The sequence below is a fragment of the Agreia sp. Leaf283 genome (assembly GCF_001422485.1).
Taxonomy (GTDB): domain Bacteria; phylum Actinomycetota; class Actinomycetes; order Actinomycetales; family Microbacteriaceae; genus Agreia.
Map to the genome: position 1 here is coordinate 57,672 of NZ_LMNF01000003.1, position 112,531 is coordinate 170,202.

At 67.5% G+C, this 112,531-nt stretch carries 109 protein-coding genes and 2 tRNA genes (2 of these 111 only partly in view); 69 read left to right on the forward strand and 42 right to left on the reverse strand.

What is annotated here, in order from left to right; all coding sequences use genetic code 11:
• From ASF51_RS13890 to ASF51_RS13900, 3 genes are all read right to left on the reverse strand, one after another.
• Positions 1-773, reverse strand: the 5' end (the start) of a protein-coding gene (locus tag ASF51_RS13890; RefSeq protein ID WP_055931031.1) for an AAA family ATPase. The gene continues 802 nt to the left of window position 1, outside the view; 773 of the gene's 1,575 nt are visible here — the first part of the coding sequence; its start codon is at positions 771-773; the stop codon falls past the left edge of the window.
• Positions 774-815: 42 nt separating this feature from the next.
• The gene (locus tag ASF51_RS13895; RefSeq protein ID WP_055931034.1) at positions 816-1,178 is read right to left on the reverse strand and encodes a hypothetical protein; all 363 of its coding nucleotides are present in this window, start codon (positions 1,176-1,178) and stop codon (positions 816-818) included.
• A 132-nt stretch (positions 1,179-1,310) separates the two neighbouring features.
• A complete protein-coding gene (locus ASF51_RS13900) occupies positions 1,311-2,882 on the reverse strand; it encodes an amino acid permease (protein ID WP_055932166.1) in 1,572 nt (523 codons plus the stop codon).
• A gap of 230 nt (positions 2,883-3,112) precedes the next feature.
• On the opposite strand from ASF51_RS13900, the gene ASF51_RS13905 reads away from it, so the two are divergent.
• From ASF51_RS13905 to ASF51_RS13925, 5 genes are read left to right on the forward strand one after another with little or no spacing between them, the layout of a single operon-like run.
• Entirely contained in the window at positions 3,113-4,495 is a 1,383-nt protein-coding gene (locus tag ASF51_RS13905) for a glutamine synthetase family protein (RefSeq protein WP_055931037.1), read from the forward strand.
• On the forward strand, positions 4,482-5,297 hold the full coding sequence (locus tag ASF51_RS13910) for a gamma-glutamyl-gamma-aminobutyrate hydrolase family protein (protein WP_055931040.1): 816 nt from the start codon (positions 4,482-4,484) through the stop codon (positions 5,295-5,297). The genes ASF51_RS13905 and ASF51_RS13910 overlap by 14 nt, the downstream gene beginning before the upstream one ends.
• The gene (locus tag ASF51_RS13915; protein ID WP_055931043.1) at positions 5,294-6,661 is read left to right on the forward strand and encodes an aldehyde dehydrogenase; all 1,368 of its coding nucleotides are present in this window, start codon (positions 5,294-5,296) and stop codon (positions 6,659-6,661) included. The genes ASF51_RS13910 and ASF51_RS13915 overlap by 4 nt, the downstream gene beginning before the upstream one ends.
• The gene (locus tag ASF51_RS13920; protein ID WP_044442276.1) at positions 6,658-7,449 is read left to right on the forward strand and encodes a 3-oxoacyl-ACP reductase; all 792 of its coding nucleotides are present in this window, start codon (positions 6,658-6,660) and stop codon (positions 7,447-7,449) included. Before ASF51_RS13915 ends, ASF51_RS13920 begins: the two co-directional genes overlap by 4 nt.
• Before the next feature lie 15 nt (positions 7,450-7,464).
• Positions 7,465-8,232: a FadR/GntR family transcriptional regulator gene (locus ASF51_RS13925; RefSeq protein ID WP_055931047.1), complete on the forward strand. Its 768-nt coding sequence runs from the start codon at positions 7,465-7,467 to the stop codon at positions 8,230-8,232.
• 146 nt (positions 8,233-8,378) lie between these two features.
• Here ASF51_RS13925 and ASF51_RS13930 read toward each other — a convergent pair whose 3' ends face one another.
• Positions 8,379-8,573 (reverse strand): hypothetical protein, encoded by a 195-nt coding sequence (locus tag ASF51_RS13930; protein WP_055931049.1) that lies wholly within the window; start codon positions 8,571-8,573, stop codon positions 8,379-8,381.
• A gap of 186 nt (positions 8,574-8,759) precedes the next feature.
• Between ASF51_RS13930 and otsA the strand changes: the two genes are divergently transcribed.
• The 11 genes from otsA (at position 8,760) to ASF51_RS13985 (ending at position 22,935) form a co-directional block, all read left to right on the forward strand.
• On the forward strand, positions 8,760-10,298 hold the full coding sequence (gene otsA / locus ASF51_RS13935; protein WP_082480042.1) for an alpha,alpha-trehalose-phosphate synthase (UDP-forming): 1,539 nt from the start codon (positions 8,760-8,762) through the stop codon (positions 10,296-10,298).
• Positions 10,295-11,131, forward strand: coding sequence for a trehalose-phosphatase (otsB, locus tag ASF51_RS13940; protein ID WP_082480044.1), 837 nt, complete (start codon positions 10,295-10,297; stop codon positions 11,129-11,131). The genes otsA and otsB overlap by 4 nt, the downstream gene beginning before the upstream one ends.
• 19 nt (positions 11,132-11,150) lie before the next feature.
• Entirely contained in the window at positions 11,151-12,845 is a 1,695-nt protein-coding gene (ilvD, locus tag ASF51_RS13945; protein WP_055931055.1) for a dihydroxy-acid dehydratase, read from the forward strand.
• Between the two features lie 80 nt (positions 12,846-12,925).
• Positions 12,926-14,755, forward strand: a complete 1,830-nt coding sequence (locus tag ASF51_RS13950) for an acetolactate synthase large subunit (protein WP_055931058.1) — start codon at positions 12,926-12,928, stop codon at positions 14,753-14,755.
• Positions 14,756-14,758: 3 nt separating this feature from the next.
• Positions 14,759-15,268: an acetolactate synthase small subunit gene (gene ilvN, locus ASF51_RS13955; RefSeq protein WP_044442265.1), complete on the forward strand. Its 510-nt coding sequence runs from the start codon at positions 14,759-14,761 to the stop codon at positions 15,266-15,268.
• Positions 15,269-15,372: 104 nt separating this feature from the next.
• On the forward strand, positions 15,373-16,398 hold the full coding sequence (gene ilvC / locus ASF51_RS13960) for a ketol-acid reductoisomerase (RefSeq protein ID WP_055931061.1): 1,026 nt from the start codon (positions 15,373-15,375) through the stop codon (positions 16,396-16,398).
• Between the two features lie 19 nt (positions 16,399-16,417).
• Complete coding sequence (locus ASF51_RS13965) at positions 16,418-16,891, forward strand: DUF998 domain-containing protein (protein WP_055931063.1); 474 nt, start codon at positions 16,418-16,420, stop codon at positions 16,889-16,891.
• A 348-nt stretch (positions 16,892-17,239) separates the two neighbouring features.
• Positions 17,240-21,082, forward strand: coding sequence for a glycoside hydrolase (locus tag ASF51_RS18805; RefSeq protein WP_082480046.1), 3,843 nt, complete (start codon positions 17,240-17,242; stop codon positions 21,080-21,082).
• Between the two features lie 120 nt (positions 21,083-21,202).
• The gene (locus ASF51_RS13975; RefSeq protein ID WP_235497264.1) at positions 21,203-22,006 is read left to right on the forward strand and encodes a DUF1684 domain-containing protein; all 804 of its coding nucleotides are present in this window, start codon (positions 21,203-21,205) and stop codon (positions 22,004-22,006) included.
• A 29-nt stretch (positions 22,007-22,035) separates the two neighbouring features.
• Entirely contained in the window at positions 22,036-22,554 is a 519-nt protein-coding gene (locus ASF51_RS13980) for a hypothetical protein (protein WP_055931068.1), read from the forward strand.
• A 9-nt stretch (positions 22,555-22,563) separates the two neighbouring features.
• Positions 22,564-22,935 (forward strand): hypothetical protein, encoded by a 372-nt coding sequence (locus ASF51_RS13985; protein ID WP_055931071.1) that lies wholly within the window; start codon positions 22,564-22,566, stop codon positions 22,933-22,935.
• Here the strand turns inward: ASF51_RS13985 and ASF51_RS13990 are convergent.
• The gene (locus tag ASF51_RS13990) at positions 22,932-23,333 is read right to left on the reverse strand and encodes a DoxX family membrane protein (RefSeq protein WP_055931074.1); all 402 of its coding nucleotides are present in this window, start codon (positions 23,331-23,333) and stop codon (positions 22,932-22,934) included. The two genes, ASF51_RS13985 and ASF51_RS13990, sit on opposite strands and share 4 nt — an antisense overlap.
• A gap of 88 nt (positions 23,334-23,421) precedes the next feature.
• On the opposite strand from ASF51_RS13990, the gene serA reads away from it, so the two are divergent.
• Positions 23,422-25,011, forward strand: a complete 1,590-nt coding sequence (serA, locus tag ASF51_RS13995; RefSeq protein WP_055931076.1) for a phosphoglycerate dehydrogenase — start codon at positions 23,422-23,424, stop codon at positions 25,009-25,011.
• Positions 25,012-25,118: 107 nt separating this feature from the next.
• Here serA and ASF51_RS14000 read toward each other — a convergent pair whose 3' ends face one another.
• The gene (locus tag ASF51_RS14000) at positions 25,119-25,721 is read right to left on the reverse strand and encodes a TetR/AcrR family transcriptional regulator (RefSeq protein WP_082480052.1); all 603 of its coding nucleotides are present in this window, start codon (positions 25,719-25,721) and stop codon (positions 25,119-25,121) included.
• A gap of 168 nt (positions 25,722-25,889) precedes the next feature.
• Between ASF51_RS14000 and ASF51_RS14005 the strand changes: the two genes are divergently transcribed.
• The gene (locus tag ASF51_RS14005; RefSeq protein WP_157412169.1) at positions 25,890-27,440 is read left to right on the forward strand and encodes an MFS transporter; all 1,551 of its coding nucleotides are present in this window, start codon (positions 25,890-25,892) and stop codon (positions 27,438-27,440) included.
• Here the strand turns inward: ASF51_RS14005 and add are convergent.
• Together add and ASF51_RS14015 are read right to left on the reverse strand one after the other, a co-directional pair.
• Entirely contained in the window at positions 27,411-28,463 is a 1,053-nt protein-coding gene (gene add / locus ASF51_RS14010; protein ID WP_055931079.1) for an adenosine deaminase, read from the reverse strand. The two genes, ASF51_RS14005 and add, sit on opposite strands and share 30 nt — an antisense overlap.
• 4 nt (positions 28,464-28,467) lie before the next feature.
• Complete coding sequence (locus ASF51_RS14015) at positions 28,468-29,844, reverse strand: NtaA/DmoA family FMN-dependent monooxygenase (protein WP_055931082.1); 1,377 nt, start codon at positions 29,842-29,844, stop codon at positions 28,468-28,470.
• Positions 29,845-30,074: 230 nt separating this feature from the next.
• Here ASF51_RS14015 and ASF51_RS14020 point away from each other — a divergent pair, with 230 nt between their 5' ends.
• Positions 30,075-30,632: a flavin reductase family protein gene (locus ASF51_RS14020; RefSeq protein WP_055931084.1), complete on the forward strand. Its 558-nt coding sequence runs from the start codon at positions 30,075-30,077 to the stop codon at positions 30,630-30,632.
• A 27-nt stretch (positions 30,633-30,659) separates the two neighbouring features.
• Here the strand turns inward: ASF51_RS14020 and ASF51_RS14025 are convergent, their stop codons facing one another.
• From ASF51_RS14025 to ASF51_RS14045, 5 genes are all read right to left on the reverse strand, one after another.
• Positions 30,660-31,208, reverse strand: a complete 549-nt coding sequence (locus ASF51_RS14025; protein WP_055931087.1) for a helix-turn-helix domain-containing protein — start codon at positions 31,206-31,208, stop codon at positions 30,660-30,662.
• Positions 31,205-31,813: a helix-turn-helix transcriptional regulator gene (locus ASF51_RS14030; protein WP_055931091.1), complete on the reverse strand. Its 609-nt coding sequence runs from the start codon at positions 31,811-31,813 to the stop codon at positions 31,205-31,207. Before ASF51_RS14030 ends, ASF51_RS14025 begins: the two co-directional genes overlap by 4 nt.
• Positions 31,814-31,841: 28 nt before the next feature.
• The gene (locus ASF51_RS14035; RefSeq protein WP_055931094.1) at positions 31,842-32,294 is read right to left on the reverse strand and encodes a nucleoside deaminase; all 453 of its coding nucleotides are present in this window, start codon (positions 32,292-32,294) and stop codon (positions 31,842-31,844) included.
• On the reverse strand, positions 32,291-33,736 hold the full coding sequence (locus tag ASF51_RS14040; RefSeq protein ID WP_055931097.1) for a cytosine permease: 1,446 nt from the start codon (positions 33,734-33,736) through the stop codon (positions 32,291-32,293). The genes ASF51_RS14035 and ASF51_RS14040 overlap by 4 nt, the downstream gene beginning before the upstream one ends.
• Positions 33,737-33,841: 105 nt before the next feature.
• Positions 33,842-34,639 carry an SDR family NAD(P)-dependent oxidoreductase gene (locus ASF51_RS14045; RefSeq protein WP_055931100.1) on the reverse strand — a complete coding sequence of 266 codons (798 nt, stop codon included), beginning with the start codon at positions 34,637-34,639 and terminating at the stop codon, positions 33,842-33,844.
• Positions 34,640-34,693: 54 nt separating this feature from the next.
• Between ASF51_RS14045 and ASF51_RS14050 the strand changes: the two genes are divergently transcribed.
• From ASF51_RS14050 to ASF51_RS14060, 3 genes are read left to right on the forward strand one after another with little or no spacing between them, the layout of a single operon-like run.
• Complete coding sequence (locus ASF51_RS14050; protein WP_055931103.1) at positions 34,694-35,305, forward strand: TetR/AcrR family transcriptional regulator; 612 nt, start codon at positions 34,694-34,696, stop codon at positions 35,303-35,305.
• Positions 35,306-35,362: 57 nt separating this feature from the next.
• A complete protein-coding gene (locus ASF51_RS14055; protein ID WP_055931106.1) occupies positions 35,363-36,433 on the forward strand; it encodes a 3-isopropylmalate dehydrogenase in 1,071 nt (356 codons plus the stop codon).
• A 30-nt stretch (positions 36,434-36,463) separates the two neighbouring features.
• Positions 36,464-37,570: a branched-chain amino acid aminotransferase gene (locus ASF51_RS14060; RefSeq protein ID WP_055931109.1), complete on the forward strand. Its 1,107-nt coding sequence runs from the start codon at positions 36,464-36,466 to the stop codon at positions 37,568-37,570.
• Positions 37,571-37,640: 70 nt separating this feature from the next.
• On the opposite strand, the gene ASF51_RS14065 is transcribed toward ASF51_RS14060, so the two are convergent.
• Positions 37,641-37,877, reverse strand: a complete 237-nt coding sequence (locus ASF51_RS14065) for a hypothetical protein (protein ID WP_055931112.1) — start codon at positions 37,875-37,877, stop codon at positions 37,641-37,643.
• Between the two features lie 85 nt (positions 37,878-37,962).
• Here ASF51_RS14065 and ASF51_RS14070 point away from each other — a divergent pair, with 85 nt between their 5' ends.
• From ASF51_RS14070 to ASF51_RS14085, 4 genes are all read left to right on the forward strand, one after another.
• A complete protein-coding gene (locus ASF51_RS14070) occupies positions 37,963-38,733 on the forward strand; it encodes a fumarylacetoacetate hydrolase family protein (protein WP_055931115.1) in 771 nt (256 codons plus the stop codon).
• A gap of 363 nt (positions 38,734-39,096) precedes the next feature.
• Complete coding sequence (gene gltX / locus ASF51_RS14075) at positions 39,097-40,614, forward strand: glutamate--tRNA ligase (RefSeq protein WP_055931118.1); 1,518 nt, start codon at positions 39,097-39,099, stop codon at positions 40,612-40,614.
• A 3-nt stretch (positions 40,615-40,617) separates the two neighbouring features.
• Positions 40,618-41,607, forward strand: coding sequence for an NAD(P)/FAD-dependent oxidoreductase (locus tag ASF51_RS14080; RefSeq protein ID WP_055931121.1), 990 nt, complete (start codon positions 40,618-40,620; stop codon positions 41,605-41,607).
• Between the two features lie 318 nt (positions 41,608-41,925).
• Positions 41,926-41,997, forward strand: a tRNA-Gln gene (locus tag ASF51_RS14085).
• A gap of 41 nt (positions 41,998-42,038) precedes the next feature.
• On the opposite strand, the gene ASF51_RS14090 is transcribed toward ASF51_RS14085, so the two are convergent.
• Positions 42,039-42,698, reverse strand: a complete 660-nt coding sequence (locus ASF51_RS14090) for a hypothetical protein (protein ID WP_055931124.1) — start codon at positions 42,696-42,698, stop codon at positions 42,039-42,041.
• A 295-nt stretch (positions 42,699-42,993) separates the two neighbouring features.
• On the opposite strand from ASF51_RS14090, the gene ASF51_RS14095 reads away from it, so the two are divergent.
• Complete coding sequence (locus ASF51_RS14095; RefSeq protein ID WP_055931127.1) at positions 42,994-44,967, forward strand: metallophosphoesterase family protein; 1,974 nt, start codon at positions 42,994-42,996, stop codon at positions 44,965-44,967.
• A 105-nt stretch (positions 44,968-45,072) separates the two neighbouring features.
• On the forward strand, positions 45,073-46,161 hold the full coding sequence (locus tag ASF51_RS14100; RefSeq protein WP_082480054.1) for a WxL protein peptidoglycan domain-containing protein: 1,089 nt from the start codon (positions 45,073-45,075) through the stop codon (positions 46,159-46,161).
• A gap of 94 nt (positions 46,162-46,255) precedes the next feature.
• On the opposite strand, the gene ASF51_RS14105 is transcribed toward ASF51_RS14100, so the two are convergent.
• On the reverse strand, positions 46,256-46,681 hold the full coding sequence (locus ASF51_RS14105) for a hypothetical protein (protein WP_055931130.1): 426 nt from the start codon (positions 46,679-46,681) through the stop codon (positions 46,256-46,258).
• Complete coding sequence (locus tag ASF51_RS14110; protein WP_055931133.1) at positions 46,678-48,021, reverse strand: HupE/UreJ family protein; 1,344 nt, start codon at positions 48,019-48,021, stop codon at positions 46,678-46,680. Before ASF51_RS14110 ends, ASF51_RS14105 begins: the two co-directional genes overlap by 4 nt.
• 166 nt (positions 48,022-48,187) lie before the next feature.
• Between ASF51_RS14110 and ASF51_RS19175 the strand changes: the two genes are divergently transcribed.
• The 6 genes from ASF51_RS19175 to ASF51_RS14135 all read left to right on the forward strand — a co-directional run bounded on the left by ASF51_RS19175 (position 48,188) and on the right by ASF51_RS14135 (position 52,712).
• Positions 48,188-48,364 carry a hypothetical protein gene (locus ASF51_RS19175; protein ID WP_157412170.1) on the forward strand — a complete coding sequence of 59 codons (177 nt, stop codon included), beginning with the start codon at positions 48,188-48,190 and terminating at the stop codon, positions 48,362-48,364.
• 69 nt (positions 48,365-48,433) lie between these two features.
• Positions 48,434-48,892 (forward strand): helix-turn-helix domain-containing protein, encoded by a 459-nt coding sequence (locus tag ASF51_RS14115; RefSeq protein ID WP_157412171.1) that lies wholly within the window; start codon positions 48,434-48,436, stop codon positions 48,890-48,892.
• On the forward strand, positions 48,889-49,287 hold the full coding sequence (locus tag ASF51_RS14120) for a DUF86 domain-containing protein (RefSeq protein WP_055931138.1): 399 nt from the start codon (positions 48,889-48,891) through the stop codon (positions 49,285-49,287). Before ASF51_RS14115 ends, ASF51_RS14120 begins: the two co-directional genes overlap by 4 nt.
• A gap of 79 nt (positions 49,288-49,366) precedes the next feature.
• On the forward strand, positions 49,367-51,835 hold the full coding sequence (locus ASF51_RS14125) for a lamin tail domain-containing protein (protein ID WP_162236964.1): 2,469 nt from the start codon (positions 49,367-49,369) through the stop codon (positions 51,833-51,835).
• Between the two features lie 92 nt (positions 51,836-51,927).
• Entirely contained in the window at positions 51,928-52,197 is a 270-nt protein-coding gene (locus ASF51_RS14130; protein ID WP_055931144.1) for a hypothetical protein, read from the forward strand.
• Complete coding sequence (locus ASF51_RS14135) at positions 52,194-52,712, forward strand: hypothetical protein (protein WP_055931149.1); 519 nt, start codon at positions 52,194-52,196, stop codon at positions 52,710-52,712. The genes ASF51_RS14130 and ASF51_RS14135 overlap by 4 nt, the downstream gene beginning before the upstream one ends.
• On the opposite strand, the gene ASF51_RS14140 is transcribed toward ASF51_RS14135, so the two are convergent.
• Positions 52,713-54,725 carry a DUF262 domain-containing protein gene (locus ASF51_RS14140; RefSeq protein WP_055931151.1) on the reverse strand — a complete coding sequence of 671 codons (2,013 nt, stop codon included), beginning with the start codon at positions 54,723-54,725 and terminating at the stop codon, positions 52,713-52,715.
• Positions 54,726-54,928: 203 nt separating this feature from the next.
• Between ASF51_RS14140 and ASF51_RS14145 the strand changes: the two genes are divergently transcribed.
• Both ASF51_RS14145 and ASF51_RS14150 read left to right on the forward strand, forming a co-directional pair.
• Positions 54,929-55,702 carry a hypothetical protein gene (locus tag ASF51_RS14145; protein WP_055931154.1) on the forward strand — a complete coding sequence of 258 codons (774 nt, stop codon included), beginning with the start codon at positions 54,929-54,931 and terminating at the stop codon, positions 55,700-55,702.
• A gap of 135 nt (positions 55,703-55,837) precedes the next feature.
• Positions 55,838-56,272, forward strand: coding sequence for a VOC family protein (locus tag ASF51_RS14150; RefSeq protein ID WP_055931157.1), 435 nt, complete (start codon positions 55,838-55,840; stop codon positions 56,270-56,272).
• Positions 56,273-56,281: 9 nt separating this feature from the next.
• On the opposite strand, the gene ASF51_RS14155 is transcribed toward ASF51_RS14150, so the two are convergent.
• The 5 genes from ASF51_RS14155 to ASF51_RS14175 form a co-directional block, all read right to left on the reverse strand.
• Positions 56,282-57,031: a pyrimidine reductase family protein gene (locus tag ASF51_RS14155; protein WP_055931160.1), complete on the reverse strand. Its 750-nt coding sequence runs from the start codon at positions 57,029-57,031 to the stop codon at positions 56,282-56,284.
• A 20-nt stretch (positions 57,032-57,051) separates the two neighbouring features.
• Positions 57,052-57,975, reverse strand: a complete 924-nt coding sequence (folP, locus tag ASF51_RS14160; protein WP_055931163.1) for a dihydropteroate synthase — start codon at positions 57,973-57,975, stop codon at positions 57,052-57,054.
• 27 nt (positions 57,976-58,002) lie between these two features.
• Positions 58,003-58,869: a DNA-3-methyladenine glycosylase gene (locus ASF51_RS14165; protein ID WP_082480058.1), complete on the reverse strand. Its 867-nt coding sequence runs from the start codon at positions 58,867-58,869 to the stop codon at positions 58,003-58,005.
• 7 nt (positions 58,870-58,876) lie between these two features.
• Entirely contained in the window at positions 58,877-59,827 is a 951-nt protein-coding gene (locus ASF51_RS14170) for an LLM class flavin-dependent oxidoreductase (RefSeq protein WP_055931165.1), read from the reverse strand.
• Positions 59,828-60,048: 221 nt separating this feature from the next.
• On the reverse strand, positions 60,049-60,471 hold the full coding sequence (locus ASF51_RS14175; RefSeq protein WP_055931168.1) for a DapH/DapD/GlmU-related protein: 423 nt from the start codon (positions 60,469-60,471) through the stop codon (positions 60,049-60,051).
• A gap of 145 nt (positions 60,472-60,616) precedes the next feature.
• Here ASF51_RS14175 and ASF51_RS14180 point away from each other — a divergent pair, with 145 nt between their 5' ends.
• Positions 60,617-61,093 carry a hypothetical protein gene (locus ASF51_RS14180; RefSeq protein ID WP_055931171.1) on the forward strand — a complete coding sequence of 159 codons (477 nt, stop codon included), beginning with the start codon at positions 60,617-60,619 and terminating at the stop codon, positions 61,091-61,093.
• A gap of 21 nt (positions 61,094-61,114) precedes the next feature.
• Here the strand turns inward: ASF51_RS14180 and ASF51_RS14185 are convergent, their stop codons facing one another.
• Positions 61,115-61,753 carry an MBL fold metallo-hydrolase gene (locus tag ASF51_RS14185; RefSeq protein WP_055931173.1) on the reverse strand — a complete coding sequence of 213 codons (639 nt, stop codon included), beginning with the start codon at positions 61,751-61,753 and terminating at the stop codon, positions 61,115-61,117.
• 67 nt (positions 61,754-61,820) lie between these two features.
• Between ASF51_RS14185 and ASF51_RS14190 the strand changes: the two genes are divergently transcribed.
• From ASF51_RS14190 to ASF51_RS14230, 9 genes are all read left to right on the forward strand, one after another.
• A complete protein-coding gene (locus tag ASF51_RS14190; RefSeq protein ID WP_055931175.1) occupies positions 61,821-62,735 on the forward strand; it encodes a diacylglycerol kinase family protein in 915 nt (304 codons plus the stop codon).
• 51 nt (positions 62,736-62,786) lie between these two features.
• Positions 62,787-62,859 (forward strand) — tRNA-Glu (locus tag ASF51_RS14195).
• 70 nt (positions 62,860-62,929) lie between these two features.
• Complete coding sequence (locus ASF51_RS14200; protein WP_055931177.1) at positions 62,930-63,961, forward strand: alcohol dehydrogenase catalytic domain-containing protein; 1,032 nt, start codon at positions 62,930-62,932, stop codon at positions 63,959-63,961.
• A gap of 64 nt (positions 63,962-64,025) precedes the next feature.
• Positions 64,026-64,565 (forward strand): RNA polymerase sigma factor, encoded by a 540-nt coding sequence (locus ASF51_RS14205; RefSeq protein WP_055931180.1) that lies wholly within the window; start codon positions 64,026-64,028, stop codon positions 64,563-64,565.
• Entirely contained in the window at positions 64,555-65,589 is a 1,035-nt protein-coding gene (locus ASF51_RS14210; protein WP_157412172.1) for a hypothetical protein, read from the forward strand. Before ASF51_RS14205 ends, ASF51_RS14210 begins: the two co-directional genes overlap by 11 nt.
• Positions 65,590-65,666: 77 nt before the next feature.
• Positions 65,667-66,698 carry an LLM class flavin-dependent oxidoreductase gene (locus ASF51_RS14215; RefSeq protein WP_055931186.1) on the forward strand — a complete coding sequence of 344 codons (1,032 nt, stop codon included), beginning with the start codon at positions 65,667-65,669 and terminating at the stop codon, positions 66,696-66,698.
• Positions 66,699-66,807: 109 nt separating this feature from the next.
• A complete protein-coding gene (locus tag ASF51_RS14220) occupies positions 66,808-67,080 on the forward strand; it encodes a GlsB/YeaQ/YmgE family stress response membrane protein (protein ID WP_055931188.1) in 273 nt (90 codons plus the stop codon).
• Between the two features lie 171 nt (positions 67,081-67,251).
• Positions 67,252-68,142, forward strand: a complete 891-nt coding sequence (locus ASF51_RS14225; protein ID WP_082480062.1) for a DUF4097 family beta strand repeat-containing protein — start codon at positions 67,252-67,254, stop codon at positions 68,140-68,142.
• A complete protein-coding gene (locus ASF51_RS14230; RefSeq protein ID WP_055931191.1) occupies positions 68,139-68,873 on the forward strand; it encodes a PadR family transcriptional regulator in 735 nt (244 codons plus the stop codon). The genes ASF51_RS14225 and ASF51_RS14230 overlap by 4 nt, the downstream gene beginning before the upstream one ends.
• Positions 68,874-68,900: 27 nt before the next feature.
• Here the strand turns inward: ASF51_RS14230 and ASF51_RS14235 are convergent, their stop codons facing one another.
• Entirely contained in the window at positions 68,901-69,668 is a 768-nt protein-coding gene (locus tag ASF51_RS14235) for a TIGR00645 family protein (protein ID WP_082480067.1), read from the reverse strand.
• A 217-nt stretch (positions 69,669-69,885) separates the two neighbouring features.
• Here ASF51_RS14235 and ASF51_RS14240 point away from each other — a divergent pair, with 217 nt between their 5' ends.
• The 7 genes from ASF51_RS14240 to ASF51_RS14270 all read left to right on the forward strand — a co-directional run bounded on the left by ASF51_RS14240 (position 69,886) and on the right by ASF51_RS14270 (position 77,570).
• Positions 69,886-70,995: a TerC family protein gene (locus ASF51_RS14240; RefSeq protein WP_055931193.1), complete on the forward strand. Its 1,110-nt coding sequence runs from the start codon at positions 69,886-69,888 to the stop codon at positions 70,993-70,995.
• A 168-nt stretch (positions 70,996-71,163) separates the two neighbouring features.
• Positions 71,164-72,705 carry a 3-isopropylmalate dehydratase large subunit gene (leuC, locus tag ASF51_RS14245; protein ID WP_082480070.1) on the forward strand — a complete coding sequence of 514 codons (1,542 nt, stop codon included), beginning with the start codon at positions 71,164-71,166 and terminating at the stop codon, positions 72,703-72,705.
• Positions 72,705-73,301: a 3-isopropylmalate dehydratase small subunit gene (gene leuD / locus ASF51_RS14250; RefSeq protein WP_055931196.1), complete on the forward strand. Its 597-nt coding sequence runs from the start codon at positions 72,705-72,707 to the stop codon at positions 73,299-73,301. Before leuC ends, leuD begins: the two co-directional genes overlap by 1 nt.
• 23 nt (positions 73,302-73,324) lie before the next feature.
• Entirely contained in the window at positions 73,325-74,695 is a 1,371-nt protein-coding gene (gene murA, locus ASF51_RS14255) for a UDP-N-acetylglucosamine 1-carboxyvinyltransferase (protein WP_055931200.1), read from the forward strand.
• A gap of 2 nt (positions 74,696-74,697) precedes the next feature.
• Positions 74,698-75,438, forward strand: a complete 741-nt coding sequence (locus tag ASF51_RS14260) for a 1-acyl-sn-glycerol-3-phosphate acyltransferase (protein WP_157412173.1) — start codon at positions 74,698-74,700, stop codon at positions 75,436-75,438.
• A 10-nt stretch (positions 75,439-75,448) separates the two neighbouring features.
• A complete protein-coding gene (locus ASF51_RS14265) occupies positions 75,449-76,573 on the forward strand; it encodes an NAD(P)H-dependent glycerol-3-phosphate dehydrogenase (RefSeq protein WP_055931207.1) in 1,125 nt (374 codons plus the stop codon).
• Positions 76,476-77,570, forward strand: coding sequence for a D-alanine--D-alanine ligase family protein (locus ASF51_RS14270; RefSeq protein WP_055931210.1), 1,095 nt, complete (start codon positions 76,476-76,478; stop codon positions 77,568-77,570). The genes ASF51_RS14265 and ASF51_RS14270 overlap by 98 nt, the downstream gene beginning before the upstream one ends.
• Positions 77,571-77,688: 118 nt before the next feature.
• On the opposite strand, the gene ASF51_RS14275 is transcribed toward ASF51_RS14270, so the two are convergent.
• The 12 genes from ASF51_RS14275 to ASF51_RS14330 form a co-directional block, all read right to left on the reverse strand.
• Entirely contained in the window at positions 77,689-78,618 is a 930-nt protein-coding gene (locus ASF51_RS14275; protein ID WP_055931213.1) for an FHA domain-containing protein, read from the reverse strand.
• On the reverse strand, positions 78,615-79,895 hold the full coding sequence (locus tag ASF51_RS14280) for a VWA domain-containing protein (protein WP_055931216.1): 1,281 nt from the start codon (positions 79,893-79,895) through the stop codon (positions 78,615-78,617). The genes ASF51_RS14275 and ASF51_RS14280 overlap by 4 nt, the downstream gene beginning before the upstream one ends.
• A gap of 25 nt (positions 79,896-79,920) precedes the next feature.
• The gene (locus ASF51_RS14285; protein WP_235497266.1) at positions 79,921-81,177 is read right to left on the reverse strand and encodes a PP2C family serine/threonine-protein phosphatase; all 1,257 of its coding nucleotides are present in this window, start codon (positions 81,175-81,177) and stop codon (positions 79,921-79,923) included.
• Entirely contained in the window at positions 81,174-83,495 is a 2,322-nt protein-coding gene (locus tag ASF51_RS14290; protein ID WP_055931219.1) for a serine/threonine-protein kinase, read from the reverse strand. Before ASF51_RS14290 ends, ASF51_RS14285 begins: the two co-directional genes overlap by 4 nt.
• Complete coding sequence (locus ASF51_RS14295; protein WP_055931222.1) at positions 83,492-84,631, reverse strand: hypothetical protein; 1,140 nt, start codon at positions 84,629-84,631, stop codon at positions 83,492-83,494. Before ASF51_RS14295 ends, ASF51_RS14290 begins: the two co-directional genes overlap by 4 nt.
• A 56-nt stretch (positions 84,632-84,687) precedes the next feature.
• Positions 84,688-85,689 (reverse strand): glutamate ABC transporter substrate-binding protein, encoded by a 1,002-nt coding sequence (locus tag ASF51_RS14300; RefSeq protein ID WP_055931224.1) that lies wholly within the window; start codon positions 85,687-85,689, stop codon positions 84,688-84,690.
• Positions 85,686-87,026 (reverse strand): hypothetical protein, encoded by a 1,341-nt coding sequence (locus tag ASF51_RS14305; RefSeq protein WP_055931227.1) that lies wholly within the window; start codon positions 87,024-87,026, stop codon positions 85,686-85,688. The genes ASF51_RS14300 and ASF51_RS14305 overlap by 4 nt, the downstream gene beginning before the upstream one ends.
• A complete protein-coding gene (locus ASF51_RS14310) occupies positions 87,023-88,612 on the reverse strand; it encodes an AAA family ATPase (RefSeq protein ID WP_055931230.1) in 1,590 nt (529 codons plus the stop codon). The genes ASF51_RS14305 and ASF51_RS14310 overlap by 4 nt, the downstream gene beginning before the upstream one ends.
• An 11-nt stretch (positions 88,613-88,623) precedes the next feature.
• Positions 88,624-89,142 (reverse strand): hypothetical protein, encoded by a 519-nt coding sequence (locus ASF51_RS14315; RefSeq protein WP_055931232.1) that lies wholly within the window; start codon positions 89,140-89,142, stop codon positions 88,624-88,626.
• Positions 89,143-89,167: 25 nt separating this feature from the next.
• Positions 89,168-90,379, reverse strand: coding sequence for a toxic anion resistance protein (locus ASF51_RS14320; protein WP_055931236.1), 1,212 nt, complete (start codon positions 90,377-90,379; stop codon positions 89,168-89,170).
• 87 nt (positions 90,380-90,466) lie between these two features.
• Positions 90,467-91,444 carry a magnesium/cobalt transporter CorA gene (gene corA, locus ASF51_RS14325; RefSeq protein ID WP_055931240.1) on the reverse strand — a complete coding sequence of 326 codons (978 nt, stop codon included), beginning with the start codon at positions 91,442-91,444 and terminating at the stop codon, positions 90,467-90,469.
• Between the two features lie 40 nt (positions 91,445-91,484).
• Complete coding sequence (locus ASF51_RS14330) at positions 91,485-92,018, reverse strand: DUF3515 family protein (protein ID WP_082480074.1); 534 nt, start codon at positions 92,016-92,018, stop codon at positions 91,485-91,487.
• 68 nt (positions 92,019-92,086) lie between these two features.
• Here ASF51_RS14330 and ASF51_RS14335 point away from each other — a divergent pair, with 68 nt between their 5' ends.
• Entirely contained in the window at positions 92,087-93,145 is a 1,059-nt protein-coding gene (locus ASF51_RS14335; RefSeq protein ID WP_055932186.1) for a thiamine-phosphate kinase, read from the forward strand.
• Between the two features lie 283 nt (positions 93,146-93,428).
• Here ASF51_RS14335 and rsmD read toward each other — a convergent pair whose 3' ends face one another.
• Complete coding sequence (rsmD, locus tag ASF51_RS14340; RefSeq protein WP_055931246.1) at positions 93,429-93,998, reverse strand: 16S rRNA (guanine(966)-N(2))-methyltransferase RsmD; 570 nt, start codon at positions 93,996-93,998, stop codon at positions 93,429-93,431.
• A 44-nt stretch (positions 93,999-94,042) separates the two neighbouring features.
• On the opposite strand from rsmD, the gene ASF51_RS14345 reads away from it, so the two are divergent.
• Positions 94,043-96,253, forward strand: coding sequence for an ATP-dependent DNA helicase RecG (locus ASF51_RS14345; protein WP_055931249.1), 2,211 nt, complete (start codon positions 94,043-94,045; stop codon positions 96,251-96,253).
• A gap of 479 nt (positions 96,254-96,732) precedes the next feature.
• Here ASF51_RS14345 and ASF51_RS14355 read toward each other — a convergent pair whose 3' ends face one another.
• Positions 96,733-97,725: a phosphotransferase gene (locus ASF51_RS14355; protein ID WP_055931253.1), complete on the reverse strand. Its 993-nt coding sequence runs from the start codon at positions 97,723-97,725 to the stop codon at positions 96,733-96,735.
• Positions 97,726-97,783: 58 nt separating this feature from the next.
• Positions 97,784-98,221, reverse strand: a complete 438-nt coding sequence (locus ASF51_RS18810) for a VOC family protein (RefSeq protein ID WP_200926140.1) — start codon at positions 98,219-98,221, stop codon at positions 97,784-97,786.
• Positions 98,222-98,310: 89 nt separating this feature from the next.
• On the opposite strand from ASF51_RS18810, the gene ASF51_RS14360 reads away from it, so the two are divergent.
• The 8 genes from ASF51_RS14360 (at position 98,311) to ASF51_RS14395 (ending at position 104,266) form a co-directional block, all read left to right on the forward strand.
• Complete coding sequence (locus tag ASF51_RS14360; protein WP_162236965.1) at positions 98,311-98,637, forward strand: YciI family protein; 327 nt, start codon at positions 98,311-98,313, stop codon at positions 98,635-98,637.
• A 149-nt stretch (positions 98,638-98,786) separates the two neighbouring features.
• Positions 98,787-100,442, forward strand: coding sequence for an ABC-F family ATP-binding cassette domain-containing protein (locus ASF51_RS14365; protein ID WP_055931259.1), 1,656 nt, complete (start codon positions 98,787-98,789; stop codon positions 100,440-100,442).
• A gap of 9 nt (positions 100,443-100,451) precedes the next feature.
• Positions 100,452-100,934, forward strand: a complete 483-nt coding sequence (gene coaD / locus ASF51_RS14370; protein WP_055931262.1) for a pantetheine-phosphate adenylyltransferase — start codon at positions 100,452-100,454, stop codon at positions 100,932-100,934.
• A 47-nt stretch (positions 100,935-100,981) separates the two neighbouring features.
• Entirely contained in the window at positions 100,982-101,983 is a 1,002-nt protein-coding gene (locus tag ASF51_RS14375; RefSeq protein WP_044442178.1) for a TIGR03557 family F420-dependent LLM class oxidoreductase, read from the forward strand.
• Positions 101,983-102,837, forward strand: a complete 855-nt coding sequence (locus ASF51_RS14380; RefSeq protein WP_055931266.1) for a coenzyme F420-0:L-glutamate ligase — start codon at positions 101,983-101,985, stop codon at positions 102,835-102,837. Before ASF51_RS14375 ends, ASF51_RS14380 begins: the two co-directional genes overlap by 1 nt.
• Positions 102,834-103,475 (forward strand): 2-phospho-L-lactate guanylyltransferase, encoded by a 642-nt coding sequence (gene cofC, locus ASF51_RS14385; protein WP_055931269.1) that lies wholly within the window; start codon positions 102,834-102,836, stop codon positions 103,473-103,475. Before ASF51_RS14380 ends, cofC begins: the two co-directional genes overlap by 4 nt.
• A 45-nt stretch (positions 103,476-103,520) precedes the next feature.
• Positions 103,521-103,835, forward strand: coding sequence for a hypothetical protein (locus ASF51_RS14390; protein ID WP_055931272.1), 315 nt, complete (start codon positions 103,521-103,523; stop codon positions 103,833-103,835).
• Complete coding sequence (locus ASF51_RS14395; protein ID WP_157412174.1) at positions 103,832-104,266, forward strand: hypothetical protein; 435 nt, start codon at positions 103,832-103,834, stop codon at positions 104,264-104,266. Before ASF51_RS14390 ends, ASF51_RS14395 begins: the two co-directional genes overlap by 4 nt.
• 9 nt (positions 104,267-104,275) lie before the next feature.
• Here ASF51_RS14395 and cofD read toward each other — a convergent pair whose 3' ends face one another.
• Positions 104,276-105,277, reverse strand: coding sequence for a 2-phospho-L-lactate transferase (gene cofD, locus ASF51_RS14400; RefSeq protein WP_055931278.1), 1,002 nt, complete (start codon positions 105,275-105,277; stop codon positions 104,276-104,278).
• A 75-nt stretch (positions 105,278-105,352) separates the two neighbouring features.
• Here cofD and ASF51_RS14405 point away from each other — a divergent pair, with 75 nt between their 5' ends.
• A complete protein-coding gene (locus tag ASF51_RS14405) occupies positions 105,353-105,997 on the forward strand; it encodes an MOSC domain-containing protein (protein ID WP_055931281.1) in 645 nt (214 codons plus the stop codon).
• Positions 105,998-106,010: 13 nt separating this feature from the next.
• Here ASF51_RS14405 and ASF51_RS14410 read toward each other — a convergent pair whose 3' ends face one another.
• On the reverse strand, positions 106,011-107,348 hold the full coding sequence (locus tag ASF51_RS14410; RefSeq protein ID WP_055931284.1) for an aminotransferase class I/II-fold pyridoxal phosphate-dependent enzyme: 1,338 nt from the start codon (positions 107,346-107,348) through the stop codon (positions 106,011-106,013).
• 194 nt (positions 107,349-107,542) lie between these two features.
• Here ASF51_RS14410 and ASF51_RS14415 point away from each other — a divergent pair, with 194 nt between their 5' ends.
• The 5 genes in view from ASF51_RS14415 to ASF51_RS14435 are tightly spaced (at most 14 nt apart) and all read left to right on the forward strand, a layout consistent with a single transcriptional unit that may run on beyond the window.
• A complete protein-coding gene (locus ASF51_RS14415; RefSeq protein WP_055931288.1) occupies positions 107,543-108,391 on the forward strand; it encodes a nitrilase-related carbon-nitrogen hydrolase in 849 nt (282 codons plus the stop codon).
• Positions 108,392-108,405: 14 nt separating this feature from the next.
• Positions 108,406-109,827 (forward strand): dihydropyrimidinase, encoded by a 1,422-nt coding sequence (gene hydA / locus ASF51_RS14420; protein ID WP_055931290.1) that lies wholly within the window; start codon positions 108,406-108,408, stop codon positions 109,825-109,827.
• Between the two features lie 10 nt (positions 109,828-109,837).
• A complete protein-coding gene (locus tag ASF51_RS14425; RefSeq protein WP_055931293.1) occupies positions 109,838-110,854 on the forward strand; it encodes a TIGR03842 family LLM class F420-dependent oxidoreductase in 1,017 nt (338 codons plus the stop codon).
• Positions 110,851-111,735, forward strand: coding sequence for an ABC transporter permease (locus ASF51_RS14430; RefSeq protein WP_055931296.1), 885 nt, complete (start codon positions 110,851-110,853; stop codon positions 111,733-111,735). Before ASF51_RS14425 ends, ASF51_RS14430 begins: the two co-directional genes overlap by 4 nt.
• Positions 111,732-112,531, forward strand: partial view of an ABC transporter ATP-binding protein gene (locus tag ASF51_RS14435; RefSeq protein WP_055931299.1) — the 5' portion only. 76 nt of this gene lie beyond the right edge of the window; 800 of the gene's 876 nt are visible here — the first part of the coding sequence; it begins with the start codon at positions 111,732-111,734; the stop codon falls past the right edge of the window. Before ASF51_RS14430 ends, ASF51_RS14435 begins: the two co-directional genes overlap by 4 nt.

The window sequence follows — 112,531 nt, forward strand, 5'->3', positions numbered from 1 at the left end:
AATCCCTGCGCGGCGACCGTCACGTCGACCCTGTCTTTGAGAGCCTGGATGACCGGGAACGTTCCGCCGCCCGAATCGTCGTTGGCGGTGAAGAACCAGCTCTCGACCCCGGACTCGGGAGCCGTGCGAAGCATCTGGTCGTAGCTCTCGACGTAGCCCTCGGCCACCATCGTGAGCAGCGCGGACTGGGTCTTTGTGGGAATGCGGTTGTACTCGTCGATGATCTTGACGGGCTTCGTGAGCCAGCCGCGCCAGGCGATGGTGATCTCGGGAAGGCTGGCGGCGTTCACGAGGTCGCGAGGCAGAGGCATGCCGACGAGGTCTCCCACGGTGAGCTGCGGCTGACCCTGCTGCACACTTCGACGCACCTCGGCGGGTTCGGTGCCGGCGATCACGGCCATCAGCACGGCGAGGGTGGTCTTGCCACGACCCGGGCCACCGACGAGCAGGCACTTTCCGCCGACCGCCGTGGTGAGCAGGGGCAGCAGCACGTTCGACGAATAGGACTGGTCGGTGGGCAGGTGCAGCTCTGCACCGGCGTCGCCGAGGGCAAAACTCACCGGGGCGTCGAGGGAGAATTCGATGTCGTAGAAGGGCGAGATGACGGCGCGGTTGACGAGCCAGAAATAGATCCGGCGCAGCTTCTCGTCGAGGGCGACCTGGTCGACGCGGTCGGGTTGGCGAAACAGGTCTTCGGCCGTCAGGCCGGGGTGGGATGCGCCGGTGCCGGTTCGCGTGGGGGATTCCGAGATCTTGTTCCAGCGATTGGGCATGGCACCAGTCTAGGAAGCGGGGAGCCGTGCCGGGGAGTGCTGTTACGCGGCGCGGACAGGACCGACGAGTGTCGTAGTGCGGGGAGCGGCGTCGGTGACAGCCTTGGCCAGCTCTGCGGGCACATCGACGGTGTTGATCGGGGCGAGCGGCGTGCGCGAGACCGGGGTCTCTGCGGCGCGGAAGACGCCGTGGCTGGTGAGCGTCGACACGATGTCGCGGGCCACCGAGGCGGCGAGAACGGTGTGGAAGATATCGTCGGTGTCGACCTCGGTGCGCCGAGTGATCGCGAACGATCCATAGGGGCCGAAGTTCTCCATGAGGGTCTGGTTCACCAGCTCGGAAAGACGCTGCTGGTTGGCCTCGTCTTGTTGTTCTGCCTTCGCGCGTCGTCGCCATCCGAGCATTTGTCACACCTTCCCACCACGGTCGTAAGAGCAGTCTGCGGCGTGGGCTCCGAATAGGGCCGCAGACACGCCGCGATCCCGCCTGATAGACGGGATCGCGACCTGTTCGGGACAGATTTCGGAAGGGGTTCGTTAACCCTTCGGGCGACCGGACGGGTCGAGGTCCTCCGACCGGATCTCCTCGGCCACGGCACCCCCGTAGCCGTCGGTCTCGGGGTCGCCGTGCAGGCCGCCCGAGAGCGCGTACTCCTCCTCGGGAGAGAGCACGAGCTGCTTGCGCCCCCAGACGGCGAATCCGAGGAGGATCAGCGCGTAGACGATCACGATCGCGATGATGGCCGGCTGGAAGGTGACGTTGAGCAGGAAGCCCAAGAAGATGAGCGCGGAGATGACGCCGGCGATCACGGCGCCGGGGATGCCCCACGGGCTCACGTAGGGCCGCTTGGCGTTCGGGAACTTCTTGCGCAGGATCACGAAGGAGATCATCTGCAGCAGGTACGCCACGACGGCACCCCAGACCGCGATGTTCAGGATGATCGCTCCCGCGACCGCTCCCGCTCCCTCCTCGTCGACCTTCGACAGGATGTCGAGAACGATGAGGGCGATGAAGCCGATGACCGCGCCCACGGTGAGGGCGACCCAGGGCGTCTGGCGCTTGCCGGTGAGCGAGAAGAACTTCGGGTAGTACCCGGCGCGGGAGAGCGAGTACATGTTGCGTCCGTAGGCGAACATGATGCCCTGAAGCGAGGCGAGCAGGCCGATCAGTGCGAAGAGCGCGAGCGCCGCGGCTGCCTGGTCGCCCACGATCGCGCGGAATCCGTCGAGGAGGGGCTCGGCAGAGACGCCCATGTCCTCGGCGCCGATCACGCCGGTGTTGAGGAACAGGATGAGCAGGCCGGTCACGATCAGCGTTCCGCGGGCCCAGAAGCCGGCCTTGGGAATGTCGCGAACCGGGTTGTGGGCCTCTTCGGCTGCGAGCGGCAGCTCCTCGATGCCGAGGAAGAACCACATGGCGAAGGGGAGAGCGAAGAGGATCGGGACGACGCCGTGGGGGAGGAACGCCGACTGGCCCGGGTCGGGCTCGATGTTGAAGAGGCTGTCCCAGCTGAACAGTCCGGAGAACGCCGCCATGGCCGAGAAGACGAGCAGGATCGCGATGGAGATGATCGACACGACGATCGCGAACTTGAACGAGATCGCCGCCCCGGCGGCGTTGAGCGCGATGAACGCGACGTAGAGAACCAGCCACCAGATCCACATGGCGCCGGAGAGGTCGAAGCCGAGGAGTTCGGTCGTGATGCTGTTCGCATACTGCGCCGAGAAGAAGACGATCACACCGGTCGTGGCCACGTATTCGATGGTCTCGGCGAGGCCCGTCACGAGTCCACCCCATGGTCCCATGGCCGAGCGGGCGAACGAGTACGCGCCTCCCGTATGCGGCATGGCCGCCGCCATCTCGCCGATCGAGAAGATCATTCCGTAGTACATGACGATGAGCAGGGCGAAGGCGATGAGCATGCCCCCGAAGCCGGCGAAGTCGATTCCGAAGTTCCACCCCGAGAAGTCTCCCGAGATGACGGCCGCCACGGCGAGGCCCCAGAGCCCCCAGATGCCCGCCGATCTCTTGAGGGTGCGTTTCTCGAAGTAGCCGTCTACAGCCTTGCTGTAGGTGACGCCGGAACGGCGGGTCTTGCTGTCAGTCACGTGGATCCTCCGGTAGCTCGTTGTCTCGGCAGTGCACAGCGGAACGCCATCGGCTCCCTCGCACGAATTGTCCACACACTAGCGTTCTATTGGTTGGTTGGCACCACCTTTGTGTGTAAATTGCGTGTTACGAACACTGCGAACAACTCCCCGTAAGCCGACGATGTCGTGTGGTGTAATGGTCGGGTCGACGGGTTCTGCAGCGCGGGAATCGCCCGTGGCGACCATCGATGAAGGAGCACACCGTGGCATCCACCGCAGGAAATCTGACGCTCGACGCACTCACGGCCCAGGTCTCGGCCGGCGAGGTCGACACCGTGATCGTGGCCTTCACCGACATGCAGGGCAGGCTCGTGGGCAAACGGCTCTCGGCCCGACTCTTCGTCGAGGACGCGGCGTCGCACGGAGCCGAGTGCTGCAACTACCTGCTCGCGGTCGACGTGGAGATGAACACCGTCGACGGCTACGACATGTCGAGCTGGGAGCACGGCTACGGCGACATGGCGATGATGCCCGACATGTCGACCCTGCGAACGATTCCCTGGCTGCCGGGCACGGCGATGGTCACCGCCGACCTGCAGTGGCTCGACGGCGAGCCGGTCGAGCCGTCGCCGCGGCAGATCCTGGCCGCCCAGATGAAGCGCCTGAAAGATCGAGGCCTCGAGGCCTTTGTCGCCACCGAGCTCGAGTTCATCGTCTTCGACGACAGCTACCGCTCCGCCTGGTCGAAGGGGTACCGCGACCTCACCCCGGCGAGCGACTACAACATCGACTACGCCCTGCTGGCCTCCACGCGCATGGAGCCACTGCTGCGCGACATCCGGGTGTCGATGGATGGCGCGGGCATGTACTGCGAGGGCGTCAAGGGCGAGTGCAACTTCGGGCAGCAGGAGATCGGCTTCCGTTACGACGACGCCATGGTCACCTGCGACAACCACTCGATCTACAAGAACGGCGCCAAGGAGATCGCTGATCGCCATGGCAAGTCGCTCACGTTCATGGCCAAGTTCAACGAGCGCGAGGGCAACTCGTGCCACGTGCACATCAGCCTGCGCAGCACCGAGGGCGAGGCCGTCTTCGCCGACAAGGATGCCGAGAACGGCATGTCCGACATGTTCCGGCACTTCATGGCCGGGCAGCTCAAGACGCTGCGCGAGCTGACGCTGTTCTTCGCGCCCAACATCAATTCGTACAAGCGCTACGTCGACGGCTCGTTCGCCCCGACAGCGGTGGCCTGGGGGCTCGACAACCGCACCTGCGCCCTGCGCGTGGTGGGCAAGGGCCTCGGCATGCGCGTCGAGAACCGCGTTCCCGGGGGCGACGTGAACCAGTACCTCGCGACCGCCGCCCTCATCGCCGGCGGACTCTACGGAATCGAGAACGAGCTCGAGCTCGAAGATGCGACCGTGGGCAACGCCTACACCTCCGGTGCGCCGCGCGTGCCCACGAACCTGCGCGACGCCGCCGAGCTCTTCGCCTCGAGCGAGATCGCCCGGGCCGCGTTCGGTGACGAGGTCGTCGACCACTATGTGAACAACGCGCGCATCGAGCTGAAGGCATTCGACAGCGCCGTCACCGACTGGGAGAGGATCCGCGGCTTTGAGCGCCTCTGACCGCCTGCCCGTCATCGGCCTCACGACCTATCTCGAACGCGCGAAGACCGGAGTGTGGGACGTTCCCGCCTCGTTCCTTCCGAAGGTCTACTTCGATGCCGTGGAGAAGGCCGGCGGCATCGCCGTGCTGCTGCCGCCCCAGGCTGTCAGCGAACCGATCGCCGACCGCCTGCTCGACTCGCTCGACGGGCTGATCCTCACCGGCGGCAAAGACATCGATCCGTCGCGCTACGGCCAGGAGGCCCACGCCGAGACCGACGAGCCGCGACGCGACCGCGACGCGTGGGAGGACACCCTGCTGCGCCGTGCGATCGATCGAGAGATTCCGTTCCTCGGCATCTGCCGGGGAGCGCAGATGCTGAACGTCGCGCGCGGCGGAACCCTGCACCAGCACCTCCCCGATGTCGTCGGAGATCGTCGCTACCAGGCGGGCGAGGGCATCTTCAACCACGTCGAGGTCGGCGTCGAACAGGGCTCGCGCCTTGCCACGCTGCTCTTCCCGTTCCCTGAGCTTGTCGAAGGGAATGCATCGGATACTTCCCTTCGACAAGCTCAGGGAACGGCTCTAATCGACGTTCCCGTCTACCACCACCAGGCCATCGACGCGCTCGGCGACGGGCTCGTCGTCACCGCCCGAACTCCCGACGGAACGATCGAGGCCGTCGAGCTCGAGTCCGTACCGTTCGGCGTCGCCGTGCAGTGGCATCCCGAGGAGTCGCCCGACGACATCCGGCTGTTCGCCGGTCTCGTCGACGCGGCCCGACACTACCGAGAACAGAGACGGGAACACCCGACCACATGAGCAGCTACACCGTGATCAACCCGGCGACCGAAGAGATCGTCACCGACGTCGAGCTCTTCGACGTCGAGCGCACCGACGACGCCATCGCGCGGGCGGCGGATGCGCAGAAGGCGTGGGCACGCCGGGCCCCCGCAGAGCGGGCCCAGGCCCTGCGCGACTTCGCCGCGGCCGTCGACGCGAACGTCGAGGCCCTCGCCCGGCTGGAGACTCTGAACTCCGGCCATCCGATCGGCCAGGCCCGCTGGGAGGCGGGCCATGTGCGCGACGTGCTCACGTACTACTCGGCCGCGCCCGAACGGCTCTTCGGCAGGCAGATCCCGGTCGCCGGCGGCCTCGACGTCACCTTCCACGAGCCTCTCGGCGTGGTGGGAGTCATCACCCCGTGGAACTTTCCCATGACCATCGCCGCGTGGGGATTCGCCCCGGCGCTCGCGGCGGGCAACGCGGTCGTGCTGAAGCCGGCCGAGTGGACGCCCCTGACCTCGGTGCGGCTCGCCGAGATCGGGCGGGAGTCGGGACTGCCCGATGGCCTGTTCCAGGTGCTGCCCGGGCACGGACAGGTGGTCGGTGAGCGCTTCGTGACCAACCAGACCGTGCGCAAGGTCGTGTTCACCGGATCGACCGCGGTGGGCAAGAAGATCATGGCGGGCAGTGCCGAGCAGGTGAAGAGGGTGACCCTCGAGCTCGGCGGCAAGAGCGCGAACATCGTGTTCGCCGACTCCGATCTCGAGAAGGCCGCGGCCTCGGCGCCGTCGGGGGTCTTCGACAACGCGGGGCAGGACTGCTGCGCGCGCAGTCGCATCCTCGTCGAGCGCAGCGTCTACGACCGCTTCATGGAGCTGCTCGAGCCCGCGGTGAACAAGGTCGTGGTCGGCGACCCGAACGACGAGGCCACGGAGATGGGTCCGCTCGTCTCGGCGAAGCACCACGCGTCGGTGAGCTCGTACGTTCCCGACGACAGCCAGGTCGCCTTCCGAGGATCCGCGCCGCAGGGGCCGGGCTACTGGTTCCCGCCGACCGTGCTCACCCCGGGGCGCGACGACCGCACCGCGACCGAGGAGATCTTCGGCCCCGTCGTGACGGTGCTCCCGTTCGACGACGAGGCCGACGCGGTGTCGCTGGCCAACGCCACCGAGTACGGACTCTCGGGGTCGATCTGGACCCGCGACGTCGGTCGTGCTCTGCGCGTCTCCCGCGGCGTCGAGGCGGGCAACCTGTCGGTCAACTCGCACTCCTCCGTGCGCTACAGCACGCCGTTCGGCGGCTTCAAGCAGTCGGGCCTCGGCCGCGAGCTCGGCCCCGACGCCCCCCTCAGTTTCACCGACACCAAGAACGTCTTCATCGCCGTAGAGGAGCTCTCATGACCGACCTGCCCACCATCGACCTCACGAAGCGCCTCGCTGGAAAGGTGGCGGTGATCACGGGCGGCGCCAGCGGCATCGGCTTCGCCACCGCGCGTCGCTTCGCCGCCGAGGGCGCCACGGTCGTGATCGGCGACATGGATGCCGCATCGGGCGAGCGCGCGGCAGCTGCCGTCGGCGGCCTCTTCGTGCAGGTCAACGTGACCGACGAGGCCCAGGTCGACAACCTGTTCAAGGTGGCCTTCGACACCTACGGCTCGGTCGACGTCGCCTTCAACAACGCGGGAATCTCGCCGCCCGACGACGACTCCATCGAGACCACCGAGCTTCCCGCGTGGGAGAAGGTGCAAGACGTCAACCTCAAGTCGGTGTACCTGTGCTCGCGGGCCGCGCTGCGCTACATGGTTCCGCAGAAGCGCGGATCGATCATCAACACCGCGTCGTTCGTCGCCGTGATGGGCTCGGCGACCTCGCAGATCTCGTACACGGCATCGAAGGGTGGCGTGCTCGCCATGTCACGCGAGCTGGGCGTGCAGTTCGCCCGCCAGGGCATCCGGGTCAACGCCCTCTGCCCGGGCCCGGTGAACACGCCCCTGCTGCAGGAGCTCTTCGCCAAGGACCCGGCCCGCGCCCAGCGTCGCCTCGTGCACATTCCCCTCGGGCGATTCGCGGAGCCCGAGGAACTGGCCGCCTCGGTCGCGTTCCTCGCCAGCGACGACTCCTCGTTCATCACGGGCTCGACCTTCCTCGTCGACGGGGGAATCAGCTCGGCCTACGTGACGCCCGAGTAGAGGGTCGAGAGCGCGATGACCGATATCGCAGACGGCTCGCAACCGGATGCCGCGGGCCTGGCCGGCGACGCCCTGTTGCGCCGGGTGCGCACCGGCAACGCGTTCGAGGACACCGTCTCGAGACTGCTGCAGACGATCCGCCTCGGCGTGGTCTCGCCGGGGGAGGCCCTGCCCAGCGAACGCGACCTCGCACTGCGCTTCGGAGTGAGCCGCGACACGGTGCGCGACGCCATCAAGGCGCTCGCGGATGCCGGTTTCCTGGTCTCGCGGCGCGGGCGCTACGGGGGCACGTTCGTCAGCGACCGGGTTCCGCTCGTCGGCCTCAGCGGAGTGCTCGACGACACGACGCAGCAGTCCGACACGGTGACGCCCGAGGACCTCGACGATGTGCTCGGCCTGCGCGACGTCCTCGAGGTCGGAGCGGCCCGCGCCGCAGCGGATCGCGCGTTGACGAAGGCGCAGCGTGAACTGCTCTGGAGCAGCCTGCGCGAGACCGCCGAGGCATCCGCCGACGACTATCGACGGCTCGACTCCCGACTGCACCTCGCCATCGGAGAGCTCGTTGGCGTTCCGTCGCTGATGCCGCTGCTGGCCGACAACCGCATGAGGATCAACGAGTTCCTCGACCATATCCCACTGCTCGAGCGCAACATCGCGCATTCGAACGAGCAGCACGAGCAGATCGTTCTCGCGATCCTCACGGGAGACGCCGACAGGGCGGCGGTCACGATGCGTGAGCACCTCGAGGGCTCAGAAGCGTTGCTCCGCGGCTTCCTGGCCTGACTCGCCGGGCCGTCCGTTCCCGCCGTTCCCTGAGCCTGTCGAAGGGAAAATCTCGGGAGGCCCTTCGACAAGCTCAGGGAACGGGTCGGCGATGGTTCCCTTCGACATGCTCAGGGAACGGGGCGACAAGCTCAGGGAGCGAACTGCTACTTCGCGTCGAGCTCGCGGGCGTCGTCGTCTGCCTGCAGAACGCTGCCGATGGCGAGGGCGACCGTGATGCCCCAGCTGAGCCACATGAGCAGCAGTCGCCAGTCGCGAGGACCCTGCCGCGTGGTCTGCAGCACCGACCAGGCGCCGACGACAGCACCGATCACACTCGAGTTGAAGATGAATTTGCGCATGCGTGCCTCCGTGGTCGTGCATTCAGGTTAGTCGTTCGCGCCGCCCGGCCGCCTGGGCTTCCGGATGCTCGGGGTCGTCTTGTATAGCGCGCGCCGCGCACCCCGTGGATGCGGGGGATCGACTGGTAGCCTGATCACTGGTCTACACGGTCGGCGCCTTGGCCGACCGCAATCGAGGAGTTCCCCATTTCCACGGACGAGGCCGCATCGCGGTCCACTACCCCTGCCGACACCTACGACCTCGTCGTCGTCTCGAACAGGCTCCCTGTCGACAAGGTGACCCACGCCGACGGCAGCGTCGAGTGGCGTACATCGCCCGGCGGACTCGTGACCGCCCTCGAGCCCGTCATGCAACGGGCCGACGGAGCATGGGTGGGCTGGGCGGGCGTGGCCGACGACGAGTCCGAGCCGTTCGAGCACGACGACATCTCCATCGTTCCCGTCACGCTCAGCGCAGACGACGTCGAGAACTACTACGAGGGATTCTCGAACGACACCCTCTGGCCGCTGTATCACGACGTGATCGCACCGCCGACCTATCACCGCGAATGGTGGGAGTCCTACGTGCGCGTCAACCAGCGCTTCGCGGAGCGTGCCGCTTCGGTGGCCGCGGCCGATGGCACGGTCTGGGTGCAGGACTACCAGCTGCAGCTCGTGCCCAAGTTGCTGCGCGAGCTCCGGCCCGACCTCACGATCGGCTTCTTCAACCACATTCCGTTCCCGGCATACGGCATCTTCTCGCAGTTGCCGTGGCGTGCCCAGATCATCGAGGGGCTCCTCGGCGCCGACCTCATCGGGTTCCAGCGCGCGGCAGACGCGGGCAACTTCACCCGTGCCGTGCGTCGGCTGCTCAGCTACACGACGAAGGGCACGGCCATCGACGTGCCGATCGATGAAGACGTGTCCGAAGCGCTCGAGCCGTCCCGCGTGTCGACGTCGCGCACGGGCAATCTCGTCCGCACCGTCCACGCGCGCCATTTCCCGATCTCGATCGACACGCAGAGCTTCGAGGACCTCGCACGGCGCCCCGACATCCAGGCCCGGGCGAAAGAGATCCGTGCCGGTCTCGGCAACCCGAAGGTCGTCATGCTCGGCGTCGACAGGCTCGACTACACGAAAGGCATCGGCCATCGGCTCAAGGCCTTCGGCGAGCTGCTCGCCGACGGCACGGTCACCGTTGAAGACGTGACCCTCGTGCAGGTCGCCAGCCCCAGCCGCGAACGCGTCGCCGCCTACCAGCAGCTGCGCGACGAGGTCGAGCTCACGGTCGGGCGCATCAATGGCGACTACTCGACCATCAGCCACACGGCCATCAGCTACCTGCACCAGGGGTACCCCCGCGAGGAGATGGTGGCGCTCTATCTGGCCAGCGACGTGATGCTGGTCACCGCGCTCCGCGACGGAATGAACCTCGTGGCCAAAGAGTATGTGGCGAGCCGCTTCGACAACGACGGCGTACTCGTGCTGAGCGAGTTCGCCGGCGCCGCAGACGAACTGAAGAGCGCGCTGCTCGTGAACCCCCACGACATCGACGGGCTGAAGGAGTCGATCATGGAGGCGATCGAGATGAAGAAGGGCGAACGAACGAGGCGGATGCGCGCACTGCGCAAACGGGTGCTCGACTACGACGTCTCGCGCTGGTCGACCGCGTTCCTGTCGTCGTTGACCGACCCGAACGGCACGCCCTCGTACGTCGCGACCAAGTGGGGAGCATCCGACCGATGAGCAGCCCGTCGAACGGCACGAGCCGAGCCGTCGCATCCGGCACCCAGATCGACGAGACCGATGACCTGATCGAGCGCCTGCGCGAGCTCGCGCGCACGGAGCGCCTGCTCGTCGCACTCGACTTCGACGGAACCCTCGCTCCCGAGGTCGACGTGCCGAGCCATGCCCGTGCGCTCCCCGAGGCCCGCCGGGCTCTCTTCGACCTGTTGAAGCTCGACTCCACGCGTGTGGCGCTCATCTCGGGCCGCGCGATGGAGAGCCTGGAACAGGTGAGCGACCTGCCCGACGACGTGCTGCTCGTGGGCTCGCACGGTGTCGAGATCCGCCTCGACAGCCCCACCCGACTCACCCTCGACACTCAGGAGCTGGCTCAGGTCGACGTGCTCAGCGGTGTTCTCGAAGACGTCGCCGACAAGGTCGACGACGTCTGGATCGAGACCAAGCCGGCCGGTTTTGCCTTGCACACCCGCCTCGCGTCCGAAGAGGGCAGTCGTCAGGCTCACCTGATGGCGCTCGCCGAGACGCAGTCCGAGATCGAGGGCCTCACGGTGCGCGAGGGAAAGAACGTGCTCGAGTTCTCGATCCGATCGACCACCAAGGGCGAGGCGTTGCTCCACCTGAAGGAGTACACGAAGGCGACCGCGGTGCTCTACGCCGGCGATGACGTCACCGATGAGGATGCGTTCGCTGTGCTTCGCAGCGGAGACTTCGGGCTCAAGAGCGGGGCGGGCAAGACCATCGCCGAGTTCCGTGTGAGCGACGAAGCCGAGGTCGCACAGGTGCTCGCTCTGCTCGCCCAGTTCCGCGCGGAGGCGTGCACTCCCGCACCTTGAGTGGTTCTAAACTCGTAACATGCCCGAAATAGACATGAAGCCGCGCAGTCGCGTCGTCACCGATGGAATCGAAGCAACCACCTCGCGCGGAATGCTTCGGGCCGTCGGAATGGGAGACGCCGACTGGGAGAAGCCGCAGATCGGCATCGCCAGCTCGTGGAACGAGATCACGCCGTGCAACCTGTCGCTCGACCGCCTCGCGCAGGGTGCCAAAGAGGGCGTGCACTCGGGCGGCGGCTACCCCCTTCAGTTCGGCACCATCTCCGTCTCCGACGGCATCTCGATGGGCCACGAGGGCATGCACTTCTCTCTCGTGTCGCGTGAGGTCATCGCCGACAGCGTCGAGGTCGTTATGCAGGCCGAGCGCCTCGACGGCTCCGTGCTGCTCGCCGGATGCGACAAGTCGCTGCCCGGCATGCTGATGGCCGCCGCTCGGCTCGACCTCGCCAGCGTCTTCCTCTACGCCGGATCGATCGCGCCCGGGTGGGTCAAGCTGTCCGACGGCACCGAGAAAGACATCACGATCATCGACTCGTTCGAGGCCGTCGGCGGCGTGAAGGCCGGCACCATGAGCGAGGCCGACGCCAAGCGCATCGAGTGCGCCTTCGCTCCGGGCGAGGGCGCCTGCGGCGGCATGTACACGGCCAACACCATGGCGAGCGTCGCTGAGGCTCTCGGCATGAGCCTGCCCGGCTCCGCTTCGCCCGCGTCGGCAGACCGCCGCCGCGACTACTTCGCGCACCGCAGCGGCGAGGCCGTCGTCAACATGCTGCGCCTCGGCATCACGACCCGCGACATCCTGACCAAGCCGGCGTTCGAGAACGCCATCGCGGTCGCGATGGCCCTCGGAGGCTCGACCAACGTCATCCTGCACCTTCTCGCCATCGCCTACGAGGCCGAGGTCGACCTGACGATCGACGACTTCAACCGCATCGGCGACACCATTCCTCACCTCGCCGACATGAAGCCCTTCGGCAAGTACGTGATGAACGACATGGACCGCCACGGCGGACTGCCCGTTCTGATGAAGGCGCTGCTCGATGCCGGGCTGCTGCACGGCGACGTGCTCACGGTCACGGGCAAGACGCTCGCCGAGAACCTGGCCGAGCTCGACATCCCCGAGCTCGACGGCAAGGTGCTGCGCACGCTCGACAACCCCATCCACCCCACGGGTGGCCTCACGGTTCTCAAGGGCTCGCTCGCACCCGAGGGCGCCGTCGTGAAGACGGCCGGATTCGACGCGGCCGTCTTCGAAGGACCGGCCAAGGTGTTCGAGCGCGAGCGCGCCGCGATGGATGCCCTCACGGAGGGTCTGATCAACCACGGAGACGTCGTGGTGATCCGCTACGAAGGTCCCAAGGGCGGCCCCGGAATGCGCGAGATGCTCGCCATCACGGCCGCGATCAAGGGCGCTGGCCTCGGCAAAGATGTACTACTATTGACCGACGGCAGGTTCTCAGGCGGCACAACCGGACTGTGTATCGGCCATATAGCACCCGAAGCGGTGGACGCAGGTCCTATCGCCTTCGTGCGCGATGGTGATCTAATACGGGTCGATATCGCCGCTCGCTCCCTCGAGTTACTCGTCGAGGCCGATGAGCTTGCAGCCCGCCGAGACGGCTGGGCCCCTCTTCCCCCGCGCTATACCCGTGGCGTTCTGGCAAAGTACTCGAAGCTCGTGAAGTCGGCCGCGACCGGCGCCATCACGGGGTAGTACCGCGCTCCACCCTCATCACCGCCGTCTGCCGCAGCGCACGACGACACGCTGTGCAGGCAACAAGCTAGGAAAACAACATGCCCGTGGATCCATCTCCCGTGCCAGGCTCTCCGGCGATCCCCAAACCGGCCTCCGCGTCCGCCCCGGCGAACGCTCCTGAGGTCCTCACGGGGTCCGGAGCCATCCTCCGCTCGCTCGAGTACCTCGGCGTGAAAGACGTCTTCGGCCTGCCCGGCGGCGCGATCATCCCGTTCTACGACGAGCTCATGGCATCGACCGCCATCCGTCACATCCTCGTTCGCCACGAGCAGGGCGCCGGTCACGCGGCCGAGGGCTACGCGTCGTCGACGAACAAGGTCGGCGTCGCCATCGCGACCTCGGGCCCCGGAGCGACCAACCTGGTCACGGCCATCGCCGACGCCTACATGGACTCGGTGCCTGTCCTCATCATCACGGGCCAGGTCTTCTCGACGCTCATGGGAACCGACGCGTTCCAGGAGGTCGACATCGTGGGAATCACGATGCCGATCACCAAGCACTCCTTCCTGGTCACCAAGCCGGAGGACGTGCCCGCGACCCTCGCTGCCGCGTACCACATCGCATCCACCGGCCGCCCGGGCCCCGTGCTCGTCGACATCACGAAAGACGCGCAGCAGAAGTCGGCGCCGTTCGTGTGGAATCCGAAGGTCGACCTGGCGGGCTACCGTCCCGTGACGAAGGCGCACGGCAAGCAGATCCAAGCGGCGGCGCAGCTGCTGCTCGAGGCGAAGAAGCCCGTCTTCTACGTCGGCGGCGGAGTCATCCGGGCCCAGGCCTCGCCCGAACTCGCCGTGCTGGCGGAGGCCACCGGCGCTCCCGTCGTCACGACCCTGATGGCGCGCGGTGCGTTCCCCGACTCGCACGAGCAGAACCTCGGCATGCCCGGTATGCACGGAACCGTTCCCGCCGTGCTCGCGCTGCAGGAGAGCGACCTGATCGTCGCGCTCGGCGCGCGCTTCGACGACCGCGTGACCGGCAAGGTGAGCGAGTTCGCTCCGAACGCCAAGATCGTGCACGTCGACGTCGACCCGGCCGAGATCGGCAAGATCCGCGCCGCCGATGTCCCCATCGTGGGCGACGCGAAAGATGTGATCGCCGACCTCACGAAGGCGTTCGTCGCCACCGCCGCGGCAACCGAGACGCGCCCCGACATCGACGAGTGGTGGGAGTACCTGCGCGGACTGCAGACCGAGTTCCCGCTCGGCTACGCCGAACCGACCGACGGCCTGCTCTCGCCGCAATACGTGATCAAGCGCATCGGCGAGCTGTCCGGCCCCGAGGCGATCTACGCATCCGGCGTCGGTCAGCACCAGATGTGGGCGGCGCAGTTCATCAAGTACGAGCGGCCCAACGCCTGGCTGAACTCCGGCGGCGCCGGCACCATGGGCTACGGCGTTCCCGCCGCCATGGGTGCCAAAGTCGCCGAGCCGGAGCGCACGGTGTGGGCGATCGACGGTGACGGATGCTTCCAGATGACCAATCAGGAGCTCGCCACCTGCACGATCAACAACATCCCGATCAAGGTCGCGATCATCAACAACTCGTCGCTCGGCATGGTGCGGCAGTGGCAGAGCCTGTTCTACGACGGACGCCACTCGTTCACCGACCTGAACACGGGCCACGGCACGCAGATGGTTCCCGACTTCGTGAAGCTGGCCGACGCCTACGGTGCGCTGGGCATCCGGGTCACCAAGGCCGACGAGATCGACGCGGCGATCAAGCTGGCGATCGAGACGAACGACCGCCCGGTCGTGATCGACTTCATCGTGAGCCGCGACGCCATGGTCTGGCCGATGGTTCCCCAGGGGGTCAGCAACTCGCTGATCGAACACGCACAGCAGATCGCCCCAGAGTGGGATGAGGAGTAGACCATGAGCCACCACGTTCTCTCCCTGCTCGTCGAAGACAAACCCGGTCTGCTCACGCGTGTCGCCGGCCTCTTCGCCCGCCGCGGATTCAACATCGAGAGCCTCGCTGTAGGCGCATCCGAGATCGAGGGTCTCTCGCGCATCACGGTCGCCGTCGACGTCGAGGAGCTTCCCCTCGAGCAGGTCACCAAGCAGCTGAACAAGCTTGTCAACGTGATCAAGATCGTCGAGCTCGACCCCGACCAGTCGGTGCAGCGCGAGCACCTGCTGGTCAAGGTGCGCGTCGACAACTCCACCCGCTCGCACGTGCTTGAGGCCGTCAACCTGTTCCGCGCCCGCGTCGTCGACGTCTCGACCGACGCGCTCGTGATCGAGGTCACCGGCGACTCGGGCAAGACCAACGCGTTCCTGCGTGTCGTCGAGCCCTACGGAATCAAGGAGCTGGCCCAGTCGGGACTGCTCGCCATCGGACGCGGCTCGAAGAGCATCACCGAACGCGTCTTCAAGAACTAAAGGTCCGTTCCCTGAGCCTGTCGAAGGGAACCCGTCGAGGACAGCCCTTCGACGAGCTCAGGGAACGGCCACCGAACACCCACACAACAAGGAGCAGTAATAAAGTGACCGAAATCTTCTACGACAAAGACGCAGACCTCTCGCTCATCCAGGGCAAGAAGGTGGCCGTCGTCGGCTACGGCTCGCAGGGCCACGCCCACGCGCTCAACCTGCGCGACTCCGGCGTCGACGTCGTCATCGGCCTGAAGGAAGGATCGAAGTCGATCCCCAAGGCGCAGGAGGCCGGCTTCACGGTTCTCAGCGTCGCCGAGGCGACCGCGCAGTCCGACGTCATCGTGCTGCTCGCTCCCGACCAGTTCCAGCGCCACATCTACCGCGACGACATCGCCCCCAGCCTGAAGCAGGGCGCGACCCTCGTCTTCGGTCACGGCTTCAACATCCGTTACGACTACATCCAGGCACCGGATGGCGTCGACGTCATCCTCGTCGCACCCAAGGGCCCGGGCCACACCGTGCGCCGCGAGTACGAGGCCGGCCGTGGCGTTCCCGTCATCGTCGCCGTCGAAAAAGACGCGTCGGGCTCCGCATGGGACCTCGCCTGGTCGTACTCGCGTGCGATCGGCGGACTGCGCGCCGGTGGCATCAAGACCACGTTCACCGAAGAGACCGAGACCGACCTGTTCGGTGAGCAGGCCGTTCTCTGCGGTGGCGTCTCGCAGCTCGTGCAGTACGGCTTCGAGACCCTGACCGAGGCCGGCTACCAGCCGCAGATCGCCTACTTCGAGGTGCTGCACGAGCTCAAGCTCATCGTCGACCTCATGTGGGAGGGCGGCATCGCCAAGCAGCGCTGGAGCGTCTCCGACACGGCCGAGTACGGAGACTACGTCTCGGGCCCGCGCGTCATCACGCCCGACGTCAAGGAGAACATGCAGGCCGTTCTCGCCGACATCCAGAACGGCGCGTTCGCCAAGCGCTTCATCGACGACCAGGACGCGGGAGCCCCCGAGTTCCTCGCGCTGCGCGAGAAGGGTGCCCAGCACCCCATCGAGGCCACGGGCAAGGAGCTCCGCGCCCTGTTCGCGTGGAAGCAGCAGGACGCCGACTACACCGACGGCTCCGCCGCACGCTAGTCTTCTGACTCTCGAATCGATGGCCGCCCCGACTGTGTCGGGGCGGCCATCGCCGTTCATGCGAGGCGTCGCCGTTCTCGGCATGGCGCTCGTTGTGCTGTACATCGCCGTCGACGTCGTGCTGCAGTCCCTTCCGCCGCACTACAGCGTGATCTCGGATGCCGAGAGCAATCTGGCGGTGGGCGAGTTCGGCATCGCGCCCACCACCACGACGGGCGCGGTGCACGTGGCATTCGCGACGACCGGCTTCCTGTGCGCCCTGGCGGGCATGCTGCTGCTGGCGGTCTGGATGCGCGACGCTGGGCGATTGGCCCGGGTGAGGCGTGCGGCCACCGGCTTCGTGGCGCTCGCCGCCGTCGGGCTCGTGCTGCTGGCCGTGTCGATCGCCTGGGCTCCGTCTGTCCTCGGTCTCACCGAGCGCGTGTGCCTGGCGGGCATCCTCGGATGGGCGTTCGTCGTGTGCTGGGGTGCGCGCCGCTCCTTCCGCCGCTGAGGTGTGCTGAGGTGCGGAGTACGGCCGCTTCGCCCCGTCCTGAGGCGGCCATTCTCCGCACTTCAGCGCGTGCGGCTCGAGAAAGGCTCGGCGCGACTCCGTGAGGTGTGGCGAATGGCCGTTCCCGGGCATCCGAAGGGGCTGTTTGCTGCACCTCGCGGCTGTCGGCCGCGTGACGCAGACGTTCCGGCGACACGCCGAGGCTGTTGACACGCGACGCTGTGGCTCGGCATACTCGATGAGATGTTTGCGTAAACATCCCTGAATTTACCTCAGTGTTTGCGTTAACACGATTGCGCCGAGGGCTCCCGTGAGTATCGGCATTTCCAACGGAGGAAAGGTCCATCCATGACAAAGACGTCACCCCTGAAGAGACGCGTGCTCGCGGCCACCACGGCCCTGGCTCTCGGTGCCCTGACACTCGGAGTGGGCGCGACGGCGGCGCCATCCGCCAGTGCTGCCGAGTCGACACCGATCACGATCACGCCGAACCCCGCCTACCAGGGGGAGTCCTTCGAAGGCTGGGGAACGAGCCTCGTCTGGTTCGCCAACGCCACCGGCGGGTACCCCGACAGCATGCGTCAGGAACTGCTCGAGAAGGTGTTCGGAGAAGACGGTCTGAACCTGAACATCGCCCGTTACAACATCGGCGGCGGCAACGCCACGGACGTGCCGCCGTACCTGCGGGCGGGTGGTGCGGTCGAGGGGTGGTGGAACCCCGACCTCGCGACTCCCGCAGGCAGTCCCGAGGTGACATCCACGTATGCCGACCGTGATGCGTACGCAGCGGCCTGGGACGCAAGCGATCCCGACGCGTACAACCTCGACGCCGACAAGACCCAGCGGTGGTGGGTGAGTGCGCTGAAGGACAAGATCACCAAATGGGAGGCCTTCAGCAACTCCCCGCCCTACTTCATGACCGAGAGCGGATACGTCTCCGGCGGCTTCGACTCCAGCGCCGAGCAACTCAAGCCGTCGGCGGTCGAAGACTTCGCCACGTACCTCAAGACCGCGGCCCAGACCGTGGAGAACGAGGAAGGCATCTCGTTCGACACGATCGAGCCCGTCAACGAGCCCAACACCAACTACTGGGGCACAACCATCGACCCCGCCACCGGGTGGCCGAAGAAGGGCGGCCAGGAGGGCGCCCACGTCGGCCCCGCGATGCAGGACGCCGTCGTCAAGGCGCTGGCGGCCGAGCTGGCCAAGAGCGACACGACGACCACAGCGACGATCTCGGCCATGGACGAGACGAACCCGGGCACCTTCGTGACGAACTGGAACGGCTGGACCCAGGAGGCGAAGGACTCGGTGTCGCAGCTGAACGTGCACACCTACGGCACCTCCGGTCGCGTCAACGTGCGCGACATCGCCAAGACGGCCGACAAGCCGCTCTGGATGAGCGAGATCGAGGGCGATTGGGACGGTACCGGCGTGAACAACCAGACCAATATGAACAACGGCATCGGCATGGCCACCCGCGTCATGGACGACCTGCGTGAGCTCGAGCCGTCGGCCTGGGTGCTGTGGCAGCCGGTCGAGGACTACTACAACATGCAGAAGGTCGAGAAGTTGAACTGGGGCAGTGTGCTCATCGACTTCGACTGCAACGCCGATGGGAACTCCGTTCGTCGCCTGGCCGACGGCGACGCCGATCCGTCGTGCAAGATCGTCACCAACGCGAAGTACAACACCCTCCGCAACTTCACGCACTACATCCACCCGGGCGACCACATCATTCCCTCGACCAACGCCCAGACGACCTCGGCCGTGTCGGCAGACGGATCCGGGGTCACCCTCGTTCACGCCAACAGTGATTCGACGGCACGCACGATCACGGTCGACCTCTCGAAGTTCGGAGCGATCGCCCCGGGTGCAACGCTGACCCCGATCGTGACGACCGAGTCTCCCGCCGACGACACGACGAAGAACGCTCTCATCGAGGGCGCCCCCGTCGCGATCGACCTCGCGTCGAAGACGGCCGTCGTGACCGTTCCCGCGAAGTCGGTCAGCACCTTCGTGATCGACGGTGTCAGCGGCATCGCTCAGGGCGCCTCGCCCCTCGAAGACGGGCACACCTACCGCATTGTCGGCAAGCAGAGCGGCAAGGCCATCACGGCGAACACGGGCGCTCCCGCCGGCTCCACCCCGGGCGCGACGATCACGGCCCTGGCCGCGACGACCGAGACGGCCGGCTCGCAGGTCTGGACCGCCGAGAAGGTGACCAACGGCACCTCTAACGCTGAGCGCTACGTTCTGCGCAGCGCATCGGGTCTCGTGCTGGCAGCCGACAGTCAGGGAACGCTGCTCGTCGATTCGACGCGGGAGAACGCGGCGGCGACGCCGTCGCAGCAGTGGATTCTGACGACGACCGACGGCGCGACATGGAGTCTGGTGAATGCCGCCTCTCCCCAGGCGCTCGAAGTGCCCGGTGGATCGACGGCCGAGGGCGCTCCCGTGAACGTGTACTCGTCGAACGGCGGCGCCAATCAGGCATGGTCGTTCCAGGACACGACACTCTCCGGTTTCGCCCCCGTGGTCGTGAGCACCATCGCGGGGATTCCCGCCCAGCTCCCCGCCACGGTGACGCCTCTCTACAACTCCGGGCCCGGGGCTCCGGTCGCGGTGACCTGGAACACGGAGGGCGTCGACTGGAACGCCGGTCCGCTGACCATCCCGGGTTCCGGCACCGACCTCTTCGGCACGGCATTCACCGATCTGTCGGCGACCGTCGAGGTCGGCGGGTTCGTGTCGACCGACCCCGTCTCGCTGACGAGCTACGCCGGTGTGTCACGTGAGGCGGTGATCGCCGCGGCGCCCGCCACGGTTCCGGCACGGATCGGGCAGAGCAGCAACAGGTTCGACGCCCCCGTCTCGTGGGACTTCGATGCCGTCACCACCGAGAGCCTGGCGTCGGTCGGCGTCGTCACCGTTCCCGGCTCGGCACAGTCGAACGACCCCTCGGCAGAGCCGCTCGCGGCCACACTGTCGGTGATCCTGACGGAGCCCGGCGAGACGAACGTGGCCCCGCTGCCGTCGACGACGGCACAGGCGACGTCGACGGAGTCCGGCTATCCCGTAGACAACACGCGCAACGACGTCACGAGCGACAAAGGCTGGTCGAACTGGCGCAGCGGAACCAAGTCGACCTCGGACACCCTGAGCTACGACCTCGGCTCGTCGATGCCGTTGACTCACGCGAAGGTCTACTTCTACAAAGACGGCGGAACCACCAGCTGGGCGTCGGAGATCACCGTGCAGTACACGGATGCCTCCGGTGCGTGGACGACGGTTCCCGGTTCTCCGACGACCGTCGAGACGCCAGCCGACGGGTCCGCACCGGTGGTCGACGTGCCCCTGTCGGGCATCTCGACAGCTCAGCTGCGCGTGGTGCTCACGGCCTACCCGAACACGCACATGATCGTCTCGGAGGTGCAGATCTTCGCCCTGGCCTCGGGCGTGGCCTCCGTGTCCGATCTCGCGCGGCTCTCCGTGAACGGAACGGCTGTCGACGGCTTCGACGGGTCGACCCTGGAGTATGCCGTGCCCCTCTCGGGCTCGGCTCTGCCTGTCGTCACGGCCTCACCCGTCGACACCGCGGCGACGGTCGAGATCACCCAGCCGACGTCGGCCGTGGGCCCGGATGCCGCAGCAAACGTCACGGTTACGGCCGCCGACGGCGAGACGGTCTCGCGCTACACCGTCAGCTTCCCCCGCACGGTGACGGTGGCACCCGTCATCCTGGGCGACGGTGTCGTCGGATCCGAACTCGTGGCGACCGCGACGGTGGACCCCGCCGATGCTGCTCTGTCATACGCCTGGACGAGGAACGGCGAGCTCATCGAGGGAGCCGTCTCCGCGCAATACACGCCGACTGCGACCGATGTCGGCGCCTCGATCGCAGTGACGGCGACCGCGGTGGCCGAGGGGTACTCGACCGCCAGCGCCGACTCGAGAACGGTGGTCATCGCGGCCGCGGGCACGGGGCAGCCGGGAACGGGCGAGCCCGCATCCGGTTCGACGAAGCCGTCGGTGAATGTCTCCGATGCAGCGGGAACGGGTGGGGGCGCCCTCGCCCGCACCGGTGTCGACCCGTCGTGGAGCCTCGCGCTGGGCGCGGGAGGACTCTTGCTGGCGGTGGGAGTCGCACTCACCGCGGTGAGGCGTCGGCGTAGCTCGCTGGTCGAGTAGCGAGGAACGGGGAACGGGCGTATCGAGATCACGTCGCGAGTGGTCTCGATACGCCGACTCCTTCGTCGCGCGGGCGGGAATCTGTGCGGCGGTTCGCCTGTTGGGAGGATCATGGACTCCGTGACCACACCCTCCACTTCTGCCGCCGAAGCCGATTTCCTCCGATTCCGGCAGGCACGCCACCGTTACGTGACCTCGCCACAGGGGCCGCTCGCCCTGGTGAGCACGACCGAGATCGACTCCGAGCGGGAGATCGACGGGGTTCCCGGCGTCTGGGCGCCTCGCCCCGGCGGTGGCGGCGTGCGGGTGACCGCGGTCGCGACCGACGGCATCCGGGTCGACGGTGATCTTGTCGACGGCACTGTCGACATCGCCGGATCGGACACCGTCGTTCCCTCCACGCTGACGTTCGGTGGAGGAGTGACGGGAACGGTGTACCCGGGCCTCGAGGGCCACTACATCGTGCGCGTGTGGGATCCGGCGAACCCCAAGGCCGAGAGCTTCGACCGCATCTCGGCCTACGACTTCACCCCCGAGTGGGTTCTCGAGGGAACGTTCACCCCCACCGAGAAGCGCGCGATCGGCATCGAGCACATCAAAGACGACGGACGACTGCGCGACGAGGTTCTTCCGGGCGACATCGATGTGGTGATCGGCGGGCAGTCCCGCACGCTTGCCGCTTTCGAAGACGAGGGAAAGCTGCTGCTGGTCTTCCAGGACCTCACGACCGGCGATGAGACCTACGACGTCGGCCGGTTTCTCGCCGTGCGCCCCCGCCGCGACGGCACGGTCGAGCTCGACTTCAACCGTGCCTACATTCCGCCGTGCGGATTCTCGGACTGGTTCAACTGCCCCATGCCTCCGCAGCAGAACCGCTTCGTGTTCCCCGTCGATGCGGGGGAGAAGCGCGTCCTGTCGGTCTAGCCACTGGGTGGGCGGCTAATCTTGCGTACATGACGACGAGCCGCGATGACGATGCCCTGCACTGGGCCGGCGACGACGACCCCACGCTGACCCCGCCCATCCAGGCCGGCACCGCCCCCGCGGCGCCTTCTCCGGCGGCGACGTCGGCGGCACCCACGGCACCGGCTGAAGCTCCCACGGTTCTGGAGCAGGCCGAACTGGCCGAAGACGCCGAGGTCGAGGCCGAGCTCGCCGCGGCCGAGAAGGCATCTGCGCAGCTCAGCTCTGCCGCCCTCATCACCCTCGGAATCCTCGGCGGCGTCTATCTGCTCTACACGATCGGATGGGCCATCGTCGTCGCCCGCACGACCGTCACCTTCTTTCCTCTCGACAGTCTCTTCCTCGAGGTCTGCTTCAGAATCGGCCAGTTCCTCTCGATCGCGGCCGCACCGCTGTGGTTCGTGTCCACCCTGCTGCTGACCCAGAGGAGAACCTGGCGATCCCGCCTCGGCTGGCTGCTGCTCGGAGTCTTCGTGCTCGTGCCCTGGCCCTTCATCCAGGGAGCGTAGGACGTCACCATGACCGACAACACCACCACACCGCGCAACTCCGCCGGCACCGCCGCCAAGCCGGGCTTCCGCGAGCTCAGCTTCTCGAAGAAGGCCGGATGGGGCGTCGCGCTGCTCTTCGCGCTCATCTCGGCCATCTGGGTCTGGGTCGGCGTGGCCAATCTGTTCGAGGCCATCGCCACCTTCGGGTTCGCGCTCTCCGGCGTATCGTGGCTGGTCTTCATCGGATCGATCGCCGCGCCCATCGTCACCTACGGCCTGGGTTTCCTCGTCGGGTGGAGGCTGCCGGCCTGGGCGAAGGCCGTCGTCTTCCTCGTCGCGCTCGCCGTCGCCATGGTGATCAAGGCCGACCTCGAGTCGCTCCTGCTCGGCGGGCTCTAGGCGGCGACGGCCACCCAGATGATGAGCGCGGCCAGCACGAGCTGGCCCGCGAGCCGAGGCCAGAACGGGATGGCGAGGGTTCCGAAGCGCTCCCGATTCGCGGCCGCATACGCGTTGGCGGGGAAGACGGCTGCCAGGAACACGACGAGCGCGATGCCGGCAGCGAGCCTCGTCTGCGGCACGAGCAGGCCGATGCCTCCCGCGATCTCGCAGGCGCCCGTGAGGTAGACCAGGTTCAGCGGACTGAGCAGGCCCTCGCGGCGAAGTGCCGGCGGAATCATCTTGGCCATCACCCGCGCGGACTTCGGCACGAAGTGATTGATGCCCATGCCGATGAAGACCACGGCGATGATGATGCGAACGATCGTCACTATTACGGTCAGAGTCGCATCGGTCATCACCCCATTGTGCCTGCCTCTAATATGGTTTCTGGCCGCGCAGTCCCGCGGAAATCCTCTTTACAGAGCCAAACCGAAGGATCGCTCCGTGTCGAAACCGGTTGTCTTGATCGCCGAAGAACTGTCGCCCGCCACCGTCGATGCCCTCGGCCCCGACTTCGATGTGGTGAACGTCGACGGCACAGACAGGCCCGCACTGCTGAGTGCGCTGGCCACCGCCGACGCCATCCTCGTGCGCAGCGCAACCAAGGTCGACGCCGAGGCGATCGCCGCCGCTCCCAGGCTCAAGGTCGTGGCCCGCGCAGGTGTCGGCCTCGACAACGTCGACATCAAGGCGGCTACCGCGGCCGGCGTCATGGTGGTCAACGCGCCCACCTCCAACATCATCTCGGCCGCCGAGCTCACCGTCGGTCACATCCTGAGCCTCGCCCGTCACATCCCGGCCGCGCATTCGGCCCTGGCCGACGGCAAGTGGAAGCGCAGCGCCTACACGGGCGTCGAGCTCTACGAGAAGACGATCGGCATCATCGGCCTCGGCCGCATCGGTGCGTTGATCACCGCCCGCATGCAGGCGTTCGGCACCAACGTCGTGGCCTACGACCCCTACGTCACCTCGGCCCGCGCCCAGCAGCTGGGCGTCACGCTGCTCAGCCTCGACGAGCTGCTCGCGCAGAGCGACTTCATCACCATCCACATGCCGAAGACCCCCGAGACCACGGGCATGATCAGCGACGAGCAGCTGGCGCTGATGAAGCCCACCTCGTTCATCGTCAACGTCGCACGCGGCGGCCTCATCGACGAAGCCGCGCTCCACCGCGCGCTCACCGCGGGAACCATCGCGGGCGCTGGACTCGACGTGTTCGTCAGCGAGCCGCCCACCGACTCGCCGTTGCTCGCCCTGCCGAACGTCGTGGTCACGCCCCACCTGGGCGCATCCACCGATGAGGCGCAGGAGAAGGCGGGCGTCTCGGTCGCGAAGTCGGTTCGCCTCGCGTTGTCGGGCGAGCTGGTTCCGGATGCCGTCAACGTCGCCGGCGGAGTCATCGACCCGACGGTCCGACCCGGCATCCCCCTGGTCGAGAAGCTCGGCCAGGTGTTCTCCGGTCTTGCGCACAGCCCGCTCACGAGCGTCGATGTGATCGTGCGCGGCGAGATCGTCGACTTCGACGTGAGCGTCCTCAAGCTGGCCGCGCTCAAGGGCATCTTCACGAACGTCGTCAGCGAGACGGTGTCGTACGTCAACGCTCCCTTGCTCGCCGAGCAGCGCGGCGTGACTGCTCGACTGATCACCGAGTCCGTGTCGGAGGAGTACCGCAACCTCATCACGCTCGAGGGCGCGCTGAGCGACGGATCGCAGATCTCGGTGTCGGGCACTCTCACCGGCACGAAGCAGATCGAGAAGATCGTCGAGATCAACGGCTACGACGTCGAGGTCCCGTTCGCGGAGCACCTCATCGTGATGACCTACGACGACCGCCCCGGCATCGTAGCGATCTACGGCAAGGAGTTCGGCGACGCCGACATCAACATCGCCGGAATGCAGATCGCTCGCCACGTGGCCGGCGGCAAGGCGCTCAGCGTGCTGACCGTCGACTCGCCCGCCCCAGAGGAACTGCTCGAGAAGCTGCGCACGGCCATCGACGCCGACTCGCTGCAGGAGATCGACCTCACGGAGTAGCCGTTCGCTGAGCTTGTCGAAGCGGAGCCCGTTCGCTGAGCTTGTCGAATCGCGCCCGCGGGCCCTTCGACAGGCTCAGGGAACGATAGGCTCAGGGAACGATAGGCTCAGTGCCCCGCGCGCTGGGCCGTGACCTCGGTGATGAGGTCGACGAGGTCGTCGATGTCCGACGCCGAGAGCTCGGCCGTCTCGGGAGTCGACGACCCGGGCAGAAAAGCCGAGCCGTAGGCGAGCCCGTCGCTGATGAGCATGATCGCTCGCGAGAGCACCGGGTCGCCCGTGCTCTCGAGCACGATGCCGTACCAGGCATCGTTCGCGGCCCGCAGGGCGTCGCGTGCCGTCGAGTTCGACGCTTGAGCCAGGCGCGACGTGGCGACGAGCGCTTTGTCGAGTGCGCTGCCCGTGGCCATGGATGTGCGGATCAGGTGAGCCACCGGCCCCGACGGCGACGACCGGATGGCCGCGACGTCGCGCTCCACGAGAGTGGCCAGGCGCTCCAGTACGCCCTCGACCAAGGCCTCTTTCGAGCCGAAGTGGTAGAGCAGGCCGCCCTTGGACACTCCCGCGGCGGCGGCGACGGCATCGAGGGTCGCGGCGCGTTCGCCGTTCGCGCCCAATAGCTCGGCGAAAGCATCGATGATTCGGTCGCGCGTGGATGCCGAGGCGGGCGCGGCGGCGTCGATCGGCGGGTTCTCTGGGGTGTCGGGCATCGCTTCGATGGTAGCCGCCCCGGCAGCCCGGGGTATCACCCCGCACGATTTCCTTACGCTTTCGGGAATGACGGTAGGGGTCCATCCGTTGAGGAGATAGCCACTGTACCGACTGGACGGTATAGTGAATATGCACCACTTCTCGAATCGAAACGAAGAACTCAGATCATGGCTCTCCTCACCACACCCACAGCCGCCCTGCGCACCGACGACGGGCGGCCGCCCCGCGCATCCGTTCGCAACTGGTTCGCGCTGGCCGTTCTTATGCTGCCCGTGCTCATCTCGAGCGTCGACAACACCGTGCTGAGCTTCGCCCTGCCCGTCATCTCCGAGTCGCTCCGCCCGTCTGCCGCGGCCCAGCTCTGGATCATCGATGCCTACCCGCTCGTGCTCGCCGGCCTCCTCGTCGCGATGGGCAACCTCGGCGACCGCTGGGGTCGCCGTCGGCTGCTGCTGATCGGCGCCACGGGCTTCGCTCTCGTGTCGATCGTGGCCGCCTTCGCGCCCACGGCCGAACTGCTGATCCTCGCGCGGGTCGGCCTGGGCTTCTTCGGCGCCATGCTCATGCCGTCGACGCTCTCCCTGCTGCGCAGCATCTTCCTCGATCGCGAGCAGCGTCGGCTGGCCATAGCCATTTGGGCGGCCGGGTTCGCCGCAGGATCGGCCCTGGGCCCGATCGTGGGCGGAATCCTGCTCGAGCACTTCTGGTGGGGCTCCGTCTTCCTCATCGCCGTGCCCGTGCTCATTCCTCTTCTCGTGTTCGCGCCGCTGCTGGTCCCCGAGTCGCGCGATCCGAACCCGGGCCGCATCGACCTCGTCAGCATCGGCCTCACGATGGTCACGCTCGTGCCGATCGTCTTCGCGATCAAGGAGTTCGCGACGCACGGCTTCGAGTGGTCGCAGATGCTGCTCGTGCTCGTCGGCGTGACGGCGGGAGTCCTGTTCGTGCGGAGGCAGCTGAATCGGGAGAATCCGATGCTCGACATGAGACTGTTCCGTCGTGGGGCCTTCACCGGCGCCGTGCTGATCAACCTCGTGAGCGTCTTCTCGCTGGTGGGTTTCCTCTTCTTCGTCTCGCAGCACCTGCAGCTCGTCCTGCGACTGAGCCCGCTCGACGCCGCCTTCGCCCTGGTGCCCGGGCTCATCGTCATGATCGTCGCCGGCCTCGTGGTCGTGCCGATCGTGCGCCTGGTCAGGCCGAGCTTCGTGGTCGCCACGGGGCTCGCGCTGGCCGGTGCGGCATACGCGATCATCATGGTCACCGGTCAAGAGGCGACCGAGACCACGCTGGCGATCGCCTTCGCGGTGCTCGGTCTCGGAATCGGCGCGGCAGAGACGATCTCGAACGACCTCATCATCTCGTCGGTGCCCGCCGACAAGGCCGGCGCGGCATCCGGAGTGTCCGAGACGTCGTACGAGCTGGGAGCCGTGCTCGGCACGGCCGTGCTGGGCAGCATCCTGACCGCCGCCTACCGGGCCGGGGTCACCCTGCCCGCCGGGCTGGCCGACGAGAACGCCGCGACCGCGCGCGAGACGCTCGGCGGCGCCGTCTCGGTGGCGGAGTCGATCGGTGGGCCCGCAGGCTACCGGCTGCTCGAGTCGGCCCGTGAGTCGTTCGACAGCGGCGTGGTGCTGACCTCGGGGATCGGGGTCGGGCTCATGGCGCTGGCCATCGTGCTGGCGCTCGTGTCACTGCGCCGGGTGCGCTCCGAGGGCTGACAGCCGCGACTCGACGGCCCGATTCAGGGTCGCTCGATCGCTGTCATCCAGCCAGGCCGCACTCACCGCGTTCCGGGTGAAGCCGGCGAACTCGGGCAGGCCGTAGCCGAGGGCGCGGGCCAGCGCCCGGAAGTCGTTGACGGCGTCGGTGCCGAACATCGGCGGGTCGTCGGAGTCGATGGTGATGCGCAGGCCCGCGTCGACCATCTGCGCGATCCGACGGTGGGAGCCGTCGCCGCTTCCGGAGTACCGGCCGATGTCCGAGCTCACGGGTGTGCAGGTGAAGGTGATGCCCTCGTCGACGCATCGCGCCGTGATCCGGTCGTCGTCGACGACGTGGTAGCCGTGGTCGATCCGCTCTCCGCCGAGCTCGTCGAGGATGACCTCGATGTTCGCGGGCGGGCCGCTCTCGGAGTGGGCGGTGCGGTGGAGCCCCGAGCGGCCGGCGAGCCGGAATGCCTCGACGAACCGCGCCGGAGGTCCGATCAGCTCGGAATAGTCGAGCCCGATGCCCACGACCTCGTCGATGCGGTACTCGATCACCTGTTCGACCAGCTCGACGGCGGCCGCCGCGGAGTCGTTGCGGTTGAGGCCGATCACCATTCGGCTGGTGATGCCGGTCTCCGCCTCGGCTTCGCGCATTCCCGCCAGCACTCCGTCGACGATCGTGCGATACGGCACGCCCGGGTGCCCCGGTGGGCTGAGGAAGATCTCTCGGTGCACGACGCCGAGTGCGGCCCCTCCGTCGGTCAGGGTCTCGAAGGCGACTCTTCGGAAGTCGTCGGCGTCGCGCATGACCGAACCGGCCACATCGAGGACGCGCAGGAATTCGTCGAGGTCCTCATAGGAGTCGTGGTCGTACAGTGACTCCGCGTCACGACCGCCGTCGAGGACGACGTCGTGTTTGCGGGCGAGATCGAGCACGGTTTGGGCCGACACGGCGCCGATGAGGTGATTGTGCAGAGAGACCTTGGGCAGCGCGAGGAGGAGCGCCTCCGTGGCGCCGTCGAGGGGCTCGTCCATCGCCTCAGGCGCCGCTCTGGGCGCCGCGTACGGCGCGGGCAGGGTGCCACTCCGGCACGTCGGGCTCTCCGGTCAGCATGCTGCGGAGGGTGCCTGACCGGGCGACGTCGGGCAGAAGCCCTCGCTCTTGCAGAACAGGCATCAGCTGTTCGACGAAGTCGCGGTAGCCCTCGTAGCCGCCGTACCAGTTCTCGACGAGGAACCCGTCGATGTCGGTCTCCTCCACAAGAGTCGCGATTTCGGTCGCGATCGATTCGGCAGTTCCGGTGAAGCGCATCCCGCCGAAAGTGGATGCGAGCGAGTCGAGGATCTCGCCGACGGTCGGGCTCGTGCCATTCGGATTCCGCCACATCTCGATCATGGTGTGGCCCACCTCGGTCGAGACGGAGTCGAGTGTGGCGTCGGGGTCGAGGGCGCCGAGGTCGACTCCGGACCAGCCGAGGAACAGGGCTGCGGTCGCCTCCCTGGTGGGGGTGGCGTTGAGCTCCGCCCGCAGGCGCTGCGCCTCCTCCACCGTGTCGGCGATGACGAAGCTCGCCCCGTTGATGATCTTGACGGAGTCGGCCGGTCGGCCTGCCGCGACGGCCTGGGCTCGCAGGCGGGCAACGGTCGCTTTCAGTCGCGCGGTTTCCCTGTCCTGAGTGAACACGCATTCGGCATAGCGGGCGGCGAAGGCGGTGCCGGCCGCTGAGGTTCCGGCCTGGAAGAGGGTGGGGGTGCGCTGCGGCGACGGAGTGGCGGGGAAGTAGCCGTCGAACCGGAAATATTTGCCCTGGTGCTCGATGCGGTGCACCTTCGCGGGATCGGAGAACGTGCGGGTCGCCTTGTCTGCGAGGACCGCCCCGTCGTCCCAGGCCTCCTCCCAGAGCCTCAGGGAGAGGTCGACGAATTCGGTCGCGCGGGCGTAGCGCTCGTCGTGCGGCGTCACATCCGTCTGGCCGAGCAGGCGCACGAGCGCCTGCTGGTTGTCGCTCGTGACGATGTTCCAGCCCATCCGTCCACCGGTGAGGTGGTCGAGGGTGGTGAAGGTGCGGGCGTTGAGCAGCGGGTGCTGGGCCGTCGTCGATGCCGTTGCGACGAAGCCGATGCGCGGGGCGGCGGTCGCGAGTCCGGAGATCAGCGCGAGCGGATCGTGCACGGGGAACTGAACGGCATCGCGGATGACGGCCTCGGGCACCTGCCCCGCGTCGTTCATCGGATAGCCGATGGCCTCCGCCAGAAAGAAGAAGTCGAATCCGGCGGTGTCCAGGCGGGCCGCCAGGTCCTGCCAGAACTCCAGCGTCGCGAACGCGCTGGTGTCTCCTCGCTCGTGGTGCCACGCGTTGGCGATGAAGTTTGGAGTGAACTCCTCGAACGCCCCGAGGACGAGTTGCTTGACCATGCGATCTCCCTGCTGACTATGCCGCCACCCGATCCGGGTGATATCTCAGACCGATCATTGCACGCGACATCAAAGGCCTACAAGCAGCGCAAAGACGCTAAGAAAGCAGACAGGCGGCAGGCCGCGATAACTGTTACACATCGTTCTCAGCCCCGTAACGCACGCGAAATGTAGCGGCGGGAGGCTCGGGACCAGACGTGAGTTCTGAAGGCTCTCGGGAATGGAGAGCCATGGAGTGGACGCAGCCGTGGGCCGAGTTCGAATCGCCCGACGACGACTCGGATCGGGTGACCATGCCATCCGTTCCGTCCGACCCTGCGGCTGTGCGGCAGATGTTCGCCGAATACCCGGCCGGCGTCGCGGCGATCTGCGCCGACGTCGATGGGCGCGCGGTGGGCATGATCGTGACCTCGCTGACCGTCGGAGCATCGTTCGACCCTCCGTGCGCACTCGTCTCGATACAGCGTGAATCGCAGACGTGGGTGTCGCTGAAGACCGCCGCACGGATCGGCGTCTCGGTGCTGTCGGAGAACAATACCGAGGCGGTCCGCCGGCTCGCGTCACGCAGCGGAGACCGGTTCGACGGATCCGTGCTCGGCCGCACGGCAGACGGCGCGGTCTTCATCTCCGGCGCGCGCCTCTGGCTCGAGTGTCGGATCCTGAGTGCCATTCCGACCGGTGACCATGTCGTGGTCGTGCTGGAGGTCGTCGGAGCGAGCGCGCATCGAAGCGCCCGACCGCTCATCTATCACACGGGTTCGACCGTGGCCCTGCCGTCGTCCGCCTGAACGACATCTCTGCGAAGCGCCGGCCGCTCAGCGTGCGGTGATCACGATGATGCGCACGCCACTGCGCCCCAGGGGCTGGATGGAGTGCGGAGCCGAGGAGTCGAGCCACGCGGCATCGCCCGCCCGCAGTTCCTGGTCGCGGTCGCCGACGGTGAGCGTCATGCGCCCCTCGAGCACCATGATGATGTCCTCGCCCGAGTGCTGGAAAGGTTCGGGATCCGTCTGCCCCGGCGGATAGCTGGACATGTACGCCTCGATGCGGCGACCCGGTGCTCCGTAGAGCATCCGTGTCGACACGGCCTCGCCCGGGCCCGCGGAGGGCAGGGGCACCCCGTGCTCGGTGAGCCTGGCGCTGTCGTCGTCTTGGGGGAGCAGCTCGGCGGGTCCCGTTCCGAGTGCCTCAGCGATCGCGTAGAGCGAGGCGACGCTGGGCAGGGTGCGACCGTTCTCGACGTCTGACAGCAGCGACTGCGACAGCCCCGCGAGGCTGGCGAGCGCCCGGGTAGTCAGCCCTCGTTCCTCGCGGGCGGTGCGCACGCGGGCTCCGACCCCGAGCTCCCACTCCTCGGCGATCACGAGTGCGCGTCCAGTGCGTCGCGCCCGACGAGGGCGATGAAGGCGGAGCCCGGCACGGCCGACTCCTCAGGGCAGGCGAAGCGATGCGGCACGGTGCCATCCAGCCAGAGGGTGTCGCCGCCCTCCATTCGCAACGGCGGGAGTCCCTCCCGCAGCAGGACGAGCACGCCCTGGAGCAGGACGAGGAACTCTTCGCCCTCGTGCACCACCGGTCGTCGCTCGACCTCTCCGGGAGCGAGCTCGATCCGCACTCCTCGGAGGTCGCCCGTGGTCAGCAGGGGTCGCACAGGGCCCTCGCTGCGCGAGCGTGCCCGCCCGATCTTCGAGGCGGCGACGCGCTCGACGCGGTCGCTGCTGGGCAGGAGGCGTGCGACAGGAACCTCGAGGGCTGCAGCGAGCCGGCCGAGGGTGCGCAGACTCGGGAAGATGCGACCGTTCTCGATGTTCGAGACGAAGGGCTGCGAGGTGCCGATTCGAGCCGCGAGCTCGCGCATGCTGATTCCGAGCAGCACCCGGGCCGCGCGCACTTCGGAGCCGATACCCTCGGCGGCCGACGGGCGGGCATCCGTCGCCGACGCACGGTCTACCGGAAGGCGTTCGCTCACCGTTGCGATCCTACCGAAAGGGGTGAGGCTACTCCTCGCCGATGTCCTCGTTCCACAGCGCCGGATTCGTCTCGATGAATTCGGCCATCATGGCGATGAGCTCGGGGTCGTTGACCACGGTGACGTCGCAGCCGTGCTCCGCGATCCAGTCCTGCCCGCCCAAGAAGTTCTGGTCGTCGCCGACCACGACGCGACCGATACCGAACTGGCGCACGAGGCCCGAGCAGTACCAGCACGGCGAGAGTGTGGTGACCATCACCGTGTCGCGATAGCTGCGCTGGCGGCCGGCATTGTGGAACGCGTTGGTTTCGGCGTGCATCGCCGCGTCGCCGTCTTGAACACGGCGGTTGTGTCCGCTGCCGAGCAGGACCCCTGCGCTGGTGAACAGGGCGGCGCCGATCGGGATGCCGCCTTCCGCGGCCCCCTTCTCGGCCTCGGCCCGGGCGACGGACAGCTTGTCGGCGTCGGTCTCGTAGATCACGCGGAGGCCTCCACTCGCTCGGCCGGCATCGTGGTCGTCTCGGCCGACAGGGGAGGCCCGAGCACCGGCCGGATGATGCGGAAGACGACGACGTACAGCAGCGCGGCGACGACGAAGCCGACCAGTGCTGTGAGGTCGCCGATCTCAGGCGCGACCCGCACGATGAGGCCAACGTAGACGGCCTGGTTGGAGAAGAGCCCGATCGAGACCACCGCCGCGACGACGAACGCGATGATGCCTGCGGGGTTGCGGTACTTGTTCTTCTCGTCGACGACGAGTGCCAGCACGGCCGTGCCCCGGCGAAGCCAGCGGTCGGCGAGAACGATGCCGAGCCAGGGAGCGATCCAGTAGGCGATCACGAGCAGGAAGTTCTCGTAGCTCGCTCCAGCGTCGGGCAGGGCGAGCAGCGCGATCACGAAGCCGAGCACGCCGAAACCGAGCGCGACGATGGCCCGACGGCGCTCGAAGGGGATCTTGATCCCGATCGCGAGGAACGACATCGACCCGGAGTAGATGTTCAGAGCGTTCGCCGAGATGGCGCCCACGGCGATGGCGAGCAGCGTGATCGCCGAGATCCAGCCCGGCATGCCCGCGGTGAACGAGTCGGTGGGGCTGGCGTCGTCGGCCAGGCCGCTGTGAACGACGGTGGCGGATGCCGCGCCCACGATCATGAGAAAACTGGTCGACACGAAATTGCCGAGACCGGATGCGACGGCGATGGTTCTGCGGTTCGTCGCGGCGGGCAGGTAGCGCGTGTAGTCCGCCGCGTAGGGGTTCCAGCCGGCCGTGTAGCCGAACGCAGCGCCGGCCGCGAGCATGAATCCGGCGAAGCCGCCGAAGCCGTCGGTGCCGTCGCCGGCCGCCGGCGCCGCGGTGTCGGCGTTGGCCAGGATGAAGATGCCGGCGATGAGGAAGATGGCGCCCAGCACGAACATCGCGTAGCGCTCGAAGAGCTGCACGATGTCATGGCCGACGAAGGCCACGGTCACCTCGACGACCACAACGATGATCAGGGTGAGAACGGGGCTCAGGCCCGTGAGCGTGGCCAGGGCGAAGGCCCCGCTGATGGAGTTGACGGCGAACCAGCCGAGCCCGGCCATGGCGGTGTTGAGCCCGGCCGGCACGATGTTGCCCCAGAAGCCGAATGCCGTGCGGCCCAGCAGCATCTGGGCGAGACCCTCGCGCGGCCCCCACGTCGACAGGAAGCCCTGGCTCAGGCTGCCCAGGAAATTGCCCAGCAGCACGGCCGCGACGGCCTGCCAGAAGCTCAGCCCGAAGTAGAGAACGGCGATCACACCCACGAAGATCGTGGCGAACTCGAGGTTGGGCGAGGTCCACGTGGCGAACAGCTGCCACGGCGAACCGTGTCGCCTGTTCGACGGAATGGGCTCGATGCCCCCGGGCTCGACGAGTTGCGTTTTCACGGGATCGATCACTGTCATCCTCGGAGCCTAGGACCGCCGAACTCGCCTCGGCCTCCGTTGCGACAACGCGTTACAGGTCATTTACACGATCGAAACGAAAGTGCCTGTCAAGCCCGGCCGGTCTCAGCCGAGCCGAGTATTGGCTATTCCACCATCGATGTCCATGACGGTGCCGTGCACGAACGACGCCTCGTCCGACGCGAGGTAGCGAACGGCGAAGGCGATGTCGACCGGCCGAACCGGGCGGCCGGCGGCCGTTGCTGCAGTCATGACTGCAAGGATCTCCGCGCTGTCGGCGTTGCCCGGAGTGCTTGTCGCGCCTGGTGCGACGGTGTTCACGTTGACTCCCTGAGGCCCGAACTCGGCCGCCCAGGTGCGCGTCATCTGTTCTAGGGCGGCCTTGGAGGCTGTGTAGATGGCGCCGAACGGAACACCCACGCGGGACATCCACGAGCCGATATTGATAATCGAGCCGGTGCCGCGCTCCGCCATCGCGGGGGCGAATTCGGCAACGAGCACGTGGGGTGCACGCACATTGATGGCCAGCACCGCGTCGAGGTCCGCGTCGGAGAGACCCGCCGTCGGCGGCGCGGGGTAGATTCCGGCGTTGTTGACGAGGATGTCAACTCGGCCGCCGAGCGCGTCCGCGGACAGTCTGGCAAAGGTGCGTAGATCGTCGTAGCTGCCGCCCAGATCTGCTGTCACGACATGGGCCGAGCCACCTGCATCGATGATCGACCTCGCGACCGCCAAGGAGCGGGCTTCGTCGCGGCCGTTGATGACGACGGTGGCCCCGGATGCGGCGAGCACTCGGGCGATGGCTTCGCCGATTCCGCTGCTGGAGCCCGTGACGACGGCGGTGCGCCCGGCCAAGCGGGTATCTGTGGGAAGTGATTGGAGAATTTCAGTATTGGACTTCATGGTCCATTCTTAGCATTAACTGGACCCATTGGTCCAATGAGTTACCCTGAACACATGGATTCGTCGAAGATCACCGAGCGAGGGCGTCTGACGCGCCAGCGGATCGTCGAGGCCACGGGAGAGCAGATCCTCGCGTCCGGAATCGGCGGCACCACACTCGACACGGTGCGAGCGGCCACCCTGACCAGCAAGAGCCAGCTGTTCCACTACTTTCCCGGCGGCAAAGCGGAGCTGATCCGTGAGGTCGCCGCATGGGAAGGGCGGCAGCTGCTCGAAGCGCAGGAGCCCGAGATTCATGATCTCGGGTCATGGGAGTCCTGGGAGCGCTGGCGGCGAATGCTTGTCGATTACTACATCGCGCGGGGCCGATGGGCATGTCCGATCGGCTCGCTCGCGACGCAGGCCGCGACCACCGATTCCGTTCTCGCGAGTGCGATCGCGACGACGATGCGCGAGTGGCGGGAGCTGCTCTCCGGCGGGGTTCGGCGCATGAAGACCGCGGGATCGCTCGACGGGTCGGCCGATTCGGAAAGGATCGCCACCGTCATTCTGGCGGCGATCCAGGGCGGTCTCGTGCTCAGTCAACCCGAGCGGTCCGCGTGGCCGCTGGAAGCCGCGCTCGACAACGCCCTGGCGCCGCTTCACCACGTCGCAACCACCCGGTAGGTCTTGACAAGTAACCTTGCACGTATCGATTCCGCACCGATCCAACGCAGGAGCACTATGTCGCGCACCATCAGACTCGCCGTCATTCCCGGAGACGGTATCGGCCCCGAGGTCGTCGCCGAGGCCGTGAAGGTGCTCGACGCCGTGGCCCCCTCCGCGGGCCTCACCGTGGAGAAGACGGAGTTCTCGCTGGGGGCGACCCGTTTTCTCGAGACCGGCGACGTGCTGACCGACGACGACCTCGCATCCATCACGTCGCACGACGCGATTCTTCTCGGCGCCGTCGGGGGAGTACCGGGCGACCCGCGCCTCGCGAACGCCAACATCGAGCGGGGGCTGCTGCTGAAGCTGCGCTTCACACTCGATCACTACGTGAACCTGCGCCCCACCACGATCTACCCCGGCGTCGCCAGCCCGCTGTCGAACCCGGGCGACGTCGACTTCGTGGTCGTGCGCGAGGGAACGGAGGGCCCCTACGTGGGCAACGGCGGTGCCATCCGAGTGGGCACGCCGCAGGAGATCGCCAACGAGGTCTCGATCAACACGGCATTCGGCGTCGAACGCGTCGTGCGCTTCGCCTTCGAGCTGGCCCAGCCGCGCCCCGCAAAGAAGCTCACCCTCGTGCACAAGACCAACGTGCTCACCTTCGCCGGTGGCATCTGGCGTCGGCTCGTCGACACGGTCGGGGCCGAATACCCCGACGTGGCCGTCGACTACCTGCACGTCGACGCGGCCACGATCTTCCTCGTCACCGATCCTGCTAGATTTGACGTCATCGTCACAGACAACCTCTTCGGCGACATCCTCACCGATCTGGCCGGCGCAATCAGCGGCGGAATCGGCCTGGCGGCCTCGGGCAACATCAACCCCGACGGAGCCTTCCCCAGCATGTTCGAGCCGGTCCACGGATCCGCGCCCGACATCGCAGGCAAGCAGATCGCCGACCCCACGGCCGCGATCCTGTCGGTGGCACTTCTCCTCGATCACCTCGGGGTTCCGGATGCCGCGGGCACGGTTCGCGACGCCGTGACGGCCGACATCGCGACCCGGCAGGCAGACCACCCGCGCACGACGAGTGCAGTGGGCGACGCCATCCGCGACGCTGTCGCCGCATCGCTCGCCCGCTGACACCGAACCTTTTCGACTAAGGAACTCGCAATGACCGATCTCGACACCACCTTCCCCCTCACCTTCACCCTCACACCGTCAGAGGCGACGCGGGCCGAGGCTGAGCGCGAGGCCATCCTCGCCGACCCCGGCTTCGGCAAGCACTTCACCGACCACATGGTGCAGATCGACTGGACCCTGTCCGGCGGCTGGCACAACGCCGCCGTCGTGCCGTACGGTCCGCTGCTGCTCGACCCCGCGGCATCCGTTCTGCACTATGCGCAGGAGATCTTCGAGGGCATGAAGGCCTACCGTCACGCCGACGGCTCGATCTGGACCTTCCGCCCCGAGAAGAACGCCGAGCGCCTGCAGCGCTCGGCCCGCCGCCTCGCACTGCCCGAACTGTCGACCGAGGACTTCGTGGAGTCGCTCAAGCAGCTCATCGCGGCCGACGGCGCGTGGGTGCCCGAGGGCGGCGAGACGAGCCTCTACATCCGGCCCTTCATGTTCGCGAACGAGAGCTTCCTCGGTGTGCGCAGCGCCCAGAAGGTGGGCTACTACGTGATCGCGAGCCCCGCCGGAGCGTACTTCCCCGGGGGAGTGACGCCCGTGTCGATCTGGCTGTCGACCGACTACGCCCGGGCCGGTCGCGGCGGCACGGGAGCGGCGAAGACGGGCGGCAACTACGCTTCGTCGCTGCTGCCCCAGGAGGAGGCGTACGAGCACGGCTGCGCCCAGGTGCTGTTCCTCGACTCGTCGGAGGGCAAGTACCTCGAGGAGCTCGGCGGCATGAACGTGTTCCTCGTCAAGAAAGACGGCACGCTCGTCACTCCGGAGTCACCGAGCATCCTCGATGGTGTCACCCGCGACAGCATCATCGAGCTGGCCAAGGCTCGCGGCCACAACGTCGAGCACCGCAGGGTGACGTTCGACGAGTGGCGCGACGGAGTCGAATCCGGCGACGTGGTCGAGGTGTTCGCGTGCGGCACCGCGGCCGTGGTCACACCGATCGCTGCGCTGAAGGGCGCCGACTTCGTGATCGGCGATCCGGATGCTCCGGCCGGCGAGCTCACGATGTCGCTGCGCAAGGAGCTCACCGACATCCAGTACGGGCGCATCCCCGACGTGAACGGCTGGCTGACCCGCCTCGACGCGTAGGCGCCGCGGTTCCCTGAGCTTGTCGAAGGGGGCCGTTCCCTGAGCCTGTCGAAGGGCAGAGCCGCTGGCGCTACTGGCGCTCGCGGTCGTCGGCCATCTCGAGGTAGCCGCTGAGGGCTGCGATGAACTCGTTGCTCGGAACGTGCTCGGGGTCTGCCTGAACCTTCACGTACTCGGCCTGCAGCTCGTCGATGGCCTGGTCGATCTCGAGCACGGCGAGGGCGTTGCGCTGCTCGTTGTCGAGGCTCACGAGGAATCCGATGGCGCGGTCGATGTCGGCTGCTCCGCCGAAGGAATAGTCGGACATGGGTGTGCTCCTCGAGGCTTGCTCACTGACGGGCGAGGGGATGCTCGCCCTTCGATAGCGTAGCGTTCGCACTAGGCTCGGAAGCGTGAAAATTGCGCGCTTTACGGTCAGCGGGGGAGAGCCCCGATTCGGAATCGTCGATGAGACGGAGATCGTCGTTCTCGTGGGCGACCCCATGTTCGTCGGCTACGAGACCACGGAAGAGCGGGTTCCGCTCGATGCCACGGTCAAGCTGCTCGCCCCGGTCATCCCGCGCTCCAAGGTGGTCGCCGTCGGCAAGAACTACGCCGACCACGCCGCGGAGATGGGCGGCGAGGCGCCTACGACCCCGCTGATCTTCCTGAAGCCCAACACGTCCGTGATCGGGCCGGGCGACGCCATCCAGTTGCCGCGTGAGAGCTCGCAGGTCGAGCACGAGGGCGAACTCGCCATCGTGATCGGCAGCATCGCCCGCGACGTGAAGAAAGAGGACTACGCCGACGTCGTCTTCGGGTACACGATCGCGAACGACGTGACCGCCCGCGACATCCAGAAGGCCGACGGCCAGTGGGCCCGCGCGAAGGGGTACGACACGTTCTGCCCGCTGGGCCCGGTCATCGAGACCGAGTTCGACTTCTCGGATGCCGCCATCGAGGTGCGCGTCGACGGCGAGCTGCGCCAGAGCGGCAACACGAGCCAGATGATCCACTCGATCCCGGAGATCATCGCGTTCGCGTCGAGCGTGTGGACCCTGCTGCCGGGCGACGTGATCCTCACGGGCACCCCGGCCGGAGTCGGCCCGTTCACCGACGGACAGAAGGTCGAGGTCTCGATCGAGGGACTCGGCCTGCTGAGCAACCCGGCCAAGAACCGCTGACGCGCCGTTCCCTGACCCAACCCGCCGTTCCCGGAGCCAGCTGCCCGTCCCCTGAGCCCGCTGCCCGTTCCCTGAGCCTGTCGAAGGGCGCCTCACCACCGTGTGACCGGGTTCCTGCCCGGGTGGCTTGCGCGTCGACTCGTCGCAGAAGCACCTTCGTCCATCGGGGAAGGTGCTTCTGCGCCGAGTGGATCAGATGCCTCCCATCGACTCGGCGCAGGCGCACCCAAGGTCAGGGCCTTGTGTGCTTTCGAGGAGATTCGATGCACCTTCCCCCTTCGACAAGCTCAGGGAACGGTGAGGAACGGTGAGGATCGGTGAGAAACGGTGGGGAACGGTGAGGATCGGTAGGATTAGGAGCGTATGTCTGATACCTCCCTGCACCCCGTGTCCACCGCGACCGGCACCGACGTTCGCGTCCGGTTCTGCCCGTCGCCCACCGGTACGCCCCACGTAGGCCTGATCCGCACCGCCCTGTTCAACTGGACGTACGCCAGGCACACGGGCGGCAAGCTCATCTTCCGCATCGAAGACACCGACGCGGCGCGCGACTCGGAGGAGAGCTACGGCCAGCTGCTCGACGCGCTGCGCTGGCTGCGCCTCGACTGGGACGAGGGAATCGACATCGGCGGCCCCGACGCGCCCTACCGCCAGTCGGAGCGCACCGACATCTATCTCGAGGTCATCGAGAAGCTCAAGGCCTCCGGCCACCTCTACGAGAGCTTCTCGACCGCCGAGGAGATCGACGCGCGCAACGAGGCGGCCGGTCGCGCCAAGCAGCTCGGCTACGACAACTTCGACCGCACGCTCACCGAGGAGCAGCGCGAGGCCTTCAAGGCCGAGGGTCGCCAGCCGGCGCTCCGCCTACGCGTTCCCGACACCGAGCTGAGCTTCACCGACCTGGTGCGCGGCGACATCACGTTCCCCGAGGGCTCGTTCACCGACTTCGTGGTCGTGCGCCCGAACGGTGCCCCGCTCTACACGCTCGTGAACCCGGTCGACGATGCATTGATGCACATCACGCACGTGCTGCGCGGAGAAGACCTGCTCTCGTCGACGCCCCGGCAGATCGCGCTGTACCACGCGCTCATCGACATCGGAGTGGCGGAGTGGGTGCCGCAGTTCGGCCACCTGCCCTACGTCATGGGTGACGGCAACAAGAAGCTGTCGAAGCGCGACCCCGAGTCGAACCTGTTCCACCATCGTGACCGCGGCTTTATTCCCGAGGGCCTCGTGAACTACCTGGCCCTGCTGGGCTGGTCGCTGACGCACGATCGCGATGTGTTCTCCATCGACGAGATGGTCGCGGCGTTCGACGTGAAAGACGTCAATCCCAACCCGGCGCGCTTCGACCTCAAGAAGGCGGAGTCGATCAACGGCGACCACATCCGGTTGCTCAACCCTGTCGACTTCGCGGCCCGCACCATTCCCTATCTCGTGCGCGACGGCATCCTGAACGAGCCGCTCAACGACTACGAGGAGCAGCTGCTGCTGAAGGCCGCGCCGCTCGTGCAGGAGCGCATGGCGCTGCTGGGCGACGCGCCGGCGATGCTCGGCTTCCTGTTCGTGCAGGGCGCGAACCTCGAGTACCAGCCGGATGCCCTGGCCGGGCTTCCCGAGAATGCCGGGCTCGTGCTCAGTGCGTCGATGAACGCCCTCGAACTGGTCGAGGAGAGCAACTGGAACGCGGCCGAGATCCAGGCCGCGCTGCAGGCTGCGCTCATCGACGGCCTCGGCCTCAAGCCGCGGGTCGCGTACGGCCCGCTGCGTGTCGCCGCCTCGGGGCGCAAGGTGTCGCCGCCGCTGTTCGAGTCGTTCGAGCTGCTGGGCAAAGCCGAGTCGATCGCTCGCATCGACCGCCTCTCGAGCAAGCTGGGCTAGGCCATGATCGAGATCTCGCGGCCCCAGGCCGCCGCGCCCGTCGAAGGACACGTCGACTGTGTGATCATCGGCGCGGGTCCCGCGGGCATGTCGGCCGGGCTCAACCTCGTGCGGGCCCGCCGCCGCGTGCTTCTCATCGACAGCAATCGGCCCCGGCATTCCGCCACGCTCAAGAGCCACGGCTTCATCACGCGCGACGGCGTTTCGCCGCTCGAGCTGCGCAAGGCCGGCCGGGCCGAGTTCGAGGCGTACCCGGGTGCGCTGTTCCAGCAGGCGCTCGTGTCGAGCGTCTCGGTGTCGGATGCGGCGGGCACCCCGGCGGAGCAGCTGAGAGGCCGGCCCGAGTATCGGGTGCAGGCCACGGCGATCCGTGGTGGGGGAGCGGTCGACGTGACCGCATCCACCGTTCTCATCGCGTCGGGTCTCAGTGAGACCCTGCCCGCACTGCCGAGCGTTCGGGCGTACTACGGCTCGAGCCTGCACAGCTGCGTGGAGTGCGACGGCTTCGAGAAGAGCGACGAGCCCCTCGCGCTGATCGGCGAGAGCGACGACCTCGCCGAGCGGGCGCTGCTGATCTCGCAGTGGTCGAGCGACCTGATCGTGTTCACCAACGGAGTTGGAACCGTCTCCGAGGCCGACGAGGCGTCGCTGGGCGCGCGCGGCATCCGGGTCGAGCGGCGAGCCATCGCCGATGTCGTGGGCGACCGGTCGGGTCTCACGGGCGTGCAGCTGGTCGACGGCGAGGTCATTCCTCGCACGGGCGGCTTCGTTCGCCCGCTGTGGGAGACGAAGCTGGAGTATGCGGCGTCGCTCGAGATCCCCGAGACGGCCGACGGCTGGATCGAGGCCGACGCCGACGGTCGCACCCCGGTGGCCGGCATCTACGCGGCAGGCGACGTGGTTCCTCCTGGTCCGCACCAGCTGATCGTGGCGGCGGGCGAGGGCGCCCGCGCGGCTGCAGTGATCAACCGCTACCTGATCGGCTCGCTGTAGGGCCCGCCGTTCCCTGAGCCTGTCGAAGGGCGGGTGGTCCGTTCCCTGAGCTTGTCGAAGGGGATCCGCCTCGACAGGCTCGACGAACGGATGGTCCGTTCCCTGAGCTTGTCGAAGGACTCCCGTCTCGACAGGCTCGACGAACGGGTGTCCGTCTCGACGAACGGATGGTCCGTTCCCTGAGCTTGTCGAAGGACTCCCGTCTCGACAGGCTCGACGAACGGGGTATCCGTCTCGACGAACGGGCTCACTCGGTTTGAGTGCAGCCCCCGCGTAGGCTAGTGTTGACTCTCGGTCAGGGCTTCGGTTCTGATGCAGTGGGGTATGGTGTAATTGGCAACACGGAAGATTCTGATTCTTTTGTTCTTGGTTCGAGTCCAGGTACCCCAGCAGTAAAGGCCCGATGATTCGGGCCTTTTTTGTTTAAGCCCTCAGCCGATCCAGAGAACGATGCCGGTCGTTCCCGAGAGCACGGCGGCGGTGCCGGCCCGGATGGCGTCGGCGCAGCGCTCCGGGCTGAACGAACTCTCGTCGAAGAGCGTGGCCGAGCCGAGTCCCTCGCCCCGGAAACCGGCGCCCGACCATTCGACCGCGGTGACGTTGTAGGTGGGCTCCGCGAGCTCGGCCCCCAGCACCAGGAACCGCATGTCGAGGTGGTTCGGCGTCACGAGCGAGAGCGGATCGATGAGATCCTGCCCGGCGGTGACGATCAATTCGGGATTCATCTCCATGGCCTCGACGATTCCGTCGATCGGGTTGGCGCCGGTCTCGACGTGGCGCAGGTCGACATCCGACGCCTGTGCCCACTCGGTGACCGCCGTGGTGAGCGTCTGCGTCGTGACGTCGTCGCCGGAGGTGAGGAGCACCACGCGGTATCCGGGTGAGGGCCGCACGTCGGCCCACGAACCGGCCTCCGGTTCCACGGTCGCCTCGGGCGAGGGCGCGACGTCGGGCATGAACCCGGCGTCCGGGGTGCCGATCGGCGTGGTCGCCGGAAGCGGCGAGTTCCAGTCCGCGCTCGCGCATCCCGCGAGACCCAAGACGAGAGATGCCGCGACGACAGCGGCGAGGAGGCGGGCGCGAGGCGGCACGGAGGTTCCTTGCGAAAGAGGGACAGGTCGCCTGAAGAATGCCTCACCGCGGTGTCGGGGTGGTTGCGAACGAGTCCCTTTCTGGCAAACGTTGCGCGCTCCGCGGGCCGTGACATCTGGCCGCAACCTCACCATCTCGGGGTGTTTGCCTGAGTGGTATGGCCCACAACACCAAGCGTTAAGCCAGAGGAAATCTTCAGGCTCGATAGTTCCCGTTGGGCCTGCACGTCGTGGACCCGCACCATCCACATCACATCTTTTTCACCACCTCCTCTTTCAACAGAACGGAAGACTCATGCTTCTGGCAGTCCCCACCCGGCCGAGGGGCCGAGCAGCCCTGTGGCTCTCCGCCGCAGCGGTCAGCGCGGCTCTGGTCCTCGGCGGCTCCCTCGCCGGCCCGACCGTCGCGTATGCGGCCGACACCGCCTCGTACACCGGGATCGTGCTCGGCGTCGGTTCCGACGAGGCCCAGCGCAACATCAGCTGGTACTCCACGGCCGACACCGCCCAGCTCGTGCAGCTCGCACCGAGCACGGCTCTGGTCAACGGCGACTTCGTCACCTCGGTCACCACGTTCGCAGCATCCGGAGCCGCGAACACCACCACCACCGGCTTCAACCGCCACGCCACCCTGTCCGGCCTGACGGAGAACACGCAGTACTCCTACCGCGTCGGCTCCGAGGGCAACTGGTCGACCACGTACTCGTTCAAGACGCAGTCCTTCGAGGGCGACTTCGACTTCCTGTTCTTCGGCGACCCGCAGATCGGATCGTCGGGCAACGTGGCGAAAGACCAGGCGGGCTGGGTCGACACCATGAACGTCGCTCTCTCCGCGAACCCGAACGCCGAGCTGCTCGTGTCGGGCGGCGACCAGGTCGAGACCGCGAACACCGAGCCGCAGTGGGACGCTTTCATGGCGCCCGACCAGCTGCGCCAGTACCCGTGGGCTGCCACGATCGGCAACCACGACGTGGGCGGCAAGGCCTACGAGCAGCACTTCTACACGCCCAACACCGACCGCTCGGCGGCGTACTACCGCAACGGCAACACGGCGACAGACTCGGGCGGAGACYACTGGTACATCTACAAGGATGTGCTCTTCATCGACCTGAACAGCAACAGCTACAACTCGGCCACCGGTGGCGGTGACGCGGCGCACGTGCAGTACGTCACCGACGTCGTCAACGCCCACGGCGCCGACGCGAAGTACACGGTGCTCACCTACCACCACTCGATCTACTCGGCCGCCGACCACGCGAAGGATGCCGACAACAAGGTCCGCCGCGTCGACTTCCCGACCACCTTCTCGAAGCTGGGTGTCGACCTCGTTCTGCAGGGACACGACCACGTGTACACCCGCAGCTATGAGATCGCGAACGGCGAGAAGGCCAACCCCGACGAGCAGCCCGGCCAGAACGACGTGTTCGTGGGTGAGGGCGGCGTCATCTACATGACGGCGAACTCGGCCTCCGGCTCGAAGTACTACGACATCACCGCACCCGACAACAGCGGCACCTCCGGTGCCGGCAATGGTGCGGACCCGCTGAACCCGAGCAACTACTGGTACGACTCCGTCGAGAACCAGGAGCACGTGCGCAGCTACGTCAAGGTGCAGGTCAAGGCCGACGCTCTCGTGGTCGAGGGCATCCGCGCCGGAACCTGTGACGCGCCCAACTCGGCGGTCGAGCTCGGCAAGGTGGGCTGGTGCGGCACCGCGGGCGCCAACGCACCCGTCGACGGCGTCGGTTCGGTCATCGACTCGGTGACCATCCACCCGTACCACGGCGACGGCGAAGACATCCAGGTCGCCGTCCCGGCCGCGGCTCCCGGCGAGTTCGGCTGGACGATCGACGGTCAGAACGGCCTCGTCGACCTCGGCACCGCGCAGGAGAACAACGGCGCGTTCGAGGCGGCCGGCGAGATCAACCCGATCAAGGTGTCCGACACCCGGTCGTCGCTGTCTCCGTGGTCGCTGACCGCCGTGCTCGGCGAGTTCACCGACGGCGACAAGACCTTCTCCGGCAGCTACATGGGCTGGACTCCGAAGGTCGTCACCGACGGAGCGGGCGCCGTCGCAGGCACGTCTGTGGCGTCGGGCTTCGACGACGGCGGCAAGGGCCTGTCGGTCGACCGAGTCCTCGGCTCCGGCGCTCAGGACCACCCGAAGGGCGAGGCGCTTCTCGGAGCGAATCTCGACCTGAAGCTCCCGGTCGACACCGCCAAGGGCAGTTACCGCGCCACCCTGACGCTCACCGCCCTGGCCGGCTGACACTGAGCTGAGCCCACCACGTCCGTGGGGGGAGGGACTAAGTTCCTCCTCCCACGGACATCCCGCTTTTCACCCCCGCATCGCCCCTCACACCGAAGGTCTCCCGTGAACCCACGCTCTCTCTCCACCCGCCCTGGGGCCCGCATCCGCGCGTGGTCCACCGCGTCGCTCGCCGCACTCCTCGTTCTCGCGCCCGTCGTCGCACCCGCCATGGCGGCCGAAACCGATCCGGTCACCTGGACGGTGCGAACCGCCTCCAACGAATACGGGTCGGAGAGAACCAACTACAGCTACACGATCGATCCGGGTGGCACCATCTATGACTCGATCGTCGTCGCCAACCACGGAGTCGACCCCGTGGAACTGGGGGTCTACGCGTCCGACGGTTCCACATCGGAAGACGGGCAGCTCTCTTTGCTCGTCGCCGGAGAGGAGTCGCACGGCGTGGGCGCCTGGATCACCACGGAGAACCCGTCGGTCACGGTCGCGGCCGGCGAGACGGCGACGGTGCCGTTCACGGTCTCCGTGCCCGCCGACGCCACACCGGGAGACTATGCGGGCGGCGTGGTCACCTCACTGACCGTGCCCGACGCCGACGCGGGGGTCAATGTCGACCGGCGGCTCGGCATCCGGGTCAATCTGCGGGTGGGCGGCGAGATCGCGCCGGCGCTGGCCGTGGAGGACATGGCCGTCGCCTGGGGCGGCGGTCTCAACCCGTTCGCGGGTGGCGATGCCACCGTGACGTACACCCTGCACAACTCGGGCAACGCGGCCATCTCGGCCCAGCCGGCCACGCATCTCAGCGGCCCCTTCGGCATGTTCGGCATGGATGCGCCCGCCGTCGACGAGGTGCCCGAATTGCTGCCCGGCGAGTCGTGGACGCAGACGGTGACGCTGCCCGGCGTGGCTCCGCTCTTCGCGCTTCTCGCGTCGACCACCGTCACGCCGTTGGTTCTGGATGCCTCCGGCTCCACCTCGCCGATCGCGGATGTCGCCGGCACGGCGGGCGGACCTGCCATCCCATGGACACTGCTCGCAATCGTGCTGCTGGTGGCCGTCGGCGTGTTCTTCCTGTTCCGTGCACGAGGCGTGCGCAAGAAGTCGGCCGAGAAGCGGCGCGAGGCCGAGGTCGACGCGGCCGTCGCCAAGGCGCTCGAGCAGGAGCGGGCGAAGGCCGGCGCGGCAGCCGAGTAGCCGCACGCGAAGAAGGGCCCCGCCGGTCGTGATCGGCGGGGCCCCTTCTGTGTCAGATGACGAACGAGTCAGTGAACATCGTCGATCGGGCGGATCAGCTCGCGCGCTGGCGGGCTCGACGGTGGCGTGCCGTGATCAGCACCGTGCCCGCGACGGTCATTCCCAGAGCCAGCAGGGCACCGGGCCATAGCGACGACCAGTCGGCACCGGTGTCAGGGAGTTCGCCGGTAGGGCCGCCGTGATGGGGTGCTGGCGAGGGCGACGGCGGCGGAGCCGGAGTCGCGGTCGGAGTCGCCGTGGGGGAGGTCGTCGGAGGAATCCCCGAGCGGTCAGGGATGCGCACTCCGATTTCCTCGGACTGCGAGGAGGCCGGGTCGTCGTCGTCGGCGGCGAACGCGAATGCCGTGGCGGAGGGCGCGAGCAGCGCGGCCGCCAGCGCGAGGGCGCCGATTCCGCGCAGTGGGGTCGCGGCGCATCGACGGAGTCGTCTCATCATGGGAGCGGCTGACGGGGAGTTCACGGCTGAAGCACCTCCGTGCGCGTCTCCTCCGCGCGTGCGTTCTCGGGGCGCCGAGTGCGCGCGAAGTACCACAGCCCCACCACGATCACGACGAGTGCGAGGTAGAAGGCGATCGGGAAGCGGGCGATCTGGTCGAACACGGGCTGCAATACCGAGTTCTGATCCGTGCTGATGCCGACGATCCACGCAGCGGCGGCGATGATCGCGATCCCCGCGACGACCGTGCGGAATCCGCCGAAGACGCGTGCGTGCGACAGAAGGATGAGCAGCGGAAGCACGAGCACCGCGGCGATGAGCTGCGCCAGCTCCACACCCACATTGAACCCGAGGATCGCCAGGATCTTCTCGCCGAAACCGAGGTTGAGGTCGAGGATCGTCGTGGCGAACGCGGTGCCGTGCACCAGACCGAACAGCCCGGCGATGAGCAGCTCTCCCCGCGGAACGATCGGGCGGATGGCGTGGATCGCGGCGACGATGATCGACACGGCCACCAGGATCTCGACGGGCTTCGTGGGAAAGGAGATGAGGCCGAGTGACACGAGCGCGAGCGTCACGAGATGACCGACCGTGAAGCAGCTGATGATGAGGGCCGCGCGGCCGATGGTCTTCTTCAGCGGTATCGGCTGGTTCCAGCGGTATCCCCGTTTCGCACGAGAAGCGAGTGAGGGCGCGACGACGAGGAGCGTCGACAGGAAGAGCAGGTGATCGGTGCCCTCCGCGATGTGGAGCATGCCGAGCCAGATGACGGAGAAGAAGCCGTTCGCCGGTGCGGGGGAGCTGCGGTCGAGCGTCACCTCGGTGACCCCGCCCCCGAGTACGGCGACAACCTCGGGGTCGCCCTCGGCGATCTGCCCGTTGTTCCAGTCACTCACCAGGGCCACATAGACCTGATGTGCCGGAACCACGTCGAGGATGAAGGAGTAGTCGAGAGTGATCGCCCCCTCGATGCTGCGTCCCGGGTCCGCAAACCGCACCGTCGTCTCGATCGCATTCTCCCCGTTGACGGGCACGAGTTCGGGGCTTGCGACCACGGTCGGAGTGAGAGCGGAGACGCCGTCCGCCACGCTGACGCGATGGAGGATGAACGTCATGAGGTTGTCCGCCACCGCGTCGAGCGCGGCCTGGTCTGTGACCTCGTACCCCGTCGCCGCCGTGAACCCGGCCTCCTGAATCTGCATCGTGATCTCGACCGCATCCGACTGGATCGTGACGAGAAGACCCGTGGTGCCGGCCGGATGCGCGGACGCGCTCCAGGCGGGAAGGAACACGAGCGCCATCGCGACCGCGACCAGCGGCGCGATCATCCAGCGTCGGATGCGTCTCACGGGAGTCAGGGTCACAGAGGCACGGTAGTTGCTTCGAATTGCCGGTCGGTTCTTTCCGGCGAACGGAAGGAGAACGGTGGGCGACGCGTTGTGCGGCGAGGTACGAACCGAGCTCGGAGAGATCTCAGCGAACTGAACGAGCCCCTACTAGCCTTGGATACGAGTCCAAAGGAGTGGTCGATTGTCAGAACGTCTCTACAGAACCGGCCTCATCGTGCTGGGCGTGCTGGGCCTGGCGCTCACCCCGCTCACCGCGATGGGCATCGTGTCGCCGGCCTTCGGCGGAGCCGCATTGGCCGTTCTGGTCGCGTGGATCGTCTTTCGGGCAGCGACGACGGCGCGGAGTCGGCCCCGATAAGACGTTCATCCTGGGTCTGGCTTCGGGATAGACCCCGGGATATATTGAGACGGAGAGATGGAGGGATTCATGACCGACGCAGCCACGCGCATCCGCTCCGCTCGGGCGACTGCGGGAATGACGCAGGCCCATCTGGCCGCGCTCTCAGGGGTCTCACAACCGAAACTCTCCGCGTACGAGCGTGGAGTCATCAGGCCGGAACCGGCAACTGTCGAGCGGATACTCTCCGTAGCCAAACAGCGTCCCTCTGAGGTGCTCGAAGCGCATGCAGACGACGTCATCGCACTAGGTCAGAAGTATCACATCCTGCAGGTGAAGGTGTTCGGATCTGCCGTGCACGGAACCGATACGCCCATGTCCGACGTCGATCTGCTCGTGTCATTCAGCGATGAGGCCAGCCTGCTCGACGAAGCCGGGTTCGAACGCGAGGCGTCGGAGCTGCTCGGGTACCCAGTCGACGTGGTGAGCGATCGGGCGGCCCCCAACCCGATACTCGACCGGATCATGGCGGAAGCCGTGCCACTGTGACCGACGAACAAAGGGCGCGGTTTCGGGCCATTGATCCCGACGATGCGCGCCCTGCTCAGCTCAAAGTGTCGGTGACGGCCGAGCTCGTCATGCACATGCAGGAACTCGTCGACGATTCGGCTGCCATCGTCGAGGCGGGAGCGGATGTCTTTCTCAGCGACGGCGGCAGGCTCGCTCGGCACGCGGCTGACGCGATCATCATCAAATTTCACGAGCTGGCAGACCGGATGCCGACGGAGGTGCAGGAAAGACATCCGGATATCAGCTGGACTGATCTCCGGGGAATGCGGAACAGGCTCGGTCACAATTACCGCCAGACGGACTATCGGATCGTCTGGACCACTCTCACGAAGGACCTGCCTGCCATTGCCGCAAGCTTGAGAGGCGAGTCGTAAGAGGGTTCATGTCGGGCCATTCAGCCCGTCGTTCCCCGCACGTCACCTGCCGTTCATGTGGTGGCGGCAGTGTTGCGGCGTGCTGAAACCCTTATCGCGACCCCTCGCCCTCACCGTTGGATCCACCGTGCTGCTCGCGGGCCTCTTCGCCTTTCCTGCCGCGGCGACAGCCGACGTCGGCTCCCAGGCGAGGAGCGAGGTCGAGGCCGCCGCCGCCGCCAGCGACCTCCGCATCAACGAGATCGAGACAGATGGCTCGCCCGACTGGGTCGAGGTCATCAACACGAGTACGGAGCCGCTCGACGCATCCGGTGTCGTGCTGACCGGCCGCGCGAACGCCGTGACCATCACGCTGCCCAGCGGAACCACTATCCAACCCGGAGCGGTCTACGTCGCCGAGAGCTCGACCTTCAAGCTCAAGAAGGGCGACAAGGTCAGCCTGCTCGCGTCTGACGGCACCACGCTGCTCGACTCCTACGAGTGGGGCGACTTCCACCTCGACACCTACGGACGCGTTCCGAACGGCACCGGCGAGTTCGTGAAGCAGACCACGCCGTCGAAGGGCGAGCTCAACCCCGTCGCGACCGACCCGGGCGAAGAGCCGGGCGAGGGCGGCGACGACACAGGGTGGGAGTCCATCAAACTCAACGAGGTGACGTCGGCCAACGACGACCCCACCCACGACGCCTACGAGCTCGTGAACACGGGTGACACCGACGTCGACGTCTCGTCCTTCCTTCAGGCCGACAGCACCAGCCTCCCGGCCGCGATCGAGGCGCCCAACGGCACCGTCGTTCCCGCGCACGGCTACCTCGTGCTGCTCTCGAACCAGGGCTTGAGTTCGGGTGGCGACTCCGTGAAGGTCTACCGGGCCGACGGATCCACCATCGTCGACACGGTCGGATGGGGCAACGCCGACGCGCAGCCCGGATCCTGGTCGCGCTGTGCCGACGCGACGGGCGCCTGGGCGCACACCGCCTCGTCCAGCTTCGGATCCTCCAACGCCACCGCGTGCGCCGGCGAGATCATTCCGCCGAGCATCCCGGGCGGCGGCGAGGTCTCGTGCCAGACCGAGGCGCCCTCGGGCAGCGGTGATCCCGTCGTCGGCGGCATCGCATGGCCCGGTAGCCAGAACCCTGTCGTCTCCGACAACGAGTGCCAGTTCGTCACCCCGGTCTCGGGCCAGGATGTCTCGGGTCTCGATATCGATCCGAGCGCGCCCGACGTGATGTGGGCCGTCAAGAACAAGAGCCACGTCTACCGTCTCGTCAAGAGCGGAGCGCTGTGGGTGCCCGACACCACGAACGGGTGGTCGACAGGCAAGGATCTCGTCTTCCCGAACGGCGGCGGCCAGCCCGACTCCGAAGGCATCACGGTCGGTCCCGACGGCTTGCTCTACGTCACGACCGAGCGCGACAACGCGGCGAGCGGTGTGCCACTCGAGAGCGTCCTGCGCTTCGACCCGACCGAGTCGGGAGCGGTTCTGCACCCGACCCAGCAGTGGGTGCTGACTGCCGACCTGGCCGACGTCATCGACCAGGTCAAGGCTGACTCCAACCTCGGCTTCGAGGGCATCACGTGGGTTCCTGACTCCTACCTCACTGCGAACGCCTTCGTCGACCAGAGCACGATGAAGGCGTACGACCCGCAGGACTACCCGGGCCACGGCACGGGCCTGTTCTTCGGTGCACTCGAGAAGAACGGCCACCTCTACGCCTACGCACTCAAGAGTGACGGCACCTTCCAGCGCATCGCCTCGATCGACACGGGTCTTCCGATGATCCAGGAGACGCAGTGGGATGCAGACTCGCAGCGCATCTGGGCGGTGGCCGACAACTCGTCCGCCGGTTCCACGACGCTGCTCAAGATCGACGCGAACGGTGCGTTCGTCGTCGACCGCATCTACAACCGCCCGACGGGCCTGCCGGACTACAACAACGAGGGCTTCGCCATCGCGCCGAGCTCGACCTGTGTCGACGGCGTCAAGGAGGTCATTCGGGCCGATGACGGCAACAACGGCGGACACTCCCTGTGGTCGGGCACGATCTCGTGCGACCTCGCACTCGGCCCGCAGGGTCCGAACCCGCCCGCCGAGTCGACGCCGACCGTCACCGCGACGCCGTCGACGGTTCGGGCCGGCGGCACGACGACGATCGTCGCGTCGGGTCTCGAACCGGATGCGGAGTACACGATCGTGCTGCGCTCAGAGCCGGTGACACTCGGTCGCGTGGTCGCCGACGCCGATGGCGCGCTGACGCTGCGCGACGCGCGCATCCCGGCCGACACGACCGCCGGAGCCCACACGATCACGCTGGCCGCGACATCCGACCCGTCTGTCGTAGTGGCCAGCACCCCGATCGCGGTGACGGCAGCCGCCACGGCGCCGTCGGGAACCGGCCCGACGCCGGCGAACGGCGTCGCCAAGCCGAGCAGTCTCGCATCGACCGGCGCCCAGCCGCTGCCCGTCATCGCTGCGGGTGCACTCTTCCTGATGCTCGGTGCGGGCCTCGTGGTCGCCCGCCGTCGGGCGCGCGGCACCCAGGCCTGATAGGACCGATATGACAGTCGCGGGGCCCCGAACTAGGGCCTCGCGGCTGTCGTCGCTGTGTTGCTCTGGGCGACGACCTTAGGCTGTGAGACATGGATGACGCAGACACCCACGCACGGCTCGTCGAGCAGGGCAGGCGACTGTTCGAGGTTCTCGCCCCCGGGGCGACTCTGAACACGATCGTTCTCGATGACGGGGCCGGCATCTGCCTGCTGCACACCGTGAGGGGCGGCGGCAAGATCTATGTCGCTCCCGACCTGTCGGTGCTCTTCGTCGCCTCGACGCTCGACTTCCAGAAGGGCCTCGAGGCGTTCCTGGCCGGAAGACGCACTCCCCTCGAGAAGTTCGAGCGCCGCTCGTGACGGTCGCGCTGGTCGTCGACGCGGTCGAGCTGGAGGCTTTCGCGAGAGACATCGTTCACCAGCTCGTCGCCGCAGGCGAAGACATCGTGCTCGTTCCCACCGACGGCCTGCAGCAGCTCGCTCCGGGGTGGGATGCCGACGGTTTCGCCGAGATGGTCAGAAACCCGGCAGCGCCCCCGCACCTCGATGGCACGGAGTTGTCGCTGACGATCGGCCGCGTCGTCGTGCTGGCCTCAGCAAACTGGCTCTCTTCTACCGGGGGCTCCGACGAGTCCGCGGAGGATGCCGCCCGCGTTTTGCGCTCCGCCCTCGAGCGAGGCGTACCCATTCTTGTAGTGCCCGGATGGGAGTCCGGAGATGAGGAGGCGTTCGCTCTCGCGCGATCGACCGCGGCGACCATGCCGTCGGTCGAGTGGCTCGATCCGGGCACAGGTGCGTATGGCCGCGCGCCCGCCGTGACTCCGTCTGGCGAGATGTTCGATGCCGCCTGGGTCGAGGCCTGGTACTGGGCCTGACTACATCACCGCGCCGATGTAGGAGTACTTCACGAAGACCTCGGCAGCGATGCCGGCCTCGTCGAGCACTCCCTGCACGGCGGTCAGCATGTAGCGCGAGTCCCACCCCATGTAGAGGAAGTGCTCGTCGTCGAGCGTGTCCCAGTGGCCGTTCCACGACTGCGCCTCGTAGATCGGTCCGCCGCGCCGGGCGCTGAACGCCATCACGTCGGCCCGGGAGTCGGCCCACAGCCGCTTGAAGATGCGGTTGAAGAGGTACTTGACGTCGTAGACCTCCCAGTGCTCGCCCCGGTACTCCACGTACTCGAACTCGCGCTGCCAGCCCTGCGGCCAGCCGCGTCGCTTCTGGGCGTCGAGGATGGGCGTGAGCCCGTCGTCGTCGATCATCACGACGGCCGGTCGCTTCCAGACCTCGAGGAACCTTTCCGTGAGGCGCACGGTGCGTTCCGCGATCGCGCGGGTTCCCCAGCTCGGCACGTCGGCCAGCTCGCGGGTCAGCGCGATCGAACTCTTCGCGTAGGAGCGGTCGCGCTTGTCGAGGAACGACTTGTCGGCGGCGCGCTCGGCCAGGTGCTCCTCGAGCAGGGCCAGGTTGCCGACGGTCTGCGAGAGGGCGCGGTGGCTGTTCTGCTCGTCGTCGGTGTAGTCGGCCCATTCGCGCTCGCCGTCGCCGCTCCACAAGTCGCCGGGAGAGAGCGGGAAGATGTGCTCGACCTCGAGGTCGATGGATGCGGGCACGTCGCTGAGGCGCGCGAGAACGTAGGCCGAGTGCGGCAGCTCGGCGTACTTCAGGGCCACGCGCACACGCTCGTCGCTGGGCGTGATGCGGGAGATCGCGCGCACCAGCGCATCCGGCCCCTCGGCGCGCGCCCGGCTCAGCCGGGCGACGAGCCGGTCGTTGCTCACGCCGACGAGCGTGCGGCGCAGCAACAGCGACTGGATGTTCTCGAGCAGCTCGATGAGGCTCGTCGCGTCGAGCGCGCCCCGCGAATAGTCGAGGTAGGCCCGCATCACGAGCGGGTACATGCCGCGCCCGAAGGTGTTCAGGTAGCCGAGCTGGCGCGAGACCTCGGGGTCTGCCTCGAGGCTCGGATCGAGGAGGACGCGGTAGGCGGCCGAGAAGGAGCGCCATTCGGCGGCGTGGGTGCGCAGGGTGTCGATGTCGAGTCGGGGGAACTGCTGCTGGAACGCGTCGTACACGCCGCGCTGGCCGACGACGGTGACCTCGCGGCCGGTGGTCATGACCAGGTAGTGCCTCCAGAACGAGGCGATCTGCTCGCCCGTGTTCTGCTCGATCGGCAGCCAGAACGACTCCTCGATCTCGCTCTGCTCGACGTGGGTGAGGCCCATGAGCACGTAGTTGTGGATGAGCTCGTGGTCGCGCAGGGGCTCGCCCGTGGAGTTCAGGCTCTCGAAGATCTGCTGGGCGTTCGCGTCGGCGCCGAGGGTGATGGCCACATGCTCGAGCTTCTGCAGCCCACGCCAGATGCGGGGCACCTCGTCGAGGCGCACCTGGCTGCGGAAGAAGGCGTAGTTGTCGTCAAACCTCGAGTCGCGCAGTTCGTCGCCGGGACCGAGGTGGTCGAGTACGACGCTCTCGAAGACCTGGGCCCAGGCGCGGTGGGGGCGCAGCTTCGTGCGGGCCGGATCGGCCGCGCGCACGAGCACTCGCTGCAGCTCCGCGGCGAGCGACGGGTCGCTGTGGGCGACCGTGTGGTGGAGCGCGGCGATCAGCAGCATGAGGGTGGTGATGCGCTGCTGGCCGTCGATGAGCACGAGCTCGGAGTCGTCGGCGTCGTCGGTGCTGCGGCTCGAGAGGATCGAGCCGATGAAGTGCGTGTGCCGGTCCTCCGATCGCGAGACCGCGCGGATGTCTGCGAGCAGTTTCTCGCACGCGCCGATGTCCCAGCGGTACTGGCGCTGGTAGACGGGAACGACGATGGTCGTGTCGTCTGCCGAGAGCCACGCGACTGTGTTGACCGCGGTCGCATCGATGTTCGTGGCAGTGACCATGTTCTCGTTTTCGCCTCTCGATATGGCTGGGGTGCGCAACCGCCGAGTTTAGTCGATGGAAGATACGCGCCGACGGTGACTCGAGACGGGTTCAGGAGGAGGATGAGGACTAAAGTCCGTATCGAAATCGTCCAATGTAGGCTTGCCTAAGTTGGGCCTGTTAAAACGTGCTGGCCCCCAACGAAAGGACATGATTTTCAATCATGGGTTACATCAAATCTGCCGCTCTGGAAGAGACCGGCTATGTCGTACTCGATCGCTACAACAAGGAGATCGATCCCAAGGAGTGGCTCGACATCGAGTATGTCGACTGGAAGTCTTCGGGTGACACCCGGTTCGCGCCCCTCGCGAGCGCCTTCGGCGACATCGAGTGCAACGGCTTCTGGAACCACAAGCCGCCGCGCACCGACAAGGATGGCGTGTTCATCCCCTCGCAGGTCGAGAAGGCCCCGACCCTGACCGCACGCGCCCAGGAGCCCGGCGCCAACATCGGCCGCTGCCGCGTGATCGAGCTGCAGCCCAACAGCTACGCCGACTGCCTCTACAACCTGCACCAGGACGACAACAACCGCCTGAACCCCGACGGAACCGGATGGGTCGTTCGCGGGTTCTTCAACCTCACCGACGACACCGACAGCTTCTTCGTTCTGCGCGAGAACCGCACCGACCCCAGCGTCGAGTACCGCATCGCGCTTCCGGCCGGAGCCCAGCTCATCATCGACACCCAGCGCCTGTGGCACGCCGCCACCCACCTGGGCACCGACCCCCGCTACTGCCTGATCACGTCGTGGGAGTCGGGCCCCGAGCTCGACGCCTACATCGAGAAGTACAACGGCCAGAAGCTTGTTCCGAACTTCGAGGTCGACCAGGAGGTTCTCGACGCCGGCCAGGCCGAGCAGACCCGCCGTCTCGCCGCCCGCGCCGCGGCCCTCGCCGCTCGCGGCCAGGCCGAGAAGCTCGTCATGAGCGAGGCCTAGGCCACACCGCTCCAGTGGCTCATCGAGGGGCTCCCTTCCGAATCGGAGGGGAGCCCCTTTTTCGGCGTTGTGGGTCGAGAAGCATGCGCCCATACTTGTTCCTAATTGGAAGATACGCGGACAAAGGAGACCATCATGCCCTCGATACTCACCCCCTACCTCGGCTTTCGCGACAACACGAAAGAGGCCATGGAGTTCTACCAGTCGGTCTTCGGCGGTGAGCTCACGATGAGCCGCTATGCGGACTTCGGCATGAACGAAGACCCGTCCGAGGCCGACAAGATCATGCACGCCCAGCTCGTCTCGCCGGGCGGGCTCATCTTCATGGCGGCGGACACCCCGAACAGCATGCCGTTCACCCCGGGCGATGCCTTCTCGGTGTCGCTCAGTGGTCGGGATGTCGACGAGCTCACGGGGTTCTGGAACGGCCTCAGCGAGGGGGCGAATGTCTTCCTGCCGCTCGAGAAGGCGCCATGGGGTGACAGCTTCGGGCAGCTCATCGACCGGTTCGGCGTTCGCTGGATGGTCAACATCGGAGGCTCGCCGGACGAGCCGACGCCCCAGTCCTGACGCGCCGCGCTATCGAGCGCGCGCGTACCGGGTCAGCAGCAGCCCGTCCGACTCGAGCACGTGCACGAGTCGCATCCGGCGCGCCGCCTCGCTCTCGCCGTGCGAGATCCGGATGCCCGCCCCGCCCTCCAGGAGCGGGCTGACGGTCAGGCACAGCTCGTCGACGAGGTCGGCGGCGATGAACGTTCCGAACAGGCTCGGTCCGCCCTCGCAGAGAATCTGGGGGAGTCCTCGGCTGATGAGCGCATCGATGATGAGCTGCGGTTCGGCGTGGTCGTCTCCGCACGAGACGACCTCGGCGACCTCGCCGAGTGCGTCGCGCGCGTCGGCCGGCGCCGCCGCCGAGGTGAGCACGAGCGGCCGCACGGGAGCTTTCGTGAAGATGTCGCTCGTCGCATCGAGGTCGAGCCGGCCGGACACCAGGGCGAAAGTCGGCTGCGGTGCCAGGCCGTGCTCGACCCTCCACTGCTGGTCGGCATCCGGCAGTCGCATCGCGCCGTAACCTTCTGAGCGCGCCGTGCCCGCGCCGACGAGAACGACGTCGGCCAGACGTCGGAGGGTGTCGAACACGAGCTTGTCTGCGGGGCCGCCGAGCCCGCCCGAGAGTCCTTTCACCGTGGCGGAGCCGTCGAGGCTCGTCACGAAGTTCACGCGCAGTGTGGGAGTGCTGCGATCGGCGACAGAGTACGCCGAGACGAGGCCGGCGTCGTCGAGCGCTGCAGCCGCGGAGGAGAGCAGTGCGATGCGGGGTTCGGTCACGTCGGGCCTCGTTCTCGTGGTCAGTCGTTCTCGTCGGTCATGTTGTGGCGCAGGTGCTGCGGTTCTCGCAGGCCCAGGATGGCCTCCGTCATGCGCATCGCCTGCACGGAGCGCGGCACGTCGTGCATTCTCACGATGCGAGCGCCGAGCAGGGCGCAGGCGGTGGCAGCGGCGATGGAGCCGTCGCCGCGCTCCTCGCGTGGCGCATCGATCGACTCGCCCACGAAGTCCTTGTTCGACACGGCTGCGATGGCGGGCAGTCCGATGCGCGCGATCTCATCGAATCGCCGCGTGATCTCGAGCGAGTGGAGGGTGTTCTTGTTGAGATCGTGCCCCGGATCGATGATGATCTGCGACTCGTCCACGCCCAGCCCCATTGCCACCTCGATGCGTTCTCGCAGAAACTCGACGACGCTCTGCACCACGTCGTCGTAGCGCGGAGCCGCGTAGGCTGTGCGCGGCCGGGCGAGGCTGTGGGTGATCACGAGCGTGGCGCCGGTCGACACCGCGAGCTCGGCCAGTTCGGGATTCTGCAACCCCGTGGTGTCGTTCACCACCGAGGCGCCCGCGGCGATGCACGCTTCGGCGACCTCGGGCCGGAACGTGTCGACCGAGATGACGACATCGGAGCGGGCGGCCACGGCCTGCACGACGGGCAGCACCCGGTCGAGCTCCTCTGCGGCCGAGATCTCGGGGCCGGGTGCGAACTTGACGCCGCCGATGTCGACCCAGTCGGCTCCGGCGGAGGCCGCTGCCAGTGCGGCGTCGACGGCACGGTCGAGCGCGAAGGTCCGGCCTTGGTCGAAGAAGCTGTCGGGCGTTCTATTGACGATGGCCATCACGGCGATGCGCGAGGAGAAGTCGATGGTGCGGGCGCCGATGGTTCGCACCGGGCTCGTGAGCGGCGGCAGCGGGAATCCGGAGGCCACCGGGGGGATCGTCATGGTTCCATCATGCCTGCGCGACGACGCTCAGGAGAACGCGGCCGCCGTCCAGATGTGGACGAGCGCGTACGACCGGATCGGCCGCCAGGGCTCGGCAATGCGCTCGGCCTCGGCGGCCGTGCGCACTCCGAGCGCCCGCCTCAGAACGAGGTCGCCCGCCGGATACGCGTCGCGATCGCCGAGCGCTCGAACGGCGAGGTAGTCGGCCGTCCACGGTCCGACGCCGGGAATGGCGAGCAGAGCAGCGCGGGTGGCCACCAGGTCGGCCGACGGGCTCAGATCGAGCCCGTCGGCCGAGGCCTGAGCGACCGCGTGCAGTGTCCTCGTGCGGGCTCCCGTGAGTCCGATCGTGCGCTGCAGCTCGTCGACCGGAATCGACGCGACGACCGCGGCCCGGGGGAAGAGCATCAGGGAATCCGGCCCCGGTTCTCCGTAGGCCGCGACGAGGCGGCCGGCGAAGGTGCGCGCCGAGGCCAGAGACACCTGCTGACCCAGCACCGTCGTGAGGGCGGCTTCGTATCCGTCGGGGTGGCCGATCACGCGGAGGCCGGGCCGGGCCGCGACCAGCGGGCCCAGCCTCGGGTCGCGACCGAAGGCATCCACGATTCTCGACGGCTCGAGATCGAGGTCGAGCCAGGCTCGAACGAGGGATGCGACGGCTTCGACATCGCGTGCGTCACCGCTCGAGACGGTCGCCCTCACCGACGCCTCCCCGAGCTCGACGCGAACGGCGAGCGGTCCGCTGGGCGCGGCGATGATCCGGGTGACGGAGAAGTCGGTCAGGTCGACCCGTTCCGACCCGGGCACGGCGTGCGCAGCGATCAGCGCCAGAGCCTTCTCGCGCTCGTAGGGAGGAACGAAAGGCAGCTCGACGGTGGTCGAGTCTCCCGTCATCGCTGCATCACAGGGCGCGTGCGAGGGAGTCGAGACGGCGAAGCGGGTCGGTGCCCGCGGGGATGAAGACGACGCTCGTGGCTCCGCTGGCGTGCAGTTCGGCGATGCGGTCGCGCACCCGATCGGGTGTTCCGGTCAGGGCGAGCGCGTCGACCCACTCGTCGGGGATCGCCGCCACGAAGTCGGCCCGCGTCGCCGACCGCTCACGCAGGGCAGCGAACTCCGCGGCGAAGGGGAGGGGGTCGATGTGCGGAGCCCAGTCGGGCTCGCCGATCCACTCCAGGGCGGGGCGGGCGAGTTCTCGCGCGACGGCCGGGTCATCGTCGACCGCGGCCACGTTGTAGGCGACGACGCTGTGCGGCCCGCGGGCGTCGATGTGGCCGAGTGCCGCGGTCAGATATTCGGGCGTCACCGGCTCCGCCAGAATCGTGCCGTCGGCGGATCGGCCCGAGACCGCCAGCGACTTGGGCCCGCGCACTCCGGCGAGCACCGGGGGAGCGGTGGTAGCTGGGCTTTCGAGTTGAGCTCCGTCGATGGTCACGTAGCGCCCGTCGACCTCGAGCCGGTCGCCGGCGAGGAGCGTGCGCAGCGCGGTGAGCTGCTCGTCGAGCATCGTCAGAATGCTTGCCGGCTTGTCGCCGACCTGGCGCATCCACACGGGCATTCCGTGCCCGATTCCGAGAATCAGGCGGTCGGAATAGATCTCGGCGAGCGTGTTCGCCTCGAGCGCCGTGAACGCCGCATTGCGCACGGGCGCCGGCAGAATACCGATGCCGACCTGGATGCGCTGGGTCGAGGCCAGGGCGACGGCCGCCTGCGCGAATCCGCCGCGGAAGAAGCAATCTTCGACGACCCAGAGTTCGTCGAAGCCGAGCTGCTCGGCCTTCTGTGCGAACGGCACGATCTGGTGGGCGGGCAGGTCGCGGGGCAGCATGATGCCGACGGTGGCAGTGGTCATGGCTCCCAGACTAGATGCCTCGATCGCCCGTCGGCACGCCGGGCATCCCCGCTCCCTGAGTCTTGCCTGCGGGCATCCATCCGTCAGAAGATGCTCGCAACCCCTCCGACAAGAGCGTCGACTGACGGATGGATCGCTCGACGAGGCGCCCTGACGCAGAAACCGGTCGCATCCACCTGCTGAGGGCGGATGCGACCGGTTCGGTCGTCACGTGGCGAGGGTCAGGCGGCCTTTGCGAAGCCGTCGGCGGGCGACTGGCGTCGACGTTCGCTCCAGCCGACGTCTGCGGCCACCCGGGTGTCGCGCTCGACGCGCATCTCGTCTCCGATGCGCACATCGGGCTCGATGCGGGAGTTGCTGCCCAGGCGCGCGCCGCGGCCCACGAACACTCCGCGGCCGATGTGCACGTTCGCTCCGACGAAGACTCCGTCGGCGAGTGCCGCTCCGCGATCGACCCAGCTGCCCGCGCCGATCCATGCGTTCTGCCCGACCCGGGCATCCGATTCGACATAAGCCGACGAATCGATGAACGCGCTCGGGTGCACCTTGGCTCCCGATGCCACGCGCCCGCGCCCGTTCAGGTGACGCCGGTACTTCGTGACGACGCCGGACTCGTCTTCGATCTCTTCTATTGGTCTGGTCACTTGTGCCTCCATCTACAGCCGTTCTCACGACTCGATAGAGATAACACACAAGGGGCGAAGAGGATTCCCACCGGCCGACCCCATTGCGCTTTGCGAAAACTCAACCCCCTTTTCTCGCCATTCGCGCGGGCGTAACGTCAGCCGCATGAGTACATTCGACCCCTCCACGAATCACCTGAACGACGACGCCGTCGCAGCAGCGGCGGTCGACCGGGGAGACGCCGTCACCGGCCGTCACGCCCGACCACCTGCTGAGGCCGAACGGGACGTCGACGCTTTCGCGAGCGACGACACCCAGCCTTTCGACCCCATCACCGACGACGTCGACGGCAATCACGCCGAGCGCGCGGAACCGAACCGCAGCGCCCTCGACGAGGTGGCGCATCCGTTCGACCAGACCAACGGCATCGTCGAGGAGGTCGACCGGCAGCACGGCGAGACGCACAACAACGACGAGCAGCTCGACGCCGACCCCGATGTCGACCCCGACCTCGACCCGACGGCCGAGGACGACGAGCCCGGGCGGGAGTCGCCGAACGACCGCCGCCCCCTCGTGAACACGGCGCTGATCACCGAAGAGGTCTTCGGCGACGACGAGAGGAAGAAGCCCCGCTTCGACTGAGGCCTCAAGCCCGAGACCGGGCTACACGTCGAGCGTGTCGCCGGGTTCGAGCGCGAAGTACTGTCCGCCGTTCTGTTCGGTGGCCCACTTGATGCGGTCGCCCGTCATCGTCTTCCCCGCCTTCGAGAGAGTCATCTCGTGGGTGGGGAAGCTTCGTTTGGGCTTCACGGCCAGCACGTAGTCCATCGAGTCGCCGATCTTCAGCCACGGAGCTCCGACGGGTGCGGCGAGCACGTCGACGTCGACCCCCTCCGGCACCGTGTAGGAGTCGCCGCCGTAGTACACGGAGCCATTGATGAGTACGCCCACGTTGTCGACCACCGGGATCGACGAGTGGATCACCGCGTGCTTCTCGCCGAAGAAGCGCAGGGTGAAGGGAGCGACGGTGACCTCGTCGCCCGCTTCGACGATGGTGATCGGGAACCCGGTCGCGGCATCCGCAACGCCCTTCGGGGCGAAGATGCGAGTGTCGGGCGCCTTGTCGAGCAGGCGGGTGAGCTGCTCCGGGGTCCAGTGGTCGGCGTGCTCGTGAGTGATCACGACGGCGACGGCGCCGGAGGCCTCGGTGATCGCGGTGGTGAACGATCCGGGATCGACGAAGAGCTTCTTGCCCGACTGCTCGATGATGAGTGCGGCGTGCTCGAGTTTGGTGAGTCTCATTTCTCCAGCGTAGAACTCTCATGAAGGTCTCCGGTGCGCCTTGCACGTAGGCCATAATCGACAGATCATGACCACCTCGCCGAAGCGGATCGTTCTCGCGATCAACCCGTCGGCCTCGTTCGGCTCGAGAAGCGCCACGGGTCCTCGCGTCGTCGAGGCGCTCCTCGCCGAGGGCCACGACGTGGTCGCCCTGACCGAGCTCGATTTCGCGGCGCTCACGGCATCCGTTCGGCAGGCCCTGGATGCCGGTGGTCCGGCCGAGGCCGACGCGCTCGTCGTCGTAGGCGGTGACGGAATGGTCAGCCTTGCGGTCAATGCGACCGCCGAAACGGGCATCCCGTTCGGCATCATCCCCTCGGGCACCGGCAACGACATGGCGCGAGGGCTCGGCATTCCGCTCGACTCGCTCGACGACGCCCTGGCCTTTCTGCGCTCGGCGCTCGCGGCAGGCGCGCGAACGATCGATGCGGGCCGTGTGCACCACGCCGACGGAACGACCTGGTTCGGGGGAGTGCTCTCGGCGGGATTCGATGCCCTGGTCAACGAGCGCGCGAATCGCATGAGCCGTCCGCGCGGAGCGAGTCGCTACGTGATCGCGCTGCTCGCCGAGCTCGTCACGCTGCGCGCCCGCAGCTATGAGCTCACCGTCGACGGAGTGTCGTCCACCGTGAGCGCCTCCCTGATCGCGGTGGCGAACAATCGGTCGCTCGGCGGAGGCATGATGGTGACTCCGGATGCACTCATCGACGATGGGTACCTCGATCTGTTCCGGGTGGGGGCGCTGTCTCGTGTGCGCTTCCTGCGCCTTTTTCCGAAGGTGTTCTCGGGCAGCCATACCGGGCTCGACATCGTCGACATCTCCCGGGTGTCGCGCGTGCGCATCGATGCGGACGACGTGATCGCCTACGCCGACGGCGAGAGAATCGGCCCTCTTCCGGTCGAGGTCGAGGTCGTCGCGGGGGCGCTCCGCATCCTCGCCTGAGCCGATTGGCATTGAGGGCGGATCGTATGGCATACTCGTTGAGTTGCAGACGGCCCCATCGTTTAGCGGCCTAGGACACCGCCCTCTCACGGCGGCAGCACCGGTTCGAATCCGGTTGGGGTCACAGATAGCCCGGTTCCCCTCATTCAGGGGCGCCGGGCTTTTTCTATACTCGGGCGCGTACCCTTTTCTGCATGCGAGCAACCCTGATGTACGGCGCCGGAGACGTGCGCGTCGAGACCGTGGCCGATCCCGTTATCCAGGAGCCGACCGATGCCATCGTGCGCATCGTCGCCGGTTGCATCTGCGGCAGCGACCTCTGGCCGTACGCCTCGCGCGAGGCCACTGAAGAGGGGTCCCGCATGGGGCACGAGTTCGTCGGCGTCATCGAAGAGCTGGGCTCCGAGACCACCGACCTCGCCATCGGCGACTTCGTGATCGTGCCGTTCGTCGTCTCCGACGGCACCTGCGACTTCTGCCGCGAGGGCCTGCAGACCTCGTGCCGACACGGCGGGCACTGGGGCGGCGACCAGGACGGCGGGCAGGGCGAGCGCGCCCGCGTGCCCCAGGCATCCGGAACCGTCGTCGTCGTACCCGTGGGCTTCGACGAGAAGTTCATCCCGTCGCTGCTGAGTCTGTCCGACGTGATGTCGACCGGGTACCACGCGGCCAAGAAGGCGCAGATCGAGCCTGGGCAGACCGTCGCCGTGATCGGCGACGGAGCCGTCGGCCTCTCCGCGGTCATCGCGGCGAAGCTCATGGGCGCGTCCCGCATCATCCTGCTGGGCAGGCACGAGGCCCGCACGAATCTGGGGCGCGAGTTCGGCGCGACCGAGGTCGTGGCCGAGAGGGGCGACGAGGCCATCGCCCGCGTTCTGGAGCTGACCGACGGCGACGGCGCGCACGCCGTGCTCGAGGCCGTCGGGCTGCGGCCCGCCATCGAAACTGCGATCGCGATCGTGCGCGACGGCGGCGTGATCAGCCGGGTCGGCGTTCCGCAGTTCACCGAGGTTCCGATCGGTCGACGCGAGTTCATGCGCAACATCACCCTCACCGGTGGAGTCGCACCGGCCCGGGCGTACATCGACGAGCTCCTTCCTCTTGTGCTCGACGGCACCATCGAGCCCGGCCGTGTCTTCGATCGCACCATCGGCATCGACGAGGTGCCGGCCGGCTACCAGGCCATGGCCGACCGCGAAGCCCTCAAGGTGCTCATCCGGCCGTAGAAGAATTTTCATTCGTGTGTGATTTCTGCCCCCGCGACGACATTCCATAAGTGAGGGGGTACGAATGAATGCCGACGACGATTCGGACGCTGAGCTGGTGAGGGGCCTTGCGGCCGGAGACAAACGTGCACTCGCAGTGCTCTTGCGGAGGCATTCGCCCTCCGTCACGAGATACGCCTGGGCCCTGGTTGCGAGCCAGTCCGACGTGGAAGAGGTCGTGCAAGACACCTTCGTGACGTGTTGGCGCAAGGCTGACGGCATCGTGTTGCCCGACAGCTCGGTTCTCCCCTGGCTTCTGACCACTTGCAGATATCTGGCGCTGAACCTCAACAGGGCACGCGTCAGGCACGCCACGGACGAGCTTCCCGACGACGTGCCGGTGTCCGACCACGATGTCGATGCTCGGGATCGCCTGCGATGGGTTATGGGAGAGATCGACAAGCTCTCTGCCCTCGACCGTCGCGTATGCGAGTTGTGTTTGATCGATGGCCGCAGCTATGCGGATGCGGCAATCGAAACCGGAATCAGCGTCGGAGCCGTGCGCCAGAGGGTCTCACGGAGTCGCGCCAGGCTGCGAAAGGCGGCGATCGACAATGAGAACTGAACCTCCAGCCGGCGATGACTTCGAGCGGATGATCGTTCGCATCTCCGAGAACGTGCTCCTCGCCGCCGAGTCACAGCTCCCTGCAGCCGAAGCGGCGCCGAAACCCCGGTTCCGGTTCGGTGCCCTCAGCATCATCGTGCTCGTTGTGCTCGGTCTCGGCGCTGCGGGAGGCGCGCTGGCCATCGGCCTCGGGAATTCCCCGTGGGGTGCCGTGGAGCCGACGGCGACGACCTCGACCACTCAGGCCCCCAGCCGCACGCCCCAACCGACTCCGACTGCGACGACGCCCGCGGTGCCGACCGTGCCGACCGTGGCCATCGGGGAGGCCTCGTTCAGCCCGCCGAGCTGGGGTGCCGGCATCCCGGTCGAGCTCTCCGGATTCGCGCCGAACACGGAGTTCGCCCTCTCGATCGACTCCCACTACTCGGCCGGTTCGTCGTCTCCGGATGACTATTTCTCTGTCCTCACCACTCCCACCACGGTCACGACCGACGATCGTGGGGCGGTGTCTTTTGTGTGGACTCCAGATTCGTTCCCGCAGAACATCGCCAGTACCGAGAGTGGACAGATCTGGGAGAGTTACCTGCGCGTCGATGCCAGTGGAGGACCCGAACGGGATCCGTCCGGCGACGAATACGTCGATCCGATCGCGGCGAGCGGCCCGCTTCCCATCACCTACCTTCCTATCGATGACGTCTCGGTACAGCTGCAATCGTGCATCGAGCCAGAGGTGTTCTCGGGCCAATCGGGAGTTCCTGTGACGGTGACGGGTCTCGTGCCGGGTGAGACGGTCTACCTGAGAGGCTCGAGAACGGACAATCCCTACAGTTACTCCCTGTCAGGCGAGGGCGTGGCCGACGGGCAGGGGACGGCGGTCGTCGGCCTCTCGGGTTCGTCGGTCCAGACCTCAGCGGCGATCGCCCCGGCGCAGTGGCAGCTCACCTGGACGGGCAGCTATCGTGCGACCGCATCTGACGCGAATCCCCTCGGCTCCGTGCCGTTGACGATCGGCGGCTGCGGCTGACATGCGATGTTGCGCCGAGTGACGTCATCGGATGCCGCGGGTCACGACGTTCAGCTGGCCGTGGGTACTGTGAATTCATGAGCACAGACAGCCCGCGCGACCTGAAGAGCCTCGGATTTCTGACCATCGGCTTCTTCGACGAGGCCGATCCGTTCGGCGGGCATGAGAGCACGCTGCAGATCATCGAGCTGGGGGAGCAGTTGGGCTTCGACAGTGCCTGGCTGCGCGACCGGCACCTGCAGCACGGAATCTCGTCGCCGGTCGCCGTGCTGGCCGCCGCGAGCCAGCGCACGAGCCGCATCGAGCTCGGAACGGCGGTGATCCCGCTCGGGCTGGAGAACCCGTTCCGGCTCGCCGAAGACCTCTCGACCGTCGACGTGTTGAGTCGGGGTCGGCTGAACCCGGGCGTGAGTGTCGGGGTGCCGACGCACTTCGACGACATCAAGCACCACCTGTATCCGGACTCGTGGGAGAACGAGAATTTCACGACCGAACGGGTGGACCGCCTGCTGCACAACCTGCGCGGCGACGCGGTGAGCACGTTCGAGGGAACGGAGGGTATCGAGGCGTATTCGACGCGCATCCAGCCCCACTCGCCGGGGCTCGCCGACAGGGTCTGGTACGGAGCGGCCGGTCTGTCATCGGCCGCCTGGGCGGGGGATCGCGGGCTCAATCTCCTGAGCAGCAGCGTCGTGCGGGCCGAGGAGGACGACGACTTCGCCCGCATCCAACGGGCTCAGATCGATCTCTTCCGCGACCGGCATCCCCTGGGGCAGGCGGCTCGCGCATCCCAGGGGCTCGTCGTGATTCCCACCGACACAGCCACGGCTGAGCAGGCAGCGAAGTACCGGGCGTTCGCCGAGCGCAGATTCGCTCGAACGACCGCGCCGCAGGGGCCGCAGCGTATGCTCTTCGCTCCCGACCTCGTGGGGAGCTCGGAGGAGATCGCCGATGCGCTGCGGGCTCACGCGGGGTATCGGGCCGTCGACGAGGTCGTGTTCGCGCTGCCCTTCACCCTCGAACACGACGACTACGTGCAGATCCTCACAGACATCGCTACCGTTCTCGCACCCCTCCTTGGCTGGGAATCTGCGCACAAATCAGACTGAAGAGCCTGATGTCAAGCCCTGTGCCCCGAATAGGGCACGACCGCTAGTGTCTTGGCTGCAGTAGTCGAAATCCGCCTGCTGCACTACACAGTGCATTGGAGAGACAGTCATGAGCTTTCTCGGTTTTCTTCTTCTCGGTCTGATCGCGGGCGCAATCGCTAAGGCGATTCTTCCGGGCAAGCAGGGTGGCGGCTGGGTTATCACCCTCGTCCTCGGTGTTGTCGGAGCCCTCATCGGTGGATGGATCGGCGGCGCTGTCTTCGGCGTCGGCTACGACGGATTCTTCAGCATCCAGTCGTGGCTCATCGCCATCGTCGGTTCGATCGTTGTGCTTCTCGTCTACGGCCTCATCGTGGGCCGCGGAAGCCGCAGCCGCGCGTAACGCGCCAACACACGCTCGAAGCGCCTCGACCCCCTGTGGGTCGGGGCGCTTCGTCGTTGAGCCGGGTATCGGCATCCAATTCGCGATATATCTTGACCGACTGCTAATTCGCGATATATCTTGAGAGCAATCGACGCGATATATCGCGTTATCGACCTCAAGGAGAATTTCATGGCCATCGAGAAGTGGCTGGTCACCGGCCCCAAAGTCATCGACCTCGAACTCGTGCGTTCGGTCAAGATCAGCCTCATCGGCGGCAAGATCGACGTGATCGCCCACGACGAGCCCGGCGCCCGCGTCGAGGTGCACTCGGTCTCGGGCAGAGACCTGAAGGTCTCGATCGACGGCGACGTGCTCGAGATCGACCACCCGCAGCTCAGCTGGGACAACTTCATCGAGGTCTTCAAATCGTTCAAGGGCAACGCGAAGGCCGACATCAGCATCATGATCCCGCGCGACGCGGGCCTGAAGTTCGGCGTCGTCAACGCCGGCGCTCTCATCTCCGGCCTGCGCACCGACGCCCGGGTCAACTCCGTGTCGGGTGACATCGTGATCGACGACATCGTCGGCGACCTCGACATCAACACCGTCAGCGGCGAGATCTCCGTGAGCGACCAGGAGGGCGTGCTGAACGCGCACACCGTCACCGGCGACATCACGGTCACCGGCGCGCTGCGCAAGTTCTCCGCAGACGGTGTCTCCGGCACGGTGTTCCTCGACCTCACCGGTATTCCTGAGGAGATCAGCAACAACACGGTCAGCGGAGATCTCACCGTGCGCCTCGACCAGGATGTTCCGGCGCGTTTCAGCCTCAACAGCGTCAGCGGCACGCTGCAGGTCGACTCGACCATCACGCGCGGCACCCGTGGCCGCGGCTTCAACCACACGTCGGGCACCCTCGACGCGAAGTGGGTGGAGGTACGCGCGAACTCGGTGTCGGGCGACATCACATCGGTGCGCCGGGCGACCGTGGGGGCATCGAGCGTTCCGTCATCGGGCGTGTTCGACGCACCCGTCGACGACTCCGCGCCGTTCGACGCACCGGAGGGGGAATCCCTGTGACCCCCGTCTTCGGCCACGGCCACCTGCGGCTCTACCTGCTCAAGCTGCTCGACGAGTCGCCCAAGCACGGCTACGAGCTGATCCAGGCTCTCAGCGAGCGCTTCGGCGGCACCTACGCGCCGAGCGCCGGCACGATCTATCCTCGGCTCGCGAAGCTCGAAGACGAGGGCCTGGTCACCAAGACCGCCGACGGCCGCAAGACCGTCTACGAGATCACCGAGGCGGGCCGCGCGGAACTCGCCGCTCGCGAGGGCGACCTCACTTCGATCGAGAACGACCTCACCGACAGCGTTCGCCGGCTCGCCGACGAGGTGCGCTCGGGTGTGGGCGAGGCGATGAAGAGCCTGCGGGCCGATCTCGCATCGGCCGCCCGCCAGGCGCGCGAGGCGACGGATGCGACGAGCCAGTCGTACTCGTCATGGTTCGCCTTCGATCCCACTGAGGATGCGCCCACGCATGGTGCACCCACTCGGAATGCGACGGGCGAGGCGCCCTCCGACGAGCAGGCCGGCCCCGCCGACGAGTCGCCGGCGTCGGCCGATGCGGCGCGGGATGCGAGTCGGAACGAGATCCGCGACGTCGACATCGCGCTGGCCGAGTTCCGCCAGTCGGTGCGCACGGCGCTTCGGTCGAGCGGGGCGAAGGGAACCGTGCCCGCGGGCACGGCCGCTGCGTTCGCCCGCCGTCTCGACGAGGTGCGCGCATCCCTTCTCGACGACCTGAAGAAGTAGCCGCCGAGGCGGAGGTTCGTCGGGCGGCTAGCGCTGCTCGACGAACTTTCCGTCGATGATGTAGCCCGACACGGCGACGGCGCCCTGCGGCACAGGCGACGGATCGATCGGCTCGACCACCTGGTCTGACGGCTTATGGGTCAGGCTGCGCGCGCCGGCGCCGTGGTTCTGGGACATGCGGTCGATGAGCGCGAGTGCGATGGCCGAGATGATGAAGACGGTGTGGATGATGACCTGCCAGAAGACGCCCTCGCCCGTGTAGACATCGCCTGTGAGGCTCTCCTCCTCGGTATCGCTGCGTGGGTCGCCGAGATCGCCGACTTCGATGAACGTCTTGAGCAAGTGGATCGACGAGATGCCGATGATGGCCATGGCCAGCTTGACCTTGAGCACATTCGCGTTGACGTGCGAGAGCCACTCCGGCTGGTCGGGGTGGCCCTCGATGTCGATCTTCGAGACGAAGGTCTCGTAGCCACCGATGATGACCATGATCAGCAGGTTCGCGATCATCACCACGTCGATGAGTCCGAGCACCGAGAGCATGATCACCGATTCCTCGATGTGCAGCGGGTCTTTCATCACGGTCTCGATGAGGTGCACGAGCTCGATCACGAAGACCACGACGTAGACCAGCTGCGCGATGATCAGGCCCAGGTAGAGGGGTGCCTGCAGCCAACGGCTGAAGAAGATGAGGTAGCCGACCGACTTGACCCACGCGGTCTGCGGTCGGTACTGGCGTTGCTGGGACGGACTCTGCTGGGACGGGGTGGCGGTGGTCTGCGGGCTGCTGGCCAAGGGGGTCTCCTGAATATCGGTCTGGGCGGAAGCATAGCGTCAGCATCCTGTAACATCGCCTGAAGAAGGGGAGTATCCCACCTTCATCGCAGTCGTCAGTACGATCCCCACCGCCGCGGGTCCGTTGCGGTGGCGTGACCGGCCCGGCCGGAGTCGCGCGGGAGAGACTTTCGGACGCTCGGCGTACCCGCCATCCCGAAAGGTCACACTCCCTCACATGCCTGCCACGCTCAACCTCCCGGTCTGGTTCGAAGTCGGATCCCTCGTCATCCTGACGCTGATCCTCGTCGTCGACCTTCTGCTCGTGCTCAAGCGGCCGCACATCCCCTCGGCCAAGGAGTCGACGCTCTGGGTGGTGTTCTACGTCGGCCTCGCGCTGGTGTTCGCGCTGCTGATGCTGATCTTCGCCGACGGCGAGCATGCCGGACAGTTCCTGGCGGGCTGGCTCACCGAGTACAGCCTCTCGATCGACAACCTGTTCGTCTTCATCATCATCATGGCGCGGTTCAAGGTGCCGAAGAAGCTGCAGCAGGAGGCCCTGATGGTGGGCATCCTGATCGCGCTCGTGCTTCGGGGCATCTTCATCCTCCTCGGCGCGCAGCTCATCGAGAACTTCAGCTGGATCTTCTACATCTTCGGAGCCTTTCTTCTCTACACGGCCTGGCAGCAGGCGTTCTCGAAGCACGACGACGCCGACGACGGCGAGAGCCGGCTCATCCGCTACCTGCGCCGCCACATCTCCATCTCGAACGACTTCGACGGCGCGAAGGTGCGCACCCGCGTCGACGGCAAGAAGATCTTCACGCCGATGCTCATCGTCTTCATCGCCCTGGGCTCCACCGACCTGCTGTTCGCCCTCGATTCGATCCCGGCGATCTTCGGCATCACCACGAGCCCGTTCATCGTCTTCACCGCCAACGTCTTCGCCCTCATGGGCCTGCGCCAGCTGTACTTCCTGCTCGGCGGGCTCCTCGAGAAGCTCATCTACCTGCACTACGGAATCGCCTTCATCCTCGCCTTCATCGGCTTCAAGCTGGTGGCGCACGCGCTGCACGAGAACGAGCTGCCCTTCATCAACGGCGGCGAGCACATCGAGTGGGCTCCCGACATCTCCACCTGGACCTCGCTCGCGGTCATCATCGGCTCGATGGCCGTGGCCACCATCGCGAGCCTCATCGCCATGCGCCGCGAGGGTCGTCGATCGGATGCCGCACCGGCGGGTGCGCCGGTCGCCGGTCCGGCGGGCACGGCTCCGACACGGGTCGTCGACGCTCCTGTCGACGCCGTCGATGAGAAGTCCGATACGGGCGGCGCGCCGCGCGCCTGACCGTATCCGTCGGGAATGCCCGGGAGGATCGCGGGTGTTACCCTAGACGGATGCTGTCTGGTCGACTTCTTCTTGGTTGCCGCGACGAGTCCTCGTTCTAAGGCCTCACCTCGTCGCGGAGTGTGTCATGGGCTCTCGCAAGCAGATTCGTAAGAGAAGGCATCACTCATGAGCAATGCAGAAGCACCCGTCGCGAAACGCGGCAAGACCCTGGCCGAGAAGGTCTGGGAGGATCATCTGGTCGTCAAGGGCGAAGACGGCACCCCCGACCTCATCTACATCGACCTGCACCTGGTGCACGAGGTTACGAGCCCCCAGGCGTTCGACGGACTGCGCGTCGCCGGTCGCCCCGTGCGTCGGCCCGACCTCACCATCGCGACCGAAGACCACAACACCCCCACGGCGGGCATCGACCGCCCCATCGCCGACCTGACCAGCCGCACGCAGATCGAGACGCTGCGTCGAAATGCCAAGGAATTCGGCATCCGGCTGCACTCGCTCGGCGACGTCGAGCAGGGCATCGTGCACGTCGTCGGACCGCAGCTCGGCCTCACCATGCCCGGCATCACGGTGGTGTGCGGTGACTCGCACACGAGCACGCACGGCGCGTTCGGGGCGATGGCGTTCGGCATCGGCACCAGCGAGGTCGAGCACGTCATGGCCACGCAGACGCTGCCGCTCAAGGCGTTCAAGACGATGGCCATCACGGTCGAGGGCGAACTGCGCCCGGGAGTCACGGCGAAGGACATCATCCTGGCCGTGATCGCGAAGATCTCCACGGGCGGTGGCCAGGGCTACGTGCTCGAGTACCGCGGCTCCGCAATCCGCTCCCTCTCGATGGAGGGGCGCATGACGATCTGCAACATGTCGATCGAGGCGGGCGCACGCGCCGGCATGGTCGCGCCCGACGAGACCACCTTCGAGTACCTCAAAGGCCGTCCGCACGCCCCCGAGGGCGACGACTGGGACGCCGCCGTCGAGTACTGGAAGACGCTGCGCACCGACGACGACGCCGTCTTCGACGCCGAGGTCTTCCTCGATGCGAACGAGCTCGAGCCGTTCGTCACCTGGGGCACCAACCCCGGCCAGGGCGTCTCGCTCTCGCAGCCGGTGCCAGACCCCGCCACCATCATCGACCCCAACGAGCGGGCCGCCGCCGAGCGTGCGCTCGAGTACATGGCCCTCGACGCAGGAACTCCGATGAAGGAGATCGCGGTCGATACGGTCTTCATCGGTTCGTGCACCAACTCGCGCATCGAAGACCTGCGCGCCGCCGCCGACATCGTGCGCGGACGCACGAAGGCCGAGAACGTGCGCGTCATGGTCGTTCCGGGTTCAGCGCGAGTGCGCATCGAGGCCGAGGCCGAGGGGCTCGACAAGGTATTCAAAGACTTCGGTGCCGACTGGCGCTTCGCCGGCTGCTCGATGTGCCTCGGCATGAACCCCGACCAGCTCGCTCCGGGCGAGCGCTGCGCGTCGACGTCGAACCGCAACTTCGAGGGTCGCCAGGGCAAGGGCGGGCGCACGCACCTCGTGTCGCCGCTCGTCGCTGCGGCCACCGCCGTTCGCGGAACGCTGTCGAGTCCGTGGGATCTCGCCGTCGATGACGCGAGGCTGGTGGATGCTGGACCTTCGACGGGGTTCCCTTCGACAGGCTCAGGGAACGCGGGCTCAGGGAACGCGGGCTCAGGCAACGGGAGGGTTCTGTAATGGAGAAGGTATCCGTCATCACCGGAGTCGCCGTTCCGCTCGAGCGGTCGAACATCGACACCGACCAGATCATCCCCGCCGTATTCCTCAAGCGGGTGACCAAGACCGGCTTCGAAGACGCTCTCTTCTACGGCTGGCGTCAAGACCCGGAGTTCGTGCTCAACCAGGAGCCCTACAAGACGGGATCCGTGCTCGTCGCCGGACCCGACTTCGGAACGGGCTCGTCTCGTGAGCACGCCGTCTGGGCACTGCGAGACTACGGTTTCAAGGCCGTGCTCAGTGCGCGATTCGGCGACATCTTCCGGGGCAACTCGGGCAAGCAGGGGCTGCTCGCGGCCCAGCTCGCAGAGACCGACATCGAGAAGATCTGGGCGTTGATCGACGCCCAGCCCGGTCTCGAGGTCACGGTCGATCTTCCGGCGAAAACGGTGACCGCGGGGGCGCTCACCGTGCCGTTCGAGATCGATGATTACACTCGATGGAGGCTTCTCGAAGGCCTCGACGACATCGGGCTCACCCTGCGCGACGAAGCGCGAATCACGGAGTTCGAGGGCCGCCGCGAAGGCTGGCGTCCGAAGACTCTCCCCGTTAAATAACAGCAGTACAGGCGGTTACATCAGTGAATTCACTTCTTCAGGACGCACAAATGGCAGCACGCAGGGTCGGACTTCCGAGCGACACGATCGTGATCAACGGCGGTCGCCCCTTGCGCGGCACCATCGACGTGCGCGGGGCCAAGAACCTCGTGACGAAAGCGATGGTGGCGTCGCTCCTCGGCGACACCAAGAGCATCCTGCGCGACGTGCCCGACATCTCCGACGTGCACGTGGTCGCCAGCCTTCTCGAAGCGCACGGCGTCACGATCTCGGGCAGTGCCGAGACCGGCATCCTGATCTTCGACCCCAGCAACGTGGCCAGCGCCAACAGCGCCGAGATCGACGCGCTGTCGGGATCGAGCCGTATCCCCATCCTGTTCTGCGGGCCCCTGCTGCACCGTCTCGGCCACGCGTTCATCCCCGACCTCGGCGGCTGCCGCATCGGTGATCGGCCGATCGATTTCCACCTCGACGCCCTGCGCAAGTTCGGCGCCGTCGTCGACAAGCTTCCGAGCGGTATCGACATCTCCGCCCCGAACGGGCTGCACGGCGCCAAGATCGAGTTCGCCTACCCCAGCGTCGGAGCGACCGAGCAGGTTCTGCTCACGGCCGTGCGAGTGAAGGGCACCACCGAGCTCAAGAACGCGGCCATCGAGCCCGAGATCATGGATCTCATTGCGGTTCTGCAGAAGATGGGCGCGATCATCTCGGTCGAGCCCAACCGCGTGATCCTCATCGAGGGTGTCGACAGCCTCAAGGGCTACGACCACCGCGCGCTGTTCGACCGCAACGAGGCCGCCAGCTGGGCCTCGGCTGCCCTGGCCACCGGTGGAGATATCACCTGCAAGGGCGCGAAGCAGCAGGACATGATGACGTTCCTCAACGTCTTCCGCAAGATCGGCGGCGCGTTCGACATCGAAGACGACGGCATCCGGTTCTACCACCCGGGCGGCGACCTCAAGCCCGTGGTCATCGAGACCGACGTGCACCCCGGCTTCATGACCGACTGGCAGCAGCCGCTCATCATCGCGCTGACTCAGGCCATCGGCACGTCGATCGTGCACGAGACCGTCTACGAAGACCGCTTCGGGTTCACCGACGCCCTCGTCGAGATGGGCGCCAACATCCAGGTGCACAAGCATGGACTCGAGGGGGGCGAGCGACGTGTTCCTCGTCGTCCGCTCGAGCAGGCCGCTGTCATCACCGGCCCCACGAAGCTGCACGGCAGCGAGATCGTCGTTCCCGACCTGCGTGGCGGCTTCAGCCACCTCATCGCGGCCCTGACCGCCGACGGCCGGTCGACCGTCAGCAACGTGGGGCTCATCGGTCGTGGCTACGGAGACTTCGTGGCCAAGCTCGAGAAGCTCGGAGCTGACTTCTCCTTCGAGGTGTGACCGTGGCAGGCCAGCCGTCTGAGAAGACCATCGGTTTTCGAGCACTGGCCGTGGTGCTCGTGCCCTTTCTGTCGAGCATCGCGAAGATCGAGTTCACCGACCCGCAGAAGCTGCCGCGCATCGGCGCGTTCGTGCTCTCGCCGAACCACTACAGCAATATCGACCCGGTCATCATGGGCTGGTCGATCTGGAAGCTCGGCCGTGCGCCCCGCTTCCTGGCGAAGGCCTCCCTATTCAGGGTGCCCGTCGTCGGGGCGGTGCTGCGCGGCACCGGCCAGATCCCCGTCGAGAGGGCCGGATCCGTTCGAGGCAGCGAGCCGCTGAAGGCCGCCCACGAATTGGCCGACAAGGGCAACGCCGTCATCATCTATCCGGAGGGAACACTGACTCGCGATCCGCAGATCTGGCCCATGAAGGGCAAGACCGGGGCGGTGCGCATGGCGCTGGAGCAGAACCTGCCTCTCATTCCTGCCGCCCACTGGGGCACCCAGGCCGTCATGGGGCGTTACTCCAACAAGATCAGCCTCTTTCCTCGCAAGACCATCAAGGTCGCGTTCGGCGATCCCGTCGACCTCGACGAGTTCCGTGGCAAGCCGATCAACTCGGCTCTGTTGACGGCCGCGACCGAACTCGTGATGGCCGACATCACTGCGCTGCTCGAAGGGCTGCGCGGAGAGACCGCCCCCGTGGAACGGTGGAATCCCGCCGCGCACAACCAGAAGGAGACCGGTCGTTTTGAGTAGGACCAGGCCCGTGGCGGTCGTCCCTCCCCGTCGCCGCGTGACCGTGCTCGGCGCAGGAAGCTGGGGCACGACCTTCGCCAAGATCCTTGCAGACGGCGGCAGCGACGTGACCCTGTGGGCGCGACGCCCCGAACTCGCACGCGAGATCAGCGAGGCCAAGCGCAACAGCGACTACCTCCCCGGCATCAACCTTCCGCCGGCGGTCACGGCCACGTCGAGCCTCGCCGACGCCCTCGCGGGTGCCGAGATGGTGTTCGTCTCGATTCCCAGCCAGAGCCTGCGCGAGAACCTCGCGGCTATCCGGCCCCTCCTGCCGAGCGACGCCCTCGTGATCAGCCTCATGAAGGGCGTGGAGAAGAAATCCGGCCTGCGCATGAGCGAGGTGATCGAGCTGGGACTGGAGATCGACCGCGATCGCATCGCCGTCGCATCCGGACCCAACCTCGCGCTCGAGATCGCCAAGGAGCAGCCGACGGCGGCCGTGATCTCATCGCAGAGCCTCGAAACCGCGCAGCGCGTGGCGATGGTGGCGAGCAACCGCTACTTCAGGTCGTTCGTGAACACCGACGTCATCGGCACCGAGTTCGGCGGCGTGCTCAAGAACCTCATCGCGGTGGCCATCGGCATCGTCGACGGCGTGGGCTACGGCGAGAACACGAAGGCCTCGATCATCACCCGCGGCCTCGCCGAGATGACCGACTTCGCCGTGGCGTATGGAGCCCACCCCGACACACTCTCGGGTCTGGCCGGGCTCGGCGACCTCATCGCCACCAGCAGTTCATCGCTGTCGCGCAACAACACGGCCGGCCGACTTCTCGGCCAGGGATACAGCTTCGCCGACGTGGTGAAGAGCATGCAGCAGACGGCCGAGGGTCTCGCCTCGGTCGCGCCGATCCTCGAGCTGGCGGCTGCCAAAGGCGTGGACATGCCCATCGTGAAACAGGTCAGCGAGGTGCTGGCCGGTACGCTGAATCCCCGGGACATAGCTCCCCACCTGACGACGGACTCGGACGAGCCGCAGGGCGAAAGGACTATCGATGGCCGGAAAAACAGTGGTGGCTCTGCTTTTTGGGGGTCGTTCAAGCGAGCACTCCATCAGCTGCGCGACGGCGGGCGGGGTTCTTCACGCGATTGACCGCGACCGGTTCGAGGTCATTCCCATCGGCATCACCGGCGAGGGATCGTTCGTTCTCGAAGACGACGACTCCGCCAAGTTCGCGATCGACGCCGAGGCCATGCCCCGTGTGCGTGACAACGGCACACGCATCCGCTGGCCAGACAGGGCGGGCGACCGCACGCTGACCGTCGAGCTCGCCGACGGCAGCTCGCGCAGCCTCGGCGAGGTGGATGTCGTGTTCCCCATTCTGCACGGACGTTTCGGCGAAGACGGCACGGTTCAGGGCATGCTCGAACTGCTCGGGCTGCCGTTCGTGGGATCGGGCGTTCTCGCCTCGGCCCTCGGCATGGACAAGCACTTCACGAAGACCGTCCTGCTGCAGGCCGGCATCGCCGTCGCCCCGTGGACGACGGTGACCGCGCGTGAGTGGGCGCATGCCCCGGCAGGAGTCGCGGAGCGTGCCTCCAGCCTCGGGCTGCCGGCCTTCGTCAAGCCCGCTCGGGCCGGCTCGTCTGTCGGCGTCAGCCGTGTCACGGACTGGTCGCAGCTCGCCGAGGCGATGGAGATCGCTCTCGCCGAAGACAACAAGGTTCTGATCGAAGAGGGCATCGTGGGCCGAGAGGTCGAGTGCGGCGTGCTCGAGGGTCGCGACGGCGGCCCCACTCGGGTGTCGGTTGCGGGCGAGGTCGTGATGACAGACAGGGCCTTCTACGACTTCGATGCGAAGTACCTCGACGCCCCGGGCATCGAGCTGGTGTGCCCGGCTCCGATGAGCGACGAGGAGCTCGCCACGATGCAGAGCATCGCGGCAACGGCGTTCGAGGCCATCGGCGGGGCCGGACTCGCCCGCGTCGACTTCTTCCTCACCGAGAACGGCTTCGTCGTCAACGAGCTCAACACGATGCCCGGCTTCACGCCGATCTCGATGTTCCCGGCATGCTGGATCGCATCGGGCCTGAGCTACCCGCAGCTCATCGACGAACTCATCGACCTGGCGCTGCCGACCGCGGCCTGAGCGCTCGTTCCCTGAGCGCGCGTTCGCTGAGCGCGCGTTCCCTGAGCCTGTCGAAGGGCCCTTTCGACAAGCTCAGGGAACGGAACGGCCCCTTCGACAAGCTCAGGGAACGGGGCGCCTACGCCTCGCCCGGGAGGGCCTTGCGGATGACCAGACGCGTCCAGGCGCCGACGAAGATGCGGTCGCCGTCGTGCACCTCGCGCCGCTGCCCGGGTTGGATGGCGTCGGTCGGCAACTCTTCGCCGGCGGCTCCCACGAAGGTGCCGTTCGACGATTGCAGGTCTTCGACCCACCAGCGCTGCCCGTCGGTGTTGAGTTGGCAGTGCCGCCTGGAGACGCCGCTGTCGGAACCGCAGTCGATCTGCGGGTGAATGTCGCGGGAGACCGAGGTGCGCCCCACCAGGAGGCTGCTCTGCTTCAGCACGACGATCTCGGGGAGGCCGCCCGACGGCAGCGGGTCGTCGGACTTCTGCGCGGCGTACCACTCGGGGTCGATCCAGACCTCGGCGACCCACACGGTGTCGCCCTCGATGGTCGACGCGGCCGGAGACGAGGAGACGGGGCCGGTTGCGGCCTCGGGTTCGGGAGAGGCCGCTCCGGCGGGCTCGACCGTGGGCTGGCCCTCGATGGCTGGTGCCTCGACATAGCCGGGATCGTTGCTCGCCTCGTGCTTGCCGAGATCGTTCTCCTCGATGTCGAGACTCGACACCGGGGCGATGACGGGAACGACGGCCGGTGCGTTCGGCACGGGCGCCGGAGCCGTGAGCGGGGCCGCGAATCCCGGCGCGTCGGGGTCTGGCTCGGGCAGGGAACCCGTGGTGAAGTCGTATCCGCAGTTCTCGCAGAACAGCGCGTCGGGCAGGTTCGGGAACGAGCAGTTCGGGCACGTGATCGGCTCACCCGAGCCCGAGCCCGAGCCCGACGACGGAGTCGATGCGGAGGCGGCCACAGGCGCTGCCGGCGCGGGCGCAGCCGCGGCCATCGGCGTTCCGCAGACGTCGCAGTAGTCGGTCGATTCCGACGAGTGTCCGTTGGGGCAGAGGGTCATTTGCGCACCCGCGTCGTCTTCGTCGAAGCGGTGTCGAGGGCCATCTCGTCGAGCTTCGCGACGTCGCGCCGCAGCCGCACGGTGCCCTCGTTCGCGTCGTCGATCTCCACGACCTTGCGCAGCTTGGCGGTGGCCTCGTCGTTTCCGGTCTCTGCGGCGAGCTGCACCGCGCGGCCGAGCTTGACGGTGGCGGTCGCGGCGTCGCCGGCGGCCTTGGCCGCGAGGCCGTCCTGGATGGCGGAGGCGAGCTCGGTCTGGCCCGTGTAGTGCGCCACGGCCGGATCGATGCGCGCCGTCAGCGCGTCGTCGTTCGACCAGCGCGCCTTCACGAGACCGGATGCGACGACCTCGTCGCGCACGGTGAGCTGAACCCGCGCGGCGAGCTGCTCCGAGCCGACCGGCTTCGAGGCGACCCGAACGGCCACGTGGTAGTCGCGCGACTCGTCGCCCCACGAGCCCGTGGGGTACGACCCCGTGAGCGGATTCACCATCGTCTTGCGCGTGGTGAGGTCTTCGACGGTGGGTGCCACCTGGCGCACGAACAGCACCTCGGAGCCCTGGGGTGCCCACACCCGCAGATCGGCCGAGGCCACCCCGCGGCCCATCGACTGCTTGATGATGCTCTCGAAGTCCGCGGCCATGTCTGCCGGCTTGGCGATGAGGTCGACGGTGCCGAGCAGCGCCGTGGCGATCTGGCGCAGCTCGTCGACCTGCCAGCGAGAACCGACACCGCGGGCGTCGCACTGGAAGACTCCGGTGGCGTTGTAGATGGCTTGGCTGAGCGCCTGCGCCGACTCGTGCTCGTTCTTGCCGTCTGTCAGAAGGATCGCGTGGCGCTGCGTGGCCTGCGGGGTGGCCTGGAAGAGTTCACGGGCCAGCGTCAGCCAAGTTCCCATCGCCGTTCCGCCCGAGGGCTGGAAGGCGGCGATCGCCTGCTTCGCTGCGGCGCGCGCGCCCGGCTCCATCTGGACCATGGGGAGGCGTGCGTTCGGGTAGGGGAACGCGCGGGCTGCCGTGTCGGTGCCCGAGATCACGGCGAACCAGGTGCCGTCGAGAATCTGGTCGACCGCGACGGAGGCCGCGTGCTTGGCCGCGCCCAGGTTCTCGCCGGTCATCGAGCCCGAGGTGTCGACGATGATGATCTCACCCGCCGCCATGCCCTGACCCTGGCCCGCCTGGCCTGCGCCGGCGACCGTGACGGTCACGATGGCGTGAACGTCTGTGGCCCCGTCTGAGAGGAATTCATTCTGGAAAACGCTGGCGGTGAACTCTGCCATGGGAGACTCCTCTATCTGTCACAGATCAGGCCGGCTGGGCCGGTGTAGGTACAACGCTATCGAATCGAGCGAGCGCGGCGGTGATGTTGTCCTGTCCACCCTGCTCATTGGCCCAGTCGACGAGAGCCGACGCGACCTGCACGGGGTTGGTGCCGACCGACCCGACGACCCGGTGCACGAGTTCGGAGAGGTCGTCGGCGTCTGAGCAGTAGTTCCACAGACCGTCGGAGCAGACGAGGATCCAGCCGGCACCCGTGGGATACGTGGGAACGACGTGGGGCACCTCGTCGGGGGAGTCGGCACCGAGCCATCGGGTGATCGAGTGCGCCTGCGGGGCACTCTCGGCCTGCTGGCGCGACATGCCGTGGGCCATCATCTCCTGTGACCACGAGTCGTCGGTGGTGAGCTGTCGCGACTTTCCCTCGTCGGCGATCCAGTAGACGCGGCTGTCGCCGACCTGGCCGACCACGACGAGGGGACCATCGATGACGGCGGCGGAGAACGTGCACGATGGCGGATTGGTTCGTGCCGCCAGCTCGCCGATCGCCTCGTAGATCGCGGCGCTCGCGCGTTCGCCGGCCTCCAGCATGCGGCCCGACCATCGAGCCTGCGCATACTCGTCGTCGTGGCCGTCGGCCAGGTCTGTCAGACGACCCGCCTCGAGGATGGCTGTGGCCGCTCGCGCTGCTGCGAGGCTCGCCTTGTCGGAGCCGGGCGTCGATGAGACGCCGTCGCAGACGACCAGCACAGCGAACTCGCCGACCTGCGGGTCTGCCGCCAGCGCCATCGCGTCTTCGTTGATCTCGTGTCGGATGCCGCGGTCGCACACGCCGCCGACCCAGGCCGCGGGGGCCTCCTGCCAGTGATCGCGCTCGCTCTGGGCCGGTTTGCCGCACAGCTCGCAGTATCCGTCGTCGGCGATGCTGCCGCCACAGTAGACGCACGCCCGCCGCGGAGCCGCGGTGGAGGACGTGGCCTCGTCGGGTTCGGCCTGCGCGTCGTCGGCGGCGTCGGGGTCTGCGCTCACCTCGACCAGTTCGCCGAGCTGGGTGCCGCACTCCTCGCAGAACTTCGCGTCGGGATCGTTGACGGTGGCGCAGGCGGGGCAGGCGATGAGCGCCGCGGCGACCGGAGCCTCGGCAAGGGGCTCCGCTGCAGCAGGGGCCGGAGCCTCGTCCGAGCCCGTCAAAGTGGACTCCGGCTGAGGCGATGCGGGAGCGATGGGCGGTGACGTCTCGGCGATCTCGGCGATCTCGGCGATCTCGTCGGGGGCGTCGCTCACGACAGGGTCCATCGGCGAACGCTGTTGGCCTCGTCGACGAGGTGCACGCGCTCCGCAGGGTTCTCGGTGAGGCTCGCGAGCTCGCGGTAGGCCCGTTCGAGACCGTCGCGCAGCGGACCCTCCTGGGCCGGAATGCCTCCGACTCGCGCATCGGTGGACGGCCCCTGATCACGCACGACGGCAAGGGCGGATGCGAGGACGCTCGCCGTGAGCTCGACCCGCGACCGTGAATCGATCGAGACCGTGGCGACACTGTCGAGCGCGGCGGCCAGCGACGGCAGCCCGCGATTCGACGTGGCCAGCAGCTCGGCGCGGCGACGGCGGGCGTCGACATACGAGCTGCGGGTGGGCGTGACGAGGTCGAGCGCCTTGAGCGCCCCGTCGAGGTCGCCGAACTGCTCACGGATGCGGGCGAGCCCGAACGCCGCGGCGGCGGTGTAGTTCGCGTCGGAGCGTGCACAGATGATGTAGAGGCTCTCGGCGATCTCGGGCTCGCCGCTGGCCTCACAGGCGGCGGCAAGGGCGAGCTTCGGCGCGAGCTCACCGGGAACCTGGCCGTAGACGGTGTTGAACGAGGCGCGGGCCGACCGGGCATCGCCCTTCGCCAGCTCGGCGAGGCCGGCGAGCCACACCGCGCGCCACTCCCACGGGTCCTCCGTGAGGATCTCGCTCATGACCGCGTCGACGGCCGGGAAGTTGCCCGACTCGATCGCCGCCCGGGCCCGGGCGAGACGGATCTCGACGGTGACGTTCGGCGCGGACTCGAGCGCGATCAGGCGGGCGGCCGGGTCCTCCATGTTGACGCCGGCGAGCCAGCTGCGTGCGGGGTCCGACTCGTCGACCTTGAGGCCGGGGAGCGCGTCCCAGGGAAGGGGGCGATCCACGATGTCGGCGACCGGTGCCTCGAAGAGAACGGATGCCGCGGAGTGCAGCGCGGGGTGGCCCGGCCCGCGGTCGGTGGCCACGACCTCGCGCAGCACGCCCAGCAGCTGGGCGCGCAGCTCGTCGACCGAGGCGAAGCGATCCGACGGATCGAACGCGCACGCCTTGGCGAGCAGGCGGTAGAACGAGTCGTACTTCTGGAACACGGGGGTGTCCGCGACATCCGGCAGCGACGATACGAACGTGCTCTGGTTGCCGCGGAAGTCGAGCACCAGCGTGGCGAGGGTGCGGCCGATCGTGTAGACGTCGGATGCGACGGAGGGGCCCAGGTCGGGAACCTCGGGCGCCTGGAACCCGACGGTTCCGAAGATCGCCGAGGTCTGGTCGTCGACACGGCGCACGCCGCCGAGGTCGATCAGCTTCACCGTGTCGCCGACCTGGATCATGTTGTCGGGCTTGAAGTCGCAGAACAGCAGGTTGATGTCGTGCAGGTACTGGAAGGCGGGCAGGATCTCGAGCACGTAGGCGAGGGCCTGGTCGACGGGCAACGGGTCGACGACCCCGTTGTTCGCCTTCATGCGGTCTTTGAGGATCACCTTGAGCGACGGGCCGCCCACGTACTCCATCACGATGTAGCCGGCGCCGTTGAACATCACGAAGTTGTAGATCTCGACGATCAGCGGGTGCTCGACCTCGGCCAGGAACTGACGCTCCGTGATCGCCGCGGCATAGGCATCCGGATCGCCCGAGTTGAGCAGACCCTTCAGCACGACCCAGCGGCCCGACACGTTCTGGTCGCGGGCGAGGTAGATCCAGCCGAGTCCACCGAAGGCCAGGCAGCCGACGACCTCGTACTGCCCGCCGACGACGTCGCCGGGCTTGAGCTGGGGGGTGAACGAGAACGGGGTGCGGCAGTTCGGGCAGAAGCCCTCGGTGCGGCCGGGCTTGTCGTCGCGGCCGCGACCCACCGGCTTGCCGCAGTTCGAGCAGAATCGCTTCGATTCGGGAAGCTCGGCGACCGCCATGACGGCCTTCAGCGGATCGGTCGGCGGCTCCGTGGGAACGGTGGTGAGCCCGGCTCCGAGCCGCGGACCGCGCAGGCGCGTCGACGTGGTGCCGAAGCGACGCGTGGCCTTCGATCCGGTCGCCGCGGTGCGCGCCGACCCGAGTGCGGCCGTGGCCAGCCGCGACGACGACGTGCGGCCCGTGCGGGTCGAGCCGGCCTGCGCGAAGTCGGCATCCGGCCCCGCCCCGGTCTGCGGGCCCGCCGCAAAACCGGTTCCCAGCTTCGCCGACGGCGACGCCGCGGCGGCCGTGCCGGTGCCGGAGGCGGGCGGAAGGGGAGTGGGCGATGCGGGCGAACCGCAGACGTTGCAGTACCCGTCTTCGATCACGCCCGTGCAGCCGGGCTGTTGGCAGTGCTGTACATCGGTCATGACGTGTAGCGTCCTTCCTGGCCTGTGCGCGGCGCGGATGCCGGCGGCAGGTCACGGGTGAGAAATTGGTACTGCTCGACGTAGAAGCGGGCGAGCCTCAGGTCGCAGGGCATGGCGTCGACGGCCTGCTTGGCCTCGATGTAGCCGGCGGCCACCGTGGGAGAAGCGGAACGGCCCGAGCTCTCGGCCTTCGCGTGATAGCCCGACAGTCGGTAGCGCAGCTCGGCGCGCTCGCGGAGCTGGCCCGCGTAGGCGTCTTCGACGGCCTCGAACGCGCGATTCACGAGCGCGAGGCGAGAGGTCCACGCGTCGAGGGCCGCTCGCGTCTGCGGCACGGGTCCGAGCTTCGAGACGTTGGGGATCGCGAGGCGCGGCGGATCGACGATCTCGCGGCGGCACCGCTCGGCCAGGGCGCGCAGCACGGGCTCGCGCCGCTCTGCCGCAGCCGCGTCGTCTGCGGCCTTGCGCGCATCCCGGGCGAGGTCGCGCTTCTGCGAGCTGGCGACGATGAGGTCGCGTTCCAGCCGCGCGGAGTCGTGCACCAGCTGGCCGAGCGGTCCTGTGACATCGGCGCCGCGGCCCGCCTTCTCGGCGAGCGCCTCGAGCCGGTTGCGCAGGGTCGAGACCCGCTGCGCGGCCTCGGGGTCGGATGCCGCCAGGTCGCGAGACCGCTCGAGTTCGGCGCGCAGGCCCACGATGCGTGCGGTGGTGCCGGCCGCGCGCGGGTCGAGGCTGAGCCGCGTCGTGAGCTGTGAGACGAGGGCGTCGGCGAGGCGCACGGCTTCGACGAGGGAGACGAGCTCTGCTCCGCCGCCGGAGTCGAGGCGGCCCCAGATGAGCTGGGACATCTTCTGGCGCGCGACAGTGTCGACGCGCCCACTGTCCCACACGCTCTCGAGGCTCTCGCGGCGTTTGCGCGTGGCCTCCCAGAGCGTCTCGGCGAGAACGATGTCGGAGGTGTAGGAATCGGGTTGCTCGGAGGCAAGCGCCGCCGCTCCGAGCCGATCGAGCTCTTTGCGCTGGCGGTCGACCCACTCGCCGAGGCCGGTGAGGTAGGTGAGCAGTTCGCCGGGGTCGATCGCCTCGCCGAGGCGCCCGGGAGCGAGCGGTGTGCTGTCGTTGGTGGTCATCGTCATCGCTGCTCCTCTCGGCTGCTCGTGGTGCGGGTGTGTCGGGTGCTGCGAGGCGTAGATCAGCGCCCGTAGACGGGAGCGGGCGGGGCCGGTGCCGGGCCGAGCACACCGAGCCACTTGTCGTAGAGGCTCGTCCAGGTGCCGTCGCTGCGCATGCGGTCGAGCACGCCGTTCACGAACTGCACCAGGTCGACCTTGTCGGCGGGCATTCCGAGTCCGTAGGGCTCGTCGCTGAACGCGTCGCCCACGACCTTGGCGTACGGGTCCTGGGCCGCGAATCCGGCGAGGATCGTGTCGTCGCCCGTGATCGCATCCACCTTGCCCTGCTGGAACAGCACGAGGCACTCGGTGTGCGTTGCGGCCGACACGGCCTCGACTCCGGGGAACTCGTCTTCGAGGCGTGTGAGGGTCGTGGTGCTGGCCGGCGCGCAGACCTTCTGGTCACCGAGGCCCTCGAGCTCTCTCAGTGACGTCGCTTCCGAGTCGCTGGCGACGAGCACCTTCTGGCCCGCACCGTAGTACTCGGTCGAGAACGCGATGGTCTCCCAGCGGGCGCAGTTGATGGTCATCGTGCGGGCGACGATGTCGACCTGCGTGTTGCCGGCGGCGTCGGGCGTGAGCACCTCGAGGCGCTGGGCAGAGGTGATGACCTTGAACTGCAGTTTGTTCGGGTCGCCGAAGATGGCACGCGAGATCTCGTGCAGCACATCGATGTCGAAGCCCTCGATCTGTCCGGTGAGCGGGTCGCGCGCACCCATGAGCAGGGTGTCGGCCGAGACGCCCACGCGGAGGACACCGTTGTTCCTGATGGTCTCCATCGTGCTGCCCGCGGGAATCGAGTCGGGCGAGATCGGCGAGTACGAGGGCTGAACCTCGCCGGGCACGTTCTCGCAGGTCGAGGCGGGTGCCGGCGCGCTCGGCGTCGTCTCGGTGGGCGTCGGCGTGGGGGTGAGCCCCAGGTCGTCGCTGCCCGAGCGAGGAGAGCAGGCGGTGAGCGCCAGCGTGCCCACGAGTGCCGCGATGAGCCCGATGCGAGCCGTGCGTGAACGGATGGCGCTCATCGGTACTCCTTGAGTCGAAGGGAGACGCCGCGCCAGGAGAGCACGGCGGCGGCGAGGCCGGTCACGAGGAAGATCCAGCCGAGCAGCGACGCGAGTGCGCCACCGCCGTCGAGGGCGTTCTGCGTGGCCGCAGAGCTCGACTCGATGTCGTCTTGGGCCGCCTCGCTGAACGAGTCGAACACAGCATTGGCGCTGCCGGGATCCTGACTGATCGCGAGCTCGACCGCGCCGTCCCAGTCGCCCGCATCGTCTTTCTCGCGGATCTCCTGGTGCTTCTCGACCCACGAGTCGAAGCCGTTGCCGAGGTCGTCGCTGATGAGGTAGTTCTTGCCGGTCGAGTCGAGTCGAGCCTGCGCGTCGGCGACGGCGGTCTGAACCTGGGCCTCGAGCGTCTGACCCGAACCGCGCTTGATGAGCGTGAAGCTCTCGAGCGACTTGGCCTCGGTGGCCGAGGTGTAGGCCTGCGAGATGGCGAGGGTCTTGGCGTAGGAGTTCTGCCGGGCCTCGATCGCGGCTCCGGCGGTATTCGAGAATGTGACCACGCCGAGGATGCCGACCGCGAGCATGGCGACGGCAGCGATGAGCAACGGCCAGTTGAGGTAGCGGTGGGAACGGCGGGTGATCCAGAGGTGAACCCAGATGAGCGCGACCAGGGCGACCAGGGCGATGACGAGCCACACCAGAGACACGGTCGTCGCGGTGAAGCTGCCGGCGGCCCTGTCTGCGCTCGCCAGCACCAGCGCCTCGAGCTGAGGCAGCGTGCTGTCGTTCAGCAGCGCCGAGGCCTGCGAGAGATAGGCGGCGCCGACGGGGAAGCCCTGGCGGTTGTTGGCGCGGGCCTGCTCGATGAGCCCGGTGTAGATCGCGACCTCGGAGTTGATCTGCGCGAAGTCGGTGTCGCCCGCCTTGTCGTCGGCGGCAAGGGTGGTGAGCGACTGGGTGGCGTCGTCGATCGCCGCATCGTACTCGGCACGCTGGTCAGCGGGTTCGAGGCCGCCGACGAGGAATGCGTTGGCCGCGATCGCGTCGGCTCTCACCAGGTCATTGCGAACAGACTGGATGCCGATCAGCTGCGCGGCCTCGGCGCTCGCGTCGGCCGTGGCCCGGGCCTGCGACGAGCCGGTCTGGAATCCGGCAACGCCGAACGCGAGGCTGGCGAGCACCGAGAGGGCGAGCAGCAGACGGAGCGTGGCCGGTGTGGACCGGGTCTTCTTTGCGGGAGCGGGAGCGGATGGCGCGGCCTGCGGCTGCACGGCGTTCGCGGGCTGGGCCGAGGCGTTCGCCTGCGGAAAGGCCTGGGGAACCGGCGGCGGGGGCGCGGCTGCGGTCGTGCTCATTCGGTGTCCTTCGACGTGGTCGGTTCTGCGCGGTCGTCTGAGGGGGAATCGTCTGTCTGATCAGTCTGCGGCACATCGACGAGAATCGGGTCGACCGCGGACGTGCCTTCGGCATCCGGCGTATCGCCGTCGTTCGAGTCGTTGAGGTCTTCGGCGACCAGCAGTCGCAGGTCGTCGAGCGTCGGCTCGGCGACGTCGCGCAGCCGCCAGGCGTGGCGGGCGATGGCCTTGTCGAGCAGATTGCGGGCGTAGCGGCCGTTGCCGAAGCCCTCGTCGCGGGGCTCGATCGAGACGATCTGCTCGAACCTCTCGAGAGCTTCCGGTGTGGCCTCGAAATCGGATGCCTCGGCGAGGCGCACGAAGATGTCGCGCAGCTCGGCGTCGCTGTAGTCCTGGAAGGTGATCGACGTCGAGAAGCGGCTCGCGAGCCCGGGGTTCGTCTCCATGAAGCCCTTCATCGGCTCCGGATAACCGGCCACGATCACCACGAGGTCGTCGCGGTGATCCTCCATGTCTTTGACGATGGTGGTGATCGCCTCGGCGCCGTACTGGTCGAGTGCCAGGCCGTAGGCCTCGTCGATGAAGAGCACCCCGCCGATCGCACCGGCGATGACCTCCGACGTCTTCGTGGCCGTCTGGCCGAGGTAGCCGCCCACCAGTTCGGAGCGGTCGACCTCGACGAGGTGGCCCTTCGACAGGATGCCGAGGGCCGCGTAGATGCCGGCGACAAGACGGGCGACGGTGGTCTTGCCCGTGCCCGGGTTGCCCAGGAATACGAGGTGCCGGGTGAGGGTCGGAGTCGTGAGACCGGCCGCCGTGCGCAGCTGATCGATGCGCAGCAGTTGGGTCTGCCTGTGGATCTCGCGCTTGACCCGGTCGAGACCGATCAGGCCGTCGAGCTCGGCGAGCAGCTCTTCGACCGTCTTCTTGGGCTTCTCCGGCTCGGCGGCCGCGGGCGGGGCCGAAGCCGGTGCCGGCTGCGTGGCCGTGGGTGAGCTCTGATCGGGCTCCGCAGGTGTGAGTCCTGCTCGACGGGCGAGCTCGGCCATCGTCGCGTCTCCGGGACGGGCGAAGTCGGGCTGCTCCGTAGTGAACTGCTCTGCCGTGTACGCGGAAGCAGAGGTCAGCGTCGTCGAGGGGAACAGCGTCGACTCCGTGCGGGAGATCGGCGGAAGGGACGGAGCCTGGCGGGCCCCGGCCAGCTGCGCCGCCGCCGTGGCGGAGGCAGCTCCGAGCACACCGATCGACGGTTCGCCGAGTTCGCTGGCCGCGGCGATCACCGCGGTGAGCGCCTTGGCATAGTCGCCCGCGTGCTGCGGCGACTCGCTGGCGAGGCTGCTCAGGAGATCGGTGGGGGAGGCGCGCCATCGCCGGGCGCTCGAGGCGGCCTCGAAGAAGTCGTCGGCGCTTGCTGCGCCGGTCGCGTCGACCCACTGCAGCGAGGCGCCGATCGCCGACTCGGCGACGGCCGCGGAGATACGCACGCCTTCGTCTCGTGCCGCGGCGGCATCGAGGCCGGCGTTGCTGGCCGCAGCGACGAGGGCATCGAGGGCCTGGCGCAGTTCGGTCGAGTCGGCAGATGTCATGGTGTCTTCGCTCAGCTCAGGGGTTCGGACGGAAGGGTCAGAGAGGTCGACGTCTGGAACTTCTCGGCCAGGAATTGGCCGTGCGCGACGAGAGCCGCGGCGTCGGCGCGGGAGACGGCATCCGAGATCTTGTCGAGCGTGGCGCCCAGCAGGTCGAGCTGGTCGCAGAGCAGCATCAGTGAGGTCTTGCCTTTGTACACGGCACGCCGGTCGGCGAAATCGCGGGGCAGCCGGAGGTAGCCGCCGACCGCCTCGGGCAGGTAGCTCGTGGCGGTGGACACCACCGTGTGGGCCTGTGCGCTGCCGCCGCCGAGCTGGTCGAGTCGCGGAACCATCACGGCGACAGTGTTGGCGATGCGATTGATGCGCGCCGTCACGATAGGCGGAACCTTGCCCGCCGTGTCGGCCTGCACGTCGGCGATCGACGACAGGATGTCGGCGCTCGTCGGGGCCGGAGGCAGTTCGAATTCGTATTCGCGCTCAGCAGTTCGCCCCGTCACGGAGTCGCGGAGGTTCTGCCAGAAGCCCATTGCGTGTCGTGCTCGACCCGTCGACTCAGCGCTTGTCGAGGTCGAGCGTGCTCGCGACCTCGGTCGTCTCGCTGCGGCGCGCGCGCTCGATGTAGGGCTTGGCCTTCTCGGTCTCTGTCTCGAGAACTCCGATGGTCTGCGCCATGCTGTCGAGCGCCTGCACCTTGAACTCGGAGATCGAATCCATGGTCGCGTAGATGTTGGCGAACGCGGCCTGCAGCTGGGGGAGTCCGACCGTGGCCGAGGCCGCCTGCGACTGGATGGAGGCGGACTGGTCGGCCAGCATCTTCGAGGTGGACTCGATCATGTTCGACGTCGTGGTGTTTAGCGCGGTGATCTGGTCGAGCACGAGCTTCTGGTTCGCCAGGGCCTGGGCCACGATCACGGCCGTGCGGAGGGCCGAGACAGTGGTGGTGGTCGCCCGGTCGACGCCCTTGATGAGCTCGAGGTTGTTCTTGATGATCACGTCGATGGCCAGGTAGCCCTGGATCGAGACCGCCAGCTGCGTCAACAGGTCTTGGTGCTTCTGGCGCACGTAGAAGAGCACATCTTCGCGCAGTGCCTTCGCCTTGTCGGGGTCGGTCGTGTCGAACTCGGCGATCTTGGCCGACAACTTCACATCGAGGCGCTCGGCCACGTAGATGTACTCGTTCAGCCGCTGCATGGTCTCCCACAGGTGCTGCTTCTCGAGGTTGAGCGCGGCGTTGTCTTTGCGCAGTTCGTCTTGACCGTCGTAGAGCGCCTTGATGATGGCATTCAGGTGCGACTGGGCGCTCTCGTACTTGCGGAAGTAGTCGGCGATCTTGCGGCCGAAGGGGATGAAGCCGAGGATCTTGCGCTCGACGCTCTGCTCGCTGGGGTCGAGGTCTTCGACGGTGCGACGCAGCTCGAGAAGAGTGGAGCCGATCTTGGAGCTCTCGGACAGTCCGCCCGACTGCAGAGCCTTCACCGGCGTGGCGAGAAGTCTGTTCGACGAGTCGGCCGCGCGGCGGATGTCGACGTCTCCCATGGTGCGCACGTCGTTGGCCTTCGCGGCGAAGGCAGGAGAGCGGGTGTCTGTGGTGACGAGCGTGTTGAGGTAGGTGTCGACCTTCGCATCGAGCCCGGGCAGTGCGGCCGGATCGACCTTGGGCGCCATGGCGGGAGCCGATGTGGCCGCGACGGGCGCGATGGGCTCGGGTGCGGTCAGCGTCAGAACGCTGTCGGACGGGGCCTGCAGGGGAGCGGCGTCGGTCATGGTGTCCTCACAACGGGGGCGGAGCCTTCAGAGTTCAAAGGAATCGTTTCACTATATCGTTTCGGCTTGGAGCGCCCGAGGGAGAGCTCAGAGCCAGCGCTTGGCGCGGAACACCGTATAGAGGATGCCGCCCATGACGATCATCGCCAGGACGGCGAGGGGGTAGCCGAAGGCCCAGTGCAGCTCGGGCATGTTGTCGAAGTTCATGCCGTAGATGGTGCCGACGAGCGTGGGAGCGAACAGGATGGCGGCCCATGACGAGATCTTCTTGACCTGGTCGTTCTGCAGCTGGCCGACGAGGGCGAGATGCGTGCTCAAGGCGTTCTCGAGGAGCGATCGATAGGAGTCGACCCGGTCGACGATGCGGTGCGTGTGGTCGAGCACATCGCGGAATCCGCGTGCCAGTTCGATATCGATCTCGTGCTCTTCGGCGTCGTGTTTCAGATCGCCGACCAGGTCGACGAGCGGATGCGTCGCGCGCTGGAACATCATCACCTCACGGGAGAGTTCGTAGATACGACGGGAGAGCGAGCCCGTGCGGCCGTCGAAGAGCTCGTCTTCGATCTCGTCGACGTCGTTCTCGACACCGGATGCGACCGGCGCGTAGTCGTCGACCACGCGGTCGAGGATCGCGTAGAGCACCGACTGCGGCCCGCGCGAAAGCAGCTCCGGTGACGCCTCGAGGCGGGCGCGCACGGCGGTGAGGTCGCAGTGATTCGTGCGGCGCACGGTGACGACGAAGTTGGTGCCGACGAAGAGGTGCACCTCGCCGAAATCGACCTTCTCGACGTCGTCGCGGTAGTGGGCGGGCCTCAGCACGACGAACCGGGTCGAGCCGTAGCGCTCGAGTTTGGCGCGCTGGTGCCCGTTCAGGGCGTCTTCGACGGCAAGGGGATGCAGCTCGAATTCGTCGGCCACGGCCTGCAGCTCGGCCGAGTCGGGCTGGTCGAGGTCGATCCAGGCGAAACCGTTGCGCTCGGTGAGCAGCTCGAAGGTCTCGTCGAGGGTGGTGGGATTGTCGGTGCGAACACCATCGACGTAGATGGCGTTGTCGATCACGGTCATGCGGTGCTCTTGTCTGTGGTGTGTCAGCGTCTGTGGTGTGTCAGCCGGCCGACGGAGCGTCGGTCGGAATATCGAGCGTGTCTTCCGCCCCGAGGCACTTGTTCGTCTGCGGGATCTTGGAGATCGCCGGCCCGAGGTCGACGAGGGTCGACGTGCCGGAGACGACCTCGGAGTCGAGGATGACCTCGGTGGTGGGAACCCGACCGTAGGTCACATATCGGTATTTCGGTGCGTCGGAGCTGTCTTCGACCCAGTCGATGCCGTTCACGCTGAGGCAGGGCAGGGTGGTCGGCCCCTGCGGTGCGATGCCGCAGCGCAGCAGGATGCTCGCGGGCGAGCCCCACGCGGCCGTCGCCTGGGCATCGGTCTGCCTGATGTCTTGATTGTCGGCATCGCTCGGCAGCACGAGCGGCAGGCTCACGATGATGTCGGCGCAGGCCGGGTCGGCCGCGGACTCGGCGGGCTCGAGCGACACGGTCTGGGTGCATGCACTGAGGCCGACGACCATGAGGCCGGCTGCGAGAACGGCTGCTGTGCGGGTGGCGAGCCGGAGTGAAAGAGGTGGTCGAGACATTCCCCACAGGCTACCGTTCAACGGTGACAGAAACCTTCGAGCAGCCCTTCGCCGAGCAGCCCCCTCTCCTGCATCCCCTGTCGGAGCACGGCGAGACCGTGGCCGGGCTCGGAGAGCGCGAGACGCTGCGCCGGATCGTGCGCCGCCTGCCCCGTGCGCGGGCCGAGCTGCTGGGCCCGGGTGACGATGCCGCCGTCGTGGCCGCTTCCGACGGGCGCACCGTGCTCACCACCGACATGATGGTGCAGGGTCCCGACTTCCGCCTGGCCTGGTCGACGCCTTACGAGCTCGGCTGGAAGGCCGCGGTCTCCAACCTCGCCGACGTCGCGGCGATGGGAGCCGTGCCGACCGCGCTGCTCGTGGCGCTCGCGGCTCCGCAGGAGACCCCCGTCGCCACGCTCGAGCTGTTCGCCGACGGAATGCGCGATGCGTGCGCCGAGCTCGCCCCGGGCTGCGGAGTAGTCGGCGGCGACCTGTCGACGTCGGCCGCGCTGACCATCGCCGTGACCGCGATCGGAGACCTGCAGCGGCGCAACCCCGTGCTGCGCTCCGGCGCATCGGTGGGCGACGACCTCGCCGTCGCCGGGTCGCTGGGGCTGGCCGGCGCCGGTGTCTGGCTTCTGTACAGAGACGGCTCCACCGATTCGGATGCCGAAGGCGGGCGGGAACCCGATGCGCGACGGGCCCGCGCGGTGCGGCACGAGCATCCGGCCCTGGTGCGCGAACAGGTCGCGCCTCGCTCGCCGATCGGGCTGGGTGTCGTCGCATCCGATGCCGGCGCGACCGCGATGCTGGATGTCTCGGACGGGCTCGTGCTCGACGCGTCACGCATCGCAGATGCGAGCGACGTGACGATCGAGCTGCACGCCGACGCCATCGGCGGGGAGGCGGCCGCGCTGGTCGCGATCGATCCGGTCGTCGGGCGTCGCGCCGCGGATTTCGTGCTCGCCGGGGGAGAGGACCACGCGCTGCTGGCCACGTTCCCCGCAGGCGGCGCGCCGGAGGGGTTCCGCGTGATCGGAACGGTACGGGCCCGAGGTGCGCACTCCGTGACCGTCGGCGGCGCGGCCTACGAGCGCCCGGGCGGCTGGGATCCCTACGCCGACTGGGACGGCGCCGCAGGCTGACCCTTTCTTCCGTGCCCGTGATCGAGTCGCCTCAAAAGCACCTTTCGGTGGTTCGAGTCGCCGCAAAAGCACCTAAGCGCCCACGGGACGGTGCCTCTGCGACGAGTCGATAACGGCCAGGAGCCCTGCGCCGGAGGACACATCGCGTGCCGCGTTCGTGCGTCGAGGCCGAAACGTGCAACGCTAACTGAGGACACAGGCGCAACGCAGCAATCGTGTGCCCAGCGATGGCACGGGTGCAGCGTGGGGGTGTCGAGGTTTGTCCTCAGCTGGCCCCGACCGGTCAGGCGAGGGAGATCCACCACAGGGTCGTCTCGCCGTAGTCCTTGCGGCGGTCGAGTTCGAGTGCCGGCGGCAGCATGGGCTGCGGCGAGCGGGCGCTGCGCTCGACGACCACGACCGCGTCGGGTGACAGCTGGCCGACCAGCGCCTCGAGGTTCTGGGCGAGTTCGTCGTCGCTCAACTCATAGGGCGGGTCGATGAAGACGATGTCGACGATGCCGCGATCCGGAGACGCGCCGAGGTAGCTCGACACCGAGCTCGCCTGCACGTCGATGCGGGGAGCCGGTTTCGGAGCGCCCTGCTGCAGCAGGCGCGCGTTCTCCCGACACACCTTCGCCGCCGCCGGATTCTTCTCCACGAGCACGACCGTCGCGGCGCCGCGGCTCGCGGCCTCGAGCCCGAGCGCGCCCGATCCGGCATACAGGTCGAGCACCGTCGATCCGGGCAGGACGTCGCGCGCCTCGAGGGCCGAGAACACCGCCTCGCGCACTCGATCGCTCGTCGGCCGTGTGCCCGTCTTGGGCACCGAAATGCGCCGGGAACCTGCGTAACCGGAGATGATGCGCGTCATGCCTGCATGCTATCCGTGTCGGCGGGCGCACTTAGAATCGCCGTATGACCGCGTCGGCCCCTGTCTCGCCACCCGGCGACAGCATCCTCGACGCCAAGCTCACCTCTGGCAGCCTCGGCGGCAAAACGGCGACGCCCCTGGCCAAGTCGCTGGGCATCGTCACCGTGGGTGATCTGCTCAGCCACTACCCCCGGCGCTACGTCAAGCGCGGCGAGCTCACGGCGCTCGACAAGCTGCCCCTCGGCGAGAACGTCACAATCGTGGCCGAGGTGCGCACCGTCAAGAAGCGCACCATGAAGTCGCGCAACGGGTCGATCCTCGAGGTCAGCATCTCCGACGGCCAGGGGTTCCTCACCCTCACCTTCTTCAACCAGGCGTGGCGCGAGGCCCAGCTGCCCGTCGGCGCTCGCGGCATCTTCACGGGCAAGGTGTCCGACTACCGGGGCGCACTGCAGCTCGCGCATCCCGACTACGAGATGTTCGACGACATCCAGCTCAAAGACGGTGCGGCCGCCACATCGAAATGGCTCGAGCAGCCGATTCCCATCTATCCCGCGAGCTCTGCCATCGCGAGCTGGCAGATCGCGAAGACGGTCGAGCTCATCCTCGACGGCCTCGGCGACATCCCCGACCCGGTGCCGGCCGACGTGGCCCACGAGCGGGGCCTCCTCTCCTACCGGCAGGCGCTCGAACTGGTGCATCGCCCCACCAAGACCGGCGACTGGCAGCGGGCACGCGACGCCCTGCGCTTTCACGAGGCGTTCGTGCTGCAGGCCGCGCTGCTCGAGCAGCGCCGCCTCGCCCACCAGCACGAGGCCATTCCGCGGGTGCCCAAGCCCGGCGGCTACCTCGAGAGGTTCGACAAGCAGTTGGCCTTCACCCTCACGGGCGACCAGCAGCTGGTGGGCCGCGAGATCGCCGACGACATGGCGCGGCACGAACCCATGAACCGCCTCGTGCAGGGTGAGGTCGGCTCGGGAAAGACCATCGTCGCGCTGCGGGCAATGCTGGCCACGGCCGACTCCGGAGGGCAGTCCGCGCTGCTCGCCCCCACAGAGGTGCTCGCCTCGCAGCACCTGCGCTCGATCGTGCGCTCGCTCGGCCCCGACCTCGCCGCCGAGCTCGTCCCCACATTGCACACCGGTCAGATGCCCACCGCCGACCGCCGCAAGGCGCTGCTGCGCATGGTCTCGGGGCAGGCGCGCATCGTCGTGGGCACGCATGCACTGCTCGGCGACAAGGTCACGTTCTACGACCTCGGGTTGGTGGTCGTCGACGAACAGCACCGCTTCGGCGTCGACCAGCGCGACGACCTGCGCCGCAAGGGCGCCACCCCTCCTCACGTGCTCGTGCTCACGGCCACGCCGATTCCTCGCACGGTCGCAATGACCGTCTTCGGCGACCTCGACGTGTCGACCATCGCCGAGCTCCCGGCCGGGCGCCAAGGCATCGAGACCTTCGTCGTGCCGCTCGCAGAGAAGCCCACCTGGAGCGCGCGCATCTGGACCAGGATGGCCGAGGAGCTCGCGCTCGGCAGGCAGGCGTTCGTCGTGTGCCCCGCCATCGACGCGACCGCCACCGAAGATCCGGCGGGCGAAGAGCCCGTCGACGACGCGGCCGAGGCCGCGGGCCCGAGCCGACCCGTCGCATCCGTCGAGGCGATCACCGCCCTGGTCAAGGCCAGCCCGGCGCTCGCGGGCGCGCGGGTGGCGTCGCTGCACGGACGCATGCCGAGCGACGAGAAAGAGGCCGTGATGCGCGCATTCGCCGACGGCGGGCTCGACATCATCGTCGCCACCACGGTGATCGAGGTCGGCGTCGACGTGCCGAACGCGTCGACCATGGTCGTGATGGATGCCGAACGCTTCGGCGTTTCGCAACTGCACCAGCTGCGGGGTCGCGTCGGGCGCGGGGGAGTGCCGGGGCTCTGCCTGCTCGTCACGAACGCCGAGCTCGAAAGTGTCGCCCGACAGCGGGTCGACGCCGTCGCATCCACGCTCGACGGCTTCGAGCTCGCGCAGGTCGACCTCGAGCTGCGCCGTGAGGGCAACGTGCTGGGCCGTGCCCAGTCGGGCGGTCGATCGAGCCTTCGTCTACTTCGGGTCACGAGCGACGGCGACCTCATCCTCGACGCACGTATGGCCGCGTCGCTCATCATCGACGGCGACCCCGGATTCGTGCAGCACCCGGCTATTCGCGAAGCGCTCGACCGGCGTCTGCGCGAGGTCGAGGCGGAGTTCCTGGTCAAGAGCTGACGTCGTGTCGGCGGCATTCTCTCCCCAGCGCCTCACAACGAGCCCGGTGATCGACTGTCCTCTGGCAGACACTGCCTATGGCAGAGAGGTGTCGACCTGCGGACCGATGTGCCGCTGAGCGCGAGGGGCCAGCTCGTTTTCGTCGCCTGAGCTCGAATCGAGCATCGGTTGATCGCGTTCGGCGAGGCGCGCCTTGACCGATGCTGCGACGGCAGCCATCGGCCTCGGCGAGACATACGCGGAAGCTCCGGCAGCCAGCATCCTGCTGACAGGTCCTGAGTAGCGCACACCCAACTCGTCGTCTTCGGACAGACGTCGGCGCACAGAGTCCGAGAGGGGCATGGTCGTAGCAACGACCACAACGCTGGCCGGGATGGGCTCACGGGGGCTGCCGTCTGCTGGGCTTGGGCCAGCTGGTTGATCCGAAACGAACGGGTGAAAGTCCAGATCAAGGATCGGGACCGCCTCATCGGCGCAACTCATTCGGCCATCCGGGCAAGCAAGCCGTCTGCAGCCGGTCCCCAGCCTGTGGGGTCCTGCCCCGGAGGGACGAGCACGAAGGAGAACCACAGCACGAGGACGTTCCACCACTCTCTTTCCGCCGCTGTCAAAGGGCGCTCGGACTCGTACCCGTCGAGGAGCCAGGCGTGCACGTGGGCGGGCACGGGCCCCCAGTCTCGAAAAAGGGTTCCGAGCATAACGGCCGATTGCGCGAGCTCCATGATGGGGAAATCGATCCGCGCTTCCTCGAAGTCCAGCACCGCGGCCACCTGGCGCCCGCTGCACAGAAGGTTGGCCGCACGGAAGTCACCGTGCACGAGTTGCGCCGCCAGATGGTCGGACGGAGCACTTGCGACAAGCGAGATCACCTTTTCACGTGCGGACGACGAGAGAGCGCCCGAATGGTCGGATTCCAGCCAACCGGTGATTCGTGCTGCCAGCGGCTTGGGCGGATCGGCCAACTCGCTTACTTCTTTCGTGCCCGGATACCGGGCCAACGCGGCGTGCAACGTGGCGAGAGCGGCGCCGGCGGCCCGTACCTGATCTCGATCGGTTACATCCAACAGCTGGCCGCTGATCTGGCGTTGGAGACTGATCGAGGTGCCATTGCCATCTTCAACCTGAACGCGGCCATCGACTGAGGGCACGGGTTCCGAAACCGGTAGTCCTCGCTCACCAAGCCAAGCGGTGAGATGTGCCAACGCAGAAAGGCGTCGAAACCTCTCCGGGAGAACTGACCATTTTGCGAGGAACAATCCCGACGGGGCGCTGATCCATGCCAGGGCGTTGTGGCCGCTCATGACTATTCGCGTGACTGATGTGGCCTCCAACCCCCAATGAACGCCTACGGTGGTAGCCACCCATTGGCCTACCTCAGCGGCGTCGCTGAACCCGAACCGCGTTGTCATCACGTCTGCGGGATCATCCTTCTCCCACAGCATGTCCAGAACTGGTGCAGAAAACTCGGTCATGCTTCTCCCGGCGGTCAAGGCTCTTGCTGGAACGGGCGTCGATTCTCCCTCTCGGATCCTAGGTGCCGAAGTGAGTCAGACTTCCTCCCGAATCGAAGCGTGCGCTGGGTGCCCATGCGATTTCCCATCGGTTGCTTTCCGGATCGGCGATGTGACCAGATCTTCCGCCCCACTCTCTCGAAGCGGCAGGCGCGATCACCGTTGCGCCCGCTTCGATCGCAGCCGCAATAGCTTCGTCGACCTCGCCGGCTGAATCGACATTGCAGGCGAAGGTGACTCCGGACCACCCCAGCGGCCCCGTCGTATCCGCCCCGGATTCTGAGGCCAGGACGGTTTCTGGGTACAGCGCGAACAGCACGCCGCCGACAAGATACGCCGCCCAGTCGTCGCCGCTGCCCGCGACTTCGTGCCACCCGAGCGCGCCATAGAATCGTCGCAATCGTGGCAGATCCCTCGCTCCGACGGTCACAACGGACAAACGGGGTGGCATGGGCATAGATCGAGTCTGCCGTTCCGTTGGATTTGCCACCAGTAGGTGGAAGAGTGCTCAAGTGACACCCGGGAGGTTCTATGAAGGTCATGCTCTTGATGTGGTCTGATGGCAGCTATGCGGGAGGCGGGACAGCGGACGACTACGCGGCCTGGGCCGATTACGAGACGCTGCTCAAGAGAGAAGAGGTTTTCGTCGAATCGGGCCAGTTCGCCGATGCCGGCGAGAGTCTGTCCATCAAGACTGCCCTGACTCTGCCTGACAGCACGGCCGGCAAGACGACTCCGCTCCAGACGAGCGAGAACAGTGCTCTCGTCGGGTACTACGTGCTCGAGTGCCCGAGTCGTGCCGAAGCGGTTCGGTTCGCCCGTCTTGCTCCCCTCTACGGCTCGGTCGAGATTCGCGAGCTTGCCGAGTATTGACACTCGGCCCTTCCGATCTTGGTGACGGCCTCAGGTGATCGGCTCCGAACGGCACGCTGACGGTGAGAACTATGACCACTCCCAGGACCGACCGATGGTTGTCGCGGGCGGATGACGCCCACGGCACGACCTACTGACACCATGGAGTCATGACCGCAACACTCGTGGCCAAGGGCCTGGCCGGCGGCCACGCCCACCGCACACTCTTCAGCTCCCTCGACCTCACCGTCGCCCCGGGCGACATCGTCGGCGTCGTGGGCGCCAACGGGGCCGGCAAGTCGACCCTGCTGCGCATCCTTGCCGGCCTCGACGCGCCCCTCGAGGGCACGGTCACCCTCGCGCCGGGAGACGCGTTCGTCGGATGGTTGCCGCAGGAGCACGAGCGAGTCGTCGGCGAGACGGTCGCCGAGTACGTCGGTCGGCGCACCGGCACGACGGTGGCGACACGCGAGATGGATGCGGCGGCCGAGGCGCTCGGAGACACCGCGGGCGTCGCACCGGGCGCACCCGATCCGGCCGACGTGTACTCGACGGCGCTGGAACGCTGGCTCGCCAGCGGGGCCGCCGATCTCGACGACCGTCTTCCGGTCGTACTCGCCGAACTCGGACTCTCCCTCTCCTCCGACGCGCTGATGACCTCGCTGTCGGGCGGACAGGCTGCCCGCGTCGGACTCGCCGCCCTCCTGCTGTCGCGGTTCGACATCGTGCTGCTCGACGAGCCCACCAACGACCTCGACCTCGACGGGCTCGAGCGGCTCGAAGGCTTCATCCGTGGGCTTCGCGGCGGCGTCGTTCTGGTGAGCCACGACCGGGCGTTCCTCGCGTCGAGCGTCACCCGGGTCGTCGAACTCGACCTGGCCCAGGGCACGAACCGCGTGTATGGCGGCGGCTACGACTCGTTCCTCGAGGAGCGCGAGACCGCGAAGCGGCATGCGCGCGAGGAGTACGACGAGTTCGCCGAGAAGAAGGCCGACCTGGTGGGGCGGGCCCGCACCCAGCGCGAGTGGTCGAGCCAGGGCGTGCGCAACGCCATGAAGAAATCGCCCGACAACGACAAGATCCGGCGTAAGGCCTCTGTCGAGTCGAGCGAGAAGCAGGCGCAGAAGGTGCGTCAGATGGAGAGCAGGATCGCCCGCCTCGACGAGGTCGAGGAGCCGCGCAAGGAGTGGCAGCTGCAGTTCACGATCGGTTCCGCGCCGAGGTCGAGCTCTGTCGTCTCCACGCTGTCCGCCGCGGTCGTGCAGCAGGGAGACTTCACGCTGGGGCCCGTGTCGCTGCAGGTCGACGCGGGCGACAGGATCGGAATCACCGGCCCGAACGGCGCCGGCAAGTCCACTCTGCTGAGGCTGCTGCTCGGGCGAACGACCCCGAGCGAGGGCATGGCGAGCCTCGGAGCGAGCGTGGCGATCGGCGAGATCGACCAGGCGCGGGCCGTTCTCGCCGGTGACTCCACCCTGGCCTCGAGCTTCGAGGCGCAGGTGCCCGACTGGCCGGTCGCCGAGGTGCGCACGCTGCTGGCGAAGTTCGGCCTGAAGGCCGACCATGTCTCGCGCCCCGTCGACGAGCTCTCGCCGGGGGAGCGCACCCGCGCCGGCCTCGCCCTGCTGCAGGCGACCGGCGTCAACCTCCTCGTGCTCGACGAACCCACGAACCACCTCGATCTCGTGGCGATCGAGCAGCTCGAACAGGCCATCGAGTCGTACGAGGGAACGCTGCTGCTCGTCACTCACGACCGGCGCATGCTCGAGACCGTTCGGCTCAATCGTCAGTGGCAGGTCACTGACGGCACAGTGATCGAACGATAGGGTCGAACAATGAGCAGCGTCGCCGTCGTCCCCGGGTCGTTCGACCCCGTCACCCTCGGACATCTCGATGTCATCTCCCGCGCCGCCGGCCTCTTCGACGAGGTGCATGTGCTGGTAGTGCACAACCCTGCGAAGACGGCGCTCCTGCCCATCTCGCAGCGCGTGCGTCTCATCGAGCAGGCGATCCTCGATGAGGGCCTGCCCCGCAACATCGTCGTCAACTCGTGGAGCGTCGGGCTGCTCGTCGACTACTGCACCGACGTGGGCGCGCGTGCCCTCGTCAAGGGAATCCGTTCGCAGGTCGACGTGGCCTACGAGACCCCCATGGCGATCGTGAACCGCAACCTCGCCGGTGTCGAAACGGTCTTCCTCCTTCCTGACCCGGCGCACGCGCACGTGTCGAGTTCGCTCGTGCGGCAGGTGTCGGCTCTCGGCGGAGACGTGTCTCCGTATGTGCCGACCGTTGTCGCCGACTTCTTGAACACCCAATAAGGCGCCGTCGAAACCTGTTCTTCACACGCGAGTGGGAAGATGGAGACATGTCTGATCTCTCCATCGGCTATGCCGCCATGCTCGAGCAGTTCCACCCCACCGAGGCCGTCGCCCTGTCGGCGCTCGCCGAACAGCACGGCTTCACCGGTGTGATGGCGGCCGACCACTTCCAACCGTGGGTTCCCCAGCAGGGCCAGAGCGCCTTCGTCTGGGAGGTCCTCGCCGCCCTCGGCGAGCGCACCACGGGCGACTTCGGGCCCGGAGTCACGGCCCCGACGTTCCGCTGGCATCCTGCGATGGTGGCCCAGGCATCCGCGACCCTCGGCGCCATGTACCCGGGCCGGCACTGGCTCGGACTCGGATCGGGCGAGGCCCTCAACGAGCACATCGTGGGCGGCTACTGGCCCGAGGCACCCGAGCGCATCAACCGCATGTTCGAGGCCATCGAGATCATCAACAAGCTCTTCACCGCATCGATCGCGGGCAAAGACGTGAAGCACTCCGGCCAGTTCTACAAGCTCGAGTCCACCCGCCTGTGGACCATGCCGCCCGTCGCGCCCGAGATCCTCGTCGCCACGGCCGGTCCGGTCACCGCGAAGAGGGCCGGTCGCCACGTCGACGGGCTCATCACCGTGGGTGCGCCGCTCGCCAAGATCGAGGGCCTCTTCGCCAAGTTCGAGGAGGGTGCGCGCGAGGCGGGCAAAGACCCGTCGACGATGCCGCGTGTTCTGCAGCTGCACATGTCGTGGGCCGAGACCGACGAGATCGCCCTGGTCAACGCCATGACCGAGTGGCCCAACGGCGGAATGAAGTTCCCGAAGGGCGACATCCGCTCGCCGTTCGAGCTCGAGCAGATGGCCAAGCTCGTCCGCCCCGAAGACTTCGAGGGCCGCCTGGTCATCTCGAGCGACCCCGACGTTCACCGCGCCTACATCCAGAGCTTCATCGACCTCGGCTTCGACCGCGTGTACCTGCACAACGTCGGCCGAAACCAGAAGGAGTGGATCGAGGTCTTCGGCCGCGACGTGCTGCCGAAGCTGCACCGCTAGTGTCTCGGCGCCACGCCGCCGAGATCCGGATCATCGGCATCGAGGGCATCCCCGAGGTCTCGCCGGGAGACGACCTCGCCGAGCTCATCGCGTCGGCGCTCGTCGGCCAGCAGCTCGTGCTCGAAGACGGCGACATCCTCGTCGTCACGTCGAAGATCGTCTCCAAGGCCGAGGGCCGCGTCATCGCTGCGGCCGACCGCGAAGACGCGATCACCCGCGAGACCGTTCGGCTCGTCGCGTCGCGCCCGCATCCCGGCGGGGTCACCCGCATCGTCGAGAACCGGCAGGGACTCGTGCAGGCCGCAGCCGGTGTCGACGCGAGCAACACGCCCGACGGCACCATCCTGCTGCTTCCCGAAGACCCGGATGCCTCGGCCCGGGCCGTGTGCGCGGCCGTGCGTCGGGCATCCGGTGCGCGTGTGGGCGTTCTGGTGTCCGACACCCTCGGTCGGGCATGGCGGGAGGGCCAGATCGACGCGGCCATCGGTGCGGCCGGAGTGCTGGTCATCGACGACCTGCGCGGCAGCACTGACACCTTCGGGCAGACCCTCTCGGTCACACAGGCGGCCACGGGCGATGAGCTCGCGTCGGCGACAGACCTCGTCAAGGGCAAGGCCACCGGCATACCGGTCGCGCTGGTGCGTGGCCTCGAGCGGCTGGTCGTCGAGACGCTCGACACCCCGGCGCGCGCCCTGGTGCGCGATCCGGCGAACGACATGTTCCGGCTCGGCTCCGACGAGGCCCACGCGCAGGGGTTCACAGAGGGCTACAGTCGCGGGCTCGCGGATGCGCGACGCGGCCACCGCGCATCGGCTCGGCCGTCGCGCGTGCGCCTGCGCCGGAGAACGCGATGAGTGCCACGGGCGACTGGGTCGTCGTAATGCCCGTCAAGGGCACGTCCGGGTCGAAGAGCAGACTCCTCGGCGGCCTCGCCGAGTCCGAGATCCCTGGGGCGCTCCGTGCCGAGTTCGCGGTGGCGCTCGCGCTCGACGCCGTCGACGCCGTGCGCACCGCCCTGCCCGTCATTCGGGTGATCGTGGTCACGAGCGCCGAGGTCTCCGAGCGGTTCGAGTCTCTCGGAGCCCTCGTTCGACGCGATCCCGGCACGGGCCTGAATGCCGCCTTCACCCGGGGCGTGCGCGCCGCCATGGAACTGAACCCGGGGCATCCCGTCGCCGCCCTGATGAGCGACCTCGCCGCGATCAGGCCACGAGACGTGACGGCGGCGCTCGAACTCGCGACCGCGCATCCGCTCGGCATGCTCACCGATAAAGACGGAACCGGAACGACCATGCTGTCGGCCCTGCCTCCGCGCGACCTCGTTCCCCGCTTCGGGCTCGGCTCCGCCCGGCGGCACCGCGAGGCCGGGCACGTCGAGCTCGAGCTCGCCCGGGGCGACCGGATGCGCCTTGACATCGACACCGCCGACGACCTGGCGACGGCACGCTCACTCGGGCTGGGCCCCCGTGCCCGGGCTGTGCTCGGGCAGTAGCGCAATGGCTTCCGCGAAGGCCCGGCGGGTGAGAGGGTGTGAGGCATGGACCCCGATGATCGCGTCTCCGCACGGCGGGTCAATCCGTACGAGGTGGCCCTGTGGATCTTCGGCGTGGTCGCCGTCGCAGCGGCGGTGTGGAGCACCCAGTGGGCCAACAGCGCGGTCTCCCTGGCGAACGGCGGCTACTACTGCGACGACGCGGGCAACTGCACCGAGCGGTACGACTTCGTTCTGACCCAGACGGTCCTCGTGCTCGCGCCGTCGGTGATGATCGCCGGGCTCATCGCGATCGTCGTCGCCCTCGCCCTCAGGGCATGGCTTGCGGTGCGGTCCGGACATGGGAGAGTGAGTGCATGAATCACCACAGCCGTGTGAACCCCTTCGAGATCGCGCTCTGGGTTCTGGGTGCCGTGCTCATTGTCGGTGGCATCGCGTCTTCTGCGTGGGCGATAGGTCGTCTCGGGGGAGGAGGCCCCAATAGTGCGGGCTTCGTAGCTACTCAGTTGATCTATACGGTCGCCCCAGCCGCCGTCACCGCGGGTCTGGTCGCCATCGTCGCAGCGCTGGCTTTTCGCGCGGCGCTGCTCGTCGTCGCCAGGCGCGCCGCTTCGTTGGCCGAGGAGGCCCCGCTCGTGGAGCCATCAGCGACGACAGTGACCATGGAGGCCCCGGGCCCCGCGTCCTCCGCAGAAAGCGCGTTGCAGGGAGCTCCTGTTTCGTTCGACCCTCCGAGGTTCAGGCAGCGCCAGCGCGCGACCGACCACTCGGCGTTCAAGAGGCCGAGCTAGTCGGTCCGACTAGGCCCCGAGTTCCCTCGCCGTCTTCAGGGCTGCGGCGGCGAGCACTCCGCTGAGATCGTCGTTGTGCATCCAGAGCGGCACCGGCCTCGAGCGGATTCCTGCGCCGTGCAGGGCGGGAACAGCCCCCGCATCCGTGGAGTCGACGAGCCATGCGTCGAGGATTCCGCCGTTCGCCCGGGCGCCGTAGTGCAGCCCGACAGCCTCGGCAGTGATGCCGACACCGATCGCCGTGAGGCAGGCAGCGGCCATGCCACGCACGGCGGACCCGTCGATGATGGGGGAGACGCCGACGACGGGTGCTGCGGTCTCGGCCAGGGCTTCGCGAACGCCGGGGATGTCGATGGTCGTTCCGATCGAGACGACCGGGTTTGACGGCGCGATCAGCACCACGTCGGCGTCGAGGATGGCGGCGCGCGCCTCGGGCGTGACGCTCGCGTTCTCGATGCCGCGCTGCACGAAGCCCCTTGTGGGCAGGTTGGCGCGGTGCTTCACCCACCACTCCTCGAAGTGGATCTCGGTGTCGACGCCCTCGTCGGTGACCGACACGAAGGTCGGCACGTCGGCATCCGTCACGGGCAGCAGGCGCACGCCGATCGACGGCCAACGCGACTGGATTCGACGGGTCGCCTCGGTCAGTGTCAGACCGTCGCGCAGAAAGTGCGATCGCGCGATGTGCGTTCCGAGGTCGAGGTCGCCCAGGGTGAACCACGGCCAGCCCACGCCGAACGCGGTGAGTTCGGCGCTCACCCTCTCGGATTCGCCGGCCCGTCCCCAGCCGCGCACCTCGTCGTTCGCGCCCGCGAGCGAGTACATGATCGAGTCGAGGTCGGGACACACCTTGAGGCCGGTGAGCCACACGTCGTCTCCGGTGTTGACGATCGCGCTCACCTCGTCGGTGTGCCCGCCTTCGCCGTCGGGGTGGACGATGGACAGGTGGTGGCGGAGTCCCCGCAGGAACTTGGCCCCGCCGACACCTCCCGCGAGTACGGCGATCTTCACGAGCCGAGTTTATCCCCGACGGCGGCACCCACCGGGCGACGCTGCGCCGACCCGGGCAGTGGGATAATCGTCGGCATGCCTTCGATCGAGTCCCTGTGCCGTGTTCACGCGCTCCGACCGGACAGCGGCTCCGTGGGCACGACCGCCATCGACAAGAGGCCCGTCGAGGGCCCCGTGAAGATCGGCGAGTACGGCCTCTACGCCGATGTGCAGGCCGACCGCAAGCACCACGGAGGCCTGACGAAGGCCGTCTACGCGTACGCGTCGGAGGATGCCGAGCACTGGTCCGGCATTCTGGGGCGCGAGATCGGTGCCGGCCTGTTCGGTGAGAACCTGCGAACACGCGGGGTCGACGTGTCGGGCGCGGTCATCGGCGAGCGATGGATGCTCGGGGCCGAGGTCGTTCTCGAAGTGACCTGCCCCCGAACCCCCTGCGCCACGTTCGGCCGGCGCATGGGGGAGCGCGGTTGGGTGAGGCGCTTCGCCGCGGAAGGCCGCCCCGGCGCCTACCTTCGGGTCGTGACTCCAGGTGAGGTCGCGGCGGGCGACGAGGTGCGCGTGATCGAGCGCCCCGATCACGGAGTCAGTATCGCGTCGTGGTTCACCGAGCGCCGCTCGGCCGACGCCGTCGCCCTTCTCGCCGCCCACGAGAGCGGTCGGCATCCGCTCGTGCCGGAGATGCTCGACTCGCTCGAGGTCGCCATCGCATCGAGCCGATGAGCCCCGCGGCGCGCTACTCGGCGAGGGCCGCCGCCGCGAGAAGGGCGCCGATCTGGTCGAAGTCGTCGCGCACCCGGCCGGCCGTGATGCGGATGAACTGCTCGCCCGCGAGGGGTACTGCGTAGAACGAGCTGCCCGCGGCGACCTTGATTCCCGATGCGGCCAGCGACAGGATCGCGGCCTTCTCGTCACGCACCCGCAGCCACGTGTTGATGCCGTCGGAGGGGGAGTGGTCGGCGCCATTGCGCACGAGCGCTTCGGAAAGCGCGCGCTGCCTCGCGTGGTACACCCGCCTCGCCTCGGAGATCTGGGTGACGCTGGGAGACGCGGTGAGCAGCTGGTAGAGGATCGTCTGCAGCATGCGCGAGGTCCAGCCCGGGCCCACGATGCGTTTCGCGATGACCCGGTCGATGATGGCGGTCGGCCCGCCCAGGGCGCCGATGCGCAGATCGGGGCCGTGCGACTTCGCGAAGCTGCGCACGTGCAGCGTGCGATGCGGAAACCACTCTCCGAGGCTGAACGCGGGACCAGTCGTGATCTCGCCCGAGTGGTCGTCCTCGATGATCACCGGGTCGCAGATGTGCGACTTCGAGCGGATGACCCGCGCCAGTTCGCGCGCACGCTCGGCCGTGAGCGACACGCCCGTGGGGTTCTGCGCCCGGGGCTGGATGATGATGGCCGCGGGATTGAGGTCGAGTGCGGCCGAGAGCAACTCGGGCCTCATGCCCTGCGAGTCGATGGCCACGGGGATCGCCTCCGCGCCGAGCTGCTCCAGCAGGTCGAGAAAAGCCGGGAATCCGGGGTCCTCGACGACGACCCTGTCGCCGTACCGCACGATCGCCTCGAGCGACCGGCTGATCGCATCCAGTGCCCCGTCGAGAATCGTGAGGCTCGCGGGCACGAAGGGCCAGGATGCGCGCAGCTGCCTCTCGAGGTCGGGCAGCACGCGCATGTCGAGGTAGCTGGCCGTGTCTGCGCGGGTCGGAACGTGGCCGAGCGCGAGCGCGAGGTCGGGAAGCAGGAGGGGGTCGGGTGTGCCGGTGGAGAGGTCGAGTCGGGCGACGACATGCGAACCCGCGAGCTCGCCGAAGTGGGGCGGCATCCAGGCGGTCGACGCCTCGAGCACGTAGCTGCCGGCGCGACCCCGTGAGTTGATGAGCCCCACCTTCGACAAGGCCTGCCACGCGTTGCTGACCGTGGCCGGGCTCACCCCGAGGGCGGCGGCGACATCCCGCACCGTCGGCAGCCGTTCTCCCGAGCGGAGTGCACCCCCGCGGATGAGCCGCGAGATCGCGGAGGCGATTCCCTCGGGCGTCTTCGCCTCGACGGCATCGATGATGGTCTCGAGCACTGCGGCCGTCCTTTCTCGATGGACTGAACTCTTGACTTATTTACGCCGACGTCACAATCTGAAATCTAAGAGAAATGTTCAACCCCGACAATAACAAAACGGGACCTGAGCACACAGTGGCTGCGTCGCCTCCTCACGGCTGGCACGGAGCCCTGCTCCGCCCGGCTCGAACGCTTCAGCGAGAGGACGATGCAATGACGGTAGTACGTGCAGCACTCACCCAGGCGACATGGACGGGTGACAAAGAGTCGATGATCGCCAAGCACGAGCAGTTCGTGCGCGACGCGGCGGCCCAGGGCGTGCAGGTCATCTGCTTCCAGGAGCTGTTCTACGGGCCCTACTTCGGCATCATCCAGGACGCGAAGTACTACGACTACGCTGAGGCCGCAGACGGCCCGACGGTGCAGCGGTTCCAGGCGCTCGCCAAGGAACTCTCGATGGTCATCGTGCTGCCGATCTACGAGGAGGAGCAGCCGGGCGTTCTCTACAACACGGCCGTCGTCGTCGACGCCGACGGAACCGTGCTGGGCAAGTACCGCAAGCACCACATCCCGAACCTGCAGCAGTTCTGGGAGAAGTTCTACTTCCGCCCCGGCAACCTCGGCTACCCGGTCTTCGACACGGCCGTCGGCAAGGTCGGCGTGTACATCTGCTACGACCGCCACTTCCCCGAGGGATGGCGTGAGCTCGGCCTCAACGGCGCGCAGATCGTGTTCAACCCGTCGGCCACGAAGCCCGGCCTGTCGAACCGCCTGTGGGAGCTCGAACAGCCCGCGGCTGCGGCGGCGAACCAGTACTACATCGGCGCGAACAACCGCATCGGCACCGAGACCGAGGAGTTCGGCGACGACGCCGTGACCTTCTACGGCAGCTCGTACTTCGTCGACCCGCGTGGCAACTTCGTCGGAGACGTCGCGTCGACCGACACTGAGGAGATCGTCGTGCGCGACCTCGACCTCGAGGTGCTGCGCGAGGTGCGCAACTCCTGGCAGTTCTACCGCGATCGCCGCCCGGACTCCTACCTGGCGACGGTCGCACCGTAAGGAAAGGGGACATCATGGCAACGACGCTGATCACCGGGGGAACGGTCGTCTCATCGACCGGTCGCGGCCGAGCAGACGTTCTCATCGACGGCGAGAGGATCGCCGCCGTGCTCGAACCCGGTTCGGTGCTGCTCGGCACCGACCTCACCTCCGCCGTCGACACGGTCATCGACGCCACCGGCAAGTACGTGATCCCGGGCGGAATCGACGCGCACACGCACATGCAGATGCCGTTCGGCGGCACCGAGGCATCCGACACGTTCGAGACCGGAACCCGGGCCGCGGCCTGGGGAGGCACGACGACGATCGTCGACTTCGCCATCCAGTCGTACGGCGAGCGGGTTCAGGATGGCCTGGCGGCGTGGCACGAGAAGGCGGCCGGCAACTGCGCCATCGACTACGGATTCCACCAGATCATCGGAGACGTCAACGAGGAGTCGTTGCGGGCGATGGACGGCCTGCTCGACGAGGGCGTGTCGAGCTTCAAGCTCTTCATGGCCTACCCGGGCGTGTTCCTGAGCAACGACGGGCAGATCCTCCAGGCGATGCAGAAGTCGGCGGCCACCGGCCTCATGACGATGATGCACGCCGAGAACGGGTCGGCCATCGACGTGTTCGCTCAGCAGCTCGTGAAAGACGGCTACACCGAGCCCTACTACCACGGCGTCTCCCGCCCGTGGCAGATGGAGGAGGAGGCCACGCACCGCGCGATCATGCTCGCCAACCTCACCGGTGCGCCGCTCTACGTGGTGCACGTCTCGGCGAAGCAGGCCGTGGGCCAGATCGCCACGGCCCGCGACAACGGCCAGAACGTCTACGGCGAGACCTGCCCGCAGTACTTGTACCTGTCACTCGAAGACAACCTGGGGGCCGAGGGCTTCGAGGGTGCCAAGTGGGTGTGCTCCACGCCGCTGCGCTCCAAGCACGAGCACCACCAGGACCAGCTGTGGCAGGCGCTGCGCACCAACGACATTCAGATGGTCTCGACCGACCACTGCCCCTTCTGCATGAAGGGCCAGAAGGAGCTCGGCATCGGCAACTTCACCAAGATCCCCAACGGAATCGGCTCGGTCGAGCACCGCATGGACCTGCTCTACCAGGGCGTCGTCAACGGCCACATCTCGTTGGAACGCTGGGTCGAGATCACCTCGACCACGCCGGCGCGCATGTTCGGCATGTACGGCAAGAAGGGCGTCATCCAGCCCGGTGCCGACGCCGACATCCTCGTCTACGACCCCAACGGGCACACGTCGATCGGCTACGAGAAGACGCACCACATGAACCTCGACTACTCCGCGTACGAGGGCTATGAGATCGACGGCCACGTCGACACCGTGCTCTCGCGCGGAAAAGTCGTGGTCGACGACAACCAGTATCTCGGCGCCAAGGGCGACGGCAGATTCATCAAACGCGGCCTCTCGCAGTACCTCATCTAAAGGACCACGCATGGAATTCGGCGCAGTACTCCAGACCAACCCGCCCGCCTCTCGAACGGTGCACCTCGCGAAGCTCGCAGAGCAGCACGGCTTCGAATACGTGTGGACGTTCGACTCGCACCTGCTGTGGCAGGAGCCGTACGTGATCTACAGCCAGATCCTCAACGAGACCCATCGTGTGAAGGTCGGCCCCATGGTCACGAACCCGGCCACGCGCGACTGGACCGTGACGGCCTCTCTCTACGCCACGCTCAACGAGATGTACGGCAACCGCACCATCATGGGTATCGGCCGGGGCGACTCGGCGGTGCGCGTCACGAACGGCGCCCCGACGACGCTCAAGTCGCTGCGCGAGTCGATCCACGTCATCCGCGAGCTGGCGAACTCGCGACCCGTCGAGTACAACGGCGCCGAGTTGCGGTTCCCGTGGAGCGTCGGCAGCGAACTGGATGTCTGGGTCGCCGCATACGGTCCGCTCGCGTTGAAACTCACGGGCGAGGTGGGAGACGGCTTCATCTTGCAGCTGGCCGACCTCGACATCGCCGAGTGGATGATCAAGACGGTGCGCGCCGCTGCGGAGAACGTCGGACGCGACCCCGACTCCATCGCCTTCTGCGTCGCCGCCCCGATGTACATCGGCGACGACTGGGAGCACATGCGCGACCAGTGCCGCTGGTTCGGCGGCATGGTGGGCAACCACGTGGCCGACATCGTGTCGAAGTACGGGGCCGACTCTTCGGTTCCGACCGCGCTCACCGACTACATCAAAGACCGCGAGGGCTACGACTACAACGAGCACGGCCGCGCCGGCAACAGCCACACGGCGTTCGTGCCCGATGAGATCGTCGACCGCTTCTGCCTGCTGGGCACCGCCGACGACCACATCGAGAAGCTGAAGAAGCTGAAGGACATCGGTGTGACCCAGTTCGCCGGCTACCTGCAGCACGACAACAAGGAGGAGACCCTCCGCGTGTACGGCGAGACGGTGATCCCCGCGCTCAAAGAGCACATCACGGCCAAGGCATGACCCGAACCGGCTCGCCGCTCGCCCGCCGCGTACTCCTCGGGGTGCTCGGGGTCGTCGTGCTGGCCGCCGTCTGGGAGCTCTACAAGGCGCTCGGCCCGGCGACCGGGGTGATGATCGGCGACCTCACCGTGCTGCCGCGCACCAGCGACCTCGCGATGCCTCATGTGTGGGACATGGTCGCCCGGCTCTTCCGCCCCGTTCGCTCGGCGGGCGACGACGAGCTCATGTGGCAGGCCGTGCTCAAGGCGTCGTTCTTCAGCCTGGGCGTGGCGGCGGTGGGCTGGCTCGTCGGCGTGGTCGTGGGCATGCTGCTCGCGATCGTCATGCAGCGCTTCCGCACGGCCGAGTCGGCGCTGCTCCCGTGGATCGTGCTCAGCCAGACCGTTCCCCTCATCGCCATCGCCCCGCTGGTCAAGCGCTGGGGGTCGCAGATCGAGGTCGGCGACTTCAGCTGGGAGAACTGGATGTCGGTGGCGCTCATCGCCTCGTACCTCGCGTTCTTCCCCGTGTCGATCGGTGCGCTCCGCGGCCTGGAGTCGCCCGACGTCAACCACGTCGAACTCATGCGCACCTACTCGGTGGGCTGGTGGGCGACGCTCATCAGGCTGCGCCTGCCGGCCAGCGTGCCTTACCTCCTGCCCGCCCTGCGCCTCGCGGCCGCCAATGCCGTCATCGGCACGGTCGTCGCCGAGGTGTCCATCGGCCTGCGCGGCGGCATCGGCCGCATGATCGTGGAGTACGCCGCGGCGGCCGGCGGAGACCCCGCCAAGCCGTGGGCGCCCATCTTCGGGGCCGTCGTCGTCGGCCTCCTGGCCGCGGGGGTGGTGGCCCTGATCGGCCTCGCCCTCACCCGTTACCGTCGAGGAGAGACCCCCGCATGAGCACCGAACCCACAGAATCCGGCCAGCCCGTAGCGCAGGGCCAGCCCGTCGCATCCGCCCGGCCCCCGGCCGTGTCTGTCGCCGGTGTGAGCAAGGTGTTCGCGTCGCGCAAAGGCACGGATGTGACGGCGCTCGAGGCCGTCGATCTCACGATCGCGCCGGGCGAGTTCGTGTCGCTCATCGGGCCGTCGGGATGCGGCAAGTCGACGCTGCTGCGTCTCATCGCCGACCTCGACACCCCCACGAGTGGATCGATCGAGGTGTTCGGCAAGACCGCCAGGGAGGCCCGCATCGATCAGGCCTACGGCATCGCCTTCCAGCAGGCGGGCCTGCTGCCGTGGCGCACCGTTCGCGCGAACATCGAGCTGCCGCTCGAGCTGCACAAGGTCGGCAAGGCCGCTCGCGCGGCGCGTTCGTCGGAACTGCTCGCCCTCGTCGGTCTCTCCGACTTCGCCGACAAGTACCCCGACCAGCTGTCGGGCGGCATGCAGCAGAGGGTGGCCATCGCCCGCTCCCTCGCCGAGAGCCCGGGACTGCTGCTGATGGACGAGCCGTTCGGTGCCCTCGACGAGATGACTCGCGAGCGCATGCAGACCGAGCTCGTGCGCATCTGCGCCGAGACCGGTGCCGCCGTCGTCTTCGTCACGCACTCGATCCCCGAAGCGGTCTTCCTCTCGAACAGGGTGGTCGTGATGTCGCCCCGGCCGGGTCGCATTCGCGACATCATCGCGGTCGACCTGGGACGCGCCGAGGGGCGCGACGAGGGGCTGCGCGAGGCCGACAGCTTCTTCGAGGC

What these genes read in the sequence shown, in the direction of transcription:
- ASF51_RS13895 (WP_055931034.1), bottom strand. Translation starts at nt 1,178, where the DNA reads ATGCTCGGATGGCGACGACGCGCGAAGGCAGAACAACAAGACGAGGCC.
- ASF51_RS13905 (WP_055931037.1), top strand. Translation starts at nt 3,113, where the DNA reads ATGAAGGAGCACACCGTGGCATCCACCGCAGGAAATCTGACGCTCGAC.
- ASF51_RS13915 (WP_055931043.1), top strand. Translation starts at nt 5,294, where the DNA reads ATGAGCAGCTACACCGTGATCAACCCGGCGACCGAAGAGATCGTCACC.
- ASF51_RS13920 (WP_044442276.1), top strand. Translation starts at nt 6,658, where the DNA reads ATGACCGACCTGCCCACCATCGACCTCACGAAGCGCCTCGCTGGAAAG.
- ASF51_RS13925 (WP_055931047.1), top strand. Translation starts at nt 7,465, where the DNA reads ATGACCGATATCGCAGACGGCTCGCAACCGGATGCCGCGGGCCTGGCC.
- ASF51_RS13930 (WP_055931049.1), bottom strand. Translation starts at nt 8,573, where the DNA reads ATGCGCAAATTCATCTTCAACTCGAGTGTGATCGGTGCTGTCGTCGGC.
- otsB (WP_082480044.1), top strand. Translation starts at nt 10,295, where the DNA reads ATGAGCAGCCCGTCGAACGGCACGAGCCGAGCCGTCGCATCCGGCACC.
- ilvD (WP_055931055.1), top strand. Translation starts at nt 11,151, where the DNA reads ATGCCCGAAATAGACATGAAGCCGCGCAGTCGCGTCGTCACCGATGGA.
- ASF51_RS13950 (WP_055931058.1), top strand. Translation starts at nt 12,926, where the DNA reads ATGCCCGTGGATCCATCTCCCGTGCCAGGCTCTCCGGCGATCCCCAAA.
- ilvN (WP_044442265.1), top strand. Translation starts at nt 14,759, where the DNA reads ATGAGCCACCACGTTCTCTCCCTGCTCGTCGAAGACAAACCCGGTCTG.
- ASF51_RS13965 (WP_055931063.1), top strand. Translation starts at nt 16,418, where the DNA reads ATGGCCGCCCCGACTGTGTCGGGGCGGCCATCGCCGTTCATGCGAGGC.
- ASF51_RS18805 (WP_082480046.1), top strand. Translation starts at nt 17,240, where the DNA reads ATGACAAAGACGTCACCCCTGAAGAGACGCGTGCTCGCGGCCACCACG.
- ASF51_RS13980 (WP_055931068.1), top strand. Translation starts at nt 22,036, where the DNA reads ATGACGACGAGCCGCGATGACGATGCCCTGCACTGGGCCGGCGACGAC.
- ASF51_RS13985 (WP_055931071.1), top strand. Translation starts at nt 22,564, where the DNA reads ATGACCGACAACACCACCACACCGCGCAACTCCGCCGGCACCGCCGCC.
- ASF51_RS13990 (WP_055931074.1), bottom strand. Translation starts at nt 23,333, where the DNA reads ATGACCGATGCGACTCTGACCGTAATAGTGACGATCGTTCGCATCATC.
- ASF51_RS14000 (WP_082480052.1), bottom strand. Translation starts at nt 25,721, where the DNA reads ATGCCCGACACCCCAGAGAACCCGCCGATCGACGCCGCCGCGCCCGCC.
- ASF51_RS14005 (WP_157412169.1), top strand. Translation starts at nt 25,890, where the DNA reads ATGGCTCTCCTCACCACACCCACAGCCGCCCTGCGCACCGACGACGGG.
- add (WP_055931079.1), bottom strand. Translation starts at nt 28,463, where the DNA reads ATGGACGAGCCCCTCGACGGCGCCACGGAGGCGCTCCTCCTCGCGCTG.
- ASF51_RS14015 (WP_055931082.1), bottom strand. Translation starts at nt 29,844, where the DNA reads ATGGTCAAGCAACTCGTCCTCGGGGCGTTCGAGGAGTTCACTCCAAAC.
- ASF51_RS14020 (WP_055931084.1), top strand. Translation starts at nt 30,075, where the DNA reads ATGGAGTGGACGCAGCCGTGGGCCGAGTTCGAATCGCCCGACGACGAC.
- ASF51_RS14040 (WP_055931097.1), bottom strand. Translation starts at nt 33,736, where the DNA reads ATGACAGTGATCGATCCCGTGAAAACGCAACTCGTCGAGCCCGGGGGC.
- ASF51_RS14045 (WP_055931100.1), bottom strand. Translation starts at nt 34,639, where the DNA reads ATGAAGTCCAATACTGAAATTCTCCAATCACTTCCCACAGATACCCGC.
- ASF51_RS14050 (WP_055931103.1), top strand. Translation starts at nt 34,694, where the DNA reads ATGGATTCGTCGAAGATCACCGAGCGAGGGCGTCTGACGCGCCAGCGG.
- ASF51_RS14055 (WP_055931106.1), top strand. Translation starts at nt 35,363, where the DNA reads ATGTCGCGCACCATCAGACTCGCCGTCATTCCCGGAGACGGTATCGGC.
- ASF51_RS14060 (WP_055931109.1), top strand. Translation starts at nt 36,464, where the DNA reads ATGACCGATCTCGACACCACCTTCCCCCTCACCTTCACCCTCACACCG.
- ASF51_RS14065 (WP_055931112.1), bottom strand. Translation starts at nt 37,877, where the DNA reads ATGTCCGACTATTCCTTCGGCGGAGCAGCCGACATCGACCGCGCCATC.
- gltX (WP_055931118.1), top strand. Translation starts at nt 39,097, where the DNA reads ATGTCTGATACCTCCCTGCACCCCGTGTCCACCGCGACCGGCACCGAC.
- ASF51_RS14080 (WP_055931121.1), top strand. Translation starts at nt 40,618, where the DNA reads ATGATCGAGATCTCGCGGCCCCAGGCCGCCGCGCCCGTCGAAGGACAC.
- ASF51_RS14115 (WP_157412171.1), top strand. Translation starts at nt 48,434, where the DNA reads ATGACCGACGCAGCCACGCGCATCCGCTCCGCTCGGGCGACTGCGGGA.
- ASF51_RS14130 (WP_055931144.1), top strand. Translation starts at nt 51,928, where the DNA reads ATGGATGACGCAGACACCCACGCACGGCTCGTCGAGCAGGGCAGGCGA.
- ASF51_RS14140 (WP_055931151.1), bottom strand. Translation starts at nt 54,725, where the DNA reads ATGGTCACTGCCACGAACATCGATGCGACCGCGGTCAACACAGTCGCG.
- ASF51_RS14145 (WP_055931154.1), top strand. Translation starts at nt 54,929, where the DNA reads ATGGGTTACATCAAATCTGCCGCTCTGGAAGAGACCGGCTATGTCGTA.
- ASF51_RS14150 (WP_055931157.1), top strand. Translation starts at nt 55,838, where the DNA reads ATGCCCTCGATACTCACCCCCTACCTCGGCTTTCGCGACAACACGAAA.
- folP (WP_055931163.1), bottom strand. Translation starts at nt 57,975, where the DNA reads ATGACGATCCCCCCGGTGGCCTCCGGATTCCCGCTGCCGCCGCTCACG.
- ASF51_RS14165 (WP_082480058.1), bottom strand. Translation starts at nt 58,869, where the DNA reads ATGACGGGAGACTCGACCACCGTCGAGCTGCCTTTCGTTCCTCCCTAC.
- ASF51_RS14170 (WP_055931165.1), bottom strand. Translation starts at nt 59,827, where the DNA reads ATGACCACTGCCACCGTCGGCATCATGCTGCCCCGCGACCTGCCCGCC.
- ASF51_RS14180 (WP_055931171.1), top strand. Translation starts at nt 60,617, where the DNA reads ATGAGTACATTCGACCCCTCCACGAATCACCTGAACGACGACGCCGTC.
- ASF51_RS14185 (WP_055931173.1), bottom strand. Translation starts at nt 61,753, where the DNA reads ATGAGACTCACCAAACTCGAGCACGCCGCACTCATCATCGAGCAGTCG.
- ASF51_RS14190 (WP_055931175.1), top strand. Translation starts at nt 61,821, where the DNA reads ATGACCACCTCGCCGAAGCGGATCGTTCTCGCGATCAACCCGTCGGCC.
- ASF51_RS14200 (WP_055931177.1), top strand. Translation starts at nt 62,930, where the DNA reads ATGCGAGCAACCCTGATGTACGGCGCCGGAGACGTGCGCGTCGAGACC.
- ASF51_RS14205 (WP_055931180.1), top strand. Translation starts at nt 64,026, where the DNA reads ATGAATGCCGACGACGATTCGGACGCTGAGCTGGTGAGGGGCCTTGCG.
- ASF51_RS14210 (WP_157412172.1), top strand. Translation starts at nt 64,555, where the DNA reads ATGAGAACTGAACCTCCAGCCGGCGATGACTTCGAGCGGATGATCGTT.
- ASF51_RS14215 (WP_055931186.1), top strand. Translation starts at nt 65,667, where the DNA reads ATGAGCACAGACAGCCCGCGCGACCTGAAGAGCCTCGGATTTCTGACC.
- ASF51_RS14220 (WP_055931188.1), top strand. Translation starts at nt 66,808, where the DNA reads ATGAGCTTTCTCGGTTTTCTTCTTCTCGGTCTGATCGCGGGCGCAATC.
- ASF51_RS14225 (WP_082480062.1), top strand. Translation starts at nt 67,252, where the DNA reads ATGGCCATCGAGAAGTGGCTGGTCACCGGCCCCAAAGTCATCGACCTC.
- ASF51_RS14240 (WP_055931193.1), top strand. Translation starts at nt 69,886, where the DNA reads ATGCCTGCCACGCTCAACCTCCCGGTCTGGTTCGAAGTCGGATCCCTC.
- leuC (WP_082480070.1), top strand. Translation starts at nt 71,164, where the DNA reads ATGAGCAATGCAGAAGCACCCGTCGCGAAACGCGGCAAGACCCTGGCC.
- leuD (WP_055931196.1), top strand. Translation starts at nt 72,705, where the DNA reads ATGGAGAAGGTATCCGTCATCACCGGAGTCGCCGTTCCGCTCGAGCGG.
- ASF51_RS14270 (WP_055931210.1), top strand. Translation starts at nt 76,476, where the DNA reads ATGGCCGGAAAAACAGTGGTGGCTCTGCTTTTTGGGGGTCGTTCAAGC.
- ASF51_RS14275 (WP_055931213.1), bottom strand. Translation starts at nt 78,618, where the DNA reads ATGACCCTCTGCCCCAACGGACACTCGTCGGAATCGACCGACTACTGC.
- ASF51_RS14280 (WP_055931216.1), bottom strand. Translation starts at nt 79,895, where the DNA reads ATGGCAGAGTTCACCGCCAGCGTTTTCCAGAATGAATTCCTCTCAGAC.
- ASF51_RS14290 (WP_055931219.1), bottom strand. Translation starts at nt 83,495, where the DNA reads ATGACCGATGTACAGCACTGCCAACAGCCCGGCTGCACGGGCGTGATC.
- ASF51_RS14295 (WP_055931222.1), bottom strand. Translation starts at nt 84,631, where the DNA reads ATGACGATGACCACCAACGACAGCACACCGCTCGCTCCCGGGCGCCTC.
- ASF51_RS14300 (WP_055931224.1), bottom strand. Translation starts at nt 85,689, where the DNA reads ATGAGCGCCATCCGTTCACGCACGGCTCGCATCGGGCTCATCGCGGCA.
- ASF51_RS14305 (WP_055931227.1), bottom strand. Translation starts at nt 87,026, where the DNA reads ATGAGCACGACCGCAGCCGCGCCCCCGCCGCCGGTTCCCCAGGCCTTT.
- ASF51_RS14310 (WP_055931230.1), bottom strand. Translation starts at nt 88,612, where the DNA reads ATGACATCTGCCGACTCGACCGAACTGCGCCAGGCCCTCGATGCCCTC.
- ASF51_RS14315 (WP_055931232.1), bottom strand. Translation starts at nt 89,142, where the DNA reads ATGGGCTTCTGGCAGAACCTCCGCGACTCCGTGACGGGGCGAACTGCT.
- ASF51_RS14320 (WP_055931236.1), bottom strand. Translation starts at nt 90,379, where the DNA reads ATGACCGACGCCGCTCCCCTGCAGGCCCCGTCCGACAGCGTTCTGACG.
- corA (WP_055931240.1), bottom strand. Translation starts at nt 91,444, where the DNA reads ATGACCGTGATCGACAACGCCATCTACGTCGATGGTGTTCGCACCGAC.
- ASF51_RS14330 (WP_082480074.1), bottom strand. Translation starts at nt 92,018, where the DNA reads ATGTCTCGACCACCTCTTTCACTCCGGCTCGCCACCCGCACAGCAGCC.
- rsmD (WP_055931246.1), bottom strand. Translation starts at nt 93,998, where the DNA reads ATGACGCGCATCATCTCCGGTTACGCAGGTTCCCGGCGCATTTCGGTG.
- ASF51_RS14345 (WP_055931249.1), top strand. Translation starts at nt 94,043, where the DNA reads ATGACCGCGTCGGCCCCTGTCTCGCCACCCGGCGACAGCATCCTCGAC.
- ASF51_RS14355 (WP_055931253.1), bottom strand. Translation starts at nt 97,725, where the DNA reads ATGACCGAGTTTTCTGCACCAGTTCTGGACATGCTGTGGGAGAAGGAT.
- ASF51_RS18810 (WP_200926140.1), bottom strand. Translation starts at nt 98,221, where the DNA reads ATGCCCATGCCACCCCGTTTGTCCGTTGTGACCGTCGGAGCGAGGGAT.
- ASF51_RS14365 (WP_055931259.1), top strand. Translation starts at nt 98,787, where the DNA reads ATGACCGCAACACTCGTGGCCAAGGGCCTGGCCGGCGGCCACGCCCAC.
- coaD (WP_055931262.1), top strand. Translation starts at nt 100,452, where the DNA reads ATGAGCAGCGTCGCCGTCGTCCCCGGGTCGTTCGACCCCGTCACCCTC.
- ASF51_RS14375 (WP_044442178.1), top strand. Translation starts at nt 100,982, where the DNA reads ATGTCTGATCTCTCCATCGGCTATGCCGCCATGCTCGAGCAGTTCCAC.
- cofC (WP_055931269.1), top strand. Translation starts at nt 102,834, where the DNA reads ATGAGTGCCACGGGCGACTGGGTCGTCGTAATGCCCGTCAAGGGCACG.
- ASF51_RS14390 (WP_055931272.1), top strand. Translation starts at nt 103,521, where the DNA reads ATGGACCCCGATGATCGCGTCTCCGCACGGCGGGTCAATCCGTACGAG.
- ASF51_RS14395 (WP_157412174.1), top strand. Translation starts at nt 103,832, where the DNA reads ATGAATCACCACAGCCGTGTGAACCCCTTCGAGATCGCGCTCTGGGTT.
- ASF51_RS14405 (WP_055931281.1), top strand. Translation starts at nt 105,353, where the DNA reads ATGCCTTCGATCGAGTCCCTGTGCCGTGTTCACGCGCTCCGACCGGAC.
- ASF51_RS14415 (WP_055931288.1), top strand. Translation starts at nt 107,543, where the DNA reads ATGACGGTAGTACGTGCAGCACTCACCCAGGCGACATGGACGGGTGAC.
- hydA (WP_055931290.1), top strand. Translation starts at nt 108,406, where the DNA reads ATGGCAACGACGCTGATCACCGGGGGAACGGTCGTCTCATCGACCGGT.
- ASF51_RS14425 (WP_055931293.1), top strand. Translation starts at nt 109,838, where the DNA reads ATGGAATTCGGCGCAGTACTCCAGACCAACCCGCCCGCCTCTCGAACG.
- ASF51_RS14430 (WP_055931296.1), top strand. Translation starts at nt 110,851, where the DNA reads ATGACCCGAACCGGCTCGCCGCTCGCCCGCCGCGTACTCCTCGGGGTG.